Genomic DNA, 86750 nt, shown 5'->3' on the forward strand with positions numbered 1-86750 from the left:
AAAAAATCAAATTATCTTGATTATGTCCAAAAGGAGTTTAGGTTGCAGGACAAGAATGTAAAACACTATTCATTAGCTTGTTTCGAACATCATATTGACATAATATCTGAATATAAACCTATAATTACTGAAATTTTCTTGTGAAATATTACAGAATCATTTTTATCCTAAAGGTAATAGCTTATTAAAGTAACGAGTGCAATAGTTTAACAAGTGATCATCGATAACGATGAATGTATTTTAAGTAAAGCAACAGAATTATTTAATGCAAAATATTTTTAAAAAATGCGGAGGAAATAAATTATGTCACTGAAATGGGCTGAACTTATAGAAAACGGCAAACTCTCAGCATTATTACCGACAAATCAGGATGAGGAGAAGGAATTATTATCAGCTAGAAACCGAGAAGTTATTGATACAAATGAAAAAAACATTAACAATAATGTGAGCCTTTCAACAGTTGAGCAATTATTGTTAGCTAACTATTTTGCGATTGGACCTTATAATTTTCAAGCCATAATAGGTTCTTTGGATAAATACGGAATGGAATATATATTAAGGTATGCGAATCACTTCAACAAAGCCAGATTTATTTTAAATAACAATAAAAGGTCGTTTATAGTTTTGGAGGATGCAAAAGAGAGCTCTATAAAATTATTTTCTGAACTATTAACTAAAGACAAAATAAGTCCATTTATTCTAGGACTGTATTTAAATAATGGATACAGTAATAGAGAATTCCCATTTGTTCTTACTCACCCTACTTCTATATATAAACTGAATCCTCGCTGTATATCTAATATTGAACTTATAGAAGAGGAAGAACTTGTACGGTATTTGAGGATATGCAATCCGACTTTCAGAGCCGAACCCAATATGCTTTATTTTAATGAAAATTTAATAGATAACTATGCTATTAGGCTTTTGGTAACAGTTTACAAAGAACTTTATCTTATTGTCGATAATAAAACTAATCTAGTTGTATTCGTTGGTGGAAGAAATTGAATATTTTATATCATTTTTTTTCACCAACCAAAACTCCTCTTTATTGAACTAACGGGTGCGTATGTTGACGAAGGGGTTGTCGTTGCGGCAGTCGTTATAGTGCTAAAGAGCAGAAGAGTGGAATGACAAGGAAGGATTAAAAGTATGCAAAAATGTGAAAAGTGTCAACATAAATTTAAATGGCTAGAGGTCTTAAAATCGTTCTTAAGGTTTGAAAAAACTTATGATTGTAGTATATGTGGAACAGAGCATTGGATAGAAACTACATCAAAAATTATTGTTGCTCTATTTTATTCTCTAGCTCCAATTATTGGTTTTTCATTGGGTCAGACCAAACCATCACTAATTATCTTTATAGTGGTATTAGCATATCCCCTGCTTATTTTCTTATTGTCGCCATTTTTGTATAGATTCAATTCAAAGTATCGAGCCAATCATAATATACCTTCTTGAAGAAAAGTAATATCAAAATAGCCGTCCGAAATCTAAGGTTGAATCCTTGTTCAACTATAGGGTGCTTTACTTTAATAAGGAGAATGCCCCTTGTTCCACTAACGCAGTAGGTTAGTAGAAAAAGGACTTTATGTTACCTACAAAAAATATGAGTAGTATTTCTTTAACAGGGAGTGGAGTAAAAGTGATTCAAGCTGCTATATTTGATTTAGATGGAACTTTACTAAACAGAGATGAGTCAGTAAAACTATTTATTAACAGGCAATACGAAAGGTTAAATAATCAGGTGGGGCATATCCCTAAAGAGAGGTATGTGACAAGATTTTTAGAATTGGACAAGAGAGGTTATGTTTGGAAAGATAAAGTGTATCAACAGTTAGTAGATGAATTTAATATTGATAAACTAACTTGGAAAGAACTGCTTCAAGACTACATTAGTGAGTTTAAGAATAACTGTGTTCCTTTTGCTAATCTAACTCAAATGTTGGAAAAATTAAAAAGTAGCAATCTCCTTTTAGGAATGATTACAAATGGGTATGGACAATTCCAATTGGATAATATTAAAGCTTTAGGCATTGAAAAGTATTTTGATGTTATCTTGATATCTGAATGGGAAGGTATAAAAAAACCAGACCCTGAAATATTTTACAGAGTCATAAAGAAACTTGATATATCGCCTAATGAAAGCTTATTTATGGGAGACCATCCAATGAATGATGTTAAAGCTGCCCAAAATGTTGGTATGAAAGGAATTTGGAAGAAAAATTTTCAATGGAATAATGTCGATGCAGACTACATAGTAGATGATTTGGCGGAAGTACCTTCAATTATTGAAAATTTAAGCAAGTAACTAATCTAAAACTAATCAGTTAACGGGGCGACATTTAAACAGTGTTGTTGCTCCTTGTTGCGCTAACGGGGGCGAAAGTTGAACAAGGTGGTCAATAATGATCGGTTTCTTCTTTACGATGTATTTATCGTCGACTATGGATAAAATCAAATTTTATAAATAGGAGGCTAAGAGTGCGATTTGGGATTTATTTTGCCCTCATTATCGTTTTATTTGGGCTTACTGGCTGTACAGATTCTGATAATCAAGTTATCTTCAGTGGGAAAAGTAAACATTGGGATGTAGAGATTGTTAAACATAAGGAAACTGGATTATCTAATATCCATATTGACCCTAAAAATATTGACGAAGAAAATTTAAAACAGATTGAAATTAGCATTGATCGTGAGCAGAGACATATAGGTTTAGAGATAGAGCTAATTAAAAAAGATGAAAGAATAACCCACCCAATACCTAGTGATATGTTGGAGGATTATGAGGGTTCGATAGAAGTAACAGTGTCTTGGGATTTTGAATCTCCTGAAGAGATTGAACTTGTAAGTAGGTAATATTTTGTTCTAAGCTGTGGTTTAAATAATGGATGTTATGCTAACGGGTGCTTTAGTTGAAGATGGATAGTAAATTTTAATTCAAAAAACGCTCAGATACCTGAGCGTTTTTTCTTGTTATTTATTGTGTTAGTTTACTGGTGAAATGTTTGGTTAATTATTATGATATTTACATTGTTACTAGCACTTTTCTCCCATCAACCGAACCCGTTAGGCTGTTTATGAATGTCTTTCTTCTTTTTCGACTATATCCTTCACAACATCTTCAATGGTCACGTTTCCTAATACTTTCTCCAGTGCTAATTGAGCGGTAGATAAGATCGGAATAATTGTATCTTGGATATTCTTTCCGACAATACATTTCGGATTTGGGTTGTCATGAACACTGAACAATTCATTATCCTGTACGACATCGACCGCTTTATAGACGTCTAGTAACGTAATATCAGATAAACTTCTTGCAAGCTTAGAACCGGCAATTCCCGGACGAACTTCTATTAAGCCAGCTTTCTTTAACATACCAAGGATCCTTCTAATTAAGGCAGGATTTGTGTTAACACTTCCCGCTAAATACTCCGATGAACTTACCCCATCTTTATTAAACTCAATCAGAGACAATATATGAATACCGACAGCAAAACGACTACTGATGGACATAAACAATCACCTTCCTCAAAATCAAAACGTGTATTTATAATTAATACAAATCCTATTATACGCTAAAATTGCGGGATACTAATAAAAGTTTTGCAAACGTAAATGTTTGACAAAAGCATCACCTGTAACTACAATTATTACATGTAATCAATATAGTTACAAGTTTGTTAAAAAAACTATTATTTTTTAATGGAGGGTATTTACTATGAAATTATTAGTAACTGGAGCTACCGGGAAACTTGGAAGCAAAATTGTTGAGACAATATTGAAAACTGTTCCAGCCGATCAACTGGCGGTAAGTGTTCGTGATCCAGAAAAAGCACAAGGATTAAAAGACCGTGGAATCGACGTTCGTCAAGGTGACTTCGATCAACCGGAATCATTAGATACTGCATTTGCGAGTATTGATCGGTTGTTAATTATTTCAACAGATGGGGAAAATGAATTAAGAATGAAGCAGCATACGAATGCAGTGGATGCAGCAGAACGGGCTGGAGTTAAATTCATTGCTTATACGAGCATCGCAAAAGCAAAAGAAAGCAAGAATTTCCTAGCGCCGCCACACCAAACAGCAGAAGCGGCGATTTTAAAAACAGGAATCCCATACTCCTTCTTACGTAACAACTGGTATCTGGAGAATGAAATCCCAACCATAGAAGGAGTTAAAGCAGGTGCCCCTTGGGTTACTTCAGCGGGTAATGGTAAAGCGGGCTGGGCACTGCAACAAGATTATGCCGAAGCCGCAGCTAACGTTTTAACTGGAGAAGGACACGAGAACACCATTTATGAACTTTCTGGAAAGCTTCTGACTCAGGAAGAATTTGCCGCAACGGTTGGCGAGGTGTTGGGTAAAGAGGTAGAGGTGCACCAGGTAGATGACGAGAAATACGCTGAAAAAATGAAAGGCGCAGGTCTACCAGAATTCCTTATTCCGATGCTTGTCAACATTCAAAAAAGCATCCGTGAGGGTACATTAGAAGTGGAAAACAGTGATTTTGAAAAACTCCTTGGTCGCCCAACGACAACAGTAAAAGAAGGATTAAGTCGCTTATTGAATAAATAGTAGATGAGGATTTCTCTAGCTAGTAGAACTACTGACTTATAAACTATCAGATAGTAGTATAATATAAATTTATAGGTTATAACTAAAAGAAGTAAGCATATTTTTGTAAAATAGAATATTAGGCTTATATCACAAATGTTGCTGCTCGACTGCCTATATTTCTGACCAATCGTGATCAGAAATATAGGCAGTTAGATATACTATGGTACGTTGTTCTTTGACGAAAAGTGTGAGACTAAATCTGACACATGCTGGTGAATTTCTTTAACCATGTGCAAAAGAGGTCGTAAACAATTATAAACGGTCTCTTAATGTCATTCAGAAAATAAGTAGAGGTTGGAATTGGTGGATGATGTTAAATAATGAAACCACTAACATATTACAAAAGGAGGGACTTCTCATGTCATTTGCTGTTAGCGATCAACTTAATTTTACTTTATTTGATGTAAAGAAGATTCGGTACAAATCACGGGTTATTTTTGATTATGTGCAGTCTTGTTGCACGATATCTTATATTAAAAAAGGAGAAGTAATTACAACTTTTGAAGGCAAGGAATATGTTGCAATGACTGGGGATGTAATGGTTCATCGTCCAAATAACCCCTTTAATGTCATTTCGAAGACGGAAGGTATACATTATCTCTTCAATATTGATTTGAAAGTTATGGAGGAAATCGATTTTTTTAGTCTTTATCCAATAGGGAAAGTTGTAACGGTAAGGGATCCGGATCGCTACGAAAAGATGTTCGATGAGTTGAGAAGTATTTGGTTGCAGGAAACAGTCGATTTTCGAACAGTTCAGTCTAGTTTTCTAGCATTCTCAATGCTACATGAAATTATTGAGAGCTCAAAACTAGGTGGCAAAAGCACCCCGAACGAGCCTTATATTACTGACCGCTTTAATAATGTCTTGCATTATATTGAGAATCATTTAGGTGAAGTCATTACAAGGGAAGATTTAGCCCGAATTTACCATCTAAATCCAGTCTATTTCAGTCGAGCATTCAAAGAAATTTATGGGTTAACTCCTATGAAAATGGTGCGTAAGCTAAGGCTTTTACATGCGAAACGTTTACTTGAAACCACAATTCAACCGGTTGAAGAGATTGCTATAACCTGTGGCTTTTGTGACTCCCCACATTTTACACATGTGTTTAAAAGTACCTTTAAAACCTCTCCCAGTAAGTATCGTAAAAGTATCAAAAATACAAAAAAACACATCATTCCTACATTGTTAGATCATTAGTAGTCTACTACTATTATAAAGACACATAATATTGAAAGCGTAATCAAGCAAATAAACCAGTTTCCAGTTTTGATAAGGATGCTGTTTTTTGCAAGGTGCGAAATACATTGTGCCAAAAATGTATCACTACTCTGCCGTGTTCTGCTTATCCGTGAAAACGCTAATTGTAAATGAGAGGGGAATGATAAAAGTCTACAGGAAGTAATGGGTACTTTTGTTAATATACTCCGACACATGGAACGGAAGTGTGATCTGGGGTTGAGGTGATTGCTGAGGATTATCTAGCAGATAAGATACTGAGAATGTAGCTGCATGACAAGGTATTCATCAATAATCTTTATGTTCATGATGTAAATGGCCTTCATAGGAAAGGTATAAATGGAAGTACAGGAATTAGTGAGACTAATTCAAGAAGGAAAACCATATTAAGTTCCGAAACTTTGATCAGGTTTTGATTGAAAATATAATTGAACCGGAATATAGTCAATTCTCCTTGGCCTCATCATGAACATTAATATGGTCTAGTCATATACCCAACTATACCTAAAGTGCCGACACCGAATGTTGTGATTCAGGCGAATGAAGATCTACATGTGAGCGGTGGAGGAATTGTTCTCATTTAGAACTTATGCTCTTGTTGAACACAAAAGAGTGCACGGTCATAACGAGGCAGAGCTTGATTATTGTATTTATTTTACGAGTATCAGGAATTAATAGAAAAGAACAGACAGCCCATGTCGGTAATGGGCTTACTTCTTTCGTTTTAAGGAGGGATAACACCAACATGAAAATTACATTAAAAGGCTTGGAAAATCACGCCGGGGTTACCGAAATTTCGAGGCAACTTGGAATTGAGGTAGCGAATCATGGTATTTTAATTGAAGTTGAAAAGTCTGGCTCCGGAATAGTAGTTAGCTATGATGGTACAATAGGTCGAATTATATATAATAAGCAGCACGAATTATACCGAGGGTTAGGTTTGGTTCTTGAGTTGATAAAAAGTAATCAAGTGGGAGAAATCAAAGAAACGCCTTTCTATGATAATCTGGGTGTAATGTTTGATTGCTCACGAAATGCCGTTCTAAAGCTTGAGACATTTCATAAACTCATTAGGCAGCTCGCGTTGATGGGCTACTCGACTGTCCAACTTTATACTGAGGATACATATGAAATAAAGGAGTATCCGTATTTCGGTTATATGAGAGGGAAATACACAAGCGAACAGATGAAGAAGATGGACCAGTATGCGGAAATGTTTGGGATTGAGCTTGTTCCGTGTATACAAACACTAGCCCACTTAGGGACTGCACTTAAATGGAACGCTTTTTCCGATATTGTGGATTGCAATGATATCCTATTAATTGATAATGAAAAAACATACGATTTAATTGAAAGTATGTTTAAAGTGATGGCTCAAAACCTTACTAGTCGAAAAATTAATATTGGTATGGATGAAGCACATATGATGGGGTTAGGTAAATATCTTGATCAGCATGGTTATCAGGACCGTTCTAAACTCATGCTGAAGCACTTTACCAGAGTTGTGGAGATTGCCCGTAAGTATGGTTATGAACCGATGATGTGGAGCGATATGTTTTTCCGCCTTGCAAGTTCAGGGGAATACTATGATACCAATAGTCCAATTAATGAGGATATCATTAATATGATTCCAACGGATGTTTCCTTAGTTTACTGGGATTATTATTCAGTCGAACCAGAGAAATATGATGGAATGCTAAAAAAACATAAGCAAATGAGTGACAATATTATTTTTGCAGGTGGTGCTTGGAAATGGATGGGCTTTTCGCCAAACAATCACTTTAGCGCTAACGTTGGAAAAATGGCACATAGTAGCTGTGTGAAAAATGGTATAACTGAGGTGTTGATTACAGCGTGGGGTGATAATGGTGCAGAAGCATCCACCTATTCTATTTTACCGACACTTCAGCTTTGGGCGGAGCTTTGTTATCGTGATGATGCTGATGAGGAACGGTTGAAAGAAAGATTCTCTACCTGTGTTGGTGGTAGTTATGAGGATTTTATGAATCTAGATATGACAATGATGGTACCTGATAACAAGTCTTTAGACGTTCATTCCCTTAATCCACCAAAATACTTATTGTATCAGGACATATTATGTGGCCTGTTTGATAAGCATGTCCTTCCAAAGGAATATGCAGCGCACTATAAAAAATGTGGAGATTCTTTTGAATCGTGTATAAGTAGGAATCCTTCGTTTAAGGAGATTTTTCAAACACAGCTTGCATTAAGTAGATTGCTAGAGTTAAAATGTGATGCAGGGATTGAAATTCGTGACGCTTATCTAAACAACGATAGGGTTGTTTTAGAAAAATATGGTCATACTCTGCTACCAGATCTAAAAATACGTGCCGAGGAGTTTCACATAGCTTACCATGCGCAATGGACAGACGAGAACAAAATATTTGGACTTGATGTGTTTGATTTAAGGATGGGCGGACTTATTCTACGACTTCAATCCGCGATCAATCGAATCAATGAATACCTAGAAGGCGACCTGGAATATTTAGAAGAGCTTGAGCAAAAACTCCTTTACTTTGATGGCCGAGAAAAAGAAAGTGATAAAGTCGTGACTAGTTATAATCTGTGGCATAATATTGCAACTGCTTCTGCCTTGGCAGGGATATAAGATTTTTAAACTCACCATTATGTTGGTGAGTTTTTTATTTCTATATAATAGTAGAAACCTACTACCCCTAGCTACTTCGCTTGGCTTAAAACAGATAAAAACCTAATCAACAGGGTGGGATCGAGAATCTCTAAAAAAAGTATCAAATATACAATAATAAGAATCATCGCTACATTGATGACTGTTCAGGAATCATATAAGATAATTACAAGTCATAAATAAGTAGATTTGAAAACGCGTTCAAAATCAATGTTTATGCATTTTTTTGGCCTTTTACAGGTTTTTTTTAAAAAAAGTAATAGGGGGAAATTGTATGAAGAAGAAGTTTAAAGGTATAGGTATTTTTCTTATGGCATTACTTATCTTACAAGTTTTTGCTGCATGTTCAAACTCAACCTCTAGTGAAGACGACGAAAAAACATCTGATAGTAAGGATACAGAAGAGCGAATTACACTACGTGTCATGGACTGGGCGGACAGTGAAAAGGTATATCGCGAGCAATTTATTGAAGACTTCGAGAAGAGACATCCTAATATTAAAATTGAATACACATTGCTAACAAGTGATCAGTTCCAAAGTACAATTACAACTGCAATTAAATCAGGGGATGCACCAGACTTATTCCCAATTCCTCCTGGTATGAAGCTAGGTACAGCAGTTGCTGGTGACTGGTATCAGCCATTGGATGAATACTTAGATGATGAGTTTAAGAATCGGTTTATGGATGGCGTATTTGTTGAAGGGTTAACCATGCAGGATGGAAAGACTTATACGATTCCAGCGAAATTAGATTTACCAAACACATTAGTATTTTATAATAAGCAATTATTTAGGGATGCAGGCTTAGATCCTGAAAATCCACCTAAAACTCATACTGAATTCGCTGAAGCAGCAAAAAAGATTACAGAGGCGTCTGATGGCAATGCTTACGGTATAATTGAAGGCAGTAAAACAATAGTACGTTGGAAAAACCCAATTGTTGACTGGTCTGCGCTTGGTGGAAGTGGCTTAAATCCACATTCTCCATTATCCTTAGTATCAAATGAAGCTGACTATACGTCTGAGCCAGTCTTAGAAGTTATGAATCTATTCCAGGGTATGATGGAAGATGGAAGCTACCATCCAAAGACATTAAATATCTCAGCACCTGAAGCACGTGCACTATTTGGTCAAGGGCAAGCGGGATTTATCATTCAGGGTGAATGGTGTATCGGGGTTTGGCAGAATGAAAATCCAGAATTAGATTTTGGAGTAATGGCTCCACCAGTTCCGGATAGTGGTCAAGAAGGATTCTTACCAAGACCTAATTTCCAACCTTGGTTAGGAATGGCGAAAACTTCGGAGCATCCTGAAGCTGCTGCACTATATTTAAAGGAATACTATAGTAAGGACTATCAATCTGTTCTAGTTAAAGCTGGTGATCGTTTCACAATGTTAAAAGATGTAAACGAAACTGCAGCTGAAATTCCACAATTTAAGCAATATTACGATATTGCCATGGAAAATTCACGTCTAGCACCAAGTGTTGAAATTCGAAACCCCGAGGCGAGTGTGGTATTTGGTAACTATAAAGATCCACAACCAGGTTTAGGAGATATATTACAAGGCGTCATGGCGGGTGCGTTAGAGGATCCAACAGATCAACTTGAAATGTTATCGGAAAATGTAAATACTTCACTTGAACAAGCACTTGAAGCTGCGAAGGCGGAGGGTGCAGAAGTAAGTATAGATGATTTTAAATTCTCTAACTGGAAACCAAATCAAGATTACACAGCAGAAGATTATGAAGCAGTTAGATAATAGGGAGTAATTATAAATGAAGGAAATCATTCAAACCAAGAGTAAAGTCAAAATTTCTTCAAAAAAGAAAACAAAGTGGAAAACAGAATTATGGTGTTGGGTGTTTCTCCTTCCTACGTTAGTATTATTTGCAATGTTCCAGGGCTGGCCAATTGTGGCCAGCTGGTACTATGCAACCCTAGATTGGTCAGGCTTAACGCCTGACTCTACCTTTGTAGGAATGGACAATTTCATTAACGTAGCGAAGGATCCGTACTTTTGGAACGCCTTTAAAAATAGCTTTATTTTCATGCTGGGAACTATACCATTTCATTTATTTCTAGCGTTAGTGCTCGCTGTTATTTTACATAAACCGGGTTTAAAAGCTGCAAATCTATTTCGCACCTTTATATTTCTTCCAGTTGTTACGACAACTTCAATAGTCGGAATTATAATGGTATTTATTTGGGGAAGTGACGGGTCGATTAACGACACATTAGTAAAAATAGGTTTCTTAGATCAGTCTATTAATTGGCTAGGAGATGCTAAGTGGAGTATGTTCACTGTCATTTTAGTGTCTGTTTGGAAAAACCTCGGTGTTAATCTAATATACTGGTTAGCAGGATTGCAATCAATCCCACAGGAGTTGTATGAAGCAGCTGATGTAGATGGTGCAACGGGTTTTCGAAAATTCTTTCATATAACCGTTCCGCTACTAATTCCAATTGGAACAATTATTCTTCTATTAAATGTAGTCAATTCATTAAAGGCATTCGATTTAATTAAAACAATGACAAACGGAGGTCCATTCTTTGCAACAGATGTTGTGTCAACATATATCTATCGCTATGCTTTTACAAGTGAAATGGGTCTTCCGCAATTGGGATACGCTTCAGCAGCAGGTCTGTTTTTTGCGGTAACAATTGTTATTATCGCAGTTATCCAAGCTGTTGTCACAAATCGAATTAAAGGTGGTCGTAATATATGAAGAATTTTCGAAGAACCATATTTTATATTGTCATGACCGCTTTCTGTTTTGTGTGGATTTATCCCTTTCTATGGATGGTTTCCGCGTCGTTTAAGTCACAAAATGAATTCTTTGAAAATGGTCTCTCTTTGATTCCTGATAATTTTACTTTTGAGAATATTCTTCGTGCTTGGAATGAAGCAAACTTTGAACAGTATTTCGTGAATAGTGTGGTTATTACCGTTGGCACGATGTTAATAGTTTTTTTTACGACATCAACTTGTGGTTATGTACTCGGTAGGTACAATTTTAAAGGTAAGAAGAGTGTTTATCTTCTACTAATAGCAAGTATGTTTGTGCCCATGGAGTTTGCGATTATTCCAATTTATGACCTTATTAAAACAATGGGCCTTATGAATACAAGGCTTGGTGTCATTCTGGCAGAATCAGGTGGAAACCATATCATATTTATTTTACTATTTGCTACCTTTTTCTCTAAGATTCCAAAGGAGTTGGAAGAGGCAGCTATTATGGATGGAAGTGGATTTTTCAGAACATTCATTTCCGTTATGCTTCCTCTTTCAAAGCCCGTTATTGGTAGTGTAATGATTATGCAATTTATTTGGTCATGGAACTCATTCCTGTTGCCACTCATTCTTACACTTAACGCACCAGAAGCGCGACCGCTATCTGTTGGCTTATATGCACTGCGGGGAGAAAATATCGTTGACTGGACTGGAATTGCCGCAGGTGGAACTATCGCTATTATACCTATCATAGTGATTTTCCTAAGCTTGCAGCGTTATTTCGTAGAAGGAATTGCAGGATCGGTTAAGGGGTAAGCTTTTAAGTTTTTTAAAACGAATTATCTATCAAACGAATTGAATAGGAATCTCGGAAAAAATGATTGTACATCAAAGGAAGGTTGAATACCTTATGAGAATACTATATTTGGACTTGGATTCACTCCGTCCTGACCATATTAGTAGCTATGGTTATCATCGTAATACGACACCCAATATTGATGAAGTAGCTAAAGAGGGAGTCATGTTTACCAATTATTATTGTACAGACGCCCCATGTTTACCATCTAGGTCGGCATTAATGTCTGGTAGATTTGGAATTCATAATGGAGTTGTTGGGCACGGTGGTACAGCCGCTGATATGAGACATGAAGGTCCTAGTCGTGCCTTCAATGATCGTTTAGTTCACGAAAGTTTACCAGGATCATTACGGAGTCTTGGTTATAAAACAACAACAATTAGTACATTTGCTGAAAGGCACTCTGCATGGACCTTTAATGCAGGCTTCAACGAAGTGTTTAATCTTGGAAAAGTAGGGCATGAATCAGCTGATAAGGTTCTACCAGTTGCCCTTAAATGGCTTGACGATAATGGTTCTTCAGATGATTGGTTTTTACATTTGAATTTCTGGGACCCTCATACACCATATCGTACGCCAGATGAATTTGGAAATCCTTTTGCAGATGATGCAATGCCTGAATGGATTACAAAGGAGGTTTTTAATGAGCATAAACAGAGGGTTGGTCAGCATAGCATTGACCATATGAACGAACTGGCAAAGACTCACTACTTCAGATGGTCACGACATGGGAAGCAAATCGAAACCTACGAAGATCTAAGACTGATTATTGATAATTATGATACAGCGATTAAATACATAGATGAACATGTAGGCAAAGTGCTAGAAAAGCTTGAACAGCTTGGGATTATGGAGGATACGGCGATTCTTATTAGTGCAGACCACGGTGAAAATATGGGTGAGTTAGGCATTTACTCAGAACATGGTACAGCTGATGAAGGGACATGTCGTATTCCGATGATTATTCGCTGGCCGAATGGAGCAAAAGGTATTATCGACCATGGGCTGCATTATCATCTAGATCTTGCCCCAACATTAACTAGCTTGCTAGGAGGTATAAAGGCAGATTCATGGGACGGGGAAAGCTTTGCGGATTCGATAATCAAGGGTGAGAGTGAGGGCAGAGAGTATCTCGTTATTTCACAATGCGCACATGTATGTCAACGTAGTGTTAGATTCGATGATTGGCTCTATATCCGAACTTATCACGACGGACATAACGGGTTTCCGAAAGAGATGCTGTTTAACATCAAGGAAGACCCACATGAACAACGCAATCTTGCAGAAAATCGGCGAGATATTTGCAAAGATGCAGTGTATTACCTGAACGAGTGGCATGATGAAATGATGTCGACGATGGACTTTGATGTTGACCCGTTGTGGACAGTCATGAAAGAAGGCGGACCATTGCATGCCAAGGAATTTAAGGTAAATAAATAGTTTGTAAAATAAAGGGTCTATATTTCCACATTGATCCTGATAGGAAATATGTATGTTAAAAAGGTAGTGGATAACTACCTTTTTCTTTTTTTATCAAAAAGGGGGATGCATCAATGAGTACGGGCTGTATGACAACGGAACACCGCGATATAAGCGTAATGTGGAAAACTGTGTCTGAGGATTGTAACTTAGCTTGTGATTATTGTTATTATAGTACTTGTGGGGGAAAACCAGGTAAGAAAATTAGTAAAATTGAATCTGCCATTTTGGATAAGTTTATTAAAGAGTATATGGAGCGTTCCTATGGATCTGCGACATTTGCTTGGCAGGGCGGAGAACCACTGCTTGCGGGTCTAGATTTCTTTAAGGAAGTTGTCTATATCCAAGCAAAATATGCTCCAAAACATACATTGATTGGAAACTCCGTGCAAACGAACGGTACCCTTGTTACAGAGAAGTGGGCAGCATTTTTTAAGGAATTCAACTTTTTAGTTGGTGTGAGTTTAGATGGGCCGCGGGAAATACACGACGCCAGAAGGGTTGATTCCCGCGGACAAGGAAGCTTTGACCGTGTAATGAGGGGCATTCAATATCTTCGTAATCATCGTGTTGATTTAAATATTTTAACCGTTATCCATCGAGGAAATGTAAATAAGGCAGTAGAGATGATGAAGTTCTTCGAGGATGAAGAATTTGGTTACATTCAATTTATACCTTGTATGGACTTTCGGTCACAACAGGTGGACAAGCTTGGAGTGTACGATATTTCTCCAGAGGAATACGCTGCGTTTCTCTGTGAAGTATTTGATTATTGGTATAACGATGGGAATCCTAAAACATCAATTCGGTTCTTTGATGAAATGCTAAATGTCTATGTGAACCGTTCTCCAGGTTTATGTATCCATCGTGATACCTGCCCCCAAACAATTATCCTTGAACAAAATGGAGATGCTTTTCCATGTGATTTTTACATGAACGATGATTGGAAAATAGGGAATGTCGCAACACACTCGATTGAAGAAATTTTACAGCATCCTTTATATCAAAAGTTTTTGGCGATGAAGCCAACATTGCCTGATGAGTGCAAGACGTGTGAGTGGAAGAGCCTCTGTCACGGTGGCTGTCCGAGAAATCGTAAGTGGAACGAGAATCATACATCTTCAGAGGTTGACTACTTTTGCTCAAGTTATAAGCAAGTATATAGCTATGCGGACGAACGGATGAGGAAGTTGGGTGACAAGCTTCGAAAGCAAATGTTCGAACAAAATGTCGCAAGGTATTTCAAAGGGAAAACCCCAACCCGAAACGAACAATGCCCATGTGGAAGTGGGAAAAAACACAAGAATTGCTGTGTGGATTTATTTCAAAGGCAAGTTCATTAGGTAAGGTGAAATACAGTGTGGTTTAGGCTTTGGAGGCACAAAGGTCGCAGCCACTATTGTTGATGAAGAGGGAACGATTCGTTTGCTGGAAGAGGTTTGGATTCCCTTAGATTATGTTAGAATGGTTCAACAGAGTATTATCTGTGCTTGAAATGTTCTAATAAAGTTAACTATTTACAATATTGTTGTCCGTCTGGTTCTTTCTTAGTCAGTACATATTCTAGTTATGCTTCTACTGTGTTAAATAGGTGTGTGTTTTATTATTATTTAAGAGTGGCGAACGAATAATAATAATTTACAATTGAATTTATAACTAAAAAGCATATAATAGTGGTAACACTTATTAGAAGGATGTGAATGTATATAATGGATGAAAAACTGGATTTTGATACATTTACCCCCCTTTACCATCAACTAAGAGAAATAATTATAAAGTATATCGAATCAGGTGAGTGGAAGCCTGGCGATAAAATTCCTTCAGAGCTTTTTATGCAAAAACAATATAATATTAGTAGAAACACAGTGCAAGCTGCTTTGGATGATTTAGTTAAAGACGGTATGTTAGAAAGAAAGAAAGGCTTGGGAACATTTGTAACGAAACCCAAAATTGAACAATCGTTAACTACATTTTATAGCTTTAGTAAGGTAATGAAATCAAAGGGATTAAAATCGGAAGATATCGTCTTGAATATTAGTAAAACGAAGGCCAGTAAATTAGTGGCAAAGCAACTAGGGGTTAAAACTAGTGAGGAAGTTTTTGCACTTCAACGTGTACGAAAAGCTAATAATGAACCAATAATTTTAGAAACATCATATCTACCAAAGTCTATAGTCCCTGACTTAATGAATTATGATTTAAATGAAGTTTCATTATATGATTATTTGGAAAAAAACTTTGGAATAATAGTAATGAAGGCGAAAGAAAGTTTCGAACCAGTCTTAACTAGTAAGGATGAAAGTAAATATTTAGAAGTGGAGGCTGGCTCACCAAGTCTTATGTTAGATAGAGTGGCATACGATCAATTTGGAAGAACAGTAGAGTTTTGTCGTTCTATTGTTAGAGGTGATCGTTGTAAATTTTATACAGAATTATTATAAAAAAAGTGGTTTATTCGTTAATAAAACTTTTGCATTTTATTCGCTTGTTTTTGTACATACAAAAGTCAATAGGTTTTATGCTGCTATACCCGTAACGTGATAAATAATTACGGGTATAATTGATGGGTCAACGGGTTGTTGAGTTCTGCGTATAGACATAAAAGAAATGAAAGGGGTAAATAATTTGAAACCAAATATAGTTCTTATCATGGTAGATCAAATGAGAGCAGATTGCATGAGTATAGAGGACCATCCTGTAGTAGATACTCCAAACATTGATCAATTAGCTCGTCAGGGTATCCGATTTTCCAATGCCTATGCAGCCACACCAACTTGTGTACCAGCTAGAGCCTCGATAATGACGGGAATGTCGCAAACGAAAACAGGTAGAGTAGGTTATCAGGAGAAGGTAGAGTGGAATTATGAACATACACTAGCTGGGGAATTAGTGAAAAGTGGTTACCATACTCAAGCAATTGGAAAGATGCATGTATATCCTGCGCGAAATCTATGTGGATTCCATAACGTTGTCTTGCATGATGGATACTTACATTATAATAGGAAAAAACATGAGAATTTAGAATTAGAATCATTCAACCTAACTGGTGATGATTACTTACCATGGTTAAAAAGTAAAGCTGGATCCAGCTCAGACCTTATTGATATAGGGTTAGATTGTAATGCTTCAACAGTTGCAAGACCTTGGCATTTACCTGAATCACTTCACCCAACAAATTGGGTAGTAAGTGAATCGATAGATTTTCTGAGAAGAAGGGATCCTGGTAAACCGTTCTTTTTGAAAATGTCTTTTGTAAGGCCACATCCGCCATTTGATCCACCTCAAGCATTCTATGATATGTATAAAGATTTGGATTTACCAGTTCCTCCTGTGGGGGATTGGGTATCGAGAGAAGATATAGACAGAGAAGGTTTGAACCCTGTAACCTTAAAAGGGAATGTTCCAGATCAACGATTTAAAAGAGCACAAGCCGCCTATTATGCATTAATAACTCAAATCGATTATCAAATTGGAAGATTTAAAAATGCTATGGAGGAATATGGTGTCCTTGACAACACAGTAATCATGTTTGTTTCTGATCATGGAGAATTATTAGGTGATCATTGCTACTTTCGAAAAGCGTTACCTTATCAAGGGAGTGTCAGAGTCCCGTTTATATTGTCTGATCCAGGAGACCTATTACAATTACATCAAAATGAGAAAATAAACAACCCAGTGGAATTGAGGGATATCATGCCTACTTTACTAGATATTGCTAATGTGCCGGTTCCTGATACAGTGGATGGTCAATCAGTACTTTCTTTATGTAAAGGAAATAATAAATGGAGAAAATATATTCACGGAGAACATGCATATGGAAAATTGTCACACCATTATTTAACCGATGGAAAAGAAAAGTATATTTGGTATTCGCAAACCGGGGAGGAACAATTGTTTAATTTACAAAATGATTCAAAGGAACTAGAAAATCTTTCTTCTAAGGAAAAGAATAGGTTAACTTATTGGAGACATATCTTAATAAAGGAACTTACGGGACGTGAAGAAGGTTACACGGACGGCGAGCAACTGTTTATAGGAAAAGAGCCAAAGAATATATTAAATAACCATAATTTTTCTTCAAGCAAATAGAGTTGAAGATTAAAAAAAGATTTCAGATTTTGACTTAAGTTCATTTTATGAGTCATACACGTAGGTTTTCTCGTCAGGTGAAAACCACTTTTTTTTGCCGTCTTCTTATAATAGTATTCAGTAGACGACCTATACCACTGTGCTAGGGCTATAGGCATGAGTTAATAAACGAAATGCGACTATTACAAAAAAACGAAGAGAACGCATCCCTTCTAAAGGTTATTTTTGTAATTTTTTCGGAATGTTGTTGGAGCTTTTTTCTCATATTTTTTGAACATCTCTGAAAAATACGATTGCGAAGTGAAGCCAATGATGTTTGCTATTTGTGAGATAGTATAATCCGTTGAACGTAATAAGAATTTCCCTTCTTCTATTCGACGATAAATTAGATAGTCAATAGGCGATCTCCCTAATTCTTCTTTAAATCGATGAGAAAAATAAAAACGGTTTAAATTAGTTAAACTAGCAAGCTGATCTAACGTAATTTGTTCTCTAAAGTGCTGATTGATAAATTGCTTGGCAATCGCCACTTCCTTACTTAAAATCCCTCCGGGCTCAAGCTGAAGTTGCAAATTATATTTACGCAAAATTTTGGTTATGAGTAGTTCAGCATAATTCTGACAAATCTTTTCATAATAATAATGCTGCTTTCGAACTTCATCGACAAGTATATTAAAATAGTCCGAAAAGTATTTTTGGCTATCATTAAAGTGATAATGATCGTAAGAATCTTCACTTCTAGCCAATCTCGAAAATGACAAATTATTAATGCCTATTGATATGTATTCAAGTGGTGATTCGTCGGATGATATTTCAGTATGTTCCATATCGGCATTTATAATAAAAATATCATTTGCTCTAACCTCTAATTTACCCCTGCGATTGACAAAAAAGCCCTTTCCATTTGTAATATAAAAAATTTCAGTGAAGGGGTGAGAATGGATGACGCTTGTCCAATCATCACTATACTTTGATTTGGTAATAAACAAAAGTTCAAAGTCAAATAGATTCTTAGTTGACGAATCAATCGAAAACCTTTCTGTCGTCATAATTCATTCCCCCAATTTTAATATTCCTGGATAAAAAAAATGAAAATAACACGACCATTAAAACAAAAAAAATCTTTTAGAAAATAGCTTATCTAAAGTTTTACCCCCGTATAATCTAATTGATTATATTATAACAAATATATGGTTATATACAACAAGATTGTTATTGTGATACTTTGTCATCTTTTATATGATAATAGAGAAGAAACTATACTGTGTACTAAGATAAGGAGGGAAAAATCACATTACCCCAAGTCGATAAGAGTTAATAAATACTGTTAAATTGTAAATGGATTTGAAGTACTATTATTAAACAAGTTTTAACGACTTAACGTAGGCTCGACCTATCCTATGAAAGAAGCTGTATTTAATATTAATAATGAGTTAATAGGTTTTTTTATTAAAAATATTGGTATAGATGACCCTACAACATTGTGTCAGGATGTCTATATAACATTTTTAACTATAGTTTTGATCAAGATGAAAGGTATGTGTGACCGGATTAAGTGTTTTGGATGTAACTATTAGTTTACTAATTATTGTTTTAGGAGGTGATGTGGTACTAGATTATCTACTAGAATAATTATTAAATATTTTAAAAAGGGGAGTTTAATGAGATGAATAGTTTTTTAAAAAAGTTCTTTATGTTGATGGTTTTATTTAGTTTGTTGTTTATTGTAGCCTGTAGCAATACTACTCAAGAGACACAACAAGAAACAGATAATGAACCAGAAAGTAGTGAGGATGAAGATAGTCAAGAACCAGAAGAAGATACTGCAGAGTTTGAAAACATGGAACTTGACGTAGCGGCGTTCGAAGGTGGATATGGTAGTGCATTTTGGGATGCATTAAAAAGTAAATTTGAAGAAGCTTATCCAGGGGTTACTGTAAATTTAGAATCGAATCCAAATATTGGTGATATGATTCGTCCGCAAATTGTAGGTGGTAATGCCCCAGATGTTATTTACTTGAATCAAACAGATCAGTCAGGTGTTACACAAGGTTTGATTAAAGATCAAGCGTTAGTAGATATCACAGACATTTTTGAAAGCGAATCCATTGATGGGGATGGACTTATCAAAGATAAAATATTACCTGGTGCGCTAGAGTCTATATTCATGTCACCGTATGGTGATGGCAAGGTGTATCTAGCACCTTATAATTATACGATCATGGGATTATGGTATAATAATACACTTTTTGAAGAGGAAGGTATTGAAGCGCCAACCACTTGGGATGAATTTTATGCATTGCAAGATAAAGCAGAGGAATTAGATCGATCTTTATTTACGTACCAAGGTACAAACCCGGGTTATTTAGAAGAAATTTTAATACCTGCTGTATATAATTTGGGAGGTCAAGAAGCGTTGGATCAAATGTTAATCGATTATGACCCAGAGTTTTGGAATAGCGAAACAGCATTAGAAGCTCTAGGTATTTTTGAAAAGATTGCAAATGAAGGTATGTTAATGGATGGAACCGTGGCGTTAAACCATACACAATCTCAAACAGAATTTATGCAAGGTAATTCAATGTTCGTTCCAAATGGAAACTGGTTTGAGGGTGAAATGGCAGAAGCACCGAGGGAAGATGGGTTTATATTTGGATTTGCGGGTGTTCCTACTTTTGATAGTTCGGAAGATTCGATGGCATTAGCTTCTTTCGAACAAGTATATATTCCTAAAAGCTCTGATAATATCGAGTTAGCAAAAGAATTTTTGAAATTTATGTACACAGAAGAAGCAGTAAAATTAAATGGTGAGCATGCTGAAGGCGTCATGGCTGTACAAGGAGCAGCTGATTTGGTCCAAGACCATATTACTGAATCATCTTATGAGTCGTTTAAAGCAGTTGAAGAAGGAATGTACGCTGTTTCAGGTAACTTTGGGCCAGTTCCAGAAGGAGTAAATATTGAACCGCGTTCCATATTATTTGATCAAGTTGCAGATGTTATGAATGGCGACATGTCTGCAGAGGAATGGGCTGCTATCATGTATGATGCCTATGAAGAAGTACAATCGAAAATGGAGTAACAGTATTAATAATGGCATTCGGCCACTGTTGTCGAATGCCGATCCCTATTTATAAAATAAAATATAATCCTTGAATTGCTAAAAAGGAAATTTCAAAGGTAAGGTGTGTCGTCATGGAAAAAAAACAACGTTCAGGCTTCATTTTATTTTGTATCATGCCTACTTTGGTCATTTTTTCTATATTTGTAGTATATCCGGTTAGTATGGTGTTTTATAAGTCTTTATTTCAGAGTTCTGGTTTTGGGGGAAATGAAATATTCGTAGGTTTTGAGAATTTCATTTATTTATTTAGTGACAAAACATTTTTGATATCTTTAAAAAATACAGGATTTCTGATGTTAGTTGTTCCTGTCATTTCTCTTACTCTAGCTTTAATTTTTGCCTCCGTTCTTTCTTTTGGCCAACTAAGGGAAAAAGCCGTATATAGAACCATTTTTTTCTTTCCAAGCATACTGTCATTTGTTGTGATTGGTATCTTATGGTCTTTTATTTATCACCCCAATATGGGTATTGTCAATGATTTACTAACATTCATGGGTTTAGAAGAATTTACCATGACCTGGTTAGGTGAAAGAAGTACAGTATTATGGGCAATAGCGCTAGTACTAGTATGGCAATCAACAGGTTATTATATGGTAATGTATCTTGCAGGTATGGATGGTGTACCGAAAGAATTGTATGAAGCTGCTTCAATTGATGGGGCAAATTCTTTTGTCCAATTCACAAAAATTACTATTCCAATGTTATGGGAAATTATTCGTGTTACCATCATTTTTAGCATTAATGGAGTATTAAATATTAGTTTTGTAATCGTAACAGTTATGACTGCTGGTGGGCCAAATAATGCGTCAGAAGTGGCCTTAACTTATATGTATGAGCAAGCTTTTAATAATGCCAATTTTGGGTATGCGATGGCGATTGCGGTAGTGGTGTTCTCATTCTCGATTATACTTGCATTAATAAGTAATAGATTAACAGAACGTGATATTCAATAGAGAATGGGGGACTTAAAATGAAAAAAAATAAAACATTTAATATGAGGAAACTAGTAATTAGGATTTTATTACTTATAGCAACTGTTATTTTTGTTTATCCAATACTTTGGAATGTTATTGCATCATTCAAAACAAATGAAGAGGTATTGGAAAGTCCATGGTCCTTACCAGCAGTACCTCAATTTGATAACTTTGTAAGAGCGTTTACTGAGGCAAGCATGGGAGAGTATATTTTAAATTCTTTCTTTGTAACTGCCTTATCCATGTTCTTTCTATTGTTGTTAGTAATTCCGACGGCCCATGCCATTTCAAGGTTTGATTTTAGGGGTAGAAAATTACTCCATAATTTTTATATGGCTGGCTTATTTATTCAACCAGTATATATTATGGTACCGTTATTCTTACTTATGAATAACCTACATATGTTGGATAACAGACTATGGTTAAGTCTAGTATATGCAGCGTCGGCTCTACCATTTTCTATTTATTTATTAGCCGGTTTTATGAAATCCATACCAAAAGAATATGAGCAAGCTGCTTCTATTGATGGGTGTGGCTACTTCTTAACATTAGTAAAAATAATTGTTCCCCTTGCACGACCAGGTATATTAACGGTGATAATCTTCAACTTTTTTACCTTTTGGAATGAATATGCATTAGCACTGGTGCTAATGACAACAGATGAGAAGAAAACCATTCCGATTGGTCTAGCTAATTTAATGGAAGTACAACGTTTTGCAACAGACTGGGGAGCTTTGTTTGCGGGTCTTGTACTGGTTTTAATTCCAACAATCACGTTATATGCTTTAACGCAAAAGAAACTAACTGAAGGAATGTCAATGGGTGGATTAAAAGGATAATAGGATGGTGGACTTTTCTAAGAGGTTTATTATCTGCCACCTAATGACTTAAGAGTAAGGCGTCTCGTTTTAAACTTTTTAATAGTTGCGATTTTAATGGAGGAAAAAAGACTCTTCGAGTGACGTGAGCAACTATACATGACTGACATGAAGATTTCTACAACGTATTAGTAAAGGGTGTATTTTAGATGAATAAGTTACATGTCGAAGGTAAAGACCTTAAATTAAATAATGAACATTTTCAAGTAATATCTGGCGCCATTCATTACTTTAGAATAGTCCCTGAATATTGGGAAGATCGATTACTGAAGCTGAAAGCATGTGGGTTTAATTGTGTGGAAACGTATATACCTTGGAATCTTCATGAACCAAAAGAAGGAGAATTCAACTTTGAAGGTATAGCAGATGTTGAATCTTTCGTACGTATCGCTGAAAAAGTAGGTCTCTATGTTATTTTAAGACCAAGTCCATATATTTGTGCAGAATGGGAATTTGGTGGATTACCGGCATGGTTACTAGCTGACAAAAATATGAGGGTTAGATCATACCACAAGCCTTATCTGGAAAAAGTCGATCAATATTATAATGTTTTATTGCAGAAGCTAAAGCCATTGCAAATTACTCATAATGGACCAGTTATAGCGATGCAAGTAGAGAATGAATATGGAAGTTTTGGAAATGACAAAACCTATTTAAATTATATAAAAGAAAATATGATTAATAGAGGAATAGATGTATTACTCTTCACTTCAGATGGTCCAACAGATTTAATGTTAAAAGGTGGGACAATACCTGGTGTATTAGCTACACTTAATTTTGGGTCCAAACCAAAGGAGTCCTTTGAAAAATTAGCAGAGCATGAAGCAGACTTACCAAATATTTGTATGGAATATTGGAATGGATGGTTTGACCATTGGGGAGAAGAACACCATCAAAGAGATCCCAAAGAGGCAGCAGATACTTTCGGTGAAATGTTAGAAAATGGAGATAATGTAAATTTTTACATGTTTCATGGAGGAACTAATTTTGGATTCTTTAATGGCGCTAATCATAGCGATAAATACGAACCGACTGTAACAAGTTATGATTATGATTGCCCTTTAAGCGAATCAGGAGATCTAACACCAAAATTCTATGCTGTCAGAGAAGCGATTGCTAAGTATAAGGATATTGGGGACTTAATACTACCGAAACCTATCCCTAAAAAGAATTATGGTGTGATCAAACTGACTCAAGTTGCGCCACTATTCAAAAATTTAGAGAACTTATCGGAAGTCGTACACCGTACCCACCCAGAGACGATGGAACAATTAGGTCAAAGTTACGGATTTATTCTTTACAAAACGAAGATTCACGGGCCTCAAGAAGAGCAACCTTTAATCATTCAAGATGTTCGTGACCGGGCTTTGGTTTTTGTAAATGGAAATTATATGGGTGTCATTGATCGATGGAATGAAAACTCGATATCATTTGCGGTTCCAAAAGAAGGGGTTACCGTCGAAATACTTGTCGAAAATATGGGACGCATTAATTATGGTCCACAACTGATAGACCCTAAAGGAATTACAGAAGGGGTAAGATTTGAACGCCAATTTCTTTATGATTGGGAAATATCTCTCTTACCATTAGATGATCTTAGTAAATTAGATTTTCAAAGACATTTGAATATAAAAGGACCAGGATTCTTCAAGGGTACGTTAGAAGTTCAAGATAAAGGTGATACATTTATTGAGTTACCTAATTGGGTAAAAGGTGTAGTATTTATCAATGGATTTAACATTGGACGTTATTGGGAAATAGGTCCTCAAAGAACTTTATATGTTCCTGCCCCTTTGCTAAAAGAAGGCACAAACGAGATTATAATTTTTGACCTTCATAGTGCACCGGAAGAAAAAATAGTAAATTTCACAGATACACCTATCTTAGGTTAGAAGTAGCCGAACATATTCAAATGTAATTTGAATTCTTGTTCGGCTACTACTTTTATTTTGATATCACTAAGTGAGGAGCTACTCCTAATAAGCAAAGTTAATATCAACAAAATTTAAATGACAACCTTCCTTTAGTGGATTAAGCATCTTCTTTCATAATAATGGTTAAATAGTATGTTAAACCAATAGAAACATCTTGATAAGATGTTTGTTTTCTGAAAACGATTAATTAGGTTCTGGTTCGCATTTTAGGTTTCCTAGAAAAACAATTAAGAATCTAACACATCAGGTTGACCCATCAACCCTATGGGGGTACAATGAATATGATCCAATAGATAAGCGTCTAACTTAGGTTAGAAATACCGGAGGGGATAAATCATGTTTAATCTGTCATTAAATAATTGGGAAAAAATATCAGGAAACAATACAGCCAAAGAGATTACTCAACAACCTGGCGTATGGAAAAAGCAATTTCAACATTTTTCTAAATATTTTTCAGAAATAAATACTTTTATTCAACAAATACTCGAACAGCACAGCCGAGTAAGAGTTATTATGACTGGTGCAGGCACATCCGCCTTTATTGGTGATATTCTTCTGCCAATTCTTAGAAAGGAACATAAAGGGAAATTATATTTTGAATCTATTGCAACGACAGATATTGTTTCCAACCCAGACAATTACTTTATTAAGGATGAACCAACCATATTAGTTTCCTTTGCACGTTCAGGAAATAGTCCTGAAAGCATAGCAACAGTTAACTTAGGTAAACAAACGATTGAGAATTTCTATCAAATTAATATTACGTGCAATGAATTGGGTTCGCTATCTGAAGATACGAGAGATGATCCTGATAGCCTGACAATACTACTACCTGCAGAAACACATGATAAAGGGTTTGCTATGACTAGTAGCTTTACCACCATGATGCTTACAGCTTATCTTATGTTTACTTCTAATGGAAAGAATAGCGAGAACCAAATCAAACATTTAATTACATGTGGTAATTCGATGATTAATAATATTGGTGATATAGTCGATGACATTTTGAATGTCGACCTTGAAAGATTAGTATATTTAGGTTCAGGGGCTTTTGGTCAATTGGCTCATGAAGCGGCATTAAAGATGCTAGAACTGAGTGCGGGGAAAATAGTTGCTATGCATGAATCTTCATTAGGCTTTCGACATGGTCCTAAGTCAGTATTGAACAATAACACCATTATAATTATGTTTTTTTCTTCTGACTCTTATACGAGAAAATATGATTTTGATATGTTAGAAGAATTAATTTCTGAAGACGTAAAAGTGGTGGTGATTCAGGAAAATGAAGATAAAGAAGTCGAAAAACTGGCAACATGGTCGGTTGCGTTGCATGAAGAGAACAAGTTTGACAGTGAACTTTATTTATCCTTATTATTTATTGTCTTTGCTCAAACTTTAGCATTGAAGAAATCGGTTCAGTTGGGTATTACTCCGGATAACCCTAGCCCAGATGGAATTGTGAATAGAGTAGTACAAGGTGTAAAGATATATCCCAAAGAGTTAGTCTAAATTACTACGGCCAAAGGGTAAATATACATGAGTCAATACTTCATAAAAGCAAAAGAATTTTGGTTAGAAGAAGGAGTTAAACAAAGTGGTTATTTAGAGGTGGTAGATGGGTTGTTTGGTGGATATTATTCATCTACTAATGAAACGGATCTTGTTTGGGATATGTCAGACTATATTATTGCTCCAGGTTTATTTGATACCCATATTCATGGAATAAAAGGATATGACGTGATGGATGGAACAATAAAATCGATCCATGTAATTTCGAACGTACTAGCAGAATTAGGAGTAACAAGATTTTTACCAACTACATTAACATCTTCTGTTAGAAATATTGATCAAGCACTACGATCCGTTTATGGAGCTATCCAGGAAGGAGTAAAAGGTGCCAAAATTGAAGGCATCTTTTTAGAAGGTCCATATTTCACAGAAGTACACAAAGGAGCGCAAAATCCAAAGTATTTTCTTGATCCAAAAGCAGAAGATTTTTATCGTTGGCAAGTGCTAGCAGGTGGAAATATTAAAAAAATAGCCTTAGCCCCAGAAAAAAAGGGCTCGAGCGAATTCATAGAAACTATAAAAAAAGATAATTTAACCATTTCGATTGCTCACACGGATGCTTCGTTTGAAATTTGTAAGCAGGCAATTGATAAAGGTGTATCCGTTTTTGTTCATCTATTCAATGGTATGAGAGGATTGCATCATCGTGATCCAGGTGTAGTAGGTGCAGCCTTGCGCTTCCATGATACGTATAGTGAATTAATATGTGATGGTTATCATGTAAACCCGGATTTAGTACATATTGTAAATTCGATAAAAGGAAGTCATCTAGTATTAGTTACGGATTGTATGAGGGCAGGTCTATTATCAGATGGAATCTATCAACTAGGTGAGTACAATGTAACCATTACTAATGGTAAAGCGGAGACAGAGTTTGGTTCGTTAGCGGGGAGTACATTATTACTAAAAGATAGTGTGAAAAATTTATCTGAATGGGCTGATATCTCACTTTATGAAGCTTGGCATCGCGCGTCTCTCAGTCCCGCTAAAAGCATGAATATGGATGATCGGATAGGAAGTATTAAAAGAGGAAAACTTGCTGATTTCGTTGCGATAGATAAAGATTTAGCTATTAAAAGAACGTTCATTAACGGAGAACCGATTTATCAGAAGGAGTAGATAATAATGGGATATGTGCATAATACAAAGGAAATGTTAGAAAAAGCAAGACAAGAAGGCTATGCTGTACCTGCTTTTAATATTCATAACCTAGAAACTTTGAAGGTGGTAGTGGAGGCTGCTGAAGAGTTAAAGTCACCACTTATTCTTGCAGCAACACCTGGCACAATGAAATACTCTGGAAGAGATTATATACAAGCAATTGCAGAAGTGGCAGCAAAAAATGTATCAATTCCTGTTGCGTTACATTTAGATCACCATGAAGATATTGATTCTATTAAACAATCACTCGTATTAGGAGTAAAGTCAGTTATGATTGACGGATCCCATTTTACTTTTGATAATAATATTAAAATTACAAGTGAAGTTGTTAAACTAGCACATCAATATGGTGCTACGGTAGAAGGAGAACTTGGGACATTAGTGGGTCAAGAAGATGATTTGATTGTGGAAGCGGAGGATGCCGCATATACAAATCCAGATTTGGCAAAAGAATATGTCCAAAAAACGAATATCGATTCATTTGCAATGGCTATTGGGACTGGACATGGATTATATAAAACAAAGCCGAATTTAGACTTTGACCGGTTAGAGAAGATTAAAAATTTAGTTTCTATTCCATTAGTGTTACATGGGGCATCTGGAATTTCTGCAGAAGATGTAAGAAGATGTATTTCATTAGGGTGTGCCAAAGTTAATATTGCAACAGAACTGAAGATTCCTTTTGCGGAGAATTTGAGGGAATATTTGCAGAATCATCCTAATGAATCAGACCCTAGAAAGTATATGAAGGGTGCTAAAGAAAAAATGAAGGAAGTTGTAAAGGAAAAAATTTTAATTTGTATGAGTGATGGAAAAGCATAGGAGTGATTCGGATGATATTAACTATTACATTAAATCCATTAGTAGATATAGGATAAGGTCGATCATGTTCTACTGAATAATGTGCATCTGTAGAGAGGCAAGTAAATTAGTGAGTTCATCACCTACGAATTAACTTCAATAGACCTAGCCAGGACTACCCCAAATGCTATGGAGCAGTCAACTAGGCATATTAATCTTCGTGCTTTTGATTTAGTGTTGCTAAATGTTCGAACTCTTAAGCTATAAATCTTTTATAAATTTTTGTTATCGTGTTTCGGATAGATGTGATGATAGTTTTAACGGACTAACATACAAAATTGTTTCCTAGGAATTGGGGGAATCCAAAATGAAATATGCATTAGGTATTGATGTAGGAGGAACAAAGATTGCAAGTGCAATTATAAATGCCGATGGAAGAATTGTAGATAAGATTCAGGTTGCAAGTAAACCTGAAAATGAAAATAGCATGTTTCAACAAGTAACTTTATCTATAGACCGACTAATGGAAAAATCTAATTTAACAATCAACCAATTAGAAGGTATTGGAGTTGGTTTGCCAGGAAAAGTTGATGTTGAGAATGGACTTGCTGTGTTTCAGAATAATTTACCTTGGAGAAACTTTCCAATTGTGGAGAAGTTAAGTGAATATACAAAGGTTTCTAATATAAAATTAGACAATGATGTGTATATGGCTTGTTTTGCAGAATGGCAAGCACATGATCCAAAGGAAAAAGAAGTATTTGTTTATATAACTGTTAGTACAGGAATAGCCTGTTCAATTATACATAATGGAGAATTTATCAGAGGGTCAGGATTTGCTGGCGAATTGGGTCTGTTTCCGGTGCAAACATCTATAAAAGGGACAGAAATGGAACGATTAGAATTCTTATCATCGGGTAGCGCAATTCAAAAAAGAATAAACAATAAATTAGAGACGAGGCAAATATTTGATAAGTACCATCATGGGGACAATGACACGATTAAAATGGTTGATACAGCTATTCATTCTTTAGCACATGGGTTATATAGTATTTGTTGTCTACTTGATCCCCACAAAGTTGTATTTGGAGGAAGTGTAATGAATTATCAGCCTTTTGTAGTTGAGAAACTAAAGGAATATTTACAAGATTATCTCACTTTAGAGCAAGAAGACTTTGTGAATCGGATCTATTTAAGTAAGCACAGAGGGGATGCTGGTGTATTGGGAGCAGGAATGAAGGTTCTCGACTTATGAGTATTTACATCAGTAACAGATGAAACTTTATATATTCTTTCTAACTACGTAATAGGTATAGACAACTCAATCATGGTGTCATTTTTAAAAGATTGATGTTAAAAAAGGATAGTAGCTCCTTCGATATAACCACATTAGGGCATGTGGAATATAGGAAAGGCGGCCATGTGTTATTGTTTCTTACACACTTTTAACCATTTTGGTCAAAAGTGTGATAAAGTAATAATAAAAGAACTTATCTATTGTTTAAAGTTGGAGTGAGAAAATATGAAAACCGACTGGAAATTTATTTTACAAATTTTCTTATCATTTTTGAAAATTGGTCCTGCTACATTTGGTGGTGGCTATGCCATGATTCCAATGATTGAAAGGGAAGTTGTAGATAAAAAGAAATGGATTCGGAATAAAGATGTTACGGAGATATTCGCAATTGCAGAATCTGTACCAGGCGCAATAGCTATAAACTCTGCAACATTTATTGGCTATCGCTTGGCAGGAGTAAGAGGGGCTGTTGCAGCAATGGTCGGTGTTTTATTACCAACATTTATTATTGTTGTCATACTAAGCATGCTATTTCTTATTGTAAAAGATAATCCACATATTGAATCTGCTTTTATTGCGATTCGAGCTACTATCGTTGCTTTGATTGTTTATGCAGCCTATAAAATAGGGATGACAGCAGTTTATGATAAGACGACTTTAGGCATCGCAACTGTAACAACGGCTATTTTATTTTTTCTTCATGTTCATCCAGTCGTAGTGATTATATCAGGGATTTTTACTGGTATGGTTGCGGTTCAAATTAAAAGTTGGTTTGGAATGTCTATAAAGTTAGAGAAAGATGAGCTGAATGTAGTTAAAAAAGAGAAACAAGTAAAAGAGGCTTAGGAGTGATGTTCACGTGGATGTATTAGTAGAACTATTTTTAACCTTTTTAATGATTGGATTTGTTTCTTTCGGTGGTGGTTACGCCATGATCCCTGTAATTGAGATTGAAGTTTCTAACCATGGTTGGATGACTACTCAGGAATTTACTGATGTAATTGCTATTGCAGGTATGTCACCGGGACCAATTGCTACGAATAGTGCGATTTTTGTTGGTTATAAAACTGCTGAATTACCAGGCGCCATTGTATCTGCTTTGGCAATGGTTATACCTTCGTTACTAATAATCCTAATTATTGCAACCTTTTTTTTTCGCTTTAATGAAAATAAATTTGTGAAGTCAGCATTTTATGGGCTTCGACCGATTATTACAGGCTTAATCGTTTATGCTGCTATAAAATTTGCCATAACAAATAATGTGATTGGAGAATTATCATGGCATACTGCAAGTTTAATGATTATTTTTGGATTATCATTATTTTCATTAATCAAATTACGGCTGCATCCACTCTTTGTAATTGCCTTGTCAGGATTTGTTGGGATGGTATTATATTAATATAATGGTTTTAAATAGCATTCCTTACAAAGGAGGTTGTACTTGATGCATAGCTTCTTACATGAACAATCTTCAAAATATCAAACAATTAAACATGTCTATTATTGCATTCATAAGTATGGGCCACTAACAAAAGGTGAATTGCTAGAGTTAACGAAAATTAAACGAACCACGCTGGTGCGTCATTTAGAAGAACTAATGAATAGTAATTATATTCAAATCAGTCAATACGACAAATCAACTGGTGGAAGACCTCCTGCTCTATATCAAGTTAACCCTAGGATTAACTACATCATAGGGATTGATTTATCCAGAACAAAAACAGATATTTTATTACTAGATTTAAATTTCAAAACAGTAGATAGCTATTCGTTTCTTATGACGATAGATTATACTCCTGAAGTTACCATCAGTCTAATAAAAACTAAAATTACCAATTTATTAAAAAGACATGATATTACCAATGAACAATTGCTTGGAATTGGTGTTGGGTCAGTAGGTCCGTTGGATAGAGAAAAGGGCATTATTCTTGATCCGCAATTTTTCCTAGCGCCTGGATGGACTCAAGTGCCTTTTGTAAAAGAATTACAAGATGCGTTTGATACAAAGGTGTTAATAGAAAATGGAGCTAATGCAGCTGCATTAGGTGAGTATGTGTACACGTCTGTCTATCATAGTACTTATCTATACTGTATCAGCGGAATTGGTTTACGGTGTGGTGTACTAACAAATGGTCAATTTATGAAAAATAATACCGGTGACGCAAGTGCTTTTGGAGAAATGATTATTGATCTGAATCAGTCAGATACTTATAAGAATAATACACTGTCATCGTTTATATCCCTAGATTCAATTTTAGAAGAAACAAAAAAACGAATGCTCAATGGTGAGACTTCTTTACTAAAGACTAATAGCGATAACATAACAAAAGGCAGTACTATTGAGGATTTGTTCATCGCACTTAGAAAAGGTGACACACTTATTCAGGAAGTCGTACTTAAATCAGCCTATTTTTATGGGGTCGGTTTAGCTAACATAATTAATATCATACATCCGGAAAAAATTATATTAAGTGGTAAACTTATTGATGAATATCCAAGCTACTATGACAAGGTGATTGAAACAGCGAAGCAATATATCTACAGGTTTGACGAGGCAAAGATATCTTTTGGAGTAGGGCAATTAGAAAATGCCGTTTCCATTGGGGCTTCTGTTTTGATTTTCAACTCTTATTTTGATCGTAACCATAGTTTGTAACTATATAATCAAGGAGGAGAATATTGAAGGAAAATAATGAACGTTCATGTTGTAGCGTAAGTCGGTCTAGTATCAAGCTTGAAAAAACAAATATAACTACATATATAAATGAATCAGACAAGCAAGATATTAAATTTAACAAGAAGATGGTTTACTTACCTGGTGGAGAATTCTTAATGGGAACGGATGATGAAGAAGGGTTCCCCTCTGACGGAGAAGGCCCCGTGAGAAAAATAAAAGTCAATCCCTTCTACATAGATAGTCACACAGTAAGTAATGAAGAGTTTAATCAGTTTGTCGAAGAGACTGGGTATAAAACAGAAGCGGAGAATTTTGGTTGGTCTTTTGTCTTTTATAAGTTTATATCTCCTGAAATGAAAAATAAAGTACAACAATTATCTGGTACGCCATGGTGGTTTGCAGTCGAGGAAGCCTACTGGTTTCAGCCAGAGGGTCCAGAATCGAATATAGAAGAACGTATGAATCATCCAGTTATCCACGTTTCTTGGAATGATGCCATTGCGTTCTGCAACTGGGCAGGTAAGCGATTACCAACGGAAGCAGAGTGGGAATATGCTGGACGTGGAGGTTTAGAACAGAAAAAATATCCATGGGGGGATGAATTAACTCCTAACGATGAACAGTACTGCAATATATGGCAAGGTAACTTTCCAAGAGAAAATACAGAGGAAGATGGGTTTCTTGGAACTGCACCTGTTGAAGCATTTCCACCAAACGGCTTTGGACTTTATAATATGGCTGGTAACGTCTGGGAGTGGTGTGAAGATTGGTTTACAAATCATCCTGATCGAAAAATGGACGAGAAACAAATCAATAACCAAACACCTAAAGTAACGAGAGGTGGCTCCTATCTTTGTCATAAATCTTATTGTAATCGATATCGTGTTGCTGCTCGTAGTTCTAATACAATGGATAGCTCGACTGGAAATATGGGGTTCCGCTGTGTCATGGATGCTTAAGGTGACTAATTTAATTTCACCCTTTACATTTCGGCTACACTAGAAGTAGAAAACAGTGATTTTGAAAAACTCCTTGGTCGCCCAGCGACAACAGTAAAAGAAGGGCTAAGTCTCTTATTGAATAAATAGAAATGAGGGTGCCTAGTCACTTCCCACGTTATTGTCGACTTCGACATATCTTGGAGGAGACTAGGCCCCTTTTGGTTAGGCATATTCATGGAAATTGCACTTCCGAATATATCTGAACTAAATAGTCGCGAGGAGTGCCATAATACAGAAGCTGTCTATATTGAGGATAACTAGAATGATAATAGATATAGATTGGTGCATCAAGGAGGTTAGGGTAGTAGGAAAAAAACTGCTGGTCTCCATATAGGATTCCTTTTAGTGCTGTATCCATCTCTTTTTTGAATATCTTCAAACGGAATTCTGCTTCATCCTCGCTAAATTCTCCCTGATCTACATATGCATTTCCAACCAAAGAAAACCGGCACTGCAAATCTTTTTTCCATTCAGCCAGTACTTCATCCCGCATTTCCCAGTTGATATCGCGATAATGATACACATATCCAGTCGCTAAAAATAATTGCCCGGTAACGTCAGAATGAGTGAGCGTATATTTCCTCCCTTCGATCGGTTGTGCATGAGTAGCAGGGGGAATTATCTTCACAGATAATTTTTGTGGGATAAATGTGGACATAGATTTCTCCTTTCCAGAGAGTAGTAAGCTGTCGTAGATATTTCCACTGATTGTTGCATAAGAGAATTCACTCCTTTAATAAGTCTATGTGTATTCCCTTCAATAATTTATTAATTATCTGTGCTATCAAATCGGTTCTAGAGATATTACGTCTGGAAATGTTTCACTCAAGGCATATTCTTCAAATGGAAACGGGACCGACATTTAGAAAGTAACAATTTCAATTTATAAAATAGTTGCCATTGCTGAAGTAGATAAGGGTAACGGAAATTATGCGCCCTATGAATGGTGCTTACTAGTATTTATAAAATTTAAAGGATTATGGGAACGGCTAACATGCTACTCACGCGTTCCTTTTTAAGCCTCTTTTTCCGTCCAATATGTTACTCTATTATCATACTGTATTAATGACAAAGGGGGGATGACAATGGAATGGTATCTCAAAGTAATAAAAAATTATGCCGTGTTTGATGGAAGAGCAAGACGAACAGAATACTGGGTGTTCACCCTGATTAATGTAATGATCGGCGTAGTCCTTGCTATCCTGGAAGCAATTAGTGGTCTTTTTGGTATACTGTCCTTTTTTTATTATTTATTTATTCTTATACCAGGTATAGCAGTTACGGTTCGAAGGCTGCATGATATCGGAAAAAGTGGTTGGTGGTTTCTAATTGGTTTTGTACCTTTTATAGGTCCTATTATTCTACTAGTATTCACTTGCCTTGATAGTTATCAATTTGAGAATGAATACGGACCGAATCCTAAATTTGAATAGTTGTTTACATAGCGCCAGGTACCACGTTTGGATAATTTCCAAGTGATGTGCCTGGCATTACATTAATAGTTTCACTATTTCTTAGCTGGGTATTAATAAGTAAGAATAATTTTTAAGTAAGGTGATTGTAATGCCAGTACAGTTAAAGCGAATATATGAGGACGACAATAAGCAAGATGGTGTTCGAGTTTTGGTTGATCGAATATGGCCAAGAGGTGTGGCAAAAGAAGATGCTAAATTAGATTATTGGATGAAAGAAATTGGACCATCCAATGAATTACGCGAATGGTTCGGACATGATCCTGAAAAGTATAATCAGTTTAAAAAGAAATATAAACAAGAGCTTGAAGATGGTGACCAGCAAGAAGAACTAGAGAAACTAAAGGACTTAACAAAAAAGCATAATAAAAATTTAACGTTACTGTTTTCAGCAAAAGATGAAAAAAACAATCAAGCAAGAGTGTTAAAAGAAATATTAGATAGACAACAATTATAATAGGTTAGTTTAATAAAAAACAAACGAGTCTGGTTCGGACGGACGGGGTCCACTTAAGAGGAAATCGCACCCTAGTTCACATGCACTGTTCCGCAATTGACTTCACAGTATAATCTAACAAAAGGGCTTAGCGAGATAAATTTTGCAAAGCCCTTTTTCTTTATATTGAGTTATTTCACTAAAGCACCCGCGGTCTAAGTAGAATTATTTACAAAAACCATAAACCCACCCCTTATTTCACAGGATGAGTCTGATTTACTACTTCTTTAAAATAAGAATAATAATCTTTATTTTTTACATTATCTATTTCACTTGAGTCTCTATTTACACTCAAGTGGATAAAATAAGGAGTATTTTCTGCAACAATAACCGAAAAAATACATTTCATTTCACCTGCTGTATTATGAAAGATTGGAATATCTCCACCCTCATTATCAAATTCCTCATAGGAAAGTCCTGTTAAATTAGAATAATCATCTGTAAATTCCTGGATATTCCATCAAAAGAATCGTGTTTTTAATATGCAGAGTAAATATATTTAAATACGAGTTTCAAAAAAGAAAAACTACTCTATTATTAAACAAATTCGTTATACTGCAAACAATAAAGGAATATACTTAATTGCGAACTTAATAATAAAATTGAAAGAAGGGTATATTATGGGTTTTTTAGATAAAATCTTTGGTTCCTCAAATCAAAGTAATGGTGGGGATAATGAGCCTCCTTATTATTTTGAATTTACTTATGAATATGAAGGTAAGGGTTATGGTGATGAGGGTTGGCAAACCTATAGAATAAATGTTTCGGTCGAATTTACTTGGAATGAAGATTTTGGAATGTATGAAATTAACTCATATGCTAGTTCCCCTGATGGATTTACAGATGTGGAAATTCCTGATTATAACGAATTCGAAAACGATGTTAATTGGTCTCTTCTTGATAAGGGGATTAATCCTGCTTATATTCCAGATATTGATAAGTGGAACTTTTCCTAATTAATTTGTAAGTGAATAACCACCATTAGCCACTTTTATTGCTGCGATTGTCATTTTACATGAACCAATATTCCTTATTAACGGACAGATTATCCCCATGTTTTATAACCGATTCATGAAAAAACATAAGTATGTTGGTAAGTCTTTCCCAAGTTTTGTGGGCTTAACAGATTTATTCAAGGCGGAAGGTCACTCCGTCTTTTTTGATTGCTTTCAGGTCCTTAGCATAAGGTGCCAGAAAGAACAAAATGATGCTTCACTTCTACATGTACACCAACATGTAATGAAAATTGATTTAATTTTATAGGCTAGAAGACTCTCTAATAAATGTTCACAAGGAGGGTCTTTTTGTTTTGCATACATCCACCAGATGGAAAACGGAGAACCGACTTTCCAGCTAGACCCTCACAAATTTGTCTGCTGCTACGATTACTATAATGTGGAGTTTTAGTTTAACTCGATTCCAAGACGATCGAATATGAAGTTAACTATATAAATTACTGATACTGGTGACCGAGAACACAAATTGATAGAAAAAGTGAGGAATCATGGTGACAAATGAGAATGAATTAATTAGTAAATCCTATTTTCATAAGATAATAGATGGAAACAAACAAAAGCACCCGATAGAGATTTTGGGTGAGATGTACATGGATGAGATGCAGAAAGATAAGATTGATTTATCCTCTATCCGATATGCGCAAGGGGAGGTTTATTTCATAAATAATGATTATGAAGCGGCGATTTTCAAATGGGAAAATGTCTCCGATGATCTGTTGATTCCCTGGACATATAAAAATATCGCTGATGCCCATTTTGAAATGGATTTGTTTGACGATGCGGAAGAATTCTACAATCGTGTTGAATCTAGTTCGGTTGTGTTAGAAACTGAAGTCCTCCTGCAACTGTTTTCGTTATACATAAAACAAGACAAACTCGAAAAAGCTGTCGATTCTATTAAAAGTGCCGTTCGTTTAAATCCTGATTATTCCACTGTCACAGAGATAGCACGTTCCTGTTTTGAGAGTTATAAGGACTGGGACAACGCGATTGAACTGGCAGTAAATGAGGCGATTCGAACAGGGTCACTTGATTGGTTTGTAGTGTTAGAAGACTACGCTGAGCAAGGCTTTACTAATAATATAAAACCAAAAGATTTACATCAAGTATTGGTGACTTTATTACATTTAGATACATTTCGGTTTGAAGGCCTCGTTGCAGTATTGTGGAGCAGTTATAAACAAAGTGACTTTTATTTCCTATGGCTTAATGAGATCAACCAACTTCTTCAGAATAATAATGTAGAAGATTCCTATACTTGGAAGAAACTTCCGAACATCTTTCAAGATACGTATTTGGAATTAATTAGCGGAGAGTTTTTAATAAAAGACTTTTCGAAGCTAATAGAAAGTCATCTAACGAATTGGCTTAAACTATCCTCTGCTTCAGAGACGCTATGTTCATCATCTGCCATCCTTGCATGGGATGAGATTTTTCCGTCCCATCTTGATGTTTCATTGGTTGATCAAGCAGAAACTAAGCTTGTGAATGGTCAGAGTCAAACTAGCAGACAAGATGGAATGGATCTCTATGAATCTATTTTGAATTGGGCTGAGAAACAAGGTTTATTAGATGAATTGTCTATCTATATGAAGCCCTTAATAGAAGAGTACAACATCGAAGTGGCAAGCCCTCTCAAAATCCGAAATCTGATAAAAGATGTAATCGAATTTCTGATTGCGAAGCGGGTGGAAATGGAAGATAGCATTATCGAAACTATTAATTGGAACGAAGAACTACTGGCAAGACTCAATGGGCTAAAAAATCAGTTGAGCGATAAGGAACAGGAAGAAGCGAGAGTTATTAAAGATTCATTCTGTGACATAAAAGAGACGTTTAGACAGCGGATGATGCTAAAGATCCCAGAACTCATTCGGAATTGTTCGGACATCGTTCAGGAAGACAGTGATTTTGGCAAACTTCATGTAAAGCTTAATGAAGAAATGAATACGCGCATTGCGGATTATCTGGAGAACACTGCATCAACTGATTTTAAGCGTGCAGTTGGAGAATGGATTGTGGAATGCGAGGGAGAATTTAACGAAAGCCAAAGCTACTTAAACGAAATGAGTGAAACCTTTAATAACCAGTATGGGGAAGAGAAGCTTGTGCTCGCTTGTGATTTCAAAGTGTTGGATGATTGGAGTAGAGATATCGATCGTATCTCAAGGGGAATGACGCATGTTGAAAAAGCAAACATCCTACTGCGTAACAATCCATCACAGTTGGTGTTGAAAAGTGCTGGAAAACTGTTCGGTTCGATATCGAAAAATAAAGATATTATTGTAAATAAATATAAAAACTACATTGAAAGTGAAGATTATAGTCAAATAACAGAGGACATCATGCATCCGTTCCTACAGCAGTTAGAGTTATTTGAAGGGGCGCTCGAATGGGATGTGAAAAAGTTTTTCACAAGTCCGTTAGATGAACTAAATGATGTTACTGTGGAAACAGAGGGTGATATTGCAAAGCATAAAGATGCTCTAGCTGCGATGCGAGAAAACCCGGAAATATATAATGATCCGTTAACATTGTTTAAATTAAAGCTTGTTCAGTATGAGTTGACGAACGAGTTGATGGTTAAGGAATAGAGGGTCAGGCACCACAAACAGACAATTGTCATATGTGGTGCCTGACTCTATTTGTTATATTCATCCAAAAACCAATAATCATCTCACAGAATTGATGATCTTTATTAAGCCGTCTCCTCTACAATCGGTAGATCATGTTTGACGATTGCCTTTTTCTCCCAAGCCTTGCTCTTCCAACGGAAATAGACAAATAATCCCCGGGCCCACTCATCTGCAATAAAGGCAATCCAAATACCGATCAATCCATACCCTAAATGGATTCCCAGTAAATAATATAGGGGGACACTAAATAACCACATAACCGCGATAGATTCGATCATAACGAATTTTGCATCCCCTGCTCCGTTCAAAATACCTCCGTAGACAAGGTTTAAACATCTTCCAGGTTCCAGTAAGAAACCAAGAAACAGCAGCAGAATACCCATTGAAATGATTTCAGGGTCGTTTGTAAATAGATTGAGTAATGGTTTACTGAATGTTGTAACAATAACAGTGATTCCTACGGCAACGATGATACTCCACCGTCCGCTGCGCAACCCCTGTTTATATGCCTCATCCATCTCCCCTGCACCAATTAAGTGGCCGATGACAATTTGTGATCCGCGCCCTAACGAGATTCCTAATATCATAACCAAAAATAAGATGTTTAACGTATAAATTCTCGTTGCCAGCATCTGTGTACCTAAAAGTGTAATAAATCCAGTTGTAAGAATCTGACTAAAGGAATAGGAAATCATCGAAATGGATGACGGAATGCCGATTCGTAATATTTTCATTATCCGTTCTTTTTGCCAGTTGATAAATTCAGTCCATCCAATTTTTAAATTCACTCTCTTATTTAGCACTATTGCATAAGCAATCATCGCTAAAAATTGGCTGACTGCTGTAGAAATTGCCACTCCTGGAACTCCCCACTGTGGAAATCCTAACGCACCGTAGATAAATAAATAGTTACCTGTTATGTTTAAAACGTTCATTCCCAAGGTTACCAGCATGGTTTCCTTCGTGTAACCGTGTGTTTGTATGATTGCTGCCATGGTCACACTGACTGCCTGAAACACAAGTGCCCCCCCAACGATTAACAAGAACGTATTTGCCTGCTCAAATAGTTCCGGTTCCAGGGAAAAGAAACCTAATAATTGTCTGCTGAAGATCATGATGGTTGATGCAATGATTATGCCAAAGATCAGATTAAGAAAAATAGCGTTCCCTGTAAGGAATTTGATATCATCGTATTTTTTAGCTCCAAGATATTGTGCGATCACAACCGATGCTCCAGTCGAAATAAATTGAAACAGGAAAAACATAAACATGATTAGCTGATTGGCTACCCCTACCGATGCTACAGCTTCATCAGAAACTTGACTTAACATGAATGTATCGGCTGTTCGCAATGACATATGCAAAAGTGACTCGATAAAAATCGGCCAGGTAATGGCGATGATTGATAACTTTTTAATATCTGGATTGTTCATCTTAATCTCCTATTCTTGATTGTCATAAAGAAGGAGTGACCTCATGATACAAAGACCACTCTCCAAAACAATAAATTTATTTAAAAAACGCAGGATTAAACTTGTCAGATTTATTTCGTCTAACGAAATAATAGATTCTTTTATATTACTACACTAGTTAAAAGAAAAGAAGAAGTTTTTGAGGAAGAAATTGTGTCCAATAGCGTACAATTCTTAATGAAAAAAGTTTGGTTAAATAACGCATAAACAACACGGAATGAATTTTTAGGAGAAGGGTGGTGACTGATTTATTTGTTTAATATAGTAGAAAAGAAATTCGTAAACCTTTGGAAAAGGAGTTACGATAATACTTAGAGAACTTACTAATAATAGACCGACTGTGGTTAGATATATAGAATTCAGAAAAAAGTCGAGAAGTACAAAGGAGCAAACTAATGACTTATGAAGAAATCATGCAAAAGCTTGAAGATTTAGGGTCTGAACAAACAAAAGAAAATTTATCAAAATCACGGGGTAAAGGAACCTTTTTTTGGAGTGAAAATTGGTGATCTAAAAAAGCTTGTTAAATATGTAAAAAAGGATCATGAATAAGTTATCAAGTAAGCTTAACAGGTGCTATCATGCAACTAACAAAAATAGCAAAGAACTATAGATTTGAGGCGGAAAACGATGTCTACCCAAAAACGAATTAGAGATTATGGAGTTAAGATTGGAAAATTAGTAACGGGATACTACAATTCAATTACCGATGTTGAAGGAGTAACTGTTGGTCATGTAACTCTTAGCGATAATGATACTCAAACAGGTGTTACAGCTATTTTACCTCATCAAGGAAATATTTTTAGGGAAAAGTTAATTGCCTCGAGCCACATCATTAATGGGTTTGGTAAAACAATGGGGACAATCCAAATTAATGAGTTAGGTACATTAGAATCTCCAATTATTTTAACGAATACATTAAGTATTGGAACAGCCGCAGATGCATTGATCGGATATATGCTAGAACATAACCCTGAAATTGGAAGAACAACAGGAACGATTAATCCAGTAGTATGTGAATGTAATGACATGCTACTAAATGATGTTCGAGCCAGGAACATTAGGAAGGAACATGTTATTAAAGCATTGGAAAATACTTCAGAAGAGGCAAAAGAAGGCTCTGTTGGAGCAGGTACTGGAATGCTTTGTTATTCATTAAAAGGTGGTATTGGTACTTCCTCAAGGCTAATGAAAATGGAGCATGGGACATACACAATGGGTGTTTTGGTATTATCTAATTTTGGTATATTAAGTGACTTAAAGGTAAACGGAAAGGCTGTTGGGGAAGAATTAAAGGATGCCATCCTTCAATCGCGTGAAGAAAAAGATAAAGGTTCAGTAATTGTAATAGTTGCTACAGACCTCCCTGTATCTGAAAGGCAATTAAACAGAATACTAAAAAGATCAGTAACAGGGCTATCTCGTACTGGTTCTATTATCACAAATGGGAGTGGGGAAGTAGTAATTGGTTTTTCCACAGCTACTAAAATCCCTCATGACAAAACATCGAGTTGTATTTCGGTTCCAATGATTCATGACGAAGATATTGATTTAGCCTTCCGAGCAATTGGTGAAGCTACTGAAGAGGCTATTTTGAACTCATTAGTGACGGCAACACATGTTGTTGGAAGAGACGGGAATGAGAGACCCGCTTTCAAGGATTTATTAAAAGAATATAATATTGAGTTGACTTAGTAACTTTGGAAATTGGCGCCAGTAGATTATTTGTGTGGGAAAACTACTATAATATAGTGAATCTAAGTCCAACCGGAACGAGGTATCTGTAATGAAGTATGGTCATAAAGATTTCACTTAAAGAGTGTACAAGCCAAAGGGCTAAGGGGGACAAGGAGCCTGTCCCCCTGTCCCGTTTTCTATTTCAAAAAAACTGACTTTTTCTTCGTATTGGGTAATAGTATCTTTTTCTTTCGGAGATGATATCATTGCGAGGTGATTATATGGTAATCGTACACTCAGGGGATAAATTAAAGAGTATTTTAGAAGAAAAGGGTATAGAAAAGCTAAAATACCAATTATATAATTTGTCGGAAAACGAGGACACGATAGATAGCTTAAACAACCAGAAGCTGTATTTTATAGTAAGAAATGAACCAACAACTGTTGTGGAATGTAAACTTTTCAAAACAGCGAAAGAAGTAGACGAGTCTAGAAATAAACCACTAAAGAACTACGAAGCGGTTCAACAATATGAGATGTTAAAAGGAGTGGGAATTAATAAATACAATAGTTTTTATGAAGAACTTAATTTAGCAGAATTCTACAGCAATCGTTTAAATGGTAAACCGGTTAAGAAAGAAGATATAGATGAACAAGCTTTCTACTTAATGGTTTCTGATGACATTTTAAAAGTGAAAATGGAAATATAAAAATTTAGATATCATTTAAATTAAGGTGTCAGGCACTACAAAAGGACATTTGTCTACTTGGCACATTAATGTCGACAGTGAAAAGATAAACTAACCTTTTTGTCCTTTTATGGTACCAGGTACAGTTTTCTTCGGATAAAGATGGACAAGTAAGACATCCAATGGTTGGCTACTGTATTATCAGAGTATATATTTAAAGAGTTGAGTTAGATGTGATTCATCCTGATCTTGAGGATAAAATACAATTATTCATTCGGCAAAAAAGCTTGAAGGAGTAAGTTCTATAACTTTAGACAGCGAACTCCTGGAAATAGGTATTTTTACTGATATCGTAAAAAAGAAGGCCGAGGACATAGCTACAGCATATGTTCGAATGTACCTAAATCAAGAGGGGACCTAAAAATGAGCCAATTAGAAATAAACTATCAATTTTAAAGAGTTCTTTTAGTATGTATTAGAAAAGGTGAAAAATCACACTTTCTTATTTTAGTAATCAATAGGTATGATCTGCGAGGCATCTAATAGAGGTGCCTTTTTGCATTTGCAGAATACTCTTCATATTACGTAGAACACATTACCGCAAGATTTGGAAAGTCTTTTTAAACGTATGATGTTATCTTTTTATCAGCAATAAAATTTATAAAATAGACTGGAGGACTGGGCTATAAAAGACAAACAGATAGTAATAACCTATTCTATTTGGTGTTTTTTAATGGGTACGTATATGTGATAGGTTGAATCAAGGTTGTGAAGATTCTCAAAGACTTGAATAAGTTCAATATCTGAATTATCCGTATCTTCTCTTGAAATTTTTAGGAATCTAGCAAAGTCTGTCATAAAGACATCTCCTATGTCGATGAGATCACCAAAATATTTGAACTTAGCGCAAAAAAATTGCGGAACATCAAAGGTGAAATAATAGGGTTTTTCAATCTGTATATCATGTGGAATCCCGAACAAAACTTTGAATTGAGTTGAATTAGGTTGACAGTTTGAATAGATGACATAACAGGATCCATTAATTGTCTTGTCTATGTTGTTTAAAAGCATTTTAGAATGAGCCTGAATTTTTGCCTTATAATCTTCAGTTGCTATATCAACTTCAAATGCGATTCCGCATATTCGAACAGCTTTGAATTCTTCAAGAGTAAAATCGGTGACAATATCACCATTGATGTTTTTTATCATTCTTTGAACCACTGATGGAATTGGCAATTGAGGTATCGTTTCATTTTTTCCCCTGAGTAAGCTTGGTGTGATCCCGTATTCGCGTTTAAAAGCACGGGTGAAGGATGATGGAGTTCCAAAATTAAGTTGATATGCAATATCTGTTAAGGATCGGTTTTCATTTTGAATTAATTCTACTGATGCATTTAATCTTCTTGATAGTAAGTATTGGTTTAATGAACAACCCATCATCGCGGAAAAAAGTCTATGAAAATAGTATTTAGAGAGGTTGAACCGATTTGCAACAGAATCCAATGATAGTGATTCCTCTATATTATTCTCAATATAGACTAAAGATTTTTCAATTACTTTAAAATGTTCCATCGTATCACCTTATCCCAAGTATTTTTCTGGAAATTTCCTAATTAGTTTAACAAATGAATGTTAAGGAGTAATGATCTTTTTGTAAAAAGGAGGTAAAGAAATGAACAATAATTACAAAAAAAAGAAACATAAATACAAAGTTACAAGTATGGACCTAATCCGTTGCTTAGGCATATTTGCAATAATGGCAGGGATTCTGTACATCGTCATTCAATTCATTCATCCTTCAGATAGCATAACATCAGTTAACACAAGCAAATGGGTTATGGTTGCGTGCTTGACCAGTGCTATGTCCCTCTTCAGCTTGATAGGAATTATAGGAATCTATCTTAAACAAGTGGAAGAGACCGGTTGGCTTGGTCTAATCGGATTTTTAATCTTTAGTCTTTTTTGGTTAGTTTCAATGATTTTTAGTTTCATTGAAGCATTTGTTTTGCCGTTACTCACAAATGCTGCACCTCAATTTGTGGAGGGGATAGTAGGAATCTTTGGAGGAGGAGCTAGTGAGGTTAATATTGGGATTTTCACAGTGTTAGCGCCAATAGCCGGAGTGCTCTATATGCTTGGTGGCCTCTTACTTGGAATTGCGACAATACGTGCTAGAGTTTTTCCACGTTTGGTGGGCGTATTGCTTTCCTTCGCTTCTTTAGCGACTCTCGCTGCTGCAATCATTCCTCATCCGTTTGACCGGATTTTGGCGATGCCGATGGGAATAGCATTAATTTGGTTGGGATATTTTGTTTGGTCGGACACAAGAGAAGTATGGAAAGAACTGGACTTAGATCAAGCCAACGATTTTCCTCAGCATAATGAAATAGGGAAACCTAAGCATCAGAAAACCAAGGCGCCGACAAAAGCAGTATCGTCAAAGTGGCTCATCGTCGCACTGCTCGTGTTGAGCGCCGTTCCGATCGCCGCAGGGGCCTTCCGTCTGACCGAGCTGGCGGGCGGCGCGGAAATCACGCCGGACAACGCGCGGTTCTTTGCGTCGCCCCTGCCGGTGGTGTTGCATATCATTAGCGCTAGCGTATTTTCCATTCTGGGCGCGTTCCAGTTCTCAACTGGTTTCCGGAGACGCAGGCCCGGCTGGCATCGCGCGGCCGGGCGGCTCCTGGTTCTATGCGGACTATTGGCTGGGCTTTCAGGTCTGTGGTTGACCCTGTTCTATCCCCGCCCGGAAGGAACCGAACTGCTTTATGCATTGCGGCTCCTGTTTGGGTCCGCTATGGTTGTGTCCATCCTCCTCGGCTTTGCCAAGATCCTACGAGGGGACGTGATCCGGCATCGTGCATGGATGATTAGAGGCTATGCGATTGGGCTTGGTGCTGGTACCCAGGTTCTGACTCTTTTGGGGGGGACATTGGTCATTGGACCACCGAGCGAGTTCGGCGAAGCGCTATTAATGGGTGCGGGCTGGGTAATCAATTTGACCGTGGCCGAATGGGCTATCCGCAAGCGGCATAATGATGTGTCCATCGATTCATTATCTAACAATCAACTAAACCGCACGATAGTCTAAGAACATTTATTGAAGAGTGAAACGTTGGTCTATTTATTCGTAATACGCAATATTTGTATCATATTAATAAATATAACATATTAGAGGTGATCAGAATGAAAGCAATTGTGTACACAAAGTACGGTCCCCCCGAAGTCCTTCAACTGAAAGAGGTAGAAAAACCTATTCCTAAGGAAAATGAAATATTGGTAAAAGTAAAAGCAACAACTGTAACAGTAGCAGATATTCGTGCACGGAGTCTTACAGTTCCTCTCCCAGTGTGGCTGCTCGCCCGAATAGCATTGGGTTTTAGACAACCAAAAAAAGATATATTGGGGATGGAGTTAGCTGGAGAAGTTGAGTCAGTAGGAAAAGATGCCAAGCGATTCAAAGAAGGTGACCAAATTTTTGCAGCTTCCCTAGTGGGTTTTGGTGCTTATGCCGAGTATAAGTGCCTACCTGAAGACGGACCAGTATCTATTAAACCCAACAATTTATCTTTTGAGGAAGCCGCAGCTATTCCAATAGGGGCGCGCACAGCATTATTTCATCTTAGAAAAGCCAACATTCAGAATGGTCAAAAGGTTCTTGTCTATGGCGCTTTAGGAAGTGTGGGTAGCTATGCAGTACAAATTGCCAAATATCTTGGAGCAATAGTTACAGGAGTATGCAGTACCACGAATTTAGAAATGGTAAAATCTCTAGGAGCCGATAAGGTAATTGATTACACTACCGAAGATTTCTCTAGTAAAGGTGAGACTTACGACGTTATCTTTGAAGCGGTAGACAAGAGTTCGTTTGCTGCTTGTATGAAATCGCTAAAAAAGGACGGAACCTATATAAATGTCACAGTACCGTTACCAGGTGTTAGAATGCTATGGACTAAATTGACAAGCAGCAGGAAATTAATTTTGGGTCAAAATTCACCTGAAACCTCCGAAGCCCTAGACTTCCTCAAAGAACTTGTTGAGGCAGGAAAATTAAAAGTGGTCATTGATAGATACTATGAGTTTCAAGAAATAGTTGAAGCACATAGATATGTCGAGAAAGGACACAAGAAGGGAAATGTCGTCATAAATGTGGAACATAACAACAAATCCTAATAAATGAATTACTGAAAGAAATATGTGTGAAAATGCATCGGGTTTGTGTTGGCTTTTGGGGAAAGTATGTAGCTTTTTTATTATGTTTTTCAAAACTTAGGGAGATGACCGGAAGAAAAGCTAATCAGTAGTAAGAAAAAGAAATTGGGGAAAAATGATGACAAGATAACCTAAATGGAGGTGATAAAATGAGTCTAACTCCTGAACAAAAAAACCATGTGGGGAAAGAATTATTAGACAACTTCAAGCTTTCTGGATTAACACCAGAAGTTATTCAAGCTGACCTAGCTTTCAGTCATGAGCAGTTTGAAGAGACGATAAAACTTGGTCCTACCTCTGATGAAGCTGCAGTAGCGACTTTGCGTAATTATTTGGAGGAGAAGCTTAAAGAACAGGGAAAGGAACCTTCTTCTTATCCTGAATAAAACCCACATTATTAGACATTCTAAGTTATGTAGGAAGGAAAAAAAGAAATAAATGAGGTGTCAGTGAGAGACAACTTGGATGAACTTTAACCAAAAAAGTTAAGGTAGGAATCACAATCTTCATGCAAATGAGGTGTTGGTGATCGACAAACAAGTGAATGTAGATAACCATTAGCAAATTCCTTAAATGAGGTGTTAGCAATGGATAATGCTACAGAATGTTTTTAAGAAACTCACCAAAAGTATTTCATCCTTCCTTCACTGGACAGGGGCCAAAACGCGCCCTTGTCCTTTTTTTAGTTGATGGAATTTTCAAAGGGAGAGCAAGGTAGTTGGAAGGGAATGGGGGGAGAGACAGTTTGGCTCTAGTCTGTTCTATAAAGCAACTTTAAAAAGGACAAGCATAAGATAACGGACAGCTTCTTTCTAGGTTTTAAATCCGGTTTATGAAAAAAATAGGATGATGTGGTGCCAAGTTGATGGGGTCTGACCATCCTCATGGACAGGCAAAGGGCTAAGCGGGACAAGGAGCCTGTCCCCCTGTCCCAATCAGTTTATCCAAAGATATATTTATTTAAAAATTCATTGCGGAATTTCCCTTCAGGGTCATGCTTCTGCACTAAATTCTTGAATTCAGGCAATTTCTCATAAAATGATTGCACCCTCTTTGGGTCCATCGTAAATAATTTTCCCCAGTGTGGTCTGGCATGGAAGGCTTCAAGCGCTGTCTCTATTTTTGGCAACACTTGCTTTACTCCTTCCCAATCATCCTTCCAAGTAAAGTGTATTGCTATCGATTCCTGTTTATAGTTCATACTCATCCATAGATCATCAGCGGCGATACTACGAATCTCAGACACTAGTAACAATGGTGCGATTTCCTTACCTAATGGACTCAATGCCTCAACTGCATTACCGATATATTTCCGAGGGATAATATATTCACTCTGTAACTCTTCCCCACTGCTCGGTGTGAAGTTTATGCGAAAATGTGCTAATCGATCATGCCAAGGTCCAGGAATACCTAATTGATCCGTACAGGAATCCGGTTCGAGACCAGCAAGAGGGTGTAATTTTTCTGTTGCCAATTGGGCACCGTAAAATTGGGATGTTAATTTAACTGTGTCCTTGTTCGTAATAGCACGCTTCAGCCAGACTTGTCTAAAACACTCACTCTTCCAATCGGTAAATAAACTGACACTATAACCGCTTGAAAAAATCGCTTCATTATTTTCGTTGAAATTATGGAAGGATAAGTTTTCATAAACGTCTTGTCTTACCTGAAAATATGGGATTAGATCTAGTGTAAGCTTTGTAATAATTCCCGCTGCACCAAGACTAACGGCTAATGCTTTTATTTCTTCTTCATTTTCTTCACGTGAGATGGAAACTATCTCACCATGCCCATTAACGAATTCTATTGCACTTACAATGGTAGCCAGGTTTCCATTTTTATCCCCCGATCCGTGTGTTGCCGTTGCACAAGCTCCTGCAACAGAAATGTGCGGAAGTGATGCAAGGTTATGGAGTGCCAGACCAGTTCCATCAAGGTATTGACAAACCTCACTGTACTTCATCCCTGCTTCAATGGTAATTTTGCGATGCTTGCTGTCAAAAGATACCACTTTATTCAGTTTCTCAAGGGAGACCATATTCTCTGTTGAGTCAGCAATATCGTTAAATGAGTGACGAGAGCCGACTACTTTTAAGTGGTTACATTTTTTCACAAGCTGCTGCACTTCGGCAACTGTTTCAGGTGTATGCCAATTCGTGGCACTGTATATATAATTGCCTGCCCAATTTCGTTGTTTTGTCATCTTAAATTCTCCTCTACTAAACCATTATAGGACTCCTGATAACTTGACCGTATGAGTTCATTTTAACAGAGATTGAAAAGCTTATTAACTAAATTAAGCAATGATGCTAATTGATGGGGTCAGACTTTTCTCATGGACAAGTGTCTATTAGGAGGGTCAGTCCCCTTTTTTACAGTTTCTACCTTCATTAGGCTGACGATATCCTCATCTCCACCCAATTGCACCCGACATAGACACCTAATAGCTACCCGTGAAACGATTATACAATTGAAAGACACATGAAGGAGGATGAAACAAATGGAACGTTGTACAATCACGGTTCATCAAGTAGCAGAATACTTAGGAGTACACACAGATACGATTTATGATTTAGTTCGAGAGGGGAGCTTTCCACACATCCGATTCGGACGAAAAATTCTTTTCTCCATGGAAGCTATTGATGGATGGATTCGTGAAAAAGCAAGTGCATCGGTAATTAGAGAGGATGGGGAGTGAAGTGTGGAGTTAGATTTTTAAAGGAATTTGGTAGATTCCAAAATTTTAAAAAGAATGAGAAGAGGGAAAAATATGAAGGAGCCTAACGTGATCGTAGATAGCAATAGCTTGGTGAACGAGGGAAGTGATTCACAGGTGGAGGCAAAAGAACCAACGCAGGTATCGAATGAGAATGCAACCGGGGTGCTAAACCTGGAATCGATGGAGATGGCATTGGTAAAACGAGTCATTGATGCGGACACGATTGAAGTGTATTTGAACGGAAATACAGTTGATGTGCGGCTGCTATTAATCGATGCGCCCGAGACCACCCACCCCGATATTCCAGACGAGCCCTTCGGTGATAAAGCGGTCGCTAGGGTGAGAGAGGTACTGACAGGAAAACACGTGCAGTTGGAATACGACGGCCCGCGTTATGATGACTATGGTAGATTGCTAGCTTACGTGTGGGTCGACGGGATGATGATAAATGAGCTATTACTGGAAGAAGGATTAGCCCATGTTGCTTATATCTATCATCCACCTTATAAATATTATCAAAGGTATGTGAGTGCACAAATGAGGGCGAGGGATAGTTGGAAGGGGATGTGGGGGAGAGAGAGGTTGAGCTCTGGTATGTTCTAAAAAGTATCTTAGAAAAGGGTGAGGATAGATAGACTACTAGTCTCTTACTGAAAGGAATGAACATGAATTCATTTAAGTCGAAGGTCCCGGCTGCATTATATGCAACGAGGGCAGCCAGTTTTTGGGGCGTTTCCTTTGTGACGATGAAAGCCGTGCTTGGAAAGCTTGATCCTTATACTCTAATTGTTCTTCGGAATTGGATCGTTAATAAAAGTAAACAACCAATTATTGTGCCTATGTTTTTAGAAATCTTTTAAGTCTTAACTCGATTTTTAACCTTTTGTTTTAAGAATGCTATTGCTATAACTGACCTAGAAAAGTTCCACAGCAATTCGATATCAGGTTTCTCATGTAGAAAAATAAAAGAACGCTCAATATTCCAATCATCAATTTTACTATAAATATATTCTTTTTTATCTTTCAATCCAGGTCCTTTAATTGGAAGATTAATATTGATGTTACCTGTATGCTCTTGTATAAAATCATGCAAAGGTATCTTTAATGAATGTGTATGGTTTTTTGGCATGAATATTTCTCCACTTTTAGAAGAACTTCCTATATCTACTGATAAATAAACTGGGTCTTTCCCTTCTGGATAATTATTTTTCCCATTATTGCCGGATGTTCCGAAATAGATTGTTCCTTCATAGGTGTATTCTGTACCGACAATAGAAAATCGTCTTTGATTACCAATCCAATTACCTGAATTCCTAATGGATTCTTCTACTTTGTCGTTAAAAACTATGTGATAATCATCAAAACGTTGTATCGGGATATAACTAGAAAAAAACCACTCTTGTAATTTTTGTGCGGAATGGTAAATTAATTCTGCATAATCTAGGGGTATTTGTGTTTTAGGAGGAGCTACCCCGACTTTTTTTGTTGATAATTTTTTATTAATATGAATATGTTCATATTTAGGAAACAATAAAGAATTTGTCTCTCTTAAATAATTAATAAGATATTCTGGACTATATTCACGCCATTCTATACCATAGTGATTAAATGCTGTGTGTAATACTGGGTGAACCTTTCTACCTATTAGTATTGTTCTTGGAATTTTCTGACCTTCTCGAATCATTGCTCCAGCATACCAAATTAATTGACCAATATGCTCGTATGTTATTTCTGTATTTTTAAGTTCTACAAGAACTTCTTTACCGTTAGTATCCTTTAGTAATAAATCTATTCTTCTACCATATAAAACTTCTTCTTTTTTAATAAATTGTAATCCATCTTCAATTATCTCTGGATGAACAACGAGTATGTCTTGTATATCTTTTTCTGAAAACCCCTCTTTACTTCTAGTCATATAAGTTTCTCCTTTTCTTCTTTATGCTAAATTATTACTTAATAGAAATCTTCTGCAATATACTAGGGAAATCCTGTTATTCTTTAAAAATAAAAAAACATACCCACTGACAACCATACCTCATCATATTAACGTCGATTAAGGTGCTCCAACCTTAGAGTTCAAATATTAAACTCCAAGAAAATTTGGCTTAAATTAAAGGTAACCTTTTAATTGGTTAAAAAAGGGAATTAGACTGTGATGTCGAAATTACTTGAATAGGGGGAGAAAGAAGTTCTAAAAGGAGGGAGTGCATTATGGTTAAATTAAAAGTTGAAATTAAGAATTGTTATGGTATCAGTAGCTTAGAAAATGAGTTTGATTTCACTAAAGGTAAATCCACACAAGTTATCTATGCTCCAAATGGGGTGATGAAAACATCTTTTGCGAATGTATTTGATGATTATAGTAATAGTGTGGAATCTTCAGACCTTATTTATCCTAATAAAAAGTCTATAAGAAAAATAATAACTGATGATGGAAGTGAAATTCCTACAGAATCAGTATTTGTTATTAGACCCTACGAAAAGTCGTATAAGTCAGACAGAATTTCCACATTATTAGTAAGTGATGATTTAAGAAAACAATATGAAAAAGTTCATGAAAAGATTGCAATAGAAAAGGAGAATTTGATTGAGATTTTAAAGATACCATCAGGGTTGAATAAGGATATCGAAGAAGAACTAAGTAGTTCTTTTGGTCAAGAAAAGAATAATTTACTTCAACTTTTATGTGAGCTTGAAGACAAAATAGATAAAGAAAGTGATTTTGAGTATTCCCATATTATTTTTAATAAAATATTCAACGAAAAGGTAGTTTCCTTTCTTGAAACAGGAGATTTTAAAAGGGAAATAAAAGAGTACATAGAAAAGTATGATGAACTAATTAGTAACTCAGCAATTCTAAAAAAGGACTTTAATCATTTTCATGCCACCACTGTTCAAAAGAATCTTAATAGTAATGGCTTTTTTAAAGCTGAACATTCCATAAATTTAAATATAGATGGTCAGAAAAAAGAGATATCTGATCCAAAGGAATTTTTAAAGTTAATTATGTCCGCAAAAGAAGAAATTTTACAGGATAAAACACTACAAGGCATTTTTGAAAAGATTGATAAGAAAATTTCAAATAACCAACTGAGGGAATTCAGAGAGTATTTATTCGAGAATCAGGATGTTTTAACTGAATTAGCTGATTTAGAAGGGTTCAAGCAGAGGCTATGGATATCGTATTTAAGGAATAATATAGAGGAGTACCAAAACCTTGTTGCTGAATATAAAAAAGGACAAACAAAAATCAAAGAAATTATTGATAAGGCTAGAAATCAACAAACTGACTGGGAAAATGTAATTGAAATATTTAACAGAAGATTTTATGTTCCATATAAAATTGGAATAAAAAATAAAGCAGATACAGTTCTTAATGATGCAGCACCTAATATTGAGTATTTTTTTGAGGAAAGACCTGAAAATGTGGATGAGGACTTACTTTTAAGGGTTTTAAGCCAAGGGGAAAGAAGAACTCTATATTTGTTAAATATTATTTTTGAAATAGAGTCTAGGAAGAAACAAGGCTTAGAGACCTTTTTTATAATTGATGATATAGCAGACTCTTTTGATTATAAGAATAAGTATGCAATCATTGAATATTTGAAGGATGTATCTCTGCATGATAATTTTTACTCTATTATATTGACTCATAACTTTGATTTTTTTAGGACAGTTCAGGAAAGAATTAGTGGCAATAGTAAATATGAAGGTTCATATATGGCATTGAAAGAAGATGACCATATAAAATTAGAAAGTTTAAGTTATAAATATATAAGTAATCCACTAAAAAATTGGAAAAGTAATTTGAATGATAATACAAAACTAATTGCTTCAGTAACTTTTGCTAGAAATATTGCCGAATATATAGGAGACAAAGACAACTTCAACAAATTAACATCGATTCTTCATATAAAAGAAACAACATTATCTTTAACAATTGGTGAACTGGAAGACATATACAAGTCCGTTTTTAGAGATTTAGATGAACTTGAATTATCAAATAAGGATAGAGCAATCTATGACGTAATTTTGGAAGTAGCTAATGATGTAGTAAATTCGCAAGCAGAGTCTATAGCAAACCTTGAAAATAAGGTGGTTATGTCTATAGCTATTAGACTTAATGCGGAAAAGTACATGATTTCAATAATTAATGATGATGAGTTTGTAACTAATCTAAAGAAGAACCAAACTGGGAAACTTTTTGGTAAATATAAAAACCTTTTTCCAGACGATTCTCAAAGTATAAAGGTGTTAGAAAGAGTAAATATCATGACACCTGAAAACATTCATCTTAATTCTTTTATGTTTGAGCCAATATTGGATATATCAGATTATCATCTAAAACAGCTTTATAATGATGTCTTACAACTTATTGCAATAGCAAAGGAACTCAGCAGTGCTGCAGCTGAAGTAGCATCAACACAGCTTGATTAAAAACATAATAGAAAATTAAACCTAATTTAATTACCTGATCAAAGGACTAGTGTTACAATTTATGTACAAAACTAAAAAGAGGAATGAATATAATGGAAAAAACACTTAATGCAGAAGAAATGCCATTACATAAAGTTTTTTCAGATGATTTTCTTTTTACTATACCATCAGTTCAGCGGCCATACTCTTGGACTCCTGAAGAGGCTGGTGAATTATTAGATGATCTATTTGACTATATAGAGCATCAATCTATTAAAGAAGCCAATATTGCGAAAGTTAAAGAGCCTTATTTTTTAGGTAGCATTGTGCTTGTAAAAAAAGCAGAAGCTTATTACGAAGTTCTTGATGGGCAACAACGATTGACAACTTTGACGATATTACTGGCCGTATTACGTGATTACTTAGGAGGAGAATACGCTAACAGTATTAAGAATATGTTAGCCAGACAAGGAAATTTTCTCCTTCAAACTAAGGATAGATATCGTATTGAGTTACGAAAGCGCGATCAATCTTTTTTTCAAAAGTATATTCAAGAAGATGGGGCTACTATTAAACTTAAACAAGATACAGAGGTTAAAACAGATAGCCAGAAATATATACGTGATAATGCTATTTATTTTATTGATCAGCTTAATGAAGCGGATTCCGATGTAGTTAAGACTTTACCTGGTATTATTTATGGGCTCTGTTATTTGGTTATAGTTTCCACACCTAGTTTTGACTCTGCCTTTCGAATTTTCACTGTTTTAAATGATAGAGGGTTGGATTTAATGCCTAGTGACATCATAAAGGCTCGTGCAATAGGCGACGTCTCTGATGAAGAGCAGAATGACTATACAGCAAAATGGGAAGAAGCGGAAGTAGCGCTTGGACGTGAACGATTTAATAAATTATTTGAGCATATTCGTATGATCATTCAGAAACGAAAGGGTAGCAGAAATATTAAAGATGAGTATAATTTAATATTTTCGCAATTGAATGGCAAGGAATTTATAGATGATTATTTAATTCCATATAGTGAAATTTATTTAAAATTAGTTGATTATCAAACATTTTACCAAAATGATCCTAAAATGATAAAAATGTTGAGTTTGATGAATCAGATTGATAATGCAGATTGGCTTACAGTAGCTATGTATTATACATACCATATCGGAGAACAATTTGAGGAGTTCCTACTTCGATTAGAGACATTTGCGGCAACAAGTATGATTTTACGTCGTAATTTTAACTGGCGTATGTCTAAATATTCACAGGTGTTAAAGGAAATGGAAATTGGTGTAGATGTTTTCTCTGAAAGGTCCACACTTGAGTTATCAAATGAGGAACGTATTGATGTAATTAGTCAACTTAATGGTGATGTATATATTAGTTTAAAAGACACTGCTAAAAGGTATATTCTTCTACGATTAGACTCTTTATTAACAAAAGGACAGCCATATTATAATCATTCTGTTATCACGGTAGAACATGTACTTCCGCAGAAACCAAATGAGGGTAGTGAGTGGTTAAAGGTTTTTGATAAAACTGAGGATTGTGTGCATAAGCTGGGTAACTTAGTGTTACTAACACGTCAAAAAAATTCCAAAGCTAAGAATTTTGACTTTGAAAAGAAAAAAGCATCGTATTTTCAGGCTTCTAGTGGTGTTACATCATTCGCATTAACATCACAGGTTATCCAAATGAATGAATGGACACCTGAAGTAGTTAAAAAACGGCAACACCAACTTCTACAATTACTTGTTGATACCTGGGGATTAGTTGAAAAAGTTTCACCATCTGTTTTAGCTGATGAGAATTATTATATAGAAACTATAACAGGATTGAAGGCAGTGGGTTACCCAACAGATTCTGGATTCCTAGTAGAAAAAGGTGGAATTGTTTCATCGGAATTTAGTAATTCAGTAAAAAGTGGCACAGTTAATTTAAGGGATGAATTGATTGATAAACAAATATTAGTTAGACATGGTGAATTTTTAACATTCACACAAGATTACGAATTTAGCAGTCCATCAGCTGCATCTAGCCTTGTATTTGGTAGAAGTTCAAATGGTCTTACATCGTGGAAACTTGCTAATGGGAAGACTTTGAAAGAAGTACAAGAAAAGTAGAATTGTCGAACACTGTTAATCCTCTGCCTCAAAGGTAGGGGGTTTTTTAATTTGGCTTTATACTGAATGTGGTTCCTGGCACCAATCCTTAGAAAGACCAGTGTGTTGATCCTCCTTCAGTGGTGTTTCTATTAAGAGAGCTAATTTAAAGGAAGGACAGGAATATTTACCTGTCCTTCCTTTAAATTAGCTCTAATCCAACCATTTCAATTTCCTCAAATGTATAAATAGTTTCTCTTTTAACTATCCAACTTAGTGTAGCCTATTCAGACGTTAGAATAGTTCCTTAAGGTTGTCTCAATATCACTATGACACAAACGGTTCACTTAGAAAATAAATTGATATCTTTTTGTATATCAATACTCTCGCATGAGTATGCCTATAACCGTGGATTGTATAAGAAGGTTCCAGACGCCCTGCGTGAACATGTGTCCACACAGGGCGTCTGAAACCTTCTTTGGGGAACTTGGCATGGAAAAATTAGTAAAAAGCCTTTTACAAAGTATATATATAAGTTAAAATTACAGAGGCTAGACTCTGTTTTTTTATGAGAAATATTAGGACTTGGAGGAAAGGTTAAATGACAAAAATCTTTATAAGTCACTCTACAAACGATGGTAATTTTGCAATAAGACTAATGGACTTCTTACAAACGCAATTCAACCTAACTAGAGAAAATTTTTTCTGACTTCGGACGAGCAACTTACATACAGAGAAAATTGGATCGAGCAAATTAGAAAAGGTATGGAAGAAGCAGACATAATTTTACCATTAATTACACCAAATTTTTTAGAGCCAATTTTGTTTGTGTGAATTAGGAGCTACATGGATCAATCAAAAAGCACTTGTCCCAGTTATTGTTCCGCCACTAGATTATCACGCTCTAGATAGCACACCTTACCGTTCTTGGAATCAAATCATAACCTTGGATGATGTGAAAGATTTACAACGAATAGCTGAAGCTATGATTGAAAAAGGTGTCGGGAAAGTACAAATGGTTAGGTTTAATACTAGAGCAGAGATATTTAATGAAGAGATCCTTATCCCATTTGTAAATGAAATGTCTGATAGAAAAGTTGTAACATTAGAGGAATTGAAAGCATTAGAAGAGGAGTTAGCAGAGTATAGAGAGGCTATTATGGATACAGAAAAAGACTTAGCTCATGCACAAAAGGAAATTGAAGCATTACGCCAAATGAAAGACACTGAAGAAATTCAGGTATGACTATGCTCAAATGGACGAATGGGAAACATTTATTGAATCAGTTAAAAGTGCAAGGGAACAACTAAAAAAATTATCACCATATGTAGTTACTATATTGTATCACTATCGAAAAAGTTCATCTATTGGTGGTTTCGTTGGTGAGCAAGAGGATTTTGCTAAATTACATGCTTTGCAAGATGAAGGGTTTATTTTATGGGATGAAGGATGGGAACCTGACTTTGAACACCTAGTTGTTAGTCGAGCAGATAAAGCATTGGATGAGTTGCAAGTTGTAATTTCTCACAGTACTGACAAATTCCCATTTCAAGAGAGGTTTGAAGAAGAATTTGAAGAAGTTCGTTTAAGTCTAGATTTTACACCATTTTGGGAAGAAGTTCTAGGGATGAGTATTCAACATTCAGTGAGATAATACATAAAAAACTCCGAGATAAAACGTTTTATTGTTGCAATATATAAGTCAACTTATATTGCGGAGTAGACACAATCAACGCTACAAATATCTTCAATTTTAAGTTCCTTTGTGGAAGAATTGTATATAACTAATGTAGTGGTTTATTTGAAATAGGGTTCAAACATAGAAACTCAATTCACCCCAAAATAACCGATCTTATCGTGAATTAATTGATGGGTCATTTTTCAAGACGATTTCGTCGGCTTAACACTAAAATGTGAATAGTAGACTTCTGTAATCACTTAATGAAAAATTAAGACTGACAGTCTATTTGTTCATTGGTGAAAGGCAATTAATAGGGGTGTTTAAAATAGTGTTTTATAAGGGTACGAGATTATGTAAAAAGTCCCGAAAAAATTGTATGATTATTATATATCTATTCCCTTGCGTCTTTTATTAATACAACGATAGAATTAGTATAATAATATTTATCGATTGTACTCAAAATAGCTTTACTATTAAGCAATTTATCTAAGGTGAACAAAGATAAGAGCTTGGGCTAATATATATTGTTAAGAAAAAATCTCCAATGGATCTATGACTGTAATTTTATTTAAGCCGTCATAGCGAAATCAACTTTATGGCCCGAAGCACAGTATAGACGCATTTAGCAATTGTAGCTAGTCTTAAGCCTTTGAACTCGTTTTAACTTTGAAGTTTTACATAGTTGCTGAGTTTGTTAGATGAAAGAACGCTAAAAAGCCACAGATGAAACAGAGAAGCGAGTTCCTATTGTGTGGTTGTGAGCAAAATCCAGCAGATAGAAAAGCATAGCTACGTAATACCACGCAAATACATTTGATAATAGAAGCTTTTATAATCTCCACGCATTTATAAACCTAACACCCTTGCTGGGTAAGGAGAAAAGGGAGGAGTATATATAATGAAAACAGTCAAATCAGCATGTCAATTACAACCAAAGGCACTTGAAATAAATGTAGGAGATCAGATTGAGAAACTGGATGAGATCATTCATGATACCAACGGGCATGAATATTTTAAGAAAACATTCATCACAGATGGGATGAAAAACCTTCTTTCCAAAGGTATTGCACGACTTGCCGGGAAGTCAAACGATACAGTTTTCCATCTTAAACAGGCTATGGGTGGAGGTAAGACGCACTTAATGGTTGGATTTGGACTCCTGGCAAAAGATTCAGCCCTTCGGGAGAGACAAATAGGCTCCCTGCCATATCAGTCGGATTTTGATTCGGCAAAGATAGCCGCTTTTAATGGGCGTAACAATCCGAACACTTATTTCTGGGGAGAAATTGCACGTCAACTAGGCAAAGAGAGTCTCTTCAAGGAATTTTGGGAATCGGGTGCAAAGGCTCCGGATGAAAAGTCATGGGTAGATCTTTTCGATGGCGAAGAGCCTATTCTAATCCTCTTGGATGAGCTGCCCCCATATTTCCATTATTACAGCACTCAGGTTTTAGGGCATGGAACGATTGCTGATGTGGTTACAAGAGCATTTTCCAATATGCTGACTGCAGCTCAAAAGAAGAAAAATGTTTGTATTGTGGTATCTGACCTTGATGCCGCCTACGATACTGGTGGGAAGTTAATCCAACGCGCTCTAGATGATGCTACACAGGAACTGGGACGTGCAGAAGTATCTATTACTCCTGTTAATCTGGAATCTAATGAAATATATGAAATTCTTCGCAAACGTCTCTTTCTTTCGTTGCCGGACAACAGTGAGATAGCAGAGATTGCCTCAATCTATGCGGCAAGGCTGGCAGAAGCAGCAAAGGCAAAGACGGTTGAAAGAAGTGCTGAGGCTTTGGCTAATGATATCGAATCAACATATCCCTTCCATCCAAGCTTTAAGAGTATTGTTGCCCTTTTTAAGGAAAACGAGAAGTTCAAACAAACGCGTGGTTTGATGGAATTGGTTTCACGTCTTTTGAGGTCCGTCTGGGAAAGCAGCGAGGACGTGTATCTGATTGGTGCTCAGCATTTTGATCTTTCCATTCACGATGTTCGTGATAAGCTGACTGAAATTTCAGAAATGAGGGATGTGATTGCAAGAGACCTCTGGGATTCCACTGATAGTGCCCATGCGCAGATTATAGATATTAACAGCGGGAATCATTATGCAAAACAAGTTGGGACCCTTTTGCTCACGACCAGTCTTTCAACTGCCGTCAATTCTGTAAAAGGGCTTACTGAAAGTGAAATGTTTGAATGCTTGATTGATCCTAATCACCAAGGAAGCGGTTATAGGACTGCATTCAGTGAGCTTCAAAAATCCGTCTGGTATATGCATCAGACCCAAGAAGGACGTAACTATTTCAGTCATCAGGAAAATTTAACGAAAAAGCTCCAGGGGTATGCGGATAAAGCTCCGCAAAACAAGGTTGATGAACTGATACGACTTAGCCTTAACGAGATGTATAAACCGGTAACCAAAGAAGCGTATGAAAAAGTGTTACCTTTGCCTGAAATGGATGATGCAGCGGCTGTTCTTAAAACAGGACGGGCACTTTTGATTATAAGTCCAGATGGAAAGACTCCTCCGGGCGTTGTTACTAATTTTTTCAAGGGACTGGTTAACAAAAATAATGTACTAGTATTGACTGGCGACAAGTCATCTATTGCCGGCATTGAAAAAGCCGCCCGCCATGTCTACGCAGTAACAAAAGCAGATAATGAAATTCCTGATTCACACCCGCAACGAAAAGAGCTTGATGAAAAGAAAGCTCAATATGAACAGGATTTCCATACCACCGTTCTTTCGATTTTCGATAAACTTTTCTTTCCGGGAAACAATCGGGGCGAAGATATGCTTCGACCGAAAGCACTCGATAGCACATATCCGTCAAATGAACCCTATAATGGTGAACGGCAGATTGTAAAAACTCTGACTTCAGATCCCATGAAATTATACACCGAGATCACTGAAAACTTTGATGCACTTCGCGCTAGAGCAGAATCGTTGCTATTCGGCTATCAGGATGAGGTACGCAAGACTGACTTGCTGGACAAAATCAAACAGAAGACTCAAATGCCGTGGCTTCCTAGCCGTGGATTTGATCAGCTGACCATTGAAGCCTACCAGCGTGGTGTATGGGAAGATTTGGGGAATGGCTACATTACGAAAAAGCCGAAACCAAAAACAACAGAGGTCATTTTTAGTGAAGACTCTTCTCCAGATGATTCTGGTACTGTACGTTTGAAAATTGATGTAGCGAATGCAGGCAAAAGTCCACGAATCCACTATGCAGAAGACGGTGATGTTTCTGAAACCAGTCCGGTACTTAGTGATAATACACTGGCAACCAAAGCGTTGCGTGTTCAGTTCATTGCCGTTGATCCAACTGGAAAAAACCTGACCGGTGCTCCCAAAACATGGAAGAACAATCTAACACTGCGCAATAGATTTAACGAAGATTCCCGAACAGTAGAGCTTTTTGTAGCACCGAAAGGTTCTATTAAGTACACTTTGGACGGGTCAGAAGCCCGGAACGGAATAGACTATACAGATCCCATTCAATTAGGGAATGAAGAAACAACAGTTTATGTATTTGCTGAGTGTGATGATCTTGAGGAAAAGCGGAACTTTACCTTTGCCAAGTCCGGATCCAAGGAAGTCCCTATTATTAAAGACGCACCAGCTATACTAGTAAGCCCATCCCCAAAGCGCTTAGATAGTTCCTCGAAAACGTATGAGGGTCTGAAGATGGCTAAGGAGAAAGGTATCGAATTTGAACAGGTGATGCTGATGTTGGGATCTTCACCAAAGACAATCAATCTTTCTCTTGGCGAAATTAAGATTAGTGCAGAGTTTATTGAAACAGAGCTGGCACACCTTCAAACCCTCCTAAGCCCGGATGCACCTGTGATTATGACATTTAAAAAAGTCTATACACTAACCGGCTATGATTTGGAGCAATTTTCCAAGCAGTTCGGTATTGAAATAGGCAATGGAGAGGTAGAACAAAAATGAGTATAACTAAAGATTTTGGAGCTCCAACAGAATTTGGCATGCATCATTTTTATGTGGAAATTCCCGCAACTCCGAGGGATGCTATTCGTATTTTTGAAGATTTCGGCTTTGACGGCGATGAAGCTCACCGTGAAACGATTGAATGCAGACTGGTTTTGGCTCGTGAACTTTGGACCAAAATCCGGGATGACATCAGACGAGACTTTAATGCACGCTTAAAAAATAAAAAGCAAAGTACCGGCAGTTGGAAAACAGGAAAAGTTAAGCTTGACCGCTTTTTGGGCAAAGAGTTGTGCGTCCTTGGCTGGGCGGCAGAGCACGCTTCACCCGAGGAGTGCCTTGTAATTTGCCAAAAGTGGATGGCATTGCGTCCTGAGGAGCGCTGGTGGCTTTACAGCAAAACAGCCTCGGAGGCTGGACAAGACAATCAGTCCTTGCGAGGTTGGCGTAAAGCACTCTACTGTGCTTTATCTGATGGTACTAATATTAGGTTGGGGCCTAAGAAAGAAGCCAAGACAAAAAAAAAGAGACAAGAACAAAAAGTGACTTTATTTGATTTCATAGAAAAGGGAGATATCTGATGGCACTAGTACCATTTGAATGGAAAGACAAACCGGCACTGATTGAACATCTTTTTCCAGTGCAGAAGATATCGGCTGAGAGTTATAAGGAGCAGATGGCAGGTTCAGGTAAAACTCTCACTGCACTTGGAAGTTATTGGAAAGGTAGAAAGCCACTTATTCTGAATAAGGCTTGCATACTAGGTTCATTGCTTCCTGCCTCTGAGGATCGGCTTAAGGATCTGGAAATTTTTGAACTTTTAATGGGGATGGACTTAGGGTCTATGAAAAAAAGACTTGAAGAAAAACTTCCTACGTCAAAAAGAAATACAATCGATCAATTATTAGTTCTTCCATATAATGAACAGGTAAAGAATGCTAAACGTCCTGAAGAAGTTGGTGAGCATCTTTTCCTACATGTTTGGGATCGAGTGAATAAACACCTTGGTACTTCAGCAACTTCCTTTCCTGATCTGATCAAACAAATGGGGATCGCTCGCTTTGGTCGGCGTCCAAAGTTTGCCGATGTTTTCTCTGGATCAGGGCAGATACCCTTTGAGGCGGCGCGATTGGGGTGTGATGTTTATGCTTCTGACCTAAACCCTATTGCTTGTATGCTAACCTGGAGTGGCCTCAACATTGTCGGTGCCTCCAATGAGAAACGTGCAGAATTGCATAATGCTCAGAAAAAAAAGGTTAAGCAGGTTCAAAAGGAAATCGATGTGTTAGATGTTGAAACTGATGGCAACGGTTGGAGGGCAAAGGCATATCTGTATTGTGTTGAAGTCAAGTGCCCCGAATCAGGGTGGATGGTACCACTAATTCCAAGTTTAATTATTAGTCGTGGTTATGGAGTCATAGGCGATTTAATTCCGGTTCCAGAAGAGAAAAGATACAATATAGTTGTTAAATATGTTAAAAATAAAGAAGAAATTGACGAAGCGGATAATGGGACTGTGCAAGGTGGAGAAGTTGTTCATTCACCAAACGGGAGTACTACATACCGTACAAAGATAAGTACAATTCGTGGTGATTATAGAGAAGGTAAAAAAAATAAAAATCGTTTGCGGATGTGGGAGAAGACTGATTTTTCACCACGTCCAGACGACATCTTTCAAGAGCGGCTTTATGCTGTGATGTGGATGCGCCCAAGGCAGAGTGGACGAGGTGATATATACGAATTCCGTTCGGTCACAGATGAAGATTTGGCTCGAGAGAAAAAAGTAATAGACTATGTCCGTGAACATCTCGAGGAGTGGCAGGAAAAAGGTTATATTCCAGATATGGTTATTGAAAAGGGATATAACACTGATCAGCCAATTCGCGAGCGTGGGTGGACCCATTGGCACCATTTGTTTAATCCGAGACAGTTGTTGGTTGGTGCCTTATTCCGAAAACGGTTGGAAGCATATGAATATCCTCAGTTTGGGCGCATTCTTGATTATAATGCTAAATTGTGTAGGTGGAGTTCATATCCAGGGCCAGGCCGAGCAGGGAAAACTCAAAATGTTTTCTATAATCAAGCTTTAAATACCATCTATAGCTATGGATGCAGAGGAAGTGAATGGTTGGAAGAATTTTTTACAGCTGATAACTTTAAATCATTTCCATGTCAATTTGAGACAAGAGTCAACTCCCATCCCGCTCAAGAACTTGAAGTCGAAAACGACATATATGTTACAGATCCACCATATGGTGATGCAGTAAAATATGAAGAAATCACAGAGTTCTTTATAGCTTGGCTGCGAAAGAATCCTCCTAAGGAATTCGAACAGTGGAACTGGGACAGTCGACGCTCGCTTGCAATTAAAGGAGAGGATGAGGGTTTCCGGCAAGGCATGGTGGCTGCCTACCGTAAGATGGCCCAAAAAATGCCGGACAATGGCATTCAGGTTTTAATGTTTACCCATCAAAGTGGGGCTATTTGGGCTGACATGGCAAACATTATCTGGGCGAGCGGCTTACAAGTCACGGCGGCTTGGTATGTGGTAACGGAAACTGATTCAGCTTTGCGTCAAGGAGCAAATGTCAAAGGAACCATTATTTTGATTCTTCGGAAGCGACATCAAGAGATAGAAACCTTCCGTGATGATTTGGGTTGGGAGATTGAGGACGCGGTTAGAGAGCAGGTGGAATCGTTGATTGGACTGGATAAAAAAGTGCGGGATCAAGGTTCCGAAGGGCTATATACGGATGTTGACTTACAGATGGCTGGATATGCTGCTGCTCTGAAAGTGCTTACAGCATATTCCCGTATCGACGGTAAGGATATGGTCACAGAGGCCGAAGCGCCTCGTCAAAAAAGTAAAAAGACTTTTGTTGATGAACTGATTGAATTTGCGGTCCAGACCGCCGTCCAGTTTCTTGTCCCAGTGGGATTTGAAAGAGGGGAATGGCAGAAACTGCAGGCTGTGGAACGATTTTACCTTAAAATGGCGGAGATGGAGCATCTGGGTGCCAAGACACTGGATAACTACCAGAACTTTGCCAAAGCCTTCAAAGTCTATCAGTTTGACCAGTTGATGAGCGACAGCTCCAAAGCCAATTCTGCACGATTGAAGCTATCGACCGAGTTTAAAAGCTCTATAATGTCAGGAGATGCTGAAATTGCAGGGACACCGCTTCGTGCCTTACTTTATGCTCTTTTTGAACTCTCCAAAGAGGTTGAAGTAGATGATGTGCTGTTGCACCTGATGGAAAACTGCCCCAACTATTTGACGAACAAAACACTGTTGGCGAAAATGGCAGACTACTTGGCAGAAAAACGTGAAGGTATTAGAGGCACGATATCCTTTAAACCTGAAGTGGAAGCAAGCTGCGCACGCGTACTGGCGGAATCTATAAGAAATCAGAGGTTATAAGATATGACGTTAAAGCGTTTTTCCTCCCGAACGGAAAAATTGGATACAGAATTTTTGGCTAAAACTCTGAGAAGTGCATCAAAATATTTCCGTATTGCAGGCTATTTCAGAAGTTCTATCTTTGAGCTGATTGGCGAGGAAATCGCTCAAATTCCAGAAGTGAAGATTATCTGTAATTCCGAACTGGATTTGGCCGACTTTCAGGTAGCAACAGTCACAGCTAGGAATACAGCACTTAAAGAACGTTGGAATGAAGTGGATGTGGAAGCTGAAGCGCTGTTGAAAAAAGAGCGTTATCAGATTCTCGACCAGTTATTGCATTCCGGTAATGTGGAAATCCGTGTTGTGCCGAGAGAACGCCTGTTTTTGCATGGAAAAGCTGGATCTATACACTATCTGGATGGTACACGTAAGTCGTTCATTGGATCTGTAAACGAGTCGAAAAGTGCCTTTTCCCATAACTATGAATTAGTATGGGAGGATGACGATGAGGAAAGCGCTGACTGGATAGAGAAAGAGTTCTGGGCCTTGTGGAGCGACGGTGTTCCTCTACCAGAAGCCATTTTGGCAGAAATTAATCGTGTGGCTAATCGTCGGGAAATCAAGCTAGAAGTATTGAAACCCAATGAGGTCCCGGCTGCTGCAATGGCGGAAGCACCAATATATAGGGGTGGAGAACAATTGCAGCCATGGCAACGCTCCTTTGTAACAATGTTTTTGGAGCACCGGGAAACATATGGTAAAGCCCGCTTGCTTTTGGCCGACGAGGTCGGGGTTGGTAAAACTCTCTCAATGGCAACAAGTGCTCTGGTGAGCGCCCTTCTTGAAGATGGTCCTGTTCTCATTCTTGCTCCGTCCACTTTAACGATTCAGTGGCAAATTGAGATGATGGATAAACTGGGGATTCCCTCAGCTGTCTGGTCTTCTCAAAAAAAGGTGTGGCTTGGTGTTGAAGGTCAGATTTTATCACCACGCGGAGATGCTTCTTCTATAAGAAAATGTCCATACAGAATCGCCATTATTTCGACTGGATTGATCATGCACCAACGAGAGGAATCTCATTTTGTCAAAGAAGCAGGAATGCTCCTTAAAAATCAATTTGGTATAGTAATTTTGGATGAAGCACATAAAGCACGAGCAAGAGGTGGACTTGGTAATAAAGCATCTCAACCAAACAATCTTCTCGCTTTTATGCTGAAAATAGGAAGGCGTAGCCGCCATTTGATACTGGGTACTGCGACTCCTATCCAGACGGATGTCCGGGAACTTTGGGACCTTTTGGGAATCCTGAATAGCGGTGCAGAATTTGTTCTTGGGGATTCATTATCCCCTTGGCGAGACCATGCACAAGCGATTCCACTGGTGACTGGCAAAAGTCAAGTAACTTCTGAACACGAGGTCTGGCGGTGGCTAAGCAACCCACTTCCTCCAGCTAATCAACATCATATTGTCCAGCAAATTCGTGATTATCTGGGGATTGACTCCCAGTCCTTCTTTTGTGGACACCGGTATGAGGACCTGGGCTATATGATTCAAAGCATGTGGCTTTCTGAGTGTCTGGATCCCAAATTCTTCAAAGAAAATAACCCCGTATTGCGTCATACTGTTTTAAGAAAAAGAAAACAGCTTGAGGAAGATGGTCTGTTAGAAAAAGTTGGGGTTCATACGCACCCGTTAACCCGGAATCTTGCCCAGTATCAATCTCGCTTTGTGGGCTTGGGAATTCCAACCAATACGCCCTTTCAGGTTGCGTATGGAAAAGCCGAAGAGTTTAGCAAGTTGCTTCAATCTAGAACCAAAGCTGGCGGCTTTATGAAATCGTTAATGCTTCAGCGTATTTGTTCAAGTTTTGCATCTGGTTTGAAAACCGCACAGAAGATGCTAACACACTCTATTTCAAATGAGGATGACGACCGCATTGAAGAAGTAGAACACATCCTTTCTGAGATGACTCCTGCAGAAGTCGCCTGTCTCAAAGAAATAGAGACGCAGCTCTCACGCCCTGAAGCGGTAGATTCTAAATTCAATACAGTGAAGTGGTTCTTAACTGAATTCACGACTGATGGGAAAACATGGCTTGAGCACGGTTGCATTATCTTCAGTCAGTACTATGACACTGCAGAATGGATTGCCAAAGAACTGGCAAAATCTTTCAAAGATGAAACTGTGGCAGTATATGCCGGTGTCGGAAAAAGCGGCCTTTTCCGAGACGTGCAGTTTAACAATGTCGAACGTGAAGTAATCAAGGCTGCTGTTAGAACCCGTGAGATCCGACTAGTAGTAGCAACTGATGCGGCTTGCGAAGGGTTGAACCTACAAACGCTAGGGACCTTGATTAACATTGATCTTCCTTGGAATCCGTCTCGGCTTGAACAACGATTGGGTAGAATCAAGCGGTTCGGTCAGTCGCGTAAGTTTGTCGATATGCTCAATCTTGTCTATAGCGAAACTCAAGATGAGAAAGTTTACAACGTATTGTCAGAACGCCTGCGTGAAACCTATGACATTTTTGGCAGTCTCCCCGACACAATCGATGATGAATGGATAGAAGATGAAGAAGAGCTTAAAGAGCGGATGAACGAATACATTCACGAAAGGAAAAAGGCTCAAAATGCTTTTACCTTGAAGTATCGTGAGACCCTAGACCCTAAGCAACAATTATGGGAACGATGTGCGTCTGTTTTATCTCGTAGTGACATTATAGGCAAGCTCAGTGAGCCCTGGTAATAAGAGGTGAACTGAACAATGTGGTGCCTGTCATTTCCCATTTTTGTCGACATCGACATATTTCGGGAAACGACAGGCACCTTAATTAAGCACATTAAGTTAAGATATTACCACTCTCACCTGGGGGCGGCATCATTTAATAATTATTGTAATCACCTAAACCTAAGTATGTAGTTATGCCCAATCTTATCTTAGGAAAAAACATTTGTGAAAATCTGGTGGCACCCTTAAGGCTATACCGTTATGTTCTCTCAACTTATATATTCGGACTAAGAATTAAAAATATAGAAACTGTTAAACTACGTGTCGGCTTAAACTATTAGTTTATTATTTCAACAATTATTGGAAGCCAAAATAACGCATTTCTAATTAACATGGAATGTGCTCTTTAATGTAGAATATTAATAAAGTCCACCCAATCCAACAATCTATTCTACGACCTGAAACGGCAACAACTCATTAAAAAAATCATACTTCTTAATAATTTTCAGGAAAGTCCCATTGTCAATGACGGGGTATAGGGGTGGATACCTATAGCACCCTTGGTGATAAACAGTATGCATCTCATCAAAGAATACTCTATCTTTATAGTTAAAGTACTTTCCACAAAAAAGACAGCACATACGATCATTGTCTTTCACGTTAATCTCTCCCTTAACTTTAATGCTTTAGTAATTCTACTAGCATAAGAGATTATCCTGTTCGTTCACAAAAATGTAATAATTTGCGAGTATACGATTCTATATGCCACACGATTTTGAACTTACATGACTTCAGCTTTTACTTGTTTTTTCCTTTCTAGATAATCAGTCAATTGCTTAACAACATCTGATTCGCCCGCTTGGATGCTTAGGTTTGATGATAAATGTTCTGTGTGCTTATTTCGATTGTGAAACCAGTCGGGGATAATCTCTTGTTTCCCGGTTTGTGGTGTTTTGTAATAGGCTTGTTTTTTCTGGGCATAAAAAGCTTCTTCACTAGCCTCTACTTGTTCTAAAGTCACAAAACCTTTTTCAGACCACTTCTTGAGAATGCCATTTACATATCCCCAACAAACGTTATTTTGTATGAGTGATCGTTTCATTGCTTCAATAACTAACACATCACCTAACCTCACCACCCAATTAGTGATTTCTTTTTCTAAGTAGGCATTCGTATCTTTAAAATTTTCTTGGTAGAACGAAATAACACTGTTGGTAGTATTTATTATTGTATTTTTGTTTGGTTTTATTTTTACATTGTTTTGTTTAATTAATGGGACCGGAGTGTGGTCATATTTGTGGTCCAGATTGTAGTCGGCTTTCTGGTCAGAAATGTCGTTATCTTTTGGTTCGTCGGTTAGATCAATCATATTGGAGTCACTGTTGCAGGTGATACTGTGGTCCTCAAAGGTGGTCAAACTAATCATTTGATAGATAGCAGCTTGGTTGCCACCACGAGATTGGAAATGAATATATCCTTTCTCTTTTAGTTCCTCTCTTGCACGTTTAAACGTGCTGTCTTTTAACTGTGCTTTTACACACAATACCATTGCTGCTACAGTAAACTCCTTTTTCCAGCCAGTTTTATTGTTTACTTGCATTAAGGCATGCCACAGGAGTACTGCCGAGTTTGATAGAGGGTTAAATTCGAGATGATTGTATAGGGCATTGATTTCTTTGATATAGTTCATTGGTAGTTTCCTTTCAAGTTGTGGTATCGGGGATTTAGTTACTCTGTTAAACAGTCATCAGTGGTTTTTCAATTGAGGCGAATTGCAAAATGCAAATCGCGGTTCGTTGCATTTGTTTTTCTAGAATATAATAAGACTCGTCTACTATAATTTGTTGTCCATCTTTAAAGGTGATAATTGATTGTGGAATGAGACTTTTTGAAGAATAATAGGGTTTAATTATTTTTACGTGGTTGTAGAAAATCCATTTGCATTGTAACTGGCTGGGTGAATGCGTAGGAAAGGTGAAAATGTTCTTGCTTGGGTTGATAGGAATCGGAACTTTTCGGTGGCAACTGGTTTGGTACATCACTGCTGCTCGCCTTCCATCATAACTAGCGCCACCATCTAGGCAGGCCACTTTGATGATTTCGAGAGGTGTTTGTTTTATAAAAAGCTTCTTACCTGATTCGAGAACAATGGTTTGGTAATCGAAATGTGTAGCAGGAATAATCGCCATTGTTCGGTAATTCACATGATAGGATGTGAAGATGTCGTTCATTCAGGTGAACACTCCTTTTGGGGATTAATTGAATGATTTTTAAAGATTACCGTGTAAGCTAAGACCGTGCTTTTTAAACTCCTGTTCAACTTCCTTTTTAAATTCGTCATGATTTATTTTAAGTCCATTAAGAATTTCGAACATTTTTAAATAGCTAGGGTTGTAGATTCCTTTCTCCAATTTACCTAAATACTTATAATCGATTGAAGATATCTCAGCTAATTGAGGTTGAGTCATGCCTGCAGCCTCTCTATTCTTTTTTATGATTTTACCTACCAACTGCTTTTTTAATTCGGTTTCTTGCTTCTTTTGATCCAAAAATATCACCTTTTTAAAGAGATTATGTAGTTAGATCAAAGTATTTGAAACGTCGTATTCGGCGGGTTTTGAAGATTTATAAAAATATTTTTTTTAGAGAACCAATTCTATTAATATCATCTAATTAAGTTAATATCCCATCACCATACTGTGTAGTAAAATGAAAGTATTAACTTAATAACTCAGTTCTTATTTAATAGTTTTAAAAAAGCTCGTTCATAACAGTGTTTCTGCTTTGAACCAGCTTTTTTTGACTGAATTAATATTATTAAGAAGTCCATTGGTGAAACTCTGATGGTGCTTGACACCAATCCTGATCCCTCATTCATTGTTTTCTAATCAATAAGAGATATCCTACCTTGCCCTTCGACACTAGTATGTTTACCACTGCAACCTTAATTGGTATCAGAGAATAAATCCTTAGTTCAGAGTATCAAAAATCTTAGAAAACCTAAAAACAGTCCCCCTTTTGCAAAAGACGGACTGTTTTTAGTTAACTCTTTTATTGCGTAGTAGACTATACTACGCAGTAAAATACTTTATTCAAATGTTTTTTTTGATTACGAAGGTTTTCAACAATTGGACCATATAACCGAAGATAACGTTGCTTTAAATATATAATTGAAATAAATGGACGTGCCAAAGATGAGGTTTATACCCTTTAGACTCTTTTAATTTTTATTAAAGGTATACTGGATTTAATTTGTTTATAACTACATTCGGCAAAATGATGTAAATATTTCCTTTATTTTACAAAAACAATAAGTTAAAATAGTATTTAGAATATATTGATAATTTTTTGGGATGCCAAGTGTAGTCTTTCTTAGCTTTAAAGAGGAAGATAAAATGGAAAAATTGCAATGAACCGAAAATTAAGGAGGCAATTGAAATGGATATAGTAAAAGGGTCAGAACTGCTCATTCAAGTAGGGGGGAATGGTCATGGCTAGATGCACGGCTCCAGTAAGGGGACATCGATCAGCGAGTGCCGTAGCTAACTGCCCAGCGTGCGGCGGGCGTTATGGTCGCCATAATAGTAGCTACAGGTCGTACTCACCATCGTCTTATTCCTCGGCCCTGAGAAGTGGGGGCGGTCGAAGCAACGGCGGTGTTTCTGGTCGCAGTATAAAGCCTCGTTGGTCGGGAGCAGGTTCGTCCGTGTTGTACACGCCTGAAGAAGTTAGGGCCCTCACACCAATACGTAATAATGTCGAAGACCTGGCAAAGCGACCTGACCTTCGGGACGTCTTCCTCTGTCATGCGTGGGACGACCGGAAGGGGGTCGCCAAGGAACTATACGATCTGCTTGAGTCACGCGGTGTCTCCGTCTGGTTCAGCGAGAAGGACGTTAGCCTCGGCGTGCCGTTACTTCGCGCAATAGACAAGGGTTTGGCGAACTCGCGAGTTGGGATTGTGCTGGTGACTCCTGCGATGCTACGCCGCCTCCCGGCAGAGGGTATCGCCGACAAAGAACTTTCGGTACTCCTCTCTCGCGAGCGTCTCGTTCCGATTGTGCACGAAACAACGTATGAAGCTCTACGTGAAGTCAGTCCCTTGCTCGGATCACGAACCGGTCTGAGCACTGCAGAAGAACCAATAGCAGACGTTGTGACTAAGCTCGCAGAACTGGTCTCCATCTAAAAGTTCTGTTTGTCAACCCTAGTTTGCTATTCAGACGAGGCTGTTTGGACGCTCTGCCGTTTGTCGGTTAATTGACGAACCCGGTTGCACCAAGGTCATTGCTCCTGGTATTGCCTTTCTTCAATTTTTTGGCAGTTTAATTGAAGATGAACTTTATTTAAAACAGGATCTCTTGCTGCACAGTACAACAATACTATGCAATAAAAGATAATAGTCCGCAATCTGGCGAGATTGTGGAAAGCCAAAAGCCTAATTCCTCGGTCAAAATAAGAGGATTAGGCTTTATTATTTAATATTTCTAAGTTTTTTCTGGTAAATACTTTGACAGCAAACGGTAAATCTCATGGCAACTAGTGGTACATTCTTGTGGCTGTAATCCAGTGCTTCATTTTTGCTAAAGCTATAGAGAAATTTTTATTCCCCATATATACTAATAACAAGAAAGTTACCAGTGGAGATAGTTATGAATACCGGAATAATTACAAGATTTTAGGAGGCTGTTATGCTTACTATCGGTTATATTGGAAATGGAAAAAGCACGAACAGATATCATCTGCCGTTCGTATTGCAAAGAGAGAGTGTAAAGGTACAATCCATTTATCGAAGAAATCCAGACCATGATAGTTGGGATAGTATTCCAGGAGTAAAGTATACTTCTGATTTAGATGAATTGTTACATGACAAAGACATTCAACTGATTGTTATTTGCACCCAACATGACAGTCATTATCAATACGCAAAATTGGTATTAGAACATAACAAAAACTGTCTGGTTGAAAAGCCGTTTATGGAAACCTCCGAACAGGCAAAAGAAATATTTGCATTGGCCAGTGAGAAAGGATTAATCGTTCAGGCATATCAAAACAGACGCTTTGATAGTGATTTTTTAACCGTCCAAAAGGTCATTGAAGAAGGGGAAATTGGGGACTTGCTGGAAGTGGAAATGCATTTTGACTATTATCGTCCCGAAGTACCTGAGTCTGTTCATTCTTTTGATCCTGCTTCGTCATTTTTATATGGACATGGCTGCCATACACTAGATCAGGCTATCAGCTATTTTGGCAAGCCAGATCATATCTATTATGATGTAAGACAGTTATTGGGACAAGGAAGAATGAACGATTACTTTGATATAGATTTATATTATGGAAAGTTGAAGGTATCTATTAAATCGAGTTATTTTAGACTGATAAAAAGACCTAGCTTCGTAGTTTATGGCAAGAAGGGATGCTTTGTGAAAGAAACCAAAGATCGTCAGGAAGAGCATTTAAAGTTATTTTACATGCCTGAAAACAAAGACTTTGGTCTAGATACCATCAAACATTATGGTGTACTGACATATATCGATGAAGAAGGAACAGTCCACGAAGAAAAACCGAAATCCGTAAATGGCGATTATGGAAGAGTATATGATGATCTATATGAGGCCATCATCCATGGCAAAGATAAAACCATTACAGACGAACAGACACTACTCCAAATGGAAATATTAGAAACTGGAGTGAAAGGTTTGAAGTAGAGTGGTCGTAGCGGTGCCAGCCTTTGACAAATGTTAGACAAATGTAAAAGAACTCACTTCAATTAGTGGGCTCTTTTTTGTTCATAGCAATATTTATTAATTCATCTAGTTGCTGTGATAGTTCTATTACTTCAGGTCCATATGGATCCCTTGAGTAAGCCTTATACATCTCTTGTCTTAAATCCTCAATTAATAGTTCAATACTATTATCGATTAATGTACCCAATGGTTGCACTACCTTTTTTATAGTATCAAATAATTGTACAATATTTTCCATTTAATTACTACGTTGAATAAAATAATTAATGAATTAACTGACGAAGAAAAGAAAGAACATACATAGCTATAGCAAATGCCTGACATCAATCGTTCAACAGTTGAGAGCTTAATTATCGACCTAATGTTATTTACCAAATATTTCTTTACTGATAATCAATTATACATTATAATTTAATTAACAATTAACAAATTGTTAATCAAGGGGGATTAAAGTGGTTTCTAGAGAATATAACTCAAAAAAATTTATTACACCTGATGGTTATGCAAGTGACATAGCAGTATTCACTATAACTTCCGAAAGTAACGGGCAGTATAAGCCCCCGATAAAATTTTTAAAAATCATGTTAATTAAACGAAGTAACCAGGATCATGAAGGAAATCCAAATATCGAAGCTGGCAAATGGGCATTACCAGGAGGATTTGTTCGTTCGAATGAAACAGCTTTCCAAACTGCTGAACGAAAGCTTTATGAAGAAACCGGAGTTGGTGGATTACGCATTAAGCATTTTGGAGTCTATGATTCACCTGGTCGAGATGATAGAGGATGGATTTTGTCAAATGCTCATTATGTAATTGCGAATGAAGAATTTCTTAAGAATCGTAAAACTACTAAGGATGCTTCGGATATTCAGCTTCTTACGATTGAAGATGCGCTTGAAATTAATCTTGCTTTTGACCATCGAAAAATTATCGATGATGCGATTTGGTTTATCAAAAAGGACATGGCATTAACCACGCTTGCAAAACACTTTTTGCCTAAAGAGTTTGTATTATCCGAACTGCAAGGTGTGTTATTAACAGTATTGGATGATCCTTCCATAAAGACAGATGCCGCTTTTTTTAGAAAAGCACCTACACTGCCTTTTCTAGAAGCTGTCTCAGAAAACGGAAAACTAAAAAAGTCAAATCGCTATTCTAAAACACCAGCACAGCTTTACCGATTTAATGATTTTCAACCAATTACATCCGTATATAGTAAAAAGCTTAAAGGCTAGTAGGATAGGAGAAGATTGGATGGCTTTCCTAAGAGATTGGACACGTTTTGAGAAGTTATGGTTACTAGTATTTACATTGATTAACATTTATCTTTTCTTTGCATGGTCGGATTCCCTGGTCGGATTAATAGCTTCTATAAGTGGAATGTTGTGTGTTGTATTAGTTGCGAAGGGTAAAATTTCGAATTATTACTTCGGTATTGTCCAAACAGTCACATATGCTTATATTGCTTATGGATATGGACTTTATGGAGAAGCGATGTTAAATGCTCTATTTTATTTTCCGGTTCAATTTATTGGAATTTATTTATGGAATCAAAACAAAACAGTACACGATGTAAAAGGAGAAGATGTATTAATTAAACGTCTTTCAAAATCAGGCTGGTGCTATACTATAATATCCGTAATATTATTGACAGTTGCCTATGGATCCTTCTTGGAATTTTTAGGTGGCAATAATGTGTGGAATGATTCAGCAACAAACGTATTGTCCGTAACGGCGCAAATTCTAATGTTAAAACGTTTTGTCGAACAATGGCTTCTATGGATATCAGTTAATATTCTTTCTATTTTACTTTGGGTAAGTGCACTTATTTCTCAAGGTGGAAATGATTTCTCAATGCTTGTAATGTGGTCAGCATTTCTAGTAAATAGTATTTATGGCTATTTCAATTGGCGGAAACTGCAAATTAAACAAAGTCAGGAGGCGACATAAATGACAGTTGGATTTATAGGGGGAAAATTCCTTCCACTTCATCTAGGGCATGTTTATGCAATTATTTATGCTTCTGCCATGGTAGATGAATTGTATATTGTTTTATCTCATAGTAAACAACGTGATAAAGAATTATGTGACGATACTAAAATGAACTATGTCCCCGATTATATTCGATTACGCTGGCTATCTAAATTAACAAAAGATATGCCACATGTAAAAGTTATACCCATAGAAGATGATTACGGAAATGATGATTATGATTGGAGGGAAGGAAGTCAATTAATAAAAAAGAAAATTGGTAAACCAATTGATTATGTCTTTAGTTCAGAACCATCCTATAAAGATATTTTTGCAGAATTGTATCCAGATTCTAAACATATATTAATTGATCCTAACCGCAAACATGTTAATATTTCAGCTTCTAAAATCCGAGCAGAAGGGATTTTTCATAATTGGAATTTTATCCCTGACATAATTAAACCGTACTTTGTTAAGAGAGTTGTAGTTGTTGGAACAGAAAGCTGTGGAAAATCAACATTAGTTAGAAACCTTGCGAAGATATATAACACAGCATACGTAGCTGAGTATGGAAGGACTGTGTATGAGGAACTTGGGTGTGATGGAATAATTACAGAAGAGGATTATCAACAAATAGCCTATGGTCACAAGATGGAAGAGATAAAAGCGATAGAAAGTGCAAACAAGCTTTTGTTTATAGATACGGAAGCAATCGTGACTCAGTTTTATTCAAATTTATACAATAATGAGCATCAAACAGTGCTAGATGAAATTGCAAAATTACAGGATTATGATCTCTGGATCTTTCTTGAGCCAGATGTGAAATGGGTTCATGATGGTTTAAGAAAGCATGGCACGGAAGTAGAAAGACTAAAGAATAACAACCATCTAAAGACATTATTAGACAAACAAAATATTCAATATAAAATCTTAAAGGGTAATTATGAAAAGCGCTTAAAAGGTGCTATGGAGCTTATTGAAGATATAATGAAGAATTAAACAGTGAAAGTGCATTATTTTAAGCAAACTTGGAGGTTTTGAATATGAGAGAAACCAATAAATTTGTTTTTTTTGAACAGGTGACGATTTCTGTACATAATGCTTTAGAATTTGTGAAGATAGTGTCGCTATAAATATTATTCAGGTAATTGGTGCGTTTATCTCATATCGCGTCTTTTATGTTAGAACGTTAATGTTGAATAAGACAGACAAAAATAACAACAGATTAATGTATTGCGCAGTACAACAAATGGAAATATTAGAAACTGGAGTGCAAGGTTTGAAGTAGTAGTGGTCGTAGCGGTGCCACCTTGTTTATGATGTGGTTAAGCACTTTGCAATTAAAGGAGCATTCCTGTTAGGAAGAAAATTTGGGGAAATATCAACGGAGATGACAAGTGCATAAAAAAAGTCCCTTTGGTACGATAGAGAGTCTCATGCATGACCTCTAATTTAGTACCGAAGGAGGACTACTAAAATGGATGTTACACAAAATGGAAAATTAGTGTCAGGAACCTCATATGCACAAGTGTCTACAGGTGGTGCCTGACATCAACCCCATTTAATTATTTAGGATCAGTATTCATCATCGTCATCATCATTAGACCAAATATCGATAAGTTCACCAACTGTCAAAAGTCCTCTCTTAAAGTTTTCACGATTAGACAAAGCTTCACTTTTTGGTAGTATTCCATCTGAAATCGCATCTTCTAATCTATCCAATTCATCTTCTGTCAATCCCCAATCATCTTGGCTTTTATTCATTTTTTTCCCCTCCTTATAAGTGTTTGTATTCTCTCACACAAATATTGATTCCAGAATCGCAAGAGAAAGTAGCAAAAGAACTGGTATTAGCCAAAGTGCTTTAGCAAAACAAATTGAAAGTTGTAATGATAGCATCAGAAACTTTTTAAATTAATTTTTGATGTTTGATGGTTAAAACATTAACTTATTTTATCTATTGATTTTGATTAAAGGGTAAGCAGGAAATATAAGTTAATCTACGAAAGATATTTTAGAAGAATTTATGACTAATAATATTGAAATTCCTAAATATCAACTTTCAAAAATGTTATTGAACATAGTAAGTAATGGAGTTGGATGACTTTTCTTTTGCAGGAAAAAACATACTTTTGTCGAAAATAACCGTAGAAGGAGAGTGGAGATAAAATGATTCAATGGGAATATCACGTAATGACATGGAATGGTCAAATAATAGAACGCGAAGCTTTGGACCTTGAAAGCCAATTAAACGCTTTAGGGCAAGAAGGATGGGAACTAATAAATGTAGTTCCACAAATAGCTGGTTTCAATGGAGATGTAACGACAGATTTTAATCAACTAATTTTCAAAAGAAAAGCAGAATAGTACCCAATGTGGTGCCTGACTCCCGTTTTTTGTCGGTCTCGACATATTTCGGGAAGTGACAGGCGCTTTTTTTGTTCGGACTAAAATAAGGTAAGTAAATTAGAGGAATAAATACTTATTGTATGAGAAAATAGTAGTCTTAAGTTCTTGCATCATCTTCTTACTCAAATTGGCAAACAGTCCTCTCACTTCCGAATAAATCCAAACTGATATGTAAAATACATTTTTTGACGCAACTTCTATTCATTCGCCAATCACATATAGAGAAGAAGTTACAGTAAGTGATTTTGCGGAGGAAAAGATTAATGTTGATGTTTAGATATTTCCAATAATACTTGGTACTGGTCATGAGCAGGTAATTGTTGATTAAACGTTATTCTTGTAAATGTAAATAAAAATCTAGCCTATCTTTTTCTTAAAGATAGGCTAGTCCCTTTTTCTAAGCTTTTTAATACCCCAATGGATAAATCTTTATTTCCATGAATTGGAACAGTAGCTACAAAGTTAATTCCCACTTTCTTAAATTGGGCGTGAGACCCCGATGTGCGTACATGAATCCATCCATTTTTTTGAGCAATTTTTCCACTTTTTTGAAGTTCATATGGTTTCCCCTCCAGAAAATAAATTCATAATTAAAAACTGAATTTTAATCTGCTTGAGGGTTTCAATTGGTAGCGAATGCTTTTAAAAACCATACCCATAGCATATCTCACTAGAGTGGATATAAAGTAAATGTCCATTTTGTATATTCATATAAAATTGTATATGTTTCTATAAAACTAACAGAAATTAATTATTAATTTTCTCTGCTTATTATATTGTATTTTATTTTCTGGACTATGGTTAGACACATATGAATAAAAAGGGAATAAGAATAATTTACCATAAATGAGTCCGCATTACAAAAAAGCGTCCTTGATATTGACACGTACTGAACACGTGTTATAATAAGCGTATTAAAGTAGAAAGAGGAGTTTTCTATGGATCAAAATTACACCTATCCCATAATATTAGACTTTTCTGATGATGAAATTATTGATATTATACTTCCTGATTTTGGAAATGTTATGACCTGTGTAAGTAAGGGTGAAGACTATATAACTGCAGCACAGGACTTTTTATCATTAACGATTTTAGATTTAGAAAATGAAAATAAAGAATTACCAAAAAGATCAGAAATCGAAAAACTAAAAATAAAACGAAAACAACAAATGGTTTATATTAATATATGGATGCCATACCACAGGTCAAAAGTCAAAGAGGTTTTTGTGAAAAAGACTCTAACTGTACCTGCGTGGTTGGATGTTTTAGCTAAGAACAATAATATAAATTTTTCTTCTATTCTAGTTAAAGCGTTGAAAAAAGAACTAGATATCAAGAAATAAATTAATTATAACTTCCTTATCTAAATTTTTGTTGAGGTATGTTAGCCAAAATTAAACAACCATTTGTTATAAGTTAGGATTTGTGTTTGGGGGAATGGTAATGTTACTAGAAATAGAGGCTCATTTAAGAGTGGGTGAGGTATTTAAGGTGCAGCAGTTCCGTTATGGGAATCATGTTGATTTCTACAGCCATCTATTATTGGAGAAGGGGTTTAAGTGGGAGCATACCGCTTCTAACTCAGACCGATTAAAATATGGGAGAGACCGTGTAGAAGAAGCTCTCAAAATCAAAAAAATTATGCGGTTCCTTACAAAAAGGACAACCATTTATGGTGTTTGTATTGAACAAAAGGAGCAGCATTCCCTTATCTATTTTTTCGGAAAGGTCGGAGATAGAGAAAAACTAATTGCTAGAATTGGGAAATTAGGCGATGCAGGCAACTCTTTCGAGGAACTATATTACGAAAAGCTAGATGAAGAAAAACCTGTTGTGTTAGAAAGTTTAGCAGACTATCATCCCTATCGGAACTATGATGGTACTTACAACCCTGACTTTGATACACATAGCAAAAACATCTTAGATTTAAAGGATCAGGAAAATCATGCAATTGATTATTTTTATCAACAGTTAAATGACCGTATAAAATCTATGGTAATTATCTGTATCGTACCTTCCTCCAATGCAAAGAAAATAGAATCTGGCATATGTGACTTAGGGAAAAAGCTAGCACAACAAAAGGAAAGGACTGATGGAACGCACTGCCTCCGAAGGCATACATCCATCGAAAAAGTAGCGAGCGGTGGCCCGCGATACATCAAGCCACACTTAGATTCAATTTGCGTTGAAGATAAAGAATTGTTTCAAGGGAAAAAAGTCCTTCTACTGGACGATATTGCAACATCAGAGAGTTCCATTTCTGCGTGTCAGGAACTGCTTCTACGTGCTGGGGCAAAAAGGGTAGAAAAAATTGTATTAGGTCGCACGAGGAGATAATCCTAGGAAAAGTGGTGACTTACATGAGTAAAACTTTATGGTTAACGTTTTCTAAGATACCCGGGGTTGGAGCGAAAACATTAGTGAAGTTGTATGATAGCTTTCCAGAGTTAACCTATAAAGAATTGATTACTAATCCCATCTATACTATCTAAAATGATTAAATTCAAGAAAATTATTTATTACATAGAAGATAAATCCTATGTGGATGAGTTATTCAATCAGCAACGCTTACAAAATAACACAAAAGATGATTTTGAGGATTTTATTAAGAAAAACGGTTTATAAAAGTAGTAGACAAGACGAGGAGGAATTAACTTCTCGTCTTATTGAATAATCAGTTGATTGGGAAGGCAATGTAACAGATTTGTATATTTGGGAAGTACATAATGTGGCTTTGTAATAGGCACTATTTGTTACTTGTCGTTATCTAAACAAAAAGAAATAGCCGTCCCCTTAACTAAGGTAACGGCTACATCCTTTAATTATAATAATTTCAAACCCACAGTCAGACAAGCTTTTTGACTTAACCAGGAGAAAGGGTCAATCACAATCCGTGGACAACTGCCATTAATAATGTGCGACCAATAATCGTGCTTGAAATTAAGGGAGTATGTTTCCAGCAGCTCGATAGATGCTATACCATTCTTCACGTGTAAGGTGGACATCGCTAGCTTTTATACAGTCTACTAATCGTCCTTCATTCATCGTTCCGATTACAGGTTGCATGTTCGCAGGGTGACGCAGCAGCCATGCAATAGCAATCGTTGTATTGGATACCCCATACTTTGCAGCAACCTCATCAATTTGTTTGTTCAAATCTGGGAACTTTTCGTTTCCGAGGAATACCCCTTCAAAAAATCCATACTGGAAAGGTGACCAAGGCTGGATGGTAATGTTGTTTAACCTGCAGTAATCAAGCACACTGCCATCACGATTTACTGCAGCTTCATTTGTCATATTGACATTGATCCCACTTGAGATCATCGTTGTGTTGGTAACGCTTAATTGAAGTTGGTTGGCAACAATCGGTTGTTTTACATATTTCTTTAAAAGCTCCATCTGCATTGGATTCTGATTGGAAACTCCAAAGTGTCTTACTTTTCCAGAACTTTCGAGAATATCGAAGGCTTCTGCAACCTCTTCAGGCTCCATTAGTGCGTCCGGACGATGAAGAAGAAATGTATCCAAATAATCTGTTTTCAGACGCTTTAGGATATTGTCAACAGAATGTAAAATATGTTCCTTGGAAAAATCAAATGTGCTTACATCTGGTCGAATACCGCATTTAGACTGGAGAATCAACTTTTCGCGAACATCATCATTCATGTGAACAGCGTCAGCAAATATTTCCTCACATTCACCTGCACCATAGAGATCAGCGTGATCAAAAAAGTTCGCGCCATTTTCTAATGCTGTTTGTACAAAGCTTTCTGCCTCTTTTTTATCGAGTGAATTAATCCGCATACAACCAACTGCAACAACAGGTACTTCTAAATCACTTGTTCCAAGCTTAATTGTTCTCATCTGTCACGTCTCCTTTTCAATTTTTCTATGTAAATATGAACTAAAACTAATTCAATTATATCAATATTTATCGTAGATGTCTTTTTGTAAGTGTCTGTCCCCTGCTTGGAGAAACGGTACCTGGTACTTCGAATGGACAACTGTCCACCGGGAGTTCCAGGCACCTTTTTCCTGGACATGGCTGCCATACACTAGATCAGGCTATTAGTTATTTTGGCAAGCCAGATCATATCCATTATGATGTAAGGCAGTTATTGGGACAAGGAAGAATGAACGATTATTTTGATATAGATTTATATTATGGAGGGTTGAAGGTATCTATTAAATCGAGTTATTTTAGACTGATAGAAAGACCTAGCTTCGTCGTTTATGGCAAAAAGGGATGCTTTGTGAAAGGAACCAAAGATCGTCAGGAAGAGCATTTAAAGTTATTTTACATGCCTGATAACGAAGATTTTGGTCTAGATACCATCAAACATTATGGTGTACTGACATATATTGTTGAAGAAGGAACAGTCCACGAAGAAAAACTGAAATCCGTAAATGGCGATTATGGAAGAGTATATGATGATCTATATGAAGCCATCATCCATGGCAAAGATAAAACCATTACAGACGAACAGACACTGCTTCAAATGGAAATATTAGAAACTGGAGTGAAAGGTTTGAAGTAGAGTGGTCGTAGCGGTGCCACCTTGTTTATGATGTGCTTAAGCACTTTGCAATTAAAGGAGCATTCCTGTTAGGAAGAAAATTTGGGGAAATATCAACGGAGATGACAAGTGCATAAAAAAAGTCCCTTTGGTACGATAGAGAGTGTCATGCATGACCTCTAATTTAGTACCGAAGGAGGACTACTAAAATGGATGTTACACAAAATGGAAAATTAGTGTCAGGAACCTCATATCCACAAGTGTCTACAGGTGGTGCCTGACATCAGCCCCATTTAATTATTTAGGATCAGTATTCATCATCGTCATCATCATTAGACCATATATCGATAAGTTCACCAACTGTCAAGAGTCCTCTCTTAATGTTTTCACGATTAGACAAAGCTTCACTTTTTGGTAGTATTCCATCTGAAATCGCATCTTCTAATCTATCCAATTCATCTTCTGTCAATCCCCAATCGTCTTGGCTTTTACTCATTTGTTTCCCCTCCTTATAAGTGTTTGTATTCTCTCAAACAAATTCCAGTTTATATTTGTTATTTAAACAAATATTGATTCTAGAATCGCAAGAGAAAGTAGCAAAAGAACTAGGCATTAGCCAAAGTGCTTTTGCTAAACAGATTGAAAGTTGTAATGATAGCATCAGAAACTTTTTAAAAAGTAATTTCGGATGTTCGATGGTTAAAACATTAACATATTTTATCTATTGATTTTGATTAAAGGGTAAGCAGGAAATATAAGTTAATAAGCTATAAAAAATGAGCTTATTAACTTATATTATATAGGTATAAGCTTTATAACTAATATTTATATAATATAAGTTTTTCAACTTATAAATATAATAATGCTATTGCTTTAATCTATAGGTATTTATTTGAGTCGTAAGTTACATAAAATATTCAGGAATACCATACTGTAACATGAACATTCACCCAATCTTTTTTCACTTACATCATTAATAAGTTTATCTCTAAAAATCTATGTAGAAACCACAAGCATATACAAAACTATGGACACTTGTGCATATGAGGTGCCTGATACCAATTCTATTGACCAAATGAATATCTCAATAATTTTAAGGGGTCAATTGTTTTCTAGTTTCTGGAGAAATGTTTTATGGTAGTCGTAGTCTACCATAAAAGGGAGCAGAACAAATTCCTACATTTCTGAGAACAACCCTCTATTAAATGCGCTTACATTACTGGTATGATGGTAGTATAGTAGAAATTAAAAGGGAGTGGCTCTATGAAACATCATCAATTTGCTTTAACACCTCCGATGGGATGGAATAGCTGGGATTGTTATGGTGCGACAGTTAGGGAGGATGAGGTAAGAGGAAACGCTAAATACATGGCCGAAAATTTGAAAGAATATGGATGGGAATATGTCGTTGTGGATATTCAATGGTCAGAATCTGGTGCAGAGTCTTCTGTTTATCGTCCGTTTGTACCATTGGAGATGGATGAATACTCACGGTTGGTACCAGCAGAAAATCGTTTTCCATCTGCAAAAGGTGGAAAGGGTTTTAAACCATTAGCTGATTATATACATAGTCTTGATTTAAAGTTTGGCATTCATATAATGCGAGGAATCCCCAGACAAGCAGTTCATCGAAATACTAATTTGTTAGGTACTACTAAAGGGGCGCGTGATATTGCAAGACCCAATTCCATATGTCCGTGGAATACAGATATGTATGGAGTGGATATGACAAAGGAAGGGGCACAAGCGTATTATGATTCTTTATTCCAACTTTACGCTGAATGGGAAATAGACTTTGTCAAAGTGGACGATATTGCAGATTCAAAATTATACAGCACTCATACAGAAGAAATAAGGGCAATTAGAAAGGCTATCGATAACTGTGGCAGGGAAATTGTTCTAAGCTTATCACCAGGACCTGCTCCGCTAGAACATGCGAGTTTATTAGAAGAGCATGCAAACATGTGGAGAATGACCGATGACTATTGGGATAAATGGGAGTTGTTGTATGACATGTTTGAGCGTTGTTACAAATGGAGTAAAAATAATGGGAAAGGTTACTGGCCAGACGCAGATATGCTCCCACTTGGGCATATCGGAATACGCTCGCTTGACGGAGGTGGTGGTGACAGATGGACACGTTTTACCAAAGACGAGCAGGTTACGCTGATGACACTTTGGTCTATCTTCCGCTCACCACTTATGTTTGGTGGAGAGCTTCAGGATAACGATGAATGGACGTTATCATTGTTAACAAATGAAGAAGTATTATACGTCCACCAACATTCATATGGCGCGAGACAAATATATCGAGAAAATGATTGTGTTGTCTGGTCTGCGCGTGATCGGAACGGGAATACTTTTGCTGCCCTATTCAATATAAGTGATGAAGAGACAACTGTTTCTGTAGATTTAGAAGAACTGAATGGTAGTGAGTCTAAACTAGCTAGGGACTTATGGAATCATACGGAAGCCCCAATTAGTAATAACAATATTAGCTATACATTGGCACCACATTCGTGTAAGTTCCTTCGTTTTTCTTAACAAGTATCATTAACAACAAAAACATTTATGGGCATTTTGCAAAGCATTTAATTGAAGGGATTTGGGTTGGCAAAGACTTTCCAATTCCTAATACAATCGGGATTCGTTGAACAATGGGATGCATGTCACTTCCCGCTTTTTGTCGGAAAGTGACTAAGCACCTCATATGTACAAGTACTCACAGTTGGTGCCTGATACCAATCCTTCGGAACAAATCCGAATTGGAACCTGGTAGCGGTGGTTTACACGCCATTTAAATCTTTAAATCTTACCCTTGCTATGAGGAAGGGAGTGATGATATGAATGAACATAAAATCATAGTAGCTGGCTGTGGAAGTATGGCCAATACATGGATCGATTACGCAGTGCAACGTGAAAATGCTACTATTGTTGGTCTGGTGGATATTTTTGAAGAGAGTGCAATCAAGATGGCGGAAAAACGAAAACTTGATGTTCCTACGTTTACTAGTTTGAGCACAGCTATTACTGAATCGGGAGCTGAAATAGTTTTTGATGCGACAATCCCTGCTAGTCATAAACAAGTAGTAGAAACAGCACTAAAAGCAGGATGCCATGTGTTTGGTGAGAAGCCTATGGCAGAAACGATGGAGGACGCACGAGAAGAAGTAAGGCTAGTTAAGGAAACAGGAAAGCATTATTTCGTGATGCAAAATCGTCGCTATTTAAAGCAAATCCGTGCGTTCCAATCCATTTTAAAAGCGGATGTAATTGGTGATATTGAATCGATTCATGCCGATTTCTTCATTGGACCTCACTTCGGTGGTTTTCGTGATGTAATGGATAACGTTCTCATTTTAGATATGGCGATTCACACCTTTGATCAAGCACGTTTTATCACAGGATTGGATCCTGTTTCTGTTTATTGTCACGAATACAATTCCAAAAGCTCGTGGTATAAAGGAAATGCATCTGCAATTTGTATTTTTGAAATGGAGAATGGCACTGTCTTTACTTATAATGGTTCGTGGTGTGCGGAAGGATTAAACACTTCGTGGGAATCAGAATGGAGAGTTACAGGAAGTAAAGGGTCAGCAAAATGGGATGGTCATCACGCACCGGTTTGCGAAGTAGTTGACAAATCACAACCAGAAGCTTTTATTAGGCCGGTTAAAACTGTAGAAGTTCCTTTAAATTGGGCCGGTAGGGATGGCCACTTTGGCTGCTTAGACGAAATGTTTGAAGCGTTGGAACAAGGGAGATTAGCAGAAACAGATTGTACTGATAACATTAAAAGCATTTCTATGGTATTAGGTGCGATTGAAAGTGCAAAAACGGGCAAGAAAATTACTCTGTAGTTAAGAATTGCTGTTAGAATACAAGTATTTCTATTCTAGAAACAAAAAAGGAAATGAGAGTGGTGTTGATGAACCTAGATGTGAAAGCTGTACCCCCTGGGTACAAACAATCCACTGGAACGGACCTTCAGGGTAGTGTTTTTGAGGTTGTCTACAGTGTAAGGAACTATATAAATGCTTATCGTAAGCTTGTGACATCTGAGAATATTAGTTCTAAAGAAGCGGGAAGAGAAACAGTTGAAGGAGATCCAATTACAAAGAAATGCAATGTATATCTACCTCCTGGTTACAAGGAAACAGATACAAACAAAAAATATAATGTTTTGTATTTGCTTCACGGAGTAGGCGGTAACCATAACGAATGGTTAACCGGAAGTGGGGAAGCAGATGGTAATTATGTCATCTGTAATATCTTAGACAATTTGATTGCTAATGGTGATATTAACCC

74 protein-coding genes and 3 pseudogenes (1 of these 77 only partly in view) are annotated in these 86750 nt (G+C 36.7%); 62 read left to right on the forward strand and 15 right to left on the reverse strand.

The features are described from left to right. The 5 genes from GH741_RS11370 to GH741_RS11390 form a co-directional block, all read left to right on the forward strand. Positions 1-144 carry the final stretch of a hypothetical protein gene (locus GH741_RS11370; RefSeq protein ID WP_153736912.1) on the forward strand. It extends 264 nt beyond the left edge of the window, so the window shows 144 of its 408 coding nt (coding positions 265-408); the start codon falls outside the window, past its left edge; its stop codon occupies positions 142-144. A 159-nt stretch (positions 145-303) separates the two neighbouring features. Then, on the forward strand, positions 304-1005 hold the full coding sequence (locus GH741_RS11375; protein ID WP_153736913.1) for a hypothetical protein: 702 nt from the start codon (positions 304-306) through the stop codon (positions 1003-1005). 144 nt (positions 1006-1149) lie between these two features. Next, a complete protein-coding gene (locus GH741_RS22420) occupies positions 1150-1458 on the forward strand; it encodes a TIGR04104 family putative zinc finger protein (protein ID WP_153736914.1) in 309 nt (102 codons plus the stop codon). Positions 1459-1642: 184 nt separating this feature from the next. Next, complete coding sequence (locus tag GH741_RS11385) at positions 1643-2308, forward strand: HAD family hydrolase (protein WP_338079392.1); 666 nt, start codon at positions 1643-1645, stop codon at positions 2306-2308. A gap of 173 nt (positions 2309-2481) precedes the next feature. Further along, positions 2482-2856 (forward strand): hypothetical protein, encoded by a 375-nt coding sequence (locus tag GH741_RS11390; protein ID WP_153736915.1) that lies wholly within the window; start codon positions 2482-2484, stop codon positions 2854-2856. 219 nt (positions 2857-3075) lie between these two features. Here the strand turns inward: GH741_RS11390 and GH741_RS11395 are convergent, their stop codons facing one another. Further along, positions 3076-3513, reverse strand: coding sequence for an Rrf2 family transcriptional regulator (locus GH741_RS11395; RefSeq protein ID WP_153736916.1), 438 nt, complete (start codon positions 3511-3513; stop codon positions 3076-3078). A 205-nt stretch (positions 3514-3718) separates the two neighbouring features. Here GH741_RS11395 and GH741_RS11400 point away from each other — a divergent pair, with 205 nt between their 5' ends. From GH741_RS11400 to GH741_RS11445, 10 genes are all read left to right on the forward strand, one after another. Next, positions 3719-4576, forward strand: a complete 858-nt coding sequence (locus tag GH741_RS11400; protein ID WP_153736917.1) for an SDR family oxidoreductase — start codon at positions 3719-3721, stop codon at positions 4574-4576. A gap of 400 nt (positions 4577-4976) precedes the next feature. Beyond that, positions 4977-5822 carry a helix-turn-helix domain-containing protein gene (locus tag GH741_RS11405; RefSeq protein ID WP_170287615.1) on the forward strand — a complete coding sequence of 282 codons (846 nt, stop codon included), beginning with the start codon at positions 4977-4979 and terminating at the stop codon, positions 5820-5822. Between the two features lie 676 nt (positions 5823-6498). Then, positions 6499-8490: a beta-N-acetylhexosaminidase gene (locus tag GH741_RS11410; RefSeq protein WP_205677327.1), complete on the forward strand. Its 1992-nt coding sequence runs from the start codon at positions 6499-6501 to the stop codon at positions 8488-8490. Positions 8491-8803: 313 nt separating this feature from the next. Further along, a complete protein-coding gene (locus tag GH741_RS11415) occupies positions 8804-10291 on the forward strand; it encodes an ABC transporter substrate-binding protein (RefSeq protein WP_153736920.1) in 1488 nt (495 codons plus the stop codon). A gap of 16 nt (positions 10292-10307) precedes the next feature. Next, on the forward strand, positions 10308-11258 hold the full coding sequence (locus GH741_RS11420) for a carbohydrate ABC transporter permease (protein WP_153736921.1): 951 nt from the start codon (positions 10308-10310) through the stop codon (positions 11256-11258). Beyond that, on the forward strand, positions 11255-12079 hold the full coding sequence (locus GH741_RS11425; protein ID WP_153736922.1) for a carbohydrate ABC transporter permease: 825 nt from the start codon (positions 11255-11257) through the stop codon (positions 12077-12079). The genes GH741_RS11420 and GH741_RS11425 overlap by 4 nt, the downstream gene beginning before the upstream one ends. A 94-nt stretch (positions 12080-12173) precedes the next feature. After that, positions 12174-13559 (forward strand): sulfatase family protein, encoded by a 1386-nt coding sequence (locus GH741_RS11430; protein ID WP_153736923.1) that lies wholly within the window; start codon positions 12174-12176, stop codon positions 13557-13559. A gap of 113 nt (positions 13560-13672) precedes the next feature. Beyond that, positions 13673-14941 carry an anaerobic sulfatase maturase gene (locus GH741_RS11435; protein ID WP_153736924.1) on the forward strand — a complete coding sequence of 423 codons (1269 nt, stop codon included), beginning with the start codon at positions 13673-13675 and terminating at the stop codon, positions 14939-14941. Between the two features lie 366 nt (positions 14942-15307). Beyond that, positions 15308-16039, forward strand: coding sequence for a GntR family transcriptional regulator (locus GH741_RS11440; protein WP_153736925.1), 732 nt, complete (start codon positions 15308-15310; stop codon positions 16037-16039). 184 nt (positions 16040-16223) lie between these two features. Further along, a complete protein-coding gene (locus GH741_RS11445) occupies positions 16224-17687 on the forward strand; it encodes an arylsulfatase (protein WP_240795478.1) in 1464 nt (487 codons plus the stop codon). A 212-nt stretch (positions 17688-17899) separates the two neighbouring features. Here GH741_RS11445 and GH741_RS11450 read toward each other — a convergent pair whose 3' ends face one another. Continuing rightward, positions 17900-18736: a helix-turn-helix domain-containing protein gene (locus GH741_RS11450; RefSeq protein WP_153736927.1), complete on the reverse strand. Its 837-nt coding sequence runs from the start codon at positions 18734-18736 to the stop codon at positions 17900-17902. Between the two features lie 617 nt (positions 18737-19353). Here GH741_RS11450 and GH741_RS11455 point away from each other — a divergent pair. From GH741_RS11455 to GH741_RS11510, 12 genes are all read left to right on the forward strand, one after another. Further along, a complete protein-coding gene (locus GH741_RS11455; protein WP_153736928.1) occupies positions 19354-20769 on the forward strand; it encodes a carbohydrate ABC transporter substrate-binding protein in 1416 nt (471 codons plus the stop codon). Positions 20770-20882: 113 nt separating this feature from the next. Then, positions 20883-21764, forward strand: coding sequence for a carbohydrate ABC transporter permease (locus GH741_RS11460; protein WP_153736929.1), 882 nt, complete (start codon positions 20883-20885; stop codon positions 21762-21764). A 17-nt stretch (positions 21765-21781) separates the two neighbouring features. Beyond that, a complete protein-coding gene (locus GH741_RS11465; RefSeq protein WP_153736930.1) occupies positions 21782-22624 on the forward strand; it encodes a carbohydrate ABC transporter permease in 843 nt (280 codons plus the stop codon). 188 nt (positions 22625-22812) lie between these two features. After that, positions 22813-24555 (forward strand): glycoside hydrolase family 35 protein, encoded by a 1743-nt coding sequence (locus GH741_RS11470; RefSeq protein ID WP_153736931.1) that lies wholly within the window; start codon positions 22813-22815, stop codon positions 24553-24555. 378 nt (positions 24556-24933) lie between these two features. Beyond that, positions 24934-26106, forward strand: a complete 1173-nt coding sequence (locus GH741_RS11475) for an SIS domain-containing protein (protein WP_153736932.1) — start codon at positions 24934-24936, stop codon at positions 26104-26106. Between the two features lie 27 nt (positions 26107-26133). Then, positions 26134-27285 (forward strand): N-acetylglucosamine-6-phosphate deacetylase, encoded by a 1152-nt coding sequence (gene nagA / locus GH741_RS11480; protein ID WP_153736933.1) that lies wholly within the window; start codon positions 26134-26136, stop codon positions 27283-27285. Positions 27286-27291: 6 nt separating this feature from the next. Next, entirely contained in the window at positions 27292-28149 is an 858-nt protein-coding gene (locus tag GH741_RS11485; protein WP_153736934.1) for a tagatose-bisphosphate aldolase subunit GatY, read from the forward strand. A gap of 346 nt (positions 28150-28495) precedes the next feature. Continuing rightward, positions 28496-29383 carry an ROK family protein gene (locus tag GH741_RS11490; protein WP_153736935.1) on the forward strand — a complete coding sequence of 296 codons (888 nt, stop codon included), beginning with the start codon at positions 28496-28498 and terminating at the stop codon, positions 29381-29383. Between the two features lie 267 nt (positions 29384-29650). Further along, positions 29651-30271, forward strand: a complete 621-nt coding sequence (locus GH741_RS11495; RefSeq protein ID WP_153736936.1) for a chromate transporter — start codon at positions 29651-29653, stop codon at positions 30269-30271. Positions 30272-30284: 13 nt separating this feature from the next. After that, positions 30285-30824, forward strand: a complete 540-nt coding sequence (locus GH741_RS11500) for a chromate transporter (RefSeq protein WP_338079388.1) — start codon at positions 30285-30287, stop codon at positions 30822-30824. Positions 30825-30869: 45 nt separating this feature from the next. Further along, complete coding sequence (locus GH741_RS11505) at positions 30870-32081, forward strand: ROK family protein (protein ID WP_153736937.1); 1212 nt, start codon at positions 30870-30872, stop codon at positions 32079-32081. Positions 32082-32101: 20 nt separating this feature from the next. Further along, entirely contained in the window at positions 32102-33061 is a 960-nt protein-coding gene (locus tag GH741_RS11510; protein WP_338079393.1) for a formylglycine-generating enzyme family protein, read from the forward strand. Between the two features lie 214 nt (positions 33062-33275). Here GH741_RS11510 and GH741_RS11515 read toward each other — a convergent pair whose 3' ends face one another. Then, positions 33276-33761, reverse strand: coding sequence for a staygreen family protein (locus GH741_RS11515; RefSeq protein ID WP_153736938.1), 486 nt, complete (start codon positions 33759-33761; stop codon positions 33276-33278). A gap of 427 nt (positions 33762-34188) precedes the next feature. Between GH741_RS11515 and GH741_RS11520 the strand changes: the two genes are divergently transcribed. The 4 genes from GH741_RS11520 (at position 34189) to GH741_RS11535 (ending at position 38681) form a co-directional block, all read left to right on the forward strand. Next, positions 34189-34536 (forward strand): DUF805 domain-containing protein, encoded by a 348-nt coding sequence (locus GH741_RS11520; RefSeq protein ID WP_153736939.1) that lies wholly within the window; start codon positions 34189-34191, stop codon positions 34534-34536. A 130-nt stretch (positions 34537-34666) separates the two neighbouring features. Then, a complete protein-coding gene (locus tag GH741_RS11525; RefSeq protein ID WP_153736940.1) occupies positions 34667-35032 on the forward strand; it encodes a DUF488 domain-containing protein in 366 nt (121 codons plus the stop codon). A 659-nt stretch (positions 35033-35691) separates the two neighbouring features. After that, positions 35692-36027 carry a hypothetical protein gene (locus GH741_RS11530; protein WP_153736941.1) on the forward strand — a complete coding sequence of 112 codons (336 nt, stop codon included), beginning with the start codon at positions 35692-35694 and terminating at the stop codon, positions 36025-36027. 551 nt (positions 36028-36578) lie between these two features. Continuing rightward, positions 36579-38681: a tetratricopeptide repeat protein gene (locus tag GH741_RS11535; protein ID WP_420809398.1), complete on the forward strand. Its 2103-nt coding sequence runs from the start codon at positions 36579-36581 to the stop codon at positions 38679-38681. 104 nt (positions 38682-38785) lie between these two features. Here the strand turns inward: GH741_RS11535 and GH741_RS11540 are convergent, their stop codons facing one another. Further along, positions 38786-40156, reverse strand: coding sequence for an MATE family efflux transporter (locus GH741_RS11540; protein ID WP_153736943.1), 1371 nt, complete (start codon positions 40154-40156; stop codon positions 38786-38788). A 434-nt stretch (positions 40157-40590) separates the two neighbouring features. Between GH741_RS11540 and GH741_RS11545 the strand changes: the two are divergent. The 3 genes and pseudogenes from GH741_RS11545 to GH741_RS11555 all read left to right on the forward strand — a co-directional run. Further along, a pseudogene (locus GH741_RS11545) lies at positions 40591-40744 on the forward strand (DNA alkylation repair protein); the annotation flags it as partial. Between the two features lie 81 nt (positions 40745-40825). Beyond that, positions 40826-41890, forward strand: a complete 1065-nt coding sequence (locus GH741_RS11550) for a DmpA family aminopeptidase (RefSeq protein WP_153736944.1) — start codon at positions 40826-40828, stop codon at positions 41888-41890. A gap of 263 nt (positions 41891-42153) precedes the next feature. After that, a complete protein-coding gene (locus GH741_RS11555) occupies positions 42154-42582 on the forward strand; it encodes a hypothetical protein (protein WP_153736945.1) in 429 nt (142 codons plus the stop codon). 690 nt (positions 42583-43272) lie between these two features. Here the strand turns inward: GH741_RS11555 and GH741_RS11560 are convergent. Continuing rightward, the gene (locus GH741_RS11560; RefSeq protein ID WP_153736946.1) at positions 43273-44133 is read right to left on the reverse strand and encodes a helix-turn-helix domain-containing protein; all 861 of its coding nucleotides are present in this window, start codon (positions 44131-44133) and stop codon (positions 43273-43275) included. Between the two features lie 100 nt (positions 44134-44233). Between GH741_RS11560 and GH741_RS21770 the strand changes: the two genes are divergently transcribed. From GH741_RS21770 to GH741_RS11575, 3 genes are all read left to right on the forward strand, one after another. Further along, positions 44234-45652, forward strand: a complete 1419-nt coding sequence (locus GH741_RS21770) for a DUF2306 domain-containing protein (protein ID WP_205677329.1) — start codon at positions 44234-44236, stop codon at positions 45650-45652. Positions 45653-45747: 95 nt separating this feature from the next. Beyond that, positions 45748-46734 carry an NAD(P)-dependent alcohol dehydrogenase gene (locus tag GH741_RS11570; RefSeq protein WP_153736947.1) on the forward strand — a complete coding sequence of 329 codons (987 nt, stop codon included), beginning with the start codon at positions 45748-45750 and terminating at the stop codon, positions 46732-46734. A gap of 188 nt (positions 46735-46922) precedes the next feature. Next, positions 46923-47159: a DUF2316 family protein gene (locus GH741_RS11575; RefSeq protein WP_153736948.1), complete on the forward strand. Its 237-nt coding sequence runs from the start codon at positions 46923-46925 to the stop codon at positions 47157-47159. Positions 47160-47713: 554 nt separating this feature from the next. Here GH741_RS11575 and GH741_RS11580 read toward each other — a convergent pair. Then, positions 47714-48976, reverse strand: a complete 1263-nt coding sequence (locus GH741_RS11580) for an FAD-binding protein (RefSeq protein WP_153736949.1) — start codon at positions 48974-48976, stop codon at positions 47714-47716. A gap of 297 nt (positions 48977-49273) precedes the next feature. Between GH741_RS11580 and GH741_RS11585 the strand changes: the two genes are divergently transcribed. From GH741_RS11585 to GH741_RS11595, 3 genes are all read left to right on the forward strand, one after another. Then, on the forward strand, positions 49274-49471 hold the full coding sequence (locus GH741_RS11585; RefSeq protein ID WP_153736950.1) for a helix-turn-helix domain-containing protein: 198 nt from the start codon (positions 49274-49276) through the stop codon (positions 49469-49471). Between the two features lie 72 nt (positions 49472-49543). Beyond that, complete coding sequence (locus GH741_RS11590; protein WP_170287617.1) at positions 49544-50095, forward strand: thermonuclease family protein; 552 nt, start codon at positions 49544-49546, stop codon at positions 50093-50095. 62 nt (positions 50096-50157) lie between these two features. Then, a complete protein-coding gene (locus tag GH741_RS11595) occupies positions 50158-50352 on the forward strand; it encodes a hypothetical protein (RefSeq protein WP_153736952.1) in 195 nt (64 codons plus the stop codon). Here the strand turns inward: GH741_RS11595 and GH741_RS11600 are convergent. Then, positions 50349-51407 carry an endonuclease NucS domain-containing protein gene (locus GH741_RS11600; RefSeq protein WP_153736953.1) on the reverse strand — a complete coding sequence of 353 codons (1059 nt, stop codon included), beginning with the start codon at positions 51405-51407 and terminating at the stop codon, positions 50349-50351. The two genes, GH741_RS11595 and GH741_RS11600, sit on opposite strands and share 4 nt — an antisense overlap. 296 nt (positions 51408-51703) lie before the next feature. Here GH741_RS11600 and GH741_RS11605 point away from each other — a divergent pair, with 296 nt between their 5' ends. The 8 genes from GH741_RS11605 to GH741_RS11640 all read left to right on the forward strand — a co-directional run bounded on the left by GH741_RS11605 (position 51704) and on the right by GH741_RS11640 (position 67816). After that, positions 51704-53929, forward strand: a complete 2226-nt coding sequence (locus tag GH741_RS11605; RefSeq protein ID WP_153736954.1) for an ATP-binding protein — start codon at positions 51704-51706, stop codon at positions 53927-53929. A gap of 92 nt (positions 53930-54021) precedes the next feature. Then, entirely contained in the window at positions 54022-56040 is a 2019-nt protein-coding gene (locus GH741_RS11610) for a DUF4357 domain-containing protein (protein WP_170287618.1), read from the forward strand. A gap of 805 nt (positions 56041-56845) precedes the next feature. Beyond that, positions 56846-57265 carry a hypothetical protein gene (locus GH741_RS11615; protein ID WP_153736955.1) on the forward strand — a complete coding sequence of 140 codons (420 nt, stop codon included), beginning with the start codon at positions 56846-56848 and terminating at the stop codon, positions 57263-57265. A gap of 10 nt (positions 57266-57275) precedes the next feature. Further along, complete coding sequence (locus GH741_RS11620) at positions 57276-57674, forward strand: hypothetical protein (RefSeq protein ID WP_153736956.1); 399 nt, start codon at positions 57276-57278, stop codon at positions 57672-57674. 925 nt (positions 57675-58599) lie between these two features. After that, positions 58600-61668 carry an anti-phage-associated DUF499 domain-containing protein gene (locus GH741_RS11625; RefSeq protein WP_153736957.1) on the forward strand — a complete coding sequence of 1023 codons (3069 nt, stop codon included), beginning with the start codon at positions 58600-58602 and terminating at the stop codon, positions 61666-61668. Continuing rightward, on the forward strand, positions 61665-62249 hold the full coding sequence (locus tag GH741_RS11630) for an anti-phage-associated DUF3780 domain-containing protein (protein ID WP_153736958.1): 585 nt from the start codon (positions 61665-61667) through the stop codon (positions 62247-62249). The genes GH741_RS11625 and GH741_RS11630 overlap by 4 nt, the downstream gene beginning before the upstream one ends. Next, positions 62249-65089, forward strand: coding sequence for an anti-phage-associated DUF1156 domain-containing protein (locus tag GH741_RS11635; RefSeq protein ID WP_153736959.1), 2841 nt, complete (start codon positions 62249-62251; stop codon positions 65087-65089). The genes GH741_RS11630 and GH741_RS11635 overlap by 1 nt, the downstream gene beginning before the upstream one ends. Positions 65090-65092: 3 nt before the next feature. Further along, positions 65093-67816 carry a phospholipase D-like domain-containing anti-phage protein gene (locus GH741_RS11640; RefSeq protein WP_153736960.1) on the forward strand — a complete coding sequence of 908 codons (2724 nt, stop codon included), beginning with the start codon at positions 65093-65095 and terminating at the stop codon, positions 67814-67816. A 763-nt stretch (positions 67817-68579) separates the two neighbouring features. Here the strand turns inward: GH741_RS11640 and GH741_RS11645 are convergent. Genes GH741_RS11645 through GH741_RS11655 form a run of 3 tightly spaced genes read right to left on the reverse strand, consistent with a single transcriptional unit; the run spans position 68580 to position 70347 of the window. Beyond that, complete coding sequence (locus GH741_RS11645; RefSeq protein WP_153736961.1) at positions 68580-69488, reverse strand: DnaD domain-containing protein; 909 nt, start codon at positions 69486-69488, stop codon at positions 68580-68582. Between the two features lie 46 nt (positions 69489-69534). Beyond that, on the reverse strand, positions 69535-70029 hold the full coding sequence (locus tag GH741_RS11650; protein WP_153736962.1) for a competence protein ComK: 495 nt from the start codon (positions 70027-70029) through the stop codon (positions 69535-69537). Positions 70030-70068: 39 nt separating this feature from the next. Next, entirely contained in the window at positions 70069-70347 is a 279-nt protein-coding gene (locus GH741_RS11655; protein WP_153736963.1) for a helix-turn-helix domain-containing protein, read from the reverse strand. 1160 nt (positions 70348-71507) lie between these two features. Between GH741_RS11655 and GH741_RS11660 the strand changes: the two genes are divergently transcribed. After that, positions 71508-71987, forward strand: coding sequence for a toll/interleukin-1 receptor domain-containing protein (locus GH741_RS11660; protein WP_240795480.1), 480 nt, complete (start codon positions 71508-71510; stop codon positions 71985-71987). 502 nt (positions 71988-72489) lie between these two features. After that, positions 72490-73506, forward strand: coding sequence for an oxidoreductase (locus GH741_RS11665; protein WP_153736965.1), 1017 nt, complete (start codon positions 72490-72492; stop codon positions 73504-73506). Between the two features lie 58 nt (positions 73507-73564). On the opposite strand, the gene GH741_RS11670 is transcribed toward GH741_RS11665, so the two are convergent. Continuing rightward, positions 73565-73783, reverse strand: a complete 219-nt coding sequence (locus GH741_RS11670; RefSeq protein WP_153736966.1) for an aspartyl-phosphate phosphatase Spo0E family protein — start codon at positions 73781-73783, stop codon at positions 73565-73567. 214 nt (positions 73784-73997) lie between these two features. Here GH741_RS11670 and GH741_RS11675 point away from each other — a divergent pair, with 214 nt between their 5' ends. Genes GH741_RS11675 through nadR form a run of 3 tightly spaced genes read left to right on the forward strand, consistent with a single transcriptional unit; the run spans position 73998 to position 76515 of the window. After that, the gene (locus GH741_RS11675) at positions 73998-74780 is read left to right on the forward strand and encodes an NUDIX domain-containing protein (protein ID WP_338079390.1); all 783 of its coding nucleotides are present in this window, start codon (positions 73998-74000) and stop codon (positions 74778-74780) included. Between the two features lie 19 nt (positions 74781-74799). Beyond that, positions 74800-75495, forward strand: a complete 696-nt coding sequence (gene pnuC, locus GH741_RS11680; RefSeq protein WP_153736967.1) for a nicotinamide riboside transporter PnuC — start codon at positions 74800-74802, stop codon at positions 75493-75495. Then, positions 75496-76515, forward strand: a complete 1020-nt coding sequence (gene nadR / locus GH741_RS11685; RefSeq protein ID WP_153736968.1) for a multifunctional transcriptional regulator/nicotinamide-nucleotide adenylyltransferase/ribosylnicotinamide kinase NadR — start codon at positions 75496-75498, stop codon at positions 76513-76515. Between the two features lie 576 nt (positions 76516-77091). Here the strand turns inward: nadR and GH741_RS11690 are convergent. Then, positions 77092-77280 carry a hypothetical protein gene (locus GH741_RS11690; protein ID WP_153736969.1) on the reverse strand — a complete coding sequence of 63 codons (189 nt, stop codon included), beginning with the start codon at positions 77278-77280 and terminating at the stop codon, positions 77092-77094. A 405-nt stretch (positions 77281-77685) separates the two neighbouring features. Between GH741_RS11690 and GH741_RS11695 the strand changes: the two genes are divergently transcribed. Then, entirely contained in the window at positions 77686-77883 is a 198-nt protein-coding gene (locus GH741_RS11695; RefSeq protein WP_153736970.1) for a DUF4177 domain-containing protein, read from the forward strand. 404 nt (positions 77884-78287) lie between these two features. On the opposite strand, the gene GH741_RS22425 is transcribed toward GH741_RS11695, so the two are convergent. Continuing rightward, positions 78288-78509 carry a type II toxin-antitoxin system HicA family toxin gene (locus tag GH741_RS22425; RefSeq protein ID WP_420809399.1) on the reverse strand — a complete coding sequence of 74 codons (222 nt, stop codon included), beginning with the start codon at positions 78507-78509 and terminating at the stop codon, positions 78288-78290. Between the two features lie 354 nt (positions 78510-78863). Between GH741_RS22425 and GH741_RS11705 the strand changes: the two genes are divergently transcribed. The 4 genes from GH741_RS11705 to GH741_RS22130 all read left to right on the forward strand — a co-directional run bounded on the left by GH741_RS11705 (position 78864) and on the right by GH741_RS22130 (position 80550). Beyond that, positions 78864-79268: a type II toxin-antitoxin system HicB family antitoxin gene (locus tag GH741_RS11705; protein ID WP_153736971.1), complete on the forward strand. Its 405-nt coding sequence runs from the start codon at positions 78864-78866 to the stop codon at positions 79266-79268. Between the two features lie 100 nt (positions 79269-79368). Next, complete coding sequence (locus tag GH741_RS11710; RefSeq protein WP_153736972.1) at positions 79369-80262, forward strand: hypothetical protein; 894 nt, start codon at positions 79369-79371, stop codon at positions 80260-80262. A 23-nt stretch (positions 80263-80285) separates the two neighbouring features. Next, positions 80286-80417, forward strand: a complete 132-nt coding sequence (locus tag GH741_RS22125) for a hypothetical protein (protein WP_276608228.1) — start codon at positions 80286-80288, stop codon at positions 80415-80417. A 1-nt stretch (position 80418) separates the two neighbouring features. After that, on the forward strand, positions 80419-80550 hold the full coding sequence (locus GH741_RS22130) for a hypothetical protein (protein WP_276608229.1): 132 nt from the start codon (positions 80419-80421) through the stop codon (positions 80548-80550). Between the two features lie 315 nt (positions 80551-80865). Here the strand turns inward: GH741_RS22130 and GH741_RS11715 are convergent, their stop codons facing one another. Continuing rightward, positions 80866-81789, reverse strand: coding sequence for an aldo/keto reductase (locus GH741_RS11715; RefSeq protein ID WP_153736973.1), 924 nt, complete (start codon positions 81787-81789; stop codon positions 80866-80868). Positions 81790-81962: 173 nt separating this feature from the next. Between GH741_RS11715 and GH741_RS11720 the strand changes: the two are divergent. Then, a pseudogene (locus tag GH741_RS11720) lies at positions 81963-82463 on the forward strand (Gfo/Idh/MocA family oxidoreductase); the annotation flags it as partial. A gap of 286 nt (positions 82464-82749) precedes the next feature. On the opposite strand, the gene GH741_RS11725 reads toward GH741_RS11720, so the two are convergent. Next, complete coding sequence (locus GH741_RS11725) at positions 82750-82938, reverse strand: hypothetical protein (RefSeq protein ID WP_153736974.1); 189 nt, start codon at positions 82936-82938, stop codon at positions 82750-82752. A gap of 767 nt (positions 82939-83705) precedes the next feature. Here GH741_RS11725 and GH741_RS11735 point away from each other — a divergent pair. The 3 genes and pseudogenes from GH741_RS11735 to GH741_RS11745 all read left to right on the forward strand — a co-directional run. Continuing rightward, positions 83706-84986, forward strand: a complete 1281-nt coding sequence (locus GH741_RS11735; protein ID WP_153736976.1) for a glycoside hydrolase family 27 protein — start codon at positions 83706-83708, stop codon at positions 84984-84986. Positions 84987-85285: 299 nt separating this feature from the next. Beyond that, on the forward strand, positions 85286-86302 hold the full coding sequence (locus GH741_RS11740) for a Gfo/Idh/MocA family protein (protein WP_153736977.1): 1017 nt from the start codon (positions 85286-85288) through the stop codon (positions 86300-86302). An 80-nt stretch (positions 86303-86382) separates the two neighbouring features. Further along, a pseudogene (locus GH741_RS11745) lies at positions 86383-86750 on the forward strand (alpha/beta hydrolase); the annotation flags it as partial.

It is taken from the genome of Aquibacillus halophilus, from assembly GCF_009649745.1.
Classification (GTDB): Bacteria; Bacillota; Bacilli; order Bacillales; family Amphibacillaceae; genus Aquibacillus; species Aquibacillus halophilus.

Excerpts from the sequence above, each read along its gene's own strand:
- GH741_RS11375 (WP_153736913.1), top strand. The coding sequence starts at position 304 with ATGTCACTGAAATGGGCTGAACTTATAGAAAACGGCAAACTCTCAGCA.
- GH741_RS22420 (WP_153736914.1), top strand. The coding sequence starts at position 1,150 with ATGCAAAAATGTGAAAAGTGTCAACATAAATTTAAATGGCTAGAGGTC.
- GH741_RS11395 (WP_153736916.1), bottom strand. The coding sequence starts at position 3,513 with ATGTCCATCAGTAGTCGTTTTGCTGTCGGTATTCATATATTGTCTCTG.
- GH741_RS11400 (WP_153736917.1), top strand. The coding sequence starts at position 3,719 with ATGAAATTATTAGTAACTGGAGCTACCGGGAAACTTGGAAGCAAAATT.
- GH741_RS11405 (WP_170287615.1), top strand. The coding sequence starts at position 4,977 with ATGTCATTTGCTGTTAGCGATCAACTTAATTTTACTTTATTTGATGTA.
- GH741_RS11415 (WP_153736920.1), top strand. The coding sequence starts at position 8,804 with ATGAAGAAGAAGTTTAAAGGTATAGGTATTTTTCTTATGGCATTACTT.
- GH741_RS11420 (WP_153736921.1), top strand. The coding sequence starts at position 10,308 with ATGAAGGAAATCATTCAAACCAAGAGTAAAGTCAAAATTTCTTCAAAA.
- GH741_RS11425 (WP_153736922.1), top strand. The coding sequence starts at position 11,255 with ATGAAGAATTTTCGAAGAACCATATTTTATATTGTCATGACCGCTTTC.
- GH741_RS11430 (WP_153736923.1), top strand. The coding sequence starts at position 12,174 with ATGAGAATACTATATTTGGACTTGGATTCACTCCGTCCTGACCATATT.
- GH741_RS11435 (WP_153736924.1), top strand. The coding sequence starts at position 13,673 with ATGAGTACGGGCTGTATGACAACGGAACACCGCGATATAAGCGTAATG.
- GH741_RS11440 (WP_153736925.1), top strand. The coding sequence starts at position 15,308 with ATGGATGAAAAACTGGATTTTGATACATTTACCCCCCTTTACCATCAA.
- GH741_RS11450 (WP_153736927.1), bottom strand. The coding sequence starts at position 18,736 with ATGACGACAGAAAGGTTTTCGATTGATTCGTCAACTAAGAATCTATTT.
- GH741_RS11455 (WP_153736928.1), top strand. The coding sequence starts at position 19,354 with ATGAATAGTTTTTTAAAAAAGTTCTTTATGTTGATGGTTTTATTTAGT.
- GH741_RS11460 (WP_153736929.1), top strand. The coding sequence starts at position 20,883 with ATGGAAAAAAAACAACGTTCAGGCTTCATTTTATTTTGTATCATGCCT.
- GH741_RS11465 (WP_153736930.1), top strand. The coding sequence starts at position 21,782 with ATGAAAAAAAATAAAACATTTAATATGAGGAAACTAGTAATTAGGATT.
- GH741_RS11470 (WP_153736931.1), top strand. The coding sequence starts at position 22,813 with ATGAATAAGTTACATGTCGAAGGTAAAGACCTTAAATTAAATAATGAA.
- GH741_RS11475 (WP_153736932.1), top strand. The coding sequence starts at position 24,934 with ATGTTTAATCTGTCATTAAATAATTGGGAAAAAATATCAGGAAACAAT.
- nagA (WP_153736933.1), top strand. The coding sequence starts at position 26,134 with ATGAGTCAATACTTCATAAAAGCAAAAGAATTTTGGTTAGAAGAAGGA.
- GH741_RS11485 (WP_153736934.1), top strand. The coding sequence starts at position 27,292 with ATGGGATATGTGCATAATACAAAGGAAATGTTAGAAAAAGCAAGACAA.
- GH741_RS11490 (WP_153736935.1), top strand. The coding sequence starts at position 28,496 with ATGAAATATGCATTAGGTATTGATGTAGGAGGAACAAAGATTGCAAGT.
- GH741_RS11495 (WP_153736936.1), top strand. The coding sequence starts at position 29,651 with ATGAAAACCGACTGGAAATTTATTTTACAAATTTTCTTATCATTTTTG.
- GH741_RS11505 (WP_153736937.1), top strand. The coding sequence starts at position 30,870 with ATGCATAGCTTCTTACATGAACAATCTTCAAAATATCAAACAATTAAA.
- GH741_RS11515 (WP_153736938.1), bottom strand. The coding sequence starts at position 33,761 with ATGTCCACATTTATCCCACAAAAATTATCTGTGAAGATAATTCCCCCT.
- GH741_RS11520 (WP_153736939.1), top strand. The coding sequence starts at position 34,189 with ATGGAATGGTATCTCAAAGTAATAAAAAATTATGCCGTGTTTGATGGA.
- GH741_RS11525 (WP_153736940.1), top strand. The coding sequence starts at position 34,667 with ATGCCAGTACAGTTAAAGCGAATATATGAGGACGACAATAAGCAAGAT.
- GH741_RS11530 (WP_153736941.1), top strand. The coding sequence starts at position 35,692 with ATGGGTTTTTTAGATAAAATCTTTGGTTCCTCAAATCAAAGTAATGGT.
- GH741_RS11540 (WP_153736943.1), bottom strand. The coding sequence starts at position 40,156 with ATGAACAATCCAGATATTAAAAAGTTATCAATCATCGCCATTACCTGG.
- GH741_RS11550 (WP_153736944.1), top strand. The coding sequence starts at position 40,826 with ATGTCTACCCAAAAACGAATTAGAGATTATGGAGTTAAGATTGGAAAA.
- GH741_RS11555 (WP_153736945.1), top strand. The coding sequence starts at position 42,154 with ATGGTAATCGTACACTCAGGGGATAAATTAAAGAGTATTTTAGAAGAA.
- GH741_RS11560 (WP_153736946.1), bottom strand. The coding sequence starts at position 44,133 with ATGGAACATTTTAAAGTAATTGAAAAATCTTTAGTCTATATTGAGAAT.
- GH741_RS21770 (WP_205677329.1), top strand. The coding sequence starts at position 44,234 with ATGAACAATAATTACAAAAAAAAGAAACATAAATACAAAGTTACAAGT.
- GH741_RS11570 (WP_153736947.1), top strand. The coding sequence starts at position 45,748 with ATGAAAGCAATTGTGTACACAAAGTACGGTCCCCCCGAAGTCCTTCAA.
- GH741_RS11575 (WP_153736948.1), top strand. The coding sequence starts at position 46,923 with ATGAGTCTAACTCCTGAACAAAAAAACCATGTGGGGAAAGAATTATTA.
- GH741_RS11580 (WP_153736949.1), bottom strand. The coding sequence starts at position 48,976 with ATGACAAAACAACGAAATTGGGCAGGCAATTATATATACAGTGCCACG.
- GH741_RS11585 (WP_153736950.1), top strand. The coding sequence starts at position 49,274 with ATGGAACGTTGTACAATCACGGTTCATCAAGTAGCAGAATACTTAGGA.
- GH741_RS11590 (WP_170287617.1), top strand. The coding sequence starts at position 49,544 with ATGAAGGAGCCTAACGTGATCGTAGATAGCAATAGCTTGGTGAACGAG.
- GH741_RS11595 (WP_153736952.1), top strand. The coding sequence starts at position 50,158 with ATGAATTCATTTAAGTCGAAGGTCCCGGCTGCATTATATGCAACGAGG.
- GH741_RS11600 (WP_153736953.1), bottom strand. The coding sequence starts at position 51,407 with ATGACTAGAAGTAAAGAGGGGTTTTCAGAAAAAGATATACAAGACATA.
- GH741_RS11605 (WP_153736954.1), top strand. The coding sequence starts at position 51,704 with ATGGTTAAATTAAAAGTTGAAATTAAGAATTGTTATGGTATCAGTAGC.
- GH741_RS11610 (WP_170287618.1), top strand. The coding sequence starts at position 54,022 with ATGGAAAAAACACTTAATGCAGAAGAAATGCCATTACATAAAGTTTTT.
- GH741_RS11620 (WP_153736956.1), top strand. The coding sequence starts at position 57,276 with ATGGACGAATGGGAAACATTTATTGAATCAGTTAAAAGTGCAAGGGAA.
- GH741_RS11625 (WP_153736957.1), top strand. The coding sequence starts at position 58,600 with ATGAAAACAGTCAAATCAGCATGTCAATTACAACCAAAGGCACTTGAA.
- GH741_RS11630 (WP_153736958.1), top strand. The coding sequence starts at position 61,665 with ATGAGTATAACTAAAGATTTTGGAGCTCCAACAGAATTTGGCATGCAT.
- GH741_RS11635 (WP_153736959.1), top strand. The coding sequence starts at position 62,249 with ATGGCACTAGTACCATTTGAATGGAAAGACAAACCGGCACTGATTGAA.
- GH741_RS11640 (WP_153736960.1), top strand. The coding sequence starts at position 65,093 with ATGACGTTAAAGCGTTTTTCCTCCCGAACGGAAAAATTGGATACAGAA.
- GH741_RS11645 (WP_153736961.1), bottom strand. The coding sequence starts at position 69,488 with ATGAACTATATCAAAGAAATCAATGCCCTATACAATCATCTCGAATTT.
- GH741_RS11650 (WP_153736962.1), bottom strand. The coding sequence starts at position 70,029 with ATGAACGACATCTTCACATCCTATCATGTGAATTACCGAACAATGGCG.
- GH741_RS11665 (WP_153736965.1), top strand. The coding sequence starts at position 72,490 with ATGCTTACTATCGGTTATATTGGAAATGGAAAAAGCACGAACAGATAT.
- GH741_RS11670 (WP_153736966.1), bottom strand. The coding sequence starts at position 73,783 with ATGGAAAATATTGTACAATTATTTGATACTATAAAAAAGGTAGTGCAA.
- pnuC (WP_153736967.1), top strand. The coding sequence starts at position 74,800 with ATGGCTTTCCTAAGAGATTGGACACGTTTTGAGAAGTTATGGTTACTA.
- nadR (WP_153736968.1), top strand. The coding sequence starts at position 75,496 with ATGACAGTTGGATTTATAGGGGGAAAATTCCTTCCACTTCATCTAGGG.
- GH741_RS11690 (WP_153736969.1), bottom strand. The coding sequence starts at position 77,280 with ATGAATAAAAGCCAAGATGATTGGGGATTGACAGAAGATGAATTGGAT.
- GH741_RS11695 (WP_153736970.1), top strand. The coding sequence starts at position 77,686 with ATGATTCAATGGGAATATCACGTAATGACATGGAATGGTCAAATAATA.
- GH741_RS11705 (WP_153736971.1), top strand. The coding sequence starts at position 78,864 with ATGGATCAAAATTACACCTATCCCATAATATTAGACTTTTCTGATGAT.
- GH741_RS11710 (WP_153736972.1), top strand. The coding sequence starts at position 79,369 with ATGTTACTAGAAATAGAGGCTCATTTAAGAGTGGGTGAGGTATTTAAG.
- GH741_RS22125 (WP_276608228.1), top strand. The coding sequence starts at position 80,286 with ATGAGTAAAACTTTATGGTTAACGTTTTCTAAGATACCCGGGGTTGGA.
- GH741_RS22130 (WP_276608229.1), top strand. The coding sequence starts at position 80,419 with ATGATTAAATTCAAGAAAATTATTTATTACATAGAAGATAAATCCTAT.
- GH741_RS11715 (WP_153736973.1), bottom strand. The coding sequence starts at position 81,789 with ATGAGAACAATTAAGCTTGGAACAAGTGATTTAGAAGTACCTGTTGTT.
- GH741_RS11725 (WP_153736974.1), bottom strand. The coding sequence starts at position 82,938 with ATGAGTAAAAGCCAAGACGATTGGGGATTGACAGAAGATGAATTGGAT.
- GH741_RS11735 (WP_153736976.1), top strand. The coding sequence starts at position 83,706 with ATGAAACATCATCAATTTGCTTTAACACCTCCGATGGGATGGAATAGC.
- GH741_RS11740 (WP_153736977.1), top strand. The coding sequence starts at position 85,286 with ATGAATGAACATAAAATCATAGTAGCTGGCTGTGGAAGTATGGCCAAT.